Source organism: Pseudanabaena sp. UWO311, assembly GCF_006937785.1.
Classification (GTDB): domain Bacteria; phylum Cyanobacteriota; class Cyanobacteriia; order Pseudanabaenales; family Pseudanabaenaceae; genus Pseudanabaena.
The window spans coordinates 1-115343 of sequence record NZ_SJEE01000015.1 but is presented as its reverse complement, the minus strand read 5'-3'; the positions used below and the strand labels follow the sequence as shown (position 1 = coordinate 115343).

116 protein-coding genes, 1 tRNA gene and 1 pseudogene (1 of these 118 running past the window's edge) are annotated in these 115343 nt (G+C 41.5%); 42 read left to right on the top strand and 76 right to left on the bottom strand.

The genetic code is table 11. The annotated features are described in order from the left end of the window. Positions 1–614 carry the 5' portion of a ferritin-like domain-containing protein gene (locus PseudUWO311_RS13295; protein ID WP_142655713.1) on the bottom strand. Its footprint begins 112 nt before the window's first position, so the window shows 614 of its 726 coding nt (coding positions 1–614); it begins with the start codon at positions 612–614; its stop codon lies beyond the left edge, outside the window. Between the two features lie 294 nt (positions 615–908). Here PseudUWO311_RS13295 and PseudUWO311_RS13290 point away from each other — a divergent pair, with 294 nt between their 5' ends. Next, positions 909–2246, top strand: a complete 1338-nt coding sequence (locus PseudUWO311_RS13290) for an MFS transporter (protein WP_142655712.1) — start codon at positions 909–911, stop codon at positions 2244–2246. Between the two features lie 78 nt (positions 2247–2324). On the opposite strand, the gene PseudUWO311_RS24025 is transcribed toward PseudUWO311_RS13290, so the two are convergent. The 35 genes from PseudUWO311_RS24025 to PseudUWO311_RS13120 all read right to left on the bottom strand — a co-directional run bounded on the left by PseudUWO311_RS24025 (position 2325) and on the right by PseudUWO311_RS13120 (position 27384). Continuing rightward, complete coding sequence (locus PseudUWO311_RS24025) at positions 2325–2486, bottom strand: hypothetical protein (RefSeq protein WP_190303490.1); 162 nt, start codon at positions 2484–2486, stop codon at positions 2325–2327. A 26-nt stretch (positions 2487–2512) separates the two neighbouring features. Beyond that, positions 2513–2668: a lmo0937 family membrane protein gene (locus PseudUWO311_RS24885; RefSeq protein WP_142655711.1), complete on the bottom strand. Its 156-nt coding sequence runs from the start codon at positions 2666–2668 to the stop codon at positions 2513–2515. A gap of 86 nt (positions 2669–2754) precedes the next feature. Further along, a complete protein-coding gene (locus tag PseudUWO311_RS13280) occupies positions 2755–3036 on the bottom strand; it encodes a 4a-hydroxytetrahydrobiopterin dehydratase (RefSeq protein WP_142655710.1) in 282 nt (93 codons plus the stop codon). 210 nt (positions 3037–3246) lie between these two features. After that, positions 3247–3429 (bottom strand): CsbD family protein, encoded by a 183-nt coding sequence (locus PseudUWO311_RS13275; RefSeq protein WP_142655709.1) that lies wholly within the window; start codon positions 3427–3429, stop codon positions 3247–3249. 333 nt (positions 3430–3762) lie between these two features. After that, on the bottom strand, positions 3763–4524 hold the full coding sequence (locus tag PseudUWO311_RS13270; protein WP_142655733.1) for a sterol desaturase family protein: 762 nt from the start codon (positions 4522–4524) through the stop codon (positions 3763–3765). Positions 4525–4794: 270 nt separating this feature from the next. Further along, the gene (locus PseudUWO311_RS13265) at positions 4795–5211 is read right to left on the bottom strand and encodes a YggT family protein (protein WP_142655708.1); all 417 of its coding nucleotides are present in this window, start codon (positions 5209–5211) and stop codon (positions 4795–4797) included. Between the two features lie 414 nt (positions 5212–5625). Further along, positions 5626–6306: a DUF1345 domain-containing protein gene (locus PseudUWO311_RS13260; RefSeq protein WP_190303489.1), complete on the bottom strand. Its 681-nt coding sequence runs from the start codon at positions 6304–6306 to the stop codon at positions 5626–5628. Positions 6307–6311: 5 nt separating this feature from the next. Further along, positions 6312–7229 carry a GGDEF domain-containing protein gene (locus PseudUWO311_RS13255; protein WP_142655706.1) on the bottom strand — a complete coding sequence of 306 codons (918 nt, stop codon included), beginning with the start codon at positions 7227–7229 and terminating at the stop codon, positions 6312–6314. 234 nt (positions 7230–7463) lie between these two features. After that, on the bottom strand, positions 7464–7733 hold the full coding sequence (locus PseudUWO311_RS13250) for a hypothetical protein (protein WP_142655705.1): 270 nt from the start codon (positions 7731–7733) through the stop codon (positions 7464–7466). Positions 7734–7784: 51 nt separating this feature from the next. Continuing rightward, positions 7785–8327 (bottom strand): hypothetical protein, encoded by a 543-nt coding sequence (locus tag PseudUWO311_RS13245; protein ID WP_190303488.1) that lies wholly within the window; start codon positions 8325–8327, stop codon positions 7785–7787. A 67-nt stretch (positions 8328–8394) separates the two neighbouring features. Beyond that, positions 8395–8895 (bottom strand): hypothetical protein, encoded by a 501-nt coding sequence (locus PseudUWO311_RS13240; RefSeq protein WP_223807567.1) that lies wholly within the window; start codon positions 8893–8895, stop codon positions 8395–8397. Between the two features lie 13 nt (positions 8896–8908). Further along, positions 8909–9769 carry a DUF6920 family protein gene (locus PseudUWO311_RS13235; RefSeq protein ID WP_142655731.1) on the bottom strand — a complete coding sequence of 287 codons (861 nt, stop codon included), beginning with the start codon at positions 9767–9769 and terminating at the stop codon, positions 8909–8911. 77 nt (positions 9770–9846) lie between these two features. Continuing rightward, the gene (locus tag PseudUWO311_RS13230) at positions 9847–10185 is read right to left on the bottom strand and encodes a hypothetical protein (RefSeq protein WP_142655703.1); all 339 of its coding nucleotides are present in this window, start codon (positions 10183–10185) and stop codon (positions 9847–9849) included. Between the two features lie 23 nt (positions 10186–10208). Continuing rightward, on the bottom strand, positions 10209–10610 hold the full coding sequence (locus PseudUWO311_RS13225) for a hypothetical protein (RefSeq protein WP_223807565.1): 402 nt from the start codon (positions 10608–10610) through the stop codon (positions 10209–10211). Positions 10611–10883: 273 nt separating this feature from the next. Next, positions 10884–11930: an AI-2E family transporter gene (locus PseudUWO311_RS13220; protein ID WP_142655702.1), complete on the bottom strand. Its 1047-nt coding sequence runs from the start codon at positions 11928–11930 to the stop codon at positions 10884–10886. Between the two features lie 385 nt (positions 11931–12315). After that, positions 12316–12690 (bottom strand): hypothetical protein, encoded by a 375-nt coding sequence (locus PseudUWO311_RS13215; protein WP_142655701.1) that lies wholly within the window; start codon positions 12688–12690, stop codon positions 12316–12318. Continuing rightward, positions 12687–13511, bottom strand: a complete 825-nt coding sequence (locus PseudUWO311_RS13210) for a CPBP family intramembrane glutamic endopeptidase (RefSeq protein ID WP_142655700.1) — start codon at positions 13509–13511, stop codon at positions 12687–12689. The genes PseudUWO311_RS13215 and PseudUWO311_RS13210 overlap by 4 nt, the downstream gene beginning before the upstream one ends. Positions 13512–13535: 24 nt before the next feature. After that, positions 13536–14168, bottom strand: coding sequence for a hypothetical protein (locus PseudUWO311_RS13205; RefSeq protein ID WP_142655699.1), 633 nt, complete (start codon positions 14166–14168; stop codon positions 13536–13538). Between the two features lie 87 nt (positions 14169–14255). Continuing rightward, the gene (locus PseudUWO311_RS13200; protein WP_142655698.1) at positions 14256–14918 is read right to left on the bottom strand and encodes a GIN domain-containing protein; all 663 of its coding nucleotides are present in this window, start codon (positions 14916–14918) and stop codon (positions 14256–14258) included. Between the two features lie 120 nt (positions 14919–15038). Continuing rightward, the gene (locus PseudUWO311_RS13195; RefSeq protein WP_142655697.1) at positions 15039–15848 is read right to left on the bottom strand and encodes a CPBP family intramembrane glutamic endopeptidase; all 810 of its coding nucleotides are present in this window, start codon (positions 15846–15848) and stop codon (positions 15039–15041) included. Next, positions 15841–16704: a CPBP family intramembrane glutamic endopeptidase gene (locus tag PseudUWO311_RS13190; RefSeq protein WP_223807564.1), complete on the bottom strand. Its 864-nt coding sequence runs from the start codon at positions 16702–16704 to the stop codon at positions 15841–15843. Before PseudUWO311_RS13190 ends, PseudUWO311_RS13195 begins: the two co-directional genes overlap by 8 nt. Continuing rightward, entirely contained in the window at positions 16701–17279 is a 579-nt protein-coding gene (locus tag PseudUWO311_RS13185; protein ID WP_142655696.1) for an NAD(P)H-dependent oxidoreductase, read from the bottom strand. The genes PseudUWO311_RS13190 and PseudUWO311_RS13185 overlap by 4 nt, the downstream gene beginning before the upstream one ends. A 29-nt stretch (positions 17280–17308) precedes the next feature. After that, the gene (locus tag PseudUWO311_RS13180) at positions 17309–17908 is read right to left on the bottom strand and encodes a DUF998 domain-containing protein (protein ID WP_142655695.1); all 600 of its coding nucleotides are present in this window, start codon (positions 17906–17908) and stop codon (positions 17309–17311) included. A gap of 31 nt (positions 17909–17939) precedes the next feature. Continuing rightward, a complete protein-coding gene (locus tag PseudUWO311_RS13175) occupies positions 17940–19055 on the bottom strand; it encodes an Acg family FMN-binding oxidoreductase (RefSeq protein ID WP_142655694.1) in 1116 nt (371 codons plus the stop codon). A 454-nt stretch (positions 19056–19509) separates the two neighbouring features. Continuing rightward, the gene (locus PseudUWO311_RS13170; RefSeq protein WP_142655693.1) at positions 19510–20046 is read right to left on the bottom strand and encodes a Dps family protein; all 537 of its coding nucleotides are present in this window, start codon (positions 20044–20046) and stop codon (positions 19510–19512) included. Positions 20047–20346: 300 nt separating this feature from the next. Then, positions 20347–20550, bottom strand: a complete 204-nt coding sequence (gene rd / locus PseudUWO311_RS13165) for a rubredoxin (RefSeq protein ID WP_142655692.1) — start codon at positions 20548–20550, stop codon at positions 20347–20349. Positions 20551–20607: 57 nt separating this feature from the next. Beyond that, the gene (locus PseudUWO311_RS13160) at positions 20608–20814 is read right to left on the bottom strand and encodes a chlorophyll a/b-binding protein (RefSeq protein ID WP_190303486.1); all 207 of its coding nucleotides are present in this window, start codon (positions 20812–20814) and stop codon (positions 20608–20610) included. A gap of 213 nt (positions 20815–21027) precedes the next feature. Next, positions 21028–21762 carry a hypothetical protein gene (locus tag PseudUWO311_RS13155; RefSeq protein ID WP_142655691.1) on the bottom strand — a complete coding sequence of 245 codons (735 nt, stop codon included), beginning with the start codon at positions 21760–21762 and terminating at the stop codon, positions 21028–21030. Between the two features lie 224 nt (positions 21763–21986). Continuing rightward, the gene (locus PseudUWO311_RS13150; protein WP_142655690.1) at positions 21987–23708 is read right to left on the bottom strand and encodes an HAD-IIB family hydrolase; all 1722 of its coding nucleotides are present in this window, start codon (positions 23706–23708) and stop codon (positions 21987–21989) included. 299 nt (positions 23709–24007) lie between these two features. Further along, positions 24008–24199 (bottom strand): hypothetical protein, encoded by a 192-nt coding sequence (locus PseudUWO311_RS13145; protein WP_142655689.1) that lies wholly within the window; start codon positions 24197–24199, stop codon positions 24008–24010. A 173-nt stretch (positions 24200–24372) separates the two neighbouring features. Continuing rightward, positions 24373–24837: a hypothetical protein gene (locus PseudUWO311_RS13140; RefSeq protein WP_142655688.1), complete on the bottom strand. Its 465-nt coding sequence runs from the start codon at positions 24835–24837 to the stop codon at positions 24373–24375. A gap of 64 nt (positions 24838–24901) precedes the next feature. Then, positions 24902–25387: a DUF1269 domain-containing protein gene (locus PseudUWO311_RS13135; protein ID WP_142655687.1), complete on the bottom strand. Its 486-nt coding sequence runs from the start codon at positions 25385–25387 to the stop codon at positions 24902–24904. A 115-nt stretch (positions 25388–25502) separates the two neighbouring features. Beyond that, on the bottom strand, positions 25503–25985 hold the full coding sequence (locus PseudUWO311_RS13130) for a hypothetical protein (RefSeq protein ID WP_142655686.1): 483 nt from the start codon (positions 25983–25985) through the stop codon (positions 25503–25505). Positions 25986–26295: 310 nt separating this feature from the next. Beyond that, positions 26296–26748, bottom strand: coding sequence for a BON domain-containing protein (locus PseudUWO311_RS13125; protein ID WP_142655685.1), 453 nt, complete (start codon positions 26746–26748; stop codon positions 26296–26298). A gap of 48 nt (positions 26749–26796) precedes the next feature. Further along, positions 26797–27384, bottom strand: a complete 588-nt coding sequence (locus tag PseudUWO311_RS13120; protein ID WP_142655684.1) for a general stress protein — start codon at positions 27382–27384, stop codon at positions 26797–26799. Between the two features lie 639 nt (positions 27385–28023). Between PseudUWO311_RS13120 and PseudUWO311_RS13115 the strand changes: the two genes are divergently transcribed. The 13 genes from PseudUWO311_RS13115 to PseudUWO311_RS13055 all read left to right on the top strand — a co-directional run bounded on the left by PseudUWO311_RS13115 (position 28024) and on the right by PseudUWO311_RS13055 (position 43119). Further along, a complete protein-coding gene (locus PseudUWO311_RS13115; RefSeq protein ID WP_142655683.1) occupies positions 28024–28482 on the top strand; it encodes a YtxH domain-containing protein in 459 nt (152 codons plus the stop codon). A gap of 80 nt (positions 28483–28562) precedes the next feature. Further along, a complete protein-coding gene (locus PseudUWO311_RS13110) occupies positions 28563–28808 on the top strand; it encodes a GlsB/YeaQ/YmgE family stress response membrane protein (protein WP_142655682.1) in 246 nt (81 codons plus the stop codon). An 83-nt stretch (positions 28809–28891) separates the two neighbouring features. Next, complete coding sequence (locus PseudUWO311_RS13105) at positions 28892–29398, top strand: hypothetical protein (RefSeq protein WP_142655681.1); 507 nt, start codon at positions 28892–28894, stop codon at positions 29396–29398. Between the two features lie 193 nt (positions 29399–29591). Continuing rightward, the gene (locus PseudUWO311_RS13100) at positions 29592–30629 is read left to right on the top strand and encodes a hemerythrin domain-containing protein (RefSeq protein WP_142655680.1); all 1038 of its coding nucleotides are present in this window, start codon (positions 29592–29594) and stop codon (positions 30627–30629) included. Between the two features lie 575 nt (positions 30630–31204). Further along, complete coding sequence (locus PseudUWO311_RS13095; RefSeq protein ID WP_142655679.1) at positions 31205–33535, top strand: NACHT domain-containing protein; 2331 nt, start codon at positions 31205–31207, stop codon at positions 33533–33535. A 240-nt stretch (positions 33536–33775) separates the two neighbouring features. Continuing rightward, positions 33776–34252 carry a hypothetical protein gene (locus PseudUWO311_RS13090; protein WP_142655678.1) on the top strand — a complete coding sequence of 159 codons (477 nt, stop codon included), beginning with the start codon at positions 33776–33778 and terminating at the stop codon, positions 34250–34252. 138 nt (positions 34253–34390) lie between these two features. After that, positions 34391–34888, top strand: a complete 498-nt coding sequence (locus tag PseudUWO311_RS13085; protein ID WP_142655677.1) for a hypothetical protein — start codon at positions 34391–34393, stop codon at positions 34886–34888. A gap of 266 nt (positions 34889–35154) precedes the next feature. Beyond that, entirely contained in the window at positions 35155–36507 is a 1353-nt protein-coding gene (locus tag PseudUWO311_RS13080) for a cytochrome P450 (RefSeq protein WP_142655676.1), read from the top strand. Positions 36508–36536: 29 nt separating this feature from the next. Next, the gene (locus PseudUWO311_RS13075) at positions 36537–38132 is read left to right on the top strand and encodes a CHAT domain-containing protein (RefSeq protein WP_142655675.1); all 1596 of its coding nucleotides are present in this window, start codon (positions 36537–36539) and stop codon (positions 38130–38132) included. 184 nt (positions 38133–38316) lie between these two features. Continuing rightward, the gene (locus PseudUWO311_RS13070) at positions 38317–38502 is read left to right on the top strand and encodes a PCP reductase family protein (protein WP_142655674.1); all 186 of its coding nucleotides are present in this window, start codon (positions 38317–38319) and stop codon (positions 38500–38502) included. Beyond that, complete coding sequence (murQ, locus tag PseudUWO311_RS13065; RefSeq protein ID WP_142655673.1) at positions 38499–39410, top strand: N-acetylmuramic acid 6-phosphate etherase; 912 nt, start codon at positions 38499–38501, stop codon at positions 39408–39410. Before PseudUWO311_RS13070 ends, murQ begins: the two co-directional genes overlap by 4 nt. 239 nt (positions 39411–39649) lie before the next feature. Then, positions 39650–39964 carry a DUF3067 family protein gene (locus tag PseudUWO311_RS13060; protein WP_142655672.1) on the top strand — a complete coding sequence of 105 codons (315 nt, stop codon included), beginning with the start codon at positions 39650–39652 and terminating at the stop codon, positions 39962–39964. Between the two features lie 374 nt (positions 39965–40338). Continuing rightward, entirely contained in the window at positions 40339–43119 is a 2781-nt protein-coding gene (locus tag PseudUWO311_RS13055) for a GAF domain-containing protein (RefSeq protein WP_142655671.1), read from the top strand. Positions 43120–43344: 225 nt separating this feature from the next. On the opposite strand, the gene psb28 is transcribed toward PseudUWO311_RS13055, so the two are convergent. From psb28 to PseudUWO311_RS13040, 3 genes are all read right to left on the bottom strand, one after another. Then, positions 43345–43689 (bottom strand): photosystem II reaction center protein Psb28, encoded by a 345-nt coding sequence (gene psb28 / locus PseudUWO311_RS13050; RefSeq protein ID WP_142655670.1) that lies wholly within the window; start codon positions 43687–43689, stop codon positions 43345–43347. Positions 43690–43816: 127 nt separating this feature from the next. Then, complete coding sequence (gene purU, locus PseudUWO311_RS13045; protein ID WP_142655669.1) at positions 43817–44689, bottom strand: formyltetrahydrofolate deformylase; 873 nt, start codon at positions 44687–44689, stop codon at positions 43817–43819. 62 nt (positions 44690–44751) lie between these two features. Continuing rightward, entirely contained in the window at positions 44752–45114 is a 363-nt protein-coding gene (locus tag PseudUWO311_RS13040) for an MGMT family protein (protein WP_142655668.1), read from the bottom strand. 90 nt (positions 45115–45204) lie between these two features. Here PseudUWO311_RS13040 and PseudUWO311_RS13035 point away from each other — a divergent pair, with 90 nt between their 5' ends. Then, positions 45205–45555: an NIL domain-containing protein gene (locus PseudUWO311_RS13035; RefSeq protein WP_223807563.1), complete on the top strand. Its 351-nt coding sequence runs from the start codon at positions 45205–45207 to the stop codon at positions 45553–45555. 303 nt (positions 45556–45858) lie between these two features. On the opposite strand, the gene PseudUWO311_RS13030 is transcribed toward PseudUWO311_RS13035, so the two are convergent. Beyond that, on the bottom strand, positions 45859–46500 hold the full coding sequence (locus tag PseudUWO311_RS13030) for a peroxiredoxin (RefSeq protein ID WP_103668158.1): 642 nt from the start codon (positions 46498–46500) through the stop codon (positions 45859–45861). Between the two features lie 238 nt (positions 46501–46738). Between PseudUWO311_RS13030 and PseudUWO311_RS13025 the strand changes: the two genes are divergently transcribed. After that, a tRNA-Leu gene (locus PseudUWO311_RS13025) sits at positions 46739–46820 on the top strand. Positions 46821–46856: 36 nt separating this feature from the next. Here the strand turns inward: PseudUWO311_RS13025 and PseudUWO311_RS13020 are convergent. From PseudUWO311_RS13020 to PseudUWO311_RS13005, 4 genes are all read right to left on the bottom strand, one after another. Then, a complete protein-coding gene (locus PseudUWO311_RS13020) occupies positions 46857–47534 on the bottom strand; it encodes an SAM-dependent methyltransferase (protein ID WP_142655667.1) in 678 nt (225 codons plus the stop codon). A 33-nt stretch (positions 47535–47567) separates the two neighbouring features. Beyond that, positions 47568–48224, bottom strand: coding sequence for a cold shock domain-containing protein (locus PseudUWO311_RS13015; RefSeq protein ID WP_142655666.1), 657 nt, complete (start codon positions 48222–48224; stop codon positions 47568–47570). Positions 48225–48358: 134 nt separating this feature from the next. Then, positions 48359–50230, bottom strand: coding sequence for an ATP-dependent zinc metalloprotease FtsH (ftsH, locus tag PseudUWO311_RS13010; RefSeq protein ID WP_142655665.1), 1872 nt, complete (start codon positions 50228–50230; stop codon positions 48359–48361). Positions 50231–50495: 265 nt separating this feature from the next. Next, positions 50496–50855 carry a hypothetical protein gene (locus PseudUWO311_RS13005; RefSeq protein ID WP_142655664.1) on the bottom strand — a complete coding sequence of 120 codons (360 nt, stop codon included), beginning with the start codon at positions 50853–50855 and terminating at the stop codon, positions 50496–50498. Between the two features lie 215 nt (positions 50856–51070). Here PseudUWO311_RS13005 and fmt point away from each other — a divergent pair, with 215 nt between their 5' ends. Next, positions 51071–52006 (top strand): methionyl-tRNA formyltransferase, encoded by a 936-nt coding sequence (fmt, locus tag PseudUWO311_RS13000; RefSeq protein WP_142655663.1) that lies wholly within the window; start codon positions 51071–51073, stop codon positions 52004–52006. A gap of 149 nt (positions 52007–52155) precedes the next feature. On the opposite strand, the gene PseudUWO311_RS12995 is transcribed toward fmt, so the two are convergent. After that, positions 52156–53016 carry a tetratricopeptide repeat protein gene (locus PseudUWO311_RS12995; RefSeq protein ID WP_142655662.1) on the bottom strand — a complete coding sequence of 287 codons (861 nt, stop codon included), beginning with the start codon at positions 53014–53016 and terminating at the stop codon, positions 52156–52158. A 197-nt stretch (positions 53017–53213) separates the two neighbouring features. Between PseudUWO311_RS12995 and PseudUWO311_RS12990 the strand changes: the two genes are divergently transcribed. Continuing rightward, positions 53214–53945: a Uma2 family endonuclease gene (locus tag PseudUWO311_RS12990; RefSeq protein ID WP_142655661.1), complete on the top strand. Its 732-nt coding sequence runs from the start codon at positions 53214–53216 to the stop codon at positions 53943–53945. 84 nt (positions 53946–54029) lie between these two features. Here the strand turns inward: PseudUWO311_RS12990 and priA are convergent, their stop codons facing one another. The 5 genes from priA to PseudUWO311_RS24625 all read right to left on the bottom strand — a co-directional run bounded on the left by priA (position 54030) and on the right by PseudUWO311_RS24625 (position 57789). Then, the gene (gene priA / locus PseudUWO311_RS12985) at positions 54030–56525 is read right to left on the bottom strand and encodes a primosomal protein N' (protein WP_142655660.1); all 2496 of its coding nucleotides are present in this window, start codon (positions 56523–56525) and stop codon (positions 54030–54032) included. 224 nt (positions 56526–56749) lie between these two features. Beyond that, positions 56750–57004 carry a type II toxin-antitoxin system RelE family toxin gene (locus PseudUWO311_RS12980; RefSeq protein ID WP_142655659.1) on the bottom strand — a complete coding sequence of 85 codons (255 nt, stop codon included), beginning with the start codon at positions 57002–57004 and terminating at the stop codon, positions 56750–56752. Next, entirely contained in the window at positions 57001–57210 is a 210-nt protein-coding gene (locus PseudUWO311_RS12975) for a DUF2281 domain-containing protein (RefSeq protein ID WP_142655658.1), read from the bottom strand. Before PseudUWO311_RS12975 ends, PseudUWO311_RS12980 begins: the two co-directional genes overlap by 4 nt. Before the next feature lie 146 nt (positions 57211–57356). After that, the gene (locus PseudUWO311_RS12970) at positions 57357–57680 is read right to left on the bottom strand and encodes a DNA-binding protein (RefSeq protein ID WP_142655726.1); all 324 of its coding nucleotides are present in this window, start codon (positions 57678–57680) and stop codon (positions 57357–57359) included. After that, positions 57658–57789, bottom strand: coding sequence for a hypothetical protein (locus PseudUWO311_RS24625; protein ID WP_263363486.1), 132 nt, complete (start codon positions 57787–57789; stop codon positions 57658–57660). Before PseudUWO311_RS24625 ends, PseudUWO311_RS12970 begins: the two co-directional genes overlap by 23 nt. A 250-nt stretch (positions 57790–58039) precedes the next feature. Here PseudUWO311_RS24625 and PseudUWO311_RS12960 point away from each other — a divergent pair, with 250 nt between their 5' ends. Together PseudUWO311_RS12960 and PseudUWO311_RS12955 are read left to right on the top strand one after the other, a co-directional pair. After that, a complete protein-coding gene (locus tag PseudUWO311_RS12960; protein ID WP_223807561.1) occupies positions 58040–58357 on the top strand; it encodes a DUF433 domain-containing protein in 318 nt (105 codons plus the stop codon). After that, on the top strand, positions 58354–58764 hold the full coding sequence (locus tag PseudUWO311_RS12955; RefSeq protein WP_142655657.1) for a hypothetical protein: 411 nt from the start codon (positions 58354–58356) through the stop codon (positions 58762–58764). Before PseudUWO311_RS12960 ends, PseudUWO311_RS12955 begins: the two co-directional genes overlap by 4 nt. A gap of 220 nt (positions 58765–58984) precedes the next feature. On the opposite strand, the gene PseudUWO311_RS12950 is transcribed toward PseudUWO311_RS12955, so the two are convergent. Beyond that, positions 58985–59416, bottom strand: a complete 432-nt coding sequence (locus PseudUWO311_RS12950; RefSeq protein ID WP_142655656.1) for a DUF29 family protein — start codon at positions 59414–59416, stop codon at positions 58985–58987. An 81-nt stretch (positions 59417–59497) separates the two neighbouring features. After that, entirely contained in the window at positions 59498–59677 is a 180-nt protein-coding gene (locus PseudUWO311_RS12945) for a hypothetical protein (protein ID WP_142655655.1), read from the bottom strand. A gap of 276 nt (positions 59678–59953) precedes the next feature. Between PseudUWO311_RS12945 and PseudUWO311_RS12935 the strand changes: the two genes are divergently transcribed. Next, on the top strand, positions 59954–60436 hold the full coding sequence (locus tag PseudUWO311_RS12935; protein ID WP_142655654.1) for an MEKHLA domain-containing protein: 483 nt from the start codon (positions 59954–59956) through the stop codon (positions 60434–60436). A 148-nt stretch (positions 60437–60584) separates the two neighbouring features. Then, entirely contained in the window at positions 60585–61067 is a 483-nt protein-coding gene (locus PseudUWO311_RS12930) for a DUF4079 domain-containing protein (RefSeq protein WP_142655653.1), read from the top strand. Positions 61068–61146: 79 nt separating this feature from the next. On the opposite strand, the gene PseudUWO311_RS12925 is transcribed toward PseudUWO311_RS12930, so the two are convergent. The 3 genes from PseudUWO311_RS12925 to PseudUWO311_RS12915 all read right to left on the bottom strand — a co-directional run bounded on the left by PseudUWO311_RS12925 (position 61147) and on the right by PseudUWO311_RS12915 (position 63847). Beyond that, positions 61147–61638 carry a YajQ family cyclic di-GMP-binding protein gene (locus PseudUWO311_RS12925; RefSeq protein WP_103669122.1) on the bottom strand — a complete coding sequence of 164 codons (492 nt, stop codon included), beginning with the start codon at positions 61636–61638 and terminating at the stop codon, positions 61147–61149. Between the two features lie 94 nt (positions 61639–61732). After that, positions 61733–62860 (bottom strand): aldo/keto reductase, encoded by a 1128-nt coding sequence (locus PseudUWO311_RS12920; RefSeq protein ID WP_142655652.1) that lies wholly within the window; start codon positions 62858–62860, stop codon positions 61733–61735. A 189-nt stretch (positions 62861–63049) separates the two neighbouring features. Next, on the bottom strand, positions 63050–63847 hold the full coding sequence (locus PseudUWO311_RS12915; protein ID WP_142655651.1) for an ABC transporter permease: 798 nt from the start codon (positions 63845–63847) through the stop codon (positions 63050–63052). Positions 63848–64043: 196 nt separating this feature from the next. Here PseudUWO311_RS12915 and PseudUWO311_RS12910 point away from each other — a divergent pair, with 196 nt between their 5' ends. Continuing rightward, a complete protein-coding gene (locus PseudUWO311_RS12910; RefSeq protein ID WP_142655650.1) occupies positions 64044–64856 on the top strand; it encodes an inositol monophosphatase family protein in 813 nt (270 codons plus the stop codon). Here the strand turns inward: PseudUWO311_RS12910 and PseudUWO311_RS12905 are convergent. Together PseudUWO311_RS12905 and mnmE are read right to left on the bottom strand one after the other, a co-directional pair. Continuing rightward, positions 64846–66027, bottom strand: coding sequence for a rhodanese-related sulfurtransferase (locus PseudUWO311_RS12905; protein WP_142655649.1), 1182 nt, complete (start codon positions 66025–66027; stop codon positions 64846–64848). The two genes, PseudUWO311_RS12910 and PseudUWO311_RS12905, sit on opposite strands and share 11 nt — an antisense overlap. A 141-nt stretch (positions 66028–66168) precedes the next feature. After that, a complete protein-coding gene (mnmE, locus tag PseudUWO311_RS12900; RefSeq protein WP_142655648.1) occupies positions 66169–67599 on the bottom strand; it encodes a tRNA uridine-5-carboxymethylaminomethyl(34) synthesis GTPase MnmE in 1431 nt (476 codons plus the stop codon). 317 nt (positions 67600–67916) lie between these two features. Here mnmE and PseudUWO311_RS12895 point away from each other — a divergent pair, with 317 nt between their 5' ends. From PseudUWO311_RS12895 to PseudUWO311_RS12885, 3 genes are all read left to right on the top strand, one after another. Further along, positions 67917–71402: a PAS domain S-box protein gene (locus PseudUWO311_RS12895; protein WP_142655647.1), complete on the top strand. Its 3486-nt coding sequence runs from the start codon at positions 67917–67919 to the stop codon at positions 71400–71402. 27 nt (positions 71403–71429) lie between these two features. Next, positions 71430–72497 (top strand): PleD family two-component system response regulator, encoded by a 1068-nt coding sequence (locus PseudUWO311_RS12890; protein ID WP_142655646.1) that lies wholly within the window; start codon positions 71430–71432, stop codon positions 72495–72497. Between the two features lie 123 nt (positions 72498–72620). Next, positions 72621–73238: a precorrin-8X methylmutase gene (locus PseudUWO311_RS12885; RefSeq protein ID WP_142655645.1), complete on the top strand. Its 618-nt coding sequence runs from the start codon at positions 72621–72623 to the stop codon at positions 73236–73238. A gap of 30 nt (positions 73239–73268) precedes the next feature. On the opposite strand, the gene PseudUWO311_RS12880 is transcribed toward PseudUWO311_RS12885, so the two are convergent. Further along, positions 73269–74000 carry a pentapeptide repeat-containing protein gene (locus tag PseudUWO311_RS12880; protein ID WP_142655644.1) on the bottom strand — a complete coding sequence of 244 codons (732 nt, stop codon included), beginning with the start codon at positions 73998–74000 and terminating at the stop codon, positions 73269–73271. Between the two features lie 127 nt (positions 74001–74127). Further along, positions 74128–74355 carry a gas vesicle protein GvpG gene (locus PseudUWO311_RS12875; protein WP_142655643.1) on the bottom strand — a complete coding sequence of 76 codons (228 nt, stop codon included), beginning with the start codon at positions 74353–74355 and terminating at the stop codon, positions 74128–74130. A 71-nt stretch (positions 74356–74426) separates the two neighbouring features. On the opposite strand from PseudUWO311_RS12875, the gene PseudUWO311_RS12870 reads away from it, so the two are divergent. After that, positions 74427–75539 (top strand): quinone-dependent dihydroorotate dehydrogenase, encoded by a 1113-nt coding sequence (locus PseudUWO311_RS12870; RefSeq protein WP_142655642.1) that lies wholly within the window; start codon positions 74427–74429, stop codon positions 75537–75539. A gap of 29 nt (positions 75540–75568) precedes the next feature. On the opposite strand, the gene PseudUWO311_RS12865 is transcribed toward PseudUWO311_RS12870, so the two are convergent. Both PseudUWO311_RS12865 and PseudUWO311_RS12860 read right to left on the bottom strand, forming a co-directional pair. After that, the gene (locus PseudUWO311_RS12865; protein WP_142655641.1) at positions 75569–76165 is read right to left on the bottom strand and encodes a hypothetical protein; all 597 of its coding nucleotides are present in this window, start codon (positions 76163–76165) and stop codon (positions 75569–75571) included. Positions 76166–76216: 51 nt separating this feature from the next. Next, complete coding sequence (locus PseudUWO311_RS12860) at positions 76217–77164, bottom strand: F0F1 ATP synthase subunit gamma (protein WP_142655640.1); 948 nt, start codon at positions 77162–77164, stop codon at positions 76217–76219. A gap of 289 nt (positions 77165–77453) precedes the next feature. Here PseudUWO311_RS12860 and PseudUWO311_RS12855 point away from each other — a divergent pair. Continuing rightward, positions 77454–78233, top strand: a pseudogene (locus PseudUWO311_RS12855) (thiazole synthase); the annotation flags it as partial. Positions 78234–78319: 86 nt separating this feature from the next. On the opposite strand, the gene PseudUWO311_RS12850 reads toward PseudUWO311_RS12855, so the two are convergent. Beyond that, on the bottom strand, positions 78320–79339 hold the full coding sequence (locus PseudUWO311_RS12850; protein WP_142655639.1) for a glycosyltransferase: 1020 nt from the start codon (positions 79337–79339) through the stop codon (positions 78320–78322). Between the two features lie 93 nt (positions 79340–79432). Here PseudUWO311_RS12850 and PseudUWO311_RS12845 point away from each other — a divergent pair, with 93 nt between their 5' ends. From PseudUWO311_RS12845 to PseudUWO311_RS12830, 4 genes are all read left to right on the top strand, one after another. Continuing rightward, positions 79433–79948, top strand: a complete 516-nt coding sequence (locus PseudUWO311_RS12845) for a hypothetical protein (RefSeq protein ID WP_142655638.1) — start codon at positions 79433–79435, stop codon at positions 79946–79948. A gap of 152 nt (positions 79949–80100) precedes the next feature. Further along, positions 80101–82047, top strand: a complete 1947-nt coding sequence (locus tag PseudUWO311_RS12840; protein WP_142655637.1) for an ABC-F family ATP-binding cassette domain-containing protein — start codon at positions 80101–80103, stop codon at positions 82045–82047. Between the two features lie 542 nt (positions 82048–82589). Next, positions 82590–85154 (top strand): MASE1 domain-containing protein, encoded by a 2565-nt coding sequence (locus PseudUWO311_RS12835; protein WP_142655636.1) that lies wholly within the window; start codon positions 82590–82592, stop codon positions 85152–85154. A 39-nt stretch (positions 85155–85193) separates the two neighbouring features. Further along, positions 85194–86024, top strand: a complete 831-nt coding sequence (locus tag PseudUWO311_RS12830; RefSeq protein WP_142655635.1) for a response regulator — start codon at positions 85194–85196, stop codon at positions 86022–86024. Between the two features lie 188 nt (positions 86025–86212). Here the strand turns inward: PseudUWO311_RS12830 and PseudUWO311_RS12825 are convergent, their stop codons facing one another. Together PseudUWO311_RS12825 and PseudUWO311_RS12820 are read right to left on the bottom strand one after the other, a co-directional pair. After that, positions 86213–87268 (bottom strand): thiamine phosphate synthase, encoded by a 1056-nt coding sequence (locus PseudUWO311_RS12825; RefSeq protein ID WP_142655634.1) that lies wholly within the window; start codon positions 87266–87268, stop codon positions 86213–86215. A 53-nt stretch (positions 87269–87321) separates the two neighbouring features. Further along, positions 87322–89007: a DUF6930 domain-containing protein gene (locus tag PseudUWO311_RS12820; protein ID WP_142655633.1), complete on the bottom strand. Its 1686-nt coding sequence runs from the start codon at positions 89005–89007 to the stop codon at positions 87322–87324. A gap of 293 nt (positions 89008–89300) precedes the next feature. Between PseudUWO311_RS12820 and PseudUWO311_RS12815 the strand changes: the two genes are divergently transcribed. Both PseudUWO311_RS12815 and plsY read left to right on the top strand, forming a co-directional pair. Then, positions 89301–89507, top strand: coding sequence for a hypothetical protein (locus PseudUWO311_RS12815; protein ID WP_190303485.1), 207 nt, complete (start codon positions 89301–89303; stop codon positions 89505–89507). Positions 89508–89734: 227 nt separating this feature from the next. Next, positions 89735–90388 (top strand): glycerol-3-phosphate 1-O-acyltransferase PlsY, encoded by a 654-nt coding sequence (gene plsY / locus PseudUWO311_RS12810; protein WP_190303484.1) that lies wholly within the window; start codon positions 89735–89737, stop codon positions 90386–90388. Between the two features lie 171 nt (positions 90389–90559). Here the strand turns inward: plsY and PseudUWO311_RS12805 are convergent, their stop codons facing one another. Further along, a complete protein-coding gene (locus PseudUWO311_RS12805) occupies positions 90560–91390 on the bottom strand; it encodes a leucine-rich repeat domain-containing protein (protein ID WP_142655630.1) in 831 nt (276 codons plus the stop codon). A 225-nt stretch (positions 91391–91615) separates the two neighbouring features. On the opposite strand from PseudUWO311_RS12805, the gene PseudUWO311_RS12800 reads away from it, so the two are divergent. Next, positions 91616–92215: a heme-binding protein gene (locus PseudUWO311_RS12800; protein ID WP_142655629.1), complete on the top strand. Its 600-nt coding sequence runs from the start codon at positions 91616–91618 to the stop codon at positions 92213–92215. 68 nt (positions 92216–92283) lie between these two features. On the opposite strand, the gene PseudUWO311_RS12795 is transcribed toward PseudUWO311_RS12800, so the two are convergent. The 5 genes from PseudUWO311_RS12795 to PseudUWO311_RS12775 form a co-directional block, all read right to left on the bottom strand. Beyond that, positions 92284–93225, bottom strand: a complete 942-nt coding sequence (locus tag PseudUWO311_RS12795; RefSeq protein WP_142655628.1) for an aldo/keto reductase — start codon at positions 93223–93225, stop codon at positions 92284–92286. Between the two features lie 182 nt (positions 93226–93407). Then, positions 93408–94499 (bottom strand): glycosyltransferase, encoded by a 1092-nt coding sequence (locus PseudUWO311_RS12790; protein ID WP_142655627.1) that lies wholly within the window; start codon positions 94497–94499, stop codon positions 93408–93410. A 97-nt stretch (positions 94500–94596) separates the two neighbouring features. Beyond that, the gene (locus tag PseudUWO311_RS12785) at positions 94597–95724 is read right to left on the bottom strand and encodes a geranylgeranyl reductase family protein (protein ID WP_142655626.1); all 1128 of its coding nucleotides are present in this window, start codon (positions 95722–95724) and stop codon (positions 94597–94599) included. 116 nt (positions 95725–95840) lie between these two features. Continuing rightward, a complete protein-coding gene (locus tag PseudUWO311_RS12780; protein ID WP_142655625.1) occupies positions 95841–97817 on the bottom strand; it encodes a cation:proton antiporter in 1977 nt (658 codons plus the stop codon). A 46-nt stretch (positions 97818–97863) separates the two neighbouring features. Further along, entirely contained in the window at positions 97864–99450 is a 1587-nt protein-coding gene (locus tag PseudUWO311_RS12775) for a Ppx/GppA phosphatase family protein (RefSeq protein WP_142655624.1), read from the bottom strand. Positions 99451–99644: 194 nt separating this feature from the next. Between PseudUWO311_RS12775 and PseudUWO311_RS12770 the strand changes: the two genes are divergently transcribed. From PseudUWO311_RS12770 to lysS, 5 genes are all read left to right on the top strand, one after another. After that, the gene (locus PseudUWO311_RS12770; RefSeq protein WP_142655623.1) at positions 99645–100745 is read left to right on the top strand and encodes a hybrid sensor histidine kinase/response regulator; all 1101 of its coding nucleotides are present in this window, start codon (positions 99645–99647) and stop codon (positions 100743–100745) included. Positions 100746–101044: 299 nt separating this feature from the next. Then, entirely contained in the window at positions 101045–102127 is a 1083-nt protein-coding gene (locus PseudUWO311_RS12765) for a response regulator (protein ID WP_142655622.1), read from the top strand. 191 nt (positions 102128–102318) lie between these two features. Beyond that, positions 102319–103515 carry a Coenzyme F420 hydrogenase/dehydrogenase, beta subunit C-terminal domain gene (locus PseudUWO311_RS12760; protein ID WP_142655621.1) on the top strand — a complete coding sequence of 399 codons (1197 nt, stop codon included), beginning with the start codon at positions 102319–102321 and terminating at the stop codon, positions 103513–103515. 389 nt (positions 103516–103904) lie between these two features. After that, a complete protein-coding gene (locus tag PseudUWO311_RS12755; protein ID WP_142655620.1) occupies positions 103905–105158 on the top strand; it encodes an adenylate/guanylate cyclase domain-containing protein in 1254 nt (417 codons plus the stop codon). Between the two features lie 91 nt (positions 105159–105249). Further along, positions 105250–106848 carry a lysine--tRNA ligase gene (gene lysS / locus PseudUWO311_RS12750; protein ID WP_142655619.1) on the top strand — a complete coding sequence of 533 codons (1599 nt, stop codon included), beginning with the start codon at positions 105250–105252 and terminating at the stop codon, positions 106846–106848. A 95-nt stretch (positions 106849–106943) separates the two neighbouring features. On the opposite strand, the gene PseudUWO311_RS12745 is transcribed toward lysS, so the two are convergent. From PseudUWO311_RS12745 to PseudUWO311_RS12725, 5 genes are all read right to left on the bottom strand, one after another. Next, positions 106944–107231: a DUF433 domain-containing protein gene (locus PseudUWO311_RS12745; RefSeq protein WP_142655618.1), complete on the bottom strand. Its 288-nt coding sequence runs from the start codon at positions 107229–107231 to the stop codon at positions 106944–106946. 26 nt (positions 107232–107257) lie between these two features. Beyond that, complete coding sequence (locus PseudUWO311_RS12740; protein WP_411729840.1) at positions 107258–107419, bottom strand: DUF2281 domain-containing protein; 162 nt, start codon at positions 107417–107419, stop codon at positions 107258–107260. A 78-nt stretch (positions 107420–107497) separates the two neighbouring features. Further along, positions 107498–107893, bottom strand: coding sequence for a toxin TumE (tumE, locus tag PseudUWO311_RS12735; RefSeq protein WP_142655616.1), 396 nt, complete (start codon positions 107891–107893; stop codon positions 107498–107500). Continuing rightward, the gene (tumA, locus tag PseudUWO311_RS12730) at positions 107883–108113 is read right to left on the bottom strand and encodes an antitoxin TumA (RefSeq protein ID WP_142655615.1); all 231 of its coding nucleotides are present in this window, start codon (positions 108111–108113) and stop codon (positions 107883–107885) included. Before tumA ends, tumE begins: the two co-directional genes overlap by 11 nt. 37 nt (positions 108114–108150) lie before the next feature. After that, a complete protein-coding gene (locus PseudUWO311_RS12725) occupies positions 108151–112002 on the bottom strand; it encodes a HEAT repeat domain-containing protein (protein ID WP_142655614.1) in 3852 nt (1283 codons plus the stop codon). Positions 112003–112425: 423 nt separating this feature from the next. Between PseudUWO311_RS12725 and PseudUWO311_RS12720 the strand changes: the two genes are divergently transcribed. Both PseudUWO311_RS12720 and PseudUWO311_RS12715 read left to right on the top strand, forming a co-directional pair. Further along, positions 112426–113415: a PRC-barrel domain-containing protein gene (locus tag PseudUWO311_RS12720; protein ID WP_142655613.1), complete on the top strand. Its 990-nt coding sequence runs from the start codon at positions 112426–112428 to the stop codon at positions 113413–113415. After that, on the top strand, positions 113415–114191 hold the full coding sequence (locus PseudUWO311_RS12715) for a photosystem II S4 domain protein (RefSeq protein ID WP_142655612.1): 777 nt from the start codon (positions 113415–113417) through the stop codon (positions 114189–114191). The genes PseudUWO311_RS12720 and PseudUWO311_RS12715 overlap by 1 nt, the downstream gene beginning before the upstream one ends. 66 nt (positions 114192–114257) lie before the next feature. Here the strand turns inward: PseudUWO311_RS12715 and PseudUWO311_RS12710 are convergent, their stop codons facing one another. Continuing rightward, the gene (locus PseudUWO311_RS12710; RefSeq protein ID WP_142655611.1) at positions 114258–115148 is read right to left on the bottom strand and encodes an Rpn family recombination-promoting nuclease/putative transposase; all 891 of its coding nucleotides are present in this window, start codon (positions 115146–115148) and stop codon (positions 114258–114260) included. Between the last annotated feature and the right edge of the window lie 195 nt (positions 115149–115343).

The window sequence follows — 115343 nt, the reverse complement described above, 5'->3', positions numbered from 1 at the left end:
TTGAGCGTAGAATTTAGATTGGCATCATTAACAAGGCGATCGCTGTCAGGTTCTGTGGTTGGTTTACCGAGTAAAGCGCGCACACCAGCCGCGTGTCTGGCTTCTACAGAAACGATTGAACCCGCCGCAAGTATGAAGGTAGGATTAGTGAGACTTAGACCCGCACCATTGTAAGCATGAACACCAACATCTTCTAGGGTAACGGCAGTATTCAAAATACTATCGCGACTAGACAGAAAGTTATTGAGGGTGGATTGGTTAAAACTTAAATCTTGAGTAGCAAATAGAACTTGGTCAGCTAAAACGCTGCGTAAAAATGTGACATGGGCAGCTTCTTGACCACCCAAATATCGCATATATTCCATTTCTTTGCTATTGGTAATTTTGCCAGAGCTGACAACAGCTGCATAAAAAGCAGCTTCTAGTTCTTCCAATAATAAGGCAAAGTTGAGAATACCGATGTCATTAGCATTAAATGTGAGAGTCTTGCCACGGCTGTTTGTTTGGGCATTAATTGCTCTAGGCATAACTGCGATCGTTAGAGCACCAAGCCCATAAATTCCCCATTTAATTAGGGAACGCCGTGATGTAGAAGGTAGTTTCCTACTGTTCATATATTAAGATCTCCTAAATAATGACACATACAATTAACGTACTTATACATATCGTTACAGATAGATGTTTGACATAATGTATATCCAGATGTTTAAGAATGATCGAACTGCTTGATTTGTATGAGAATGTCGTAAATCTTTATCAATAATCCAAAAATTAGAATTAAAATTGATACTGTCGAAGTACTAGTGCTAAAGATGTAAAGATAGACGACGCAAAGCGCTGCCTATCCTTACATCTTTGGATTAAGAATACTGTCGAAGCAACTAGATAAAAGCAATTGTAGGTCTGTTTTGATAATTGGAATTAATACCGAAGAAGCAGACAGAGATCTTAAAATATCAGTCCGTACTAGCCTCAGAGCGTCAACTATTGATGGTGGTTTATCAACAATTTTTAGTAATATTACTGGGGGTGTCTTACTGAGTAGCTTTTTGCTAGATTTGGGCGCGAGTCCATTTGAAATTGGGATGGTCGCTTCTCTGCCAATGCTAGCAAATCTCTTACAGCCGATGGGAGCATTATTATCTAATCGCTCTCATAGTCGTCATGACTATGGAATCTGGACATTTTTACCTTCTCGATTGCTTTGGCTAGTTCTACTTGTCTGTCTTGTCTTTAATGGGACAAATGCCGAGGGTTCTGAACAACTTGTATATTTGACCTTAACTTTGGTTGTTACTTCTAGCATTTTTGCGGCGCTGGGTAGCGCTTCTTGGATGAGTTGGTTGGCGGCTTTAGTTCCATCAAAACTGCGTGGGCGATATTACAGCATTCGTAATGTTGTCAGTAATATCGTGAGTTTACTTTGCTTACCGATCGCGAGTTTTGTTGTTTCCTATTGGCAAGGTGGTGCGATCGCAGGTTATGGAATTGTTTTAAGTGTTAGCATCCTTGCGGGTTTAGCGAGTTTAGCCTGTCAGCAATTTATGATAGATATTAATCCTCAAAAATATCAAACTGCCTGTCAAGTAGAAAACGAGCCTGAAAGTAATCAACCAAACTATGCAGCAGATCTATTCAATAATTTAATTAATAATTTAATCTCTCCATTTAAAGATCGCAATTTGATTGTTTTTCTAATCTATTTCGCATTCTGGGGATTTGCGGTTAATCTCAGTACACCATTTTTCAATCTTTATATGTTAGAAAATCTTGGTGTTGATATAACTTGGGTAACTCTATTTAACAGTCTAGGCAGTGGAGCAAATATGCTGATGCTATTAGTATGGGGTAGATTTAGCGATCGCGTTGGCAATCGACCTCTATTAATATTTGCTGGACTAGCGATCGCGATTACACCATTATTTTGGTTGTTCACAGGAATAGCTCAAATCCAATCACAGTTATGGATCTATCTACTAATATTTCACCTCTTTTTGGGTGGAGCTTGGGCAGCGATTGATTTAGGAAGTAATAATATCCAGATTGCGATCGCCCCAATTCAGCATCATGCAACGTTCTTTGCGATCGCCTCTGCGATCGCAGGTATAGGCAGCGCTCTAGGAACGACAGTAGGTGGAATCTTAGCGCAGAACGCGCATTACGATGGAATCTTTGGTGTATTTTTTCTCTCCGCAATTCTGCGTTTAGTAGCTATTATTCCTTTACTATTCGTTCACGAGAAATAATACGAGTCATCAAAAAGCCAAAAAATAATAACGGCGCAAAGCGCTGTTATTATTTTTTGGCTTTTTGATTTATTTATATTAAATAGCTCGAATATCCCATCCAGTCAACTCATCTACTGAAAAGATTTGCCCAATGTTAATAGCTTGGATTCCGCGTTCTCGAACATGATCAATCTGCTTATTTCCATGATCATTGACCTCAGTAATTCTAAAAACTACTTTCTCGCCTTTTTCGATCACTGTTCCCTTAGTTGAATACTGATTTATTAGATTGCTCGCCCCCCTATCAATAAGTTATAGACAACCCCAATAACTGCTAAAACCAAAAGTATATGGATTAAGCCGCCACCAATGTTAATTGAGAACCCTAAAACCCATAGAATAAGCAGTACACCAACGCCAGTCCAGATTAGATTCAACATAATTTTCTCTTTCTAGTTAAAGTAAATTGATAGAAATTTAATATCCTGTAGCTGAGATGGGTGGCGCTTTGCGTCACCCATCTCAGCTATAAATCATTGATTTTTTGAGCTAAATCAATATCTAGATTACTAATGCCATCTACATCATGGGTAGCTAAATCAATTACTACACGGTTATAGACATTAAACAATTCGGGGTGATGATCCATCTTGTCAGCAGCAAAAGCCACCTTAGTCATAAAGGCAAAAGCAGAAACAAAGCTATCAAACTTGAAAGCCCTATTTAGCTTGCCGTTAACTACTTTCCACTCAGGCAGCTTTGCGATCGCACTGTTAATCTCTTTATCTGTTAACTTCTGTTTGGGCATAAGAATAATTAGGATGGAATAGTTTTACCCTAATTCTCAAAATAACAATGCCATTTTAATAGATTAAACCCCTTACTAAACTTGGGTTCTAACTTCAGAAAATGTAATTGCATTTTCGGGAATTGGTATTGCGCTCAAGATATATGAGATTGTGCCCCCCGACTTTGGCAGGCACAATCTTAAACTGCAAGATGCGATGGCAAAGAACTACTAGTCAATAACTTTCTTGACTTCGTCTTTGACATCTTCAGCGGCATGACGAACTTTTGCTTCAGCTTGCTTTGCTTTGCCTTCCGTCTGATTTTTAGTGTCACCAGTCATATCTCCGACTGCTTCCTGCACTTTGCCTTCAACATTTTTAGCAGTTGCTTTAGCTCTATTTTCTAAACTCATTATGAACTCCATAAATTGGTTTTAGAACGCCAGAGTCAAATTGATAACTCTGGCGTTCTAAAACTACTGTGACAGGCGATCGTTTGAATTTCTGAATGAATTGATTGAATATGATACAAATTGTAATCAATAACTCACATTCCGAAGATAGAATTCCTACGATAGCTGAAGTTTGAGGCTGGCACGGCGACACAGCCCTTACAAAACGAAAGAATAGGGGCAATCCCTCCGTGGTTGCCCTACCATGCAAGCTGTAAGAGATTCATCATCATTGCTCTGCCTCACATGAGTCACTAATAATAAAGAGTGATATGCATAGCACATCACTCTTTATTATTTCTTAGGAGATTGTTCATTAAATCTCTTCTCATAACTGGTGTCTTGAGTATTTAATAACCGATCCCAGAAGGTAAAGTAAAGACCATAATGGAAAGTGTACTTGAGATGATGAATTGAATGATGGGCTGGGCCAATAAACCACTTACCCAGCCAATGGTGGGGAAATGATAGAGGAAATCGATCAATTCCTAGATGATTTAATACTGCCCATATTGTCATTGTCGTCAACACTGCAATTAGAGTAATGAAATGTAGTGGAATGATCAAGACAATACCGACTAAAAATAGAGAACTAATGATCGCCTCTAAGGGATCAAAAGCAAAGGATGTCCAAGGAGTTGGATAACGAGATCGGTGATGACCTTGATGTAACCAATGAAAAAGTGATGGGTGATGAAACAAGCGATGAGTGAAATAAAAATAGGCATCTTGCAGAATCAACACTACTACATAACTTATCCCTAGATACCAAAGTCCATACTGTTGAGGATCGCTGTAAATGCGTGTGAGATTCCAACCATATCCCGATACAATCAACGCTGAGGCGATCGCAAACACAGCTGCCGAAAGTATAGAAAGTTCAATATCCCGTTTAATCGATTGCCAAGAAGGATTTGGTTGTAGCTTTTGTTCCTCTGAAGACTGACGCAAAGGCAAATAAAAGCATAAATACGTTCCCCCCGCTACCAGAAAATATCTGCCGAGAATAATTCCAAAAAAAGCAATACCATAAAACCAAAATGAGTGATCTAGCAATTTAGCCTCCCTATCTTTATATCTTGCATTCACACTCCTCCACAGAAGTTTTCTATTAAAAAAATCCTAATAATTTTATTGATGTTACATGGAATCATTATTGCTCAACACTTCGTCCTGCAAGTGTATATTCAGACCCAAGTTATTTCTCTACGGGAGATGGATGAGGCTTTTAGAAGATTCCACGCAACATCAATAACTTTATTGATATTTCTCGGCAACATTTTTCAATAAAGTTATTGAATTCTCCTAAATAGCGAAACGTTTTACCTATACTCTATTATAAAAAATAAATCTGACTAAGGAAATCAGCAGATAGCTCAAAATTGCATAGGCGATAATTGCAATTATGATATTCAAATCAAATATGTTACCGCCACTATTAGAAGTAGGGCTAATAAATAAAGTGGAAAATGGAGCAATAAATGGTGCGGATAAGTTATTAATGAATATCGCAAATTCATTTTGAGTATTCGCTCCAGACAAACGCAATACAAACCTTAACATCAGTAATATTTCTATTATTCCGCCAAGCCAATAAATAGTATTAACTATCCAATAATAAATACCACTGCGCTGCGCCTTTCCTAGACGATTTTCCTCTTGTCGAAGGCGAAAAGTTTCTTCGTCTTGTCTTAGATCTTGCTGCCTTTCAAGATTGTTCTCATCCCGCTGATTATCATTCATTTTAAAACCATTAAATTTTTTGTTGGGCTCAAAGCTAATAGCTTTTATCGTAATTCTTAAAAATTTGGCTACACTTTCGAGAATTTAAAATTAAATCCAATCAGGATTTTTAATTCTCGAAATTGGAAACATTCTAAGGATTTGATATTAGTCCTACGGTGACAGACGGATGGGTGATGCTATGTGTGAATTGATTGAATACGACACAAATCTTTATCTAATTCAATTTCATCGCTATCTAGCTAATTTTTCCTTTAAAGCAATCTACCTACCATACGCCATGCAACTATCTTACTAAGCAAGCATGGTAAAAGCTGTTTGCTGTAATAAAGCAGATGTAAATTGACTATAGCTGTAATGTCCAAATAAATAGCCCCGACGCAAGCGGCGAGGTTATTTATTTGGACATTACAGCTACTGAATTAGTCCAGCAATAATATTAATGCTCATTGCTACAATTGCAGTATTGAAGAAAAAAGAGAGCACACTATGTAATAAAGATAAACGCCTCATCGATCGCGAAGTAATCTGAACATCTGAAACTTGACTGGTCATACCGATTACAAAAGAGAAATATAAAAAATCCCAATAATCTGGCTCAATATCCTCAGGGAAAGCTAGTCCTCCTGCTTTACAATCACTTTGAGTTTGGTGATCCTGATAATATTCATGAGCGTAGTGCATCGCAAAAATTGTGTGAACAAGTAACCATGAGCCAATAATTGTGACCACGGCAAGAATCAGGTGGGGAATTAAGATACTTATATCTTTTCCTTTTGTTTCTTTTAAGATGAATGTGATCGCAAATATACTGGCACATGCAGCAGTAGTAACAATGCTCAAGATTACTAGTCTTCCTTCATCCTGACTTTGAGCATTACGACGCATTGTTTTTGATTTTGCTTGCACCATTAGCATCCAAGTTGCGGCTAAGAAACTGATCATCCCCGCATCCCATATACAGAGAATCTTGGTGGACAGGCTAAACCAAGATGGAAGTAAAACTAACACGATTAAAGCAACAAGAATAGACAAAATTAAGCGCGATCGCACTCTCCATCGGTGAGAAAGTTTATCTTTGACTAAATTATCCAAAGTATTTATTCAACAGCAGGATTATCTAAAATAGATTCGCTAAACAGCATAACTCTCTTATCTGTACTTTTAGATTTATACATAGCTCTATCGACTTTTTTAAAGAGAATGTCAGCCGTATCTCCATCTCTAGGACATATCGCAATACCTATAGTGGCACTTATTGAAAAAACAATTCCGTCAAATTCACAGGTTTCAGAAATCCGATTAACCATCTTTTCGGCAAATCTAATCACATCGGATTCCAGCTTAATATTCAACAAAATACACACAAACTCATCTCCTCCCCATCGACTAACGATATCTTCGCCCCTGACAAAAGTTTGTAAACGTTTTGCCACAGTAATCAGTACTCTATCCCCAATGTCATGACCATAGGAATCATTAATGTTCTTAAATTTATCTAAGTCTATGAACATGATCGCGAGTTTCCAATTATGTCTATGTGCCTGGAGTAATCCATAGTCAAGACGCTGCTCAAGTAACAAACGGTTTGGAAGTCCTGTAAGTGGGTCATGCAATGCACTGTGTTGTGCATCTTTCTCTTTTATTTGAGATTTTGATAAATCTGCACGTACCTCAAGCAGATCATTTTTTGTTTCCCTCAGTTCCAATTCGATGTCGATTCTCTCAGCCACTTGCTTGGTGAGTTCGGCATTAACCTGTTGCAGATCTTCCGCAGCTTTTATTACTTTTTTCTCGGCTTTTTCGTTTTGCGCAATCACCTCTTGGATGGTCGGAAATGGGGGCATGACCTTAGCATTATTTGTGAGGACTGCATTCACCGAACCAAGTTGCTCCGCAGCCTTCTCTACATCTGCTTTGATTTCTTCGCTTTGATTGAGCAAGTTTTTAAGAGGAACTGTTTTGACACTTATTGAACTATCAAATGCATCTGAACTAGCTTTCATCTCATTATCCATATCGCTTTTCCTCCGCCAATAAAATCAAAGTGGATCTTCTGGGATTCTTACTAAGTGTCATTTACAACTACTATCGTAGTTATTCTGTTGTTTAAAATCGTGGTTTAGTCACGTATAAATTGTATGAGTTGAATGAAAACACAACAAATCTTTACAGAAAAAATAATCAGCCATGCAAAACATGGCTAAACATTTCTTGTTTTTCGTATTGCGATCGCGCGTCTCGTGAATCTACTAAATTTTTGACGCAATTAGACCAACTAGCACCAAAAGCCCTAATGCTCTCCGAAAGTAATTAACTCCTTGAAATAATTCTTCCCAAGCCCAAGTAAACAGAGAGCCAAAAGCGATCGCTTCTAATCCAATATTAACTTTGCCTGTTGTAAAGATTAGCCGCAATAGACTAGCCACAATCCAGACTATGAGTGGTAAGTTTGGCATCTGAGCGAGAACGACTTTACCTTCGCGATCGCGAAATATTTTATCAAGCAACGTATTTTCCATGAATTTGATTTATGAGTATTGATATTGTTAAAGTAGGTGTACTGAAGACAACTATCTTAGTGATAGCCATTGAGAGATAATTGGTAAGCAATACAAAGGCTTACTAGTACAATAAGAAAGAGATTTTTTTTGATCGTAAAAATTGATTGCATCAGGATTAATTGGAGCAATATATTTTAAATTAGCCCTCACATAGCATTCTCCTAAGTCATAAAAAATCAGAGGTTTGACGGGATAAGCTAACTCCTCTCTTGTGCCGATTACCCGCAACCAAGGGGAGCCACTACTGTCTAAAACAATTGCATCATCGGCTGAGGTATGGGGATTGGGAACTCGACCATTTGCGGTTTGGTTAAAAACAGCCGTAATAATAGCACCTCTCTGAATACGAGATCTTATCTCTCCATTCGGGGTGTACCGACAATTTACAGTACCTCCATTCGCTTCTGATTCTTCAGACTGAATAATTAACCACTTTTGAACAGCATAAAAGCCACGGTTTCCTTGTAGAAATATGCTATTAAAGTCTCCGTTACCATTAGGTTTCGGCACATCGGCAGCTTGTGCGATCGCCTTATCTTTAAAAATAAGCAAAGAAAAAATAATCGTTACTAACAGAATTGACAGTGTATACAAATTTAATTTTATGCTTCTCTTTCCTTTATTCATGTGCATTGGGGCGACTCCTATATTGCAAATAGACAAAATTAACAAGCATCAGGAATGTGGGAGCAGCAAGCCATAACCAAAAACCAAGTAACAACTTACTTAATAAAATCTGACTATCAGGACGACTTCCATTAGGTAAAGCAAACCAATATGCAGATATTGTTCCTATAAAACCGACGATAGTTGCTATAAGAGCAGAAACTATAGAGAGCTTGTATTTTTTCTGTACAAAAGATACACAGGAAAACCAATAGAGCGGATTTGCTAACCAGCCGATCGCGGGTATTTGGAGAAATAATAATCCCAGTACTCCCCAAGCGGTAACTTCAATTCCTCTCATATCGACCATGACACCTGAGTGTAATGTTTTGTAGTTCACGATCTCAAAGGCAAGGGCTGGCAAAATTAATCCCATCGTATATAGCGATAAAGATATTCCTAATAAAAAGAAACGGTGCTTGAAAAAAGGTGCTTTTTTTATAGGATTTTTCATGGAATGTATATGCTCACGATGCAAACTCATAACTGATTTTAGTAATTTTGCCTTTAAAATAGAGCCGAAGTCCTTCAGGGTACTCCCATCCAATTTCGCCATATAAAGGAATAAGCATCCCACTCTCAAGTGAATATTCCCCAAATCGACCACTCCAAGGCATAGCAGTTGTCTTATCGCGATAACGTTCTTCAGCCCGCATACTAGCTATTACACCTTCAGCATTAAACTGAAACACGACCGAAGCAGTTGTCTTTCCATCTGTCAAGGTAGCAAGAGCCGAGCGATCGTTAATTGCTTCCCAACTCACGCCCTGACTGGGTAATAGAGAAGTAGGATACCAAGCCGCTTCCGCAAAGAATCGCAATAATTCACCTTTGTTCAATTCAGGTGCATCGTGCATATTGGCAAGGGTGAAAAGCCCCAGTAATGAGGCGTGTAAGTTGCCTGCTCCTAACAGATAGGTATCATGGACAAAAGCATTTAGCAGTGGAGCCATCTGGATACGCGCATCCCAATCAAAGCCCAGTTGGTGAGTAACCACAAGTTGAGTGGCGGTGAATTTGTTCCACTTATCCAACTTTTCATTCATGTTGAACTGTCCTTTCTGCAAGAGTTCGACTTTTGCTATGATCGCCTGTCCATTCTGAAGAACAGTTTTAAAATAACGTTGCACAGGCTCTGGTAAATCTACAATTTCTCTAGAATCATAGGTTTTAGGGTGAATAGGTTGCTGTCCATTTGTCATTTTGACTCGTAATTTATCAGTCTCAGACCGCCAACGATCGCTGCCGTACATCGTAATAATCCACAACAAAGCGACGATCAAGATGATAATAATGACTATTGGTGGTAATTTCAACGAATAGCTCATAAACAGACCTAAGCTTATGCTAAATCCAGCAAGTATGAGGGCTACAAATCGCCATGTTTGAATGAATATCATGTTTCTCAATTTAAAATTTGATAGAGGGTGATGATGATAGTGATCGCGAAAATAGTTGTGTAGATTGATTTCGTGTACTTCGCTAACCAATCTGGCAAATAAATATCGAAGTTGTCCTTTGTGGAGTTTGTGTATTGTCGAGCCAGAAGATTCAAAGGGCAGTGGGATTTGAAGGCAAGTAGGATCAGTCCTTCTAGAAATACAAAGCCATAACCAATCCAGAGCCAGAGATCGAGTTTATTAGCGATCGCGGCATAAAGCATATAGAAAATCACAAAGTTGAAGAATATCCAGATCGCAGTGTGAATAAGTTTAATCAATCTTAGTTTGGTCTGAATCGACATTTCAAGCGCCAAAAATTTCGCCGTTAAGTTCTATCTTTTATTCTTGTACCTAATATTATTAATCCGACATAAATAATTATTGCTATTGAATCAGACCAAGTATCTGTGAAACCATTTATATTTTTAAATAATGTGCTACCAGAAATGACTCCCCAGCGAGCAATGATTATAACTGCGATGAACCAAGCTGTAAATTTTACTTTTGATAAATCTTTGTAAAATGCCATTACAAGAAATGCAATACCAAAAATAAAGTTTTCAGCCGTAAGAATATGCCAAACATAAAAAATCGTCGTTTTTGTAGACAAATCAATGCTGCTTGTATTAACTATAGGCAAAACTGTAGCTTGACCATTCCATGAATGTGTAAATGAGAAAACTATTGAGAGAATGCCTACTATTAGATAGTAGTAGTTTTTAATCATCGACATTTTTGAAGTAATTTTTTCATGCTTTCTCCTATATTTATTTGTTCTCACTTTTCATGTGGCTAATCCTAGTAATACTGCCTGCTTTTTAAATGCCATAGATTTTCCTATGTAAAATCTTGATTGTGACAGGCGATCGCTTGATTTCGTGAATGAGTTGATTGAATACGCTACAAAATGTAATTGAGTTATGGCGATCGCATTAACAATCTATCCTCTAAAGGCGATCGCTACTACTGTGAGTCGAGATTTCTAGGCGTAATGATTTTGCTATTGTTCGACAATTTTCTCTGGAACTTCTTCCAAAACTGGATTTGGTTCTGCTTTGGCTGATTTCATCCATGCGGCAATCATACCAGCGATCGGAATGGCAAGAAAAACACCCAATAATCCAGCCATTCGTTCGCCAATAAACAGCGATAGAAACAGCAGCACAGGATTTAACTCTAGGACATTGCCCATTACTTTTGGTTGCACTACGTTATCCTGAATTTGACCTAACACGATGCAGGCAATCAACACTCTTAAGGCGATCTCACTTCCTTGAGAGGCTAAGACTAAAAGTGTAACTAGCGTAATTCCCAAGGTGGCTCCAATGCCAGGGATCAAATCGATTAAGCCAAGAACGATCGCCAAAAACAGGGCATAGTTCACCCCCAAAAATGGAAAAATTAGCAAGGTGGAGCCAGAGAGAAACAGCATCAACAGCATTTGTCCGCGTAAAAATCCGAGAAAACTTTGCTGAAAGGTTTTAGCAAAGCGATCGCGGTAGGCGACTGGCAATAGCCGCAGCGATAATTTCCACAGCTTTTCACCGTCAATCAGCATATACAAGCTGATAACCGCCCAAAAAACCCCGATCAAGACGCTAGAAAAGATACTTTTAACGACTCCTAAACCAGATGCTAAACTCGTTTGGAGTGTTTCTATTACTTGTTTAATATCCAGTTGCTTGAGGGAATCCAAAAATGGTAAAAGATCTGGCTGGTTCAACGTATTTCTAATCTGGGTTAGCAAACTCTGTCCCTGATTCAACACTTCCAGACCAATCAGCATAGCCAAACCAAGCAATAAAGTGACTGCCCCGATAAAGGTGACTGTAATTGCCAGTTTTCTGGGCATATAAAGCGATAGCCAGACCACAGGATAATTTAGTAGCACCGCAAAGATACTGGCCGCAGTGAAGAGGGCGATCGTAGTGTAGAAATAATTAATCAGCAACACCGTAGCCCAACTACAGCCAAACAGCAGCAGAAAGCGTAGAAGTGCTGAGTTACTAAGTATTTGCCACGGGTTGGAAGATGACTTCTGGCTCATAGTATATGATGTGTGAATAGATTTAAATATCTCAGACTTACCTTCTAGGTTCCCAAAACATCAAATTTCCAAACAATATCTGACCTATCTTTGAAATCCCTTTCATATAAAAACAACAAACCTTCGCAGTTATTTTGTTGCAACTTATAGCTGTCAGCAGTTTGCCATTGTTCGATTAAAGTGGAGAAGTTAATATTTTTCACTCATACCAAAGCTTTAAGTGTGAAAGGCGATCGCTTGATTTCGTGAATGAGTTGATTGAATACGCTACAAAATGTAACTGAATGGTACTGAAATCGAATAACTAGTTGAGAAAATCTATATTTACCCAGTGTTGTTGTTCCCCATAAATAAGTTATCGCGATCGCACTAACAATCTATTTCCTCAAGACGAACGGGCATATGACTTCCATGTTATCAAAGAACCAATTGCAAATAGGATACATTCGACAATCATAAAAAAGAGTGAACTTGTGTTGCCAGTTGTCTGTCGGTAGAAACTAGCAGCGAACATTCGGAAAAGTCCGAGCGCCAGCAAGAACCAACTACAGAGTGTAATCAATAGAGTCCAGTCACGTTGCCATAGATTATGCGATCGCACAATCGCCAAACCCGCGACGAACATGAGAACTCCAGAGAGGTAGACGACTGGCGGGATCTGTTCGTCGTAGAGATGCGGTTGAATAAGCGGAAACTCCGAAGCAACCATTACCATTAGGGTTGGTCCTAGCAGTTCTCCTATACGCTTAGAGTTGGTCATACCTCATTTCTCGATACTGATTGGACTAAAAAACGATATTTACCCAGAGTTTCTGTTCCCCATAGCCAAGTTATCGCGATCGCTGTAATCGCTAACAAAATAGCAAAGATAAATGGGTCATAGTGCGAACCATTACTAGGGAATAGATACGGACTTATATTAATCATGCTATGAAAGAGAATCAGCGCGAAAACACTTTTATTAGTATTGTTAAAAATCCAAACCATAATTGTTCGCAGAAAAACTGTGCCAAGACATTGCCAAAATATCCATATTGGCGTTTGATGCATTTGACTGTAGGGAATAATATGCCATATTGCCCAAATAAAACCGATGATGATACTAGCTTTAAAAGCCCCATACTGGTTTTGCAAAGGTTCTGTAACATAACCGCTCCAACCCACTTCTTCTGCGATCGCACCAATAAAATACACAAAGAAAAAAATGATAACTAACAGAAAGGATGTTGGAGGTTCGGGGAGGATCACTCCTGTTATCTTCAAGTACAAATAAGAAAGTGCCGCTATGGTGGGCATGAGAAGAACAATGGGTATGTACCATTTTTTGTCTTTGATTTTTTGAAAGTCGAAAGATAGTTTTAAGAGTTCCTTAACTCCCTGAATATTTTGTTCTTGATAAACAAGAATCGCTGCTGCTAATAAAGGACAAAAAGTCATTAAGGCGCTTATTGGCAGCTTTATAGGAATTATTTTAGTCACATCTCCTGCCACAGCACCAAATATCCAGAAAGGAATTGATAATAGAAAAACTAACAAGAAGAATTTGAATGGTGATTTAATTTCTGATACGTTGTTTTCCATATTAGTCTTCTATTCTTAAATTGTTTAAGTACTTACTTCAAAATCTTTCTTAAACATGATGGCAAGTAGCAGCATTGACAAGGGCGCTGTAATTGCCCAAGGCATTCCAATCAGAAGTAGCGTCTCCGAAAAGTATGGATAGAAATAAACAAATACAATCAATGGTGTAACCAGACTATGAATCAAGAAAGAATATCTGACCCACCTTTGAAATCCCTGCTTTTCAAATATTGGAACGGCAAATAAGGTTGCGAATCCCATAAATATATAACCAATCGCATCAAAGTCCCAAAAGAGAGAGTGCGGAGTTTGACTTAGAATCAGAATCTCGTCTGAAGCTCCTTGAAGTGTCATCGGAATTACTGTTGCTAGTTGAACAACATAATTAGCAGAAACGAATGCTACATACAAGACTGTAAAAATAAGAGCCGCATGACTCCAAAACTTTTTCTCTGTTGGAGCTATATAGTGAAGTGCAAGCATTTCTAGCAAGAAAGGTATTACTATACAAAGCGAAAATCCATAAATTAAAATTTCATCTAATGGATAACTGAGCACCCCAAAAAGTTGTAACATCTGAACAATAACAAATGCAACTGTTGAAAAAAATGCAATAAGTCCTGACCAAAACCCAACTTTATGTACTGTTTTATTCATGTTTTTAGCATTATTAAGTTATTCATGATAGATTCCTAGATCTTGATTATTACATCAGACTCAGATCGCTAAAAAATTTAATCGAATCTATCGTTTCTTGATTGCCCCCATGCCTTTCACAGATTCTTTAACTTGAGGAGATCCAATATACTCTATTGATCCGATACCTAATACAGTTGCATTCAACTCCTCACTCACATTGACTACCGCACTTCCCACCCCTTTATTCCGAACTGTAGCCTGTTTGGCATTCAAATCTTCACCATTAAAGCTACCCACTCCATCAAGATTAAGCTCTAATACATCAACATTTCCTGCGATCGCAATGCTACCCACTCCATCTAGAGAAACCGACAAACGTTTGCCTTGAATATCTTTGACTTCAATACTGCCAACTCCATTGATGTCTAATCGCTCCAAGCTCTTAACCTCCACAACAAACTCAATAGGCTGGGTCGGATCAATGCTTGATTTATTAGCGTTACTGATATACAAGGTTTGGTTAGATACTCGACTTTCTAAAATTGGCAGGATGTTATCCTCGGCGATAATTGTGAGAGATTCTTTGCCAGTCTGTTGGATTTTGAGCTTACCCACAGACTTAAAGGAGATTGATGAAAAAGTGTTAACTTCTCTAGATTCAGTTTTGATAATTCCCGAACCTCTAATCCCACCCAGCGTAAAAACGCAACCTGTGAACAGGCCCAAAATTGTGAAACATAAAGTCAAACGGAATAGCTTCGATTTCATTATTTTTCTCCATTTTTAAATTAAATAGGACTTACGCAATGCGAACGAATTTACTGGGCTTTGAAGTGAATATGGCGCGGGCTTCGCCCGCGCCATATTCACTCGATATCATCTGCAAAGTCAGGCATATCTATATTCGGCTAAGGTCTTTGATCCCCAGAGAAACACCACAACACCTGCGGCGATCGCAATTATTGAGTAGTGAATTTCAGGATAATCAACCAATGGATTATGTATTCCATCCCTTGGGAACAAAGGTCTTCCTAAATTCATGAAAGTATGAAACAGGATGCAGGCAAATAAACTGTTGCCCGTGTTGTTGTAAATCCAAACAATCAAAACTCTGACCGCAACTGTACCAAGAGTTGCCCAAGCTATCCAAGTTAGATTATGTCCTTGTTGAATTATTGATGGGTAATGCCATACAGCCCAAGGTATACCGATAAGGATACCTGCGGATAAAGCACTAAACCTTTTTTGTATAGTATCGATCGCATAACCCATATAGCCAGTTTCTTCGGCAGCAGCTCCAAGAAAAAACAAACAAAAGAGAAAAGGGATAGAAAGAAAAGGAATATGAAAGTTAAATGGAAGCGGTAATCCTAAGAGATAAATTATGATGTATATCAACACATATACTAAACATGGCAGTGATACAGCACACCCGTACCATATCTTTTGGGTGATTCTTGGAAAATCTAAAATCCTTTTAAACAGTTTTTTAACACCAATAAGTCCTTCCGCCTTATACATGAGAATGCTGGCTGCGATCGTTGGTGTAAATGCAGCTAAAATGTCTGTTATAGGAATATCTAACGGTAGCCCTTTTATATCAATTCTTGTTTCAATTATCCATAAAGGGATAGAAAGTCCAAAAACAAGTAGAAAGAATTTTAATGGTGAATGGCTCTCTGGTTTGCTATTATTCATGATTGTTATTAAGTGAAGTTCTTTTTCTGGGTTTGAATTTATTGTTTAACATAAGGGGGTTCTTACGGCTATATGCAATTCCTAAACAGACAGATACTATTAGCTCAAGGGAAAAAACTACAATTACTTTCCAATTCAAATCTAGCTGTAAGGTTCCATTATTGCCGACATATAGAGCTAATCCAATACATCCATTAAACCAAGCATGACTCAATACACAAAGGAATAAGTTGTTTGTGTATTTATAGAGAGTTGTAAAACTAGCAGTTAAGATTATTCCTGAAAATAAATATAATCCAAAGGGAAATGAACTTTGGACTGTGCCTTTTATCATCCATAGCGGCAAATGCCAAACACTCCATATAGTTCCCACAACAAGAATAGAAGGCAAGTAATTAATTATCTTTTCTAATTGAGGCTGCAAAATTCCGCGCCAACCTAATTCTTCTAATCCACCTAGAAGGATGAGCAGTGGTAAATTAATAATTATTGAGAGTATTGAGATAGGTCTGTTGATGCCAAAAGCAATCCAAATCATCAATAGTCGCCAAATTGTAAATAATCCAAATATTAGCCATGCTTTTCTATCGACTTTTTTACCAAAGATATACTTAACAAAAGATGCTTCGCTAAAATCTTCCTTGAACTGTCGATAAATAATGTAGGAACTAATGACTGCTCCCCAACTGCCGATCGCGTAAGGTATCCAAAATAAAGGCTCACCATACCAAAGAGCGTTAAAATATCTGTTCCCAATGATAATAATCAGCCAAGATAGCCAAGTTATCGAAAAAGTATAAAGCAGAAAAAATCCAATTTGCTTTAGCGATCGCCATTTGTGATTTGTGATTTTCACTTTTGCTCTTTTCCTAATTTTTCAACTTCAGCCAACCATTTTTTTCTTTTTACTTCATCAGATGATTTTACGGGAGCAAATGAGGTGATTTTTACGGGTTTTATACCGCAAAATTCTAATACGCCAATTCTCATTGCATTATGTCCAGCATTTATATTCATCAAGAAGTAATACCAATTTGGCGTATCCATTGTGACAATCATCCTTGCGGTTTTCCCTACCAATAATTTGTCCCAAAATGGAGAATTCTCACGATATTTGAAGGCAAAGTCAGGCACAAAAACTCGATCAATAAATCCTTTTAGAAGCGCAGGAAAAGTTGACCACCAATTAGGATAAATCAAAACTAAATGGTCTGCTGCTAAGATTTCTTGTTGCATTTTTACTAGATCGGGTTCTAACCCGCTTATTATTCTGTATCCAAAAGTCAAAATGGGATTGAAATCTAAATCAATTAGATGCACCAATTTGCAATCTACTCCAGATGAGTCTGCGCCTTTTTTATAGCTTTCTGCGATCGCAAAACAAAAGCTCTCTTTGTCTGGATGTCCATTGATAATAAGTACTTTTTTCATTGTTTTATTTTTTTGTTTTATTTTTCAAATTATTGTTTATTCATCAGATAACCGCCCAAGCCTGTTAGCCATAATACAAGTGAATAAACTATCCATCTTTCTGCTCCGCCTATGCCGATAAAAGGGACAATAATGGTTGGGAAAAACACGGCGGCAGACCAAGTAAGTAATGCAACCGAACCAAGTAGAATCCCAATATATTTGAAAGGTTCTGAAGTGATTTTGGCAGATGTAGCGATCGCGGAAAATCCACCAGATAAGAATGCAAGCATTGCGAACATTCCATGATACGGAGTTTTGTCTCCAGGAAAAATTCCAATACCCACTAAACCCAAACTAAATAGACCGAGTGGAATACTGGCAATCAATTTTCTGAAGTATCTATGCTGATAAAATGTTGCTGTTAAAGTCATCAGTCCTGATAACAGCATTGTGGTATTAAAAATGCTCGAAGACGGCTGATAGATTATGCTGTTGGGCGGTCTGGTTGCGCCAAGATCGCTGACTTCGCTATGAAAAGTTGTGTAACCCGTGCCAGATGGATAAAATGCTTCAGCAGTAATGATGCCCATTAAGGCAAATGCGCCAGCAAGAAAGAATAAGAAACCAGAAAGTTTTAATTTATTCATGACAGATAGAACACTTATTTGTAAATATTTTCTATGAACGAACAAACCAATCAACAGGTCGTCTGAGTGAAACTGGCTTTGGATAATCTTTTAAATACCCTAATCGCAAAATAAATTGAATGTTTTCGCTGATTCCAACTGCTTGATTTAGTTGTTGCTGGATTGATGGTTCTTCTAATATCTGAGTCATCGGATGAATGGCAATATTCTTTTCTCTCACTTTAAGAAAAAGCCGTTGCATTCTGCGGCCAGTTTCTAGTAATGTCGCTACTAAGTTGTCTTTGCTAGTAATGAGAATCCAACCTGCCGATTCAGATACCTGCTGCTTAACTTTATCAAGCCCCACTTCTCGAAAATCTTTTTTCATCACATTATCTTTGTTGTAAAAATTCCTTACTACCCAACCAGAGAACCCTTCAATTTCCATGCTTGCAGTTGTCAGACCGTCCCGATACTTATCAGTATCCTTAGTAGAAAATCTAATCCAGTCGGAAAGCTCTTGTTGCGCTGGGTCGCGATAAGTTTGCAGTCGATTTGCGACCATGGTTTGGTCGCTGATAAATCGACCTTCTTTGCCAATCGCAGGTAAATAGTGAATGAACTCAGGTTCTGAACTAGTAAGATATTGGAGATCTTCTGTTTTTAGCTCGTCATTTAAAAAATTAGACCGCACAGTGCGGCGAGTCCTGATTTTTGAAATGTCAAATGGATTTTTTGATTCAATTTTATTTAATTTCACCTGCACTACCTGTTCATCCTGATTGGTCTTGGCAAGTAAAGTCCAGTGGCAGATATAGCCAAAAGTGCTCGCAGCATATTCCAGATTTTGAATAAACGCTCCAATTGATAAAATCGTTTCTCGCTGAGTTGGATCAACGGCTGGTAGCCATTTACTTTTATCGTTGCCGATAATCCAGTTATAGGGTTCGAGGTATTGGACAAACCAAGGCTGGGCATTGTGCCCACTTGGAGCAAGGGATGCGAGATGTAGAATCTCGTTTTCATCTACTTTAAAAGTTGCATTGTTAGAGCTTATCAATTTCAAGTCCTTCCTTAAAAGATTACTTTTATCGCTAAATAAATAACTTGTAAGTACAGTTGCAATGATTGAGCCACCAGCAATACCAATAAATTTTGTTCTATTCATAAGTTAGTTTCAGATCTAATGATCCAGCTACAATCCAAACGATGAAATGTTGTCGAAATCGCTTTACAGTGCTTTGCTCTAAAACTCAAACCAAGAAGATTTTTGAAAGCAATGCTTTCAAAAATCTTCTTGTGGTACGTTTGGTCGGAAATTGCTGTAGAAAATAGTTTGATTGCTATTTTGAGGGAAGCTTTAGTGTGACCAATGTCTAAATACTCTAGAATCTAATAATTGAGTTAAAAGTGTTGTTCGACAACACTTTTAACTGATGTTACGTGGAACGCAGAAGATGAATCTCTTGCTGCTAGCGTGACAGGGCAACCACGGGGGGATTGCCCCTACCTGAAACAATTCATGTTCTGTAGGGGCTGTGCCCCCGTGCCAGCCCCAGACCTATGCTATGACAAGAATTCCTTCCACGTAACATCAGTTTTAACTCAATTGTTTTAGGATGCTAAACTCCTACCATCTTCTTATTCATCTCTGGTTTTGAGCCATTGGATTCCACGGCTTCACCTTCAATGAAAGAACGTAGCATCCATGCTATTTGCTCATGCTGCTCCATCAAACCAGTAAGAAAGTCTGCGGTTCCATCATCTTTAAACTTGTCGCTACATTTCTCAATATGTTCACGCAAGTTGCGTACCACTTGTTCATGATCCGCTAGCAAGTGCGATACCATACCAGTTGCTGAGGGGATTTTGTCAGCCTGTTCTTTGAGAGAACAGATTTTGAGAAAACCCTCCATCGTTCCCACGGGATATCCACCGAGGGTTCTGATTCTTTCAGCGATCGCATCGACATTGATCGTGAGAGCTTCATAATGAGCTTGCCATAGTTTATGCAAGGTCATGAATTGAGGACCTACTACATCCCAATGATACTTTTTGGTTTTGACTAGTAGCAAATAGCTATCTGCTAGGTCGTTGTTGAGGAGGTTGATCACGCCTTGACGTTGGGTATCGGTTAGTCCAATATTGATTGTCTGCATAGTAATGTCCTTGAACTAATGAATGTTGTTGGTTAGAGACTCTAAGAGATCCCCTCAATCCCTCTTAAAACTACCGTATATACACAGGTCGGACTTACCCCCTTTAATTCCCCCTGCAAAGGGGGAAGACCAGAAATTTTGTTCCCTCCCCTTTGCAAGGGGAGGGTTAGGGTGGGGTAATTTCCCTGATTTCACGCACAAACTGAGATGTGTGCACACGGTAGCCTTTAAAAGGGGGAAGAATTAATTCTCCCTTTTAAGGGGGCTTGGGATGATCTGAATCAATTCTTAAATAGGAGATTAGGCTGGGACTGGTTCCATTAATGGAACATTTGTTGCGGCTGCATCTTCTGGCTCAAAGTCAGACTTTGGGGTTCCACATGTAGGGCAAACCCAATCATCGGGCAAAGCACCAAAGGGAGTACCAGGTTCAATACCTGAGTCTGGATCGCCGACTGCTGGATCGTAGACATATCCACAGGTTTTACAGATATACTTTTGCACTTGTGACTCCAAATTTATAAAAAGATGCGGATTTTCTATATCAATTTGCCACAGCATTTATACAACTGGAACTACCCCTGACGATAAAATGCCCCAGAAACGTAGAACACCATGATGGGTAAACAATTCAATTGCGATCGCTGATACAAAGCCGAGCATAGCAAGACGACCGTTCCAAAGTTCTGCTTGAGGAGTAAATCCTGTAATCCAAGAATTACGCATCATTACTTCGGCAGCTTCAGATTGTGGATTGTTAGTTTGCATAGTCGTTTCTCCAAAAATTAAAATCAATTTATCTCGCAACTTCCCATAGAATCTCATGCTTATGGTGGAAATCGTGTTGCAGAATAGCTAACAATGTATACTCTGCATGAATACTTCTTAAATGTTAATCATGGCAGTTTAGTAGCGGACATATAGAGCCTTGCGCTTTCTTAAAAACTAAGGGATTTTTAAAAAATCCCTTACTCACAAAATTTAAAAATTATAGCCAATACCAACCAGAATGCCCAAATCAGTTGTACGCAAAAAGGCTAAATTTGCAGCTACATTAATCGTGAATGTGGATGATAGAGGGATGTCAATACCTCCCGTAAGCAATAAACCTACACTACTGTTAGAACCAGTATTAATCGCAACTCCACCACCTAGATAAGGAGAGAACTGAAAATCTCCAAAAGGCTGTTGAGGAGCAAAATCATAAGTTACTGGAAGTAGAATGGTTGCAAAGTCTCTCAGTATTAGAACATTTGGACGCACTGATATAGTCTCAGTCAATCCGAGTTTGCTAATAACGGCAAAGCTTGTACCACCTAAATCACTTCCCCCAGTTAATCCGAAGTTAGCTCCACCTCCAAAATAGCTGGGGCCAGAACGAGTAGACCTAAATATGCGGTTGCCATTACTATCAGTCGGAGGGGTAATTTGCGAAATGAAGTTGTCAGATCTTTTAATAATGCCCAAATTTTGTTGAGGTACAGCCGTCAGTTCTGCTACTGTTGACACTTTCCCTTCTGGTAATTGAATGGGACTTTTAGCAGTCTCTAAACTTGTCGAAGGCGATATAGATCTACTGATTTCCTTCTTGTTCAGTGTAATCGAGCAGCTCTTTACCCATCCACATGGAGGCGAATTAGTTGTCTGAGCTTCTACTCCAGCAATAGAATTCCCAATCATTAATAGAAAGATGCCAACGGAAAAATTGAATTTCATAGATTTTCTCTTTGTAAATCATTAAATTCTCTACATCCTCAGCTTGACATAGCCATGTTTGACATCATGAATGAATTGATTGATTACAGATAAAGTTTAATGGCAGCTTAAGGATTAGGATTGGGGAGCGTCTAAATAAGTAATTTGGCAAAAAATTACTCAAACCCATAGAATTGCGTCCCTGCGGGGCGAAACTCTATGGGTTTGGGATTGTAATTATAGTCTCAAGCAGGCAAGGTGTATCGGTTCGCGATCGCAGATTTAATACGATCGCGACTATCAGTAGGTGAAAGATCTGTATTTGTTTCAATCTCACTAACTTCCTTTGCTAAGGATTCGTCTTTAATTGAGTTTTGGAGCCAATTTGAGTAATCATGCAGATGTAAATGATGTAACCAAGTGCGGTCGTCAACTCCAGCCGCTAATTGGATAAACATGTTGAGATTCTGTGCTTTGAGATTTAGCTGGCTATCTTCACCTCTAAAAAAGAAACAGCGATCGTTACCCAAATTGCCTTCAGCATAGGTTCGCATATGCCGTTGACGTTCTTGCAAGGGAAGAATTACTTCAAATTCAAATGGTTGCTCTTTAGTATTGAGAAGCCAAGCTAATCCTGATCCTGATGCAAGTTCTGTAGGTAACGGAGCGATCGGTAGCTGATGTTCTATGGCATTACAAAGATCAGTAAATGTTTGCATTGGTGACTTTACCGCAATCAATGTATCAACTAGCGATAAAGCCGAAGTTGCTACATGCTCAGGGTGAACAGTAATCATTAAGATGCCATTGACAGACTGAGGTAGAGTTACAGCTGCGTCCCATGTCGAAGGGAACATATGATGCACTTCGTCAATGACGATCCAATGCGGTCTACCTGTCCGCACCCGCATTTCTAGTAGAGAAGGTAGTAGTTGCGCTAGAAATAAAGGGCGATCGTCGATTTTTACCCCCATTAAATTAACGATTAGGTTTTGCTCTGGCTTACTCAATACTGTCAAAACTTCTGCTGAAGTAGGAATCTGCTGGGCATTTCCTAATACGACCGTCTGTTCAAATGTTTGATAGTCACCTTCAGGATCAATAATGCAAACCTGATAGCCTTTATCGATAAATCTCTCGATCAATCCCGTCGCTAGAGTCGATTTGCCACCACCAGAAATGCCCGCTAATAGAATATTACGATTTAGCGGCTGAATATAGACATCTTGATCGGCTTTAAGCTTACCTAATAAGATTCGATGCCGATCTGGCAAAATTGGAGATTCTCGCAGATCTTCTGTGAGATCTTGGGTTAATAATCGCTCGATTAATTCAACTACACCATCACCTCGACTTGCTTGAGTCACCCAATCCACTTCGCTTTTCACCGATGGTAAGGCATTAGATACGGCGACAGAAAACTCACATAATTTCAAGAAAGCAAGATCGTTCTCAGCATCTCCAACCGCTACTGTATTGCGTACAGATAATCCCATTTTGCTTAATGCTTCACTAAGACCCGCAGCTTTGTTAACTCCAGCTGGCAAAACCATCACTGCCCCTTTGTTAAAGATTACCTGTAGATCTAGTCCCAGTTCTCTAATTGTAGTCAGTACTTCGGTTTCGTTGGGTTCCCATGTTGCGACGATTACTTTGCCGACAGAGAGGGGCTCAATATTCCGCGATCGCAAAGCCTGTACGAATTTTTCAGGTGGTAAACTACCAAGCAATAGTTCTTCATGAGTTGGGGGGAAATAGATTACGGCTCCATTTTCAGCGACGACACAATCAAATAAATCTACTTCGGGAAATATATTGCAAACATCTTCTAGCTGTCTTCCTGTAACTAGAATCAGCTTTCGTCCAGTTTTTTGTAATCGTTTAAGTGCATCTAGAGTTGCCTCCGATACTTCTCCATTCTTCGCTAAGGTTCCATCGTAATCTGTAGCTAATATTAAATAGTGCATAAGTTTTGAATAAGTACTTAATTACTGATGTTACACAGAACGCAGATGATGAATCTCTTGCTGCTAGCCAAGCAGGGCAACCACGGGGGGATGCCCCTACAAAAAATATAGATTCTGTAAGGGCTGTGCCCCCGTACCAGCCATTACAGAATCTATCGCAGGAGTTCTATCTGCGTAAGCCAAATAAATTATCCAAAGTTATTTTGAATTCCTCCCCAGAGTCATAGGCGACTATAAGCTTGCCAATCATCCTTTTCCATTGCGCATTTCATTCTCCTAAAGTTTGATAAAAGCCAACTTTAATTGACAGGTTTGTTAGTTTTTAAAGGTTGGATAGTAGAGGTGCTTTTTACTTCAGCATCTTTCCCAAAATCAGGAGCGAAATCAATTACTCCAAAGTATTCTAATACTACAACTCCAGCAGCAGCAATGAGCATTGCTAAACCAGTATATAAGGCCGATTTATTTTTCTTTTCTACAAGTCTACGCATATGTTCTCTCTCAAGGTGTAGTATGCAAACGAAGAAATTTTAAATTTCTCCGTTTATATACTATTAATGAAGAATGTTTGGTTTCTTGATTGACTTGATTGACTATGCAATAAAGTGTTACAAAACTTAGTTCCATCTATGCATGTACAAAACTTCAGGCTCTAATCATAGTCCTAAAGACATCCTTCAACAGAAACACTATAGGTATTGCCGATCGCATTGAGTCCACCCACAAATACATTGACTTGAAAAGGATTGCTAGGCGATTGTGGTACACCAATTAGTCTTAGTGGTTGACCAACCTTAACGGCTACATTATCTTTTTTATAAGACCGACTAGAACTGCGATCGCGATACTTTAAGCTCATCTCTACATCATAGTTAGCATTGTTCTCAGGAACAATAGTTGCCTCAAAACTATTAAAAGAGCGATCGCTAGGTACAGAGAAATCAGTATTCCAGTTGTTACTGGTTACTAGTGTACTAAAAGGAGAAACAGTTTTTTTGACAGTCGTGCCAGTGTCGCCGATTACATTAAGAGGATAACATTCGTCAGCTTGAGCTGAGGATACAAAAGATAAACTTAGAAGCAATCCAAAAGCTACCAAGATCTTTAACTGAAATGATTTTAGAAACATATAACCTTCTTAAATTATTTAAATCACCAGAATGGTCGGTGCTTTGCACCGACCATTCTAGGCGTTATGATTTTGTGAGAACAGCTTTTAGCTTTGCCTCATCTTCATTTGAGAGAGAAGTCTTTAGAACTTTGCCTTCAAACCTGCTGAGATCTTCTAATACTTTGTCAGGAGTAGCACTCCTAACTAACACAAAAATTGCTGAGGTGCTAGGCTCAATGGTAATGCCAACTTCTCGGATAAAGTTGTCATCAATCCCAAGATCTGTCAATGCACCAGAAATCCCACCTGCGATCGCACCAACTGCCCAACCTAAGAGAGGATTAAAAAAGATAAAGCCAAATAGCAGTCCCCAAAAGCCCCCGCTTAATGCTCCCTCAGCAGTAAGTTCTTGAGTCTGTTTAATCTTTACTTTTCCATCTTTATTTCTGATCACGATCGCCGCGTCTTCTAAATCAATTAGATGCTCTTTTTGCAGCTTTCGGAGTTCCAATATAACTGCATCAGCAGTGAACTCATCTTTAAAACCAACAGCAATTAGACTACTCATTTATTTCTCCAGATTATGATTTTTGTTCTATTTGCAATGTTTTAGAGTAGGGGGTAATTCATGAATTGTCCCTACTCTAAAACGCACGTATTTAATGCTTAAACCCTAAAAAAAATTAGGATTTAACCTTGTTTTTGATCGCTTTAGCAGTATCAGAAGCTTTCCCAGTCAGTGATTTGAGAGCATCTCCTGTCTTGTCTTTGATATAGTTAGCTGCATCACCAGCCTTATCTAAGGTGTCATCTTTTACAGAGCTAATGTTATTTCCAGCTTTGTCAAAAGCCTTTTCTGCTTGCTTCACAACAGGAGGAGTATTCTCATTTGAGCTTCGTTTCATTTTGTCAAAATCAGAGGTTCCTTGAATTTCATTTAAACCCTGATTCGATGAATCGTCAGACGTATATTCTGGATTAGTATCATACGCACTACCCTTTACCACATCTTCAGCTTTCTTCTGGATGTTAGGCATCGTCAGGTTATCAGTGATTTGATCTGGAGCATTTTGAGCTGCGATCGCAGGATTGACACTAGCAAATGCAATTAATCCACAAACGACGACCATTACCACAAAGCGCTTTAGAAATTGTGCAATTTTCATAGAATTTCCTCATGATTTAATTGATAATTGGAACTTGTTTCCTGCTAACACTATGGCAAGTCAATGTTTGATTTCTTGAATGAGTTGATTGATTCTGAAATAAAATGTAATAGCAGAGTAATGGCAAGTGAATTTCTTTTGTAGAGAGATTCACTTGTCTTAAGTAATTTCTCGTTTAAAATTTACCCCACCCTAACCATCCCCTTGCAAAGGGGATGGAACAAGACTTCTGGTCTTCCCCCTTTGCAAGGGGGAATTAAAGGGGGTAATTCTGACTTATGTCTAGAAAATGGGAGGTTCTTTGCGAGAATTAATTAGATGCAACCACAGCCTTAATCGTGACAGTTTTAACACCCTTGATCTCCATTGCCAAACTTTTGACTTTATCAAGGTCATTTAGTGATGGAACTGTTCCCGATACGACAACATTTGCATCCTTAGACTCTACAGTCAAATTACCTTTAGGAATATTTGCCTCAAGCTTACTCCGAACTTCGCTAGCAAGATCGCTATCTGGTCGTTTGGTCGTGTCACCCATTGCATCATTGCGTTGTTCACGGGCGCGAATATCAGCATCCAATTGTTTTTTACGGGTTTCACTTTGAGCATCACTCATAGCTGCTTGAGTGTTTTGTGGTGCGGCAGTAGGGCTGATAGTGCTGCGCGGAGCAGGAGCTTCAGAGGTAGTTCGAGCATCGGTACAGGCTACTACTGTAACTAAGAGAAAATTAGTTAGTAGTAATGAAGCAATTTTTGTATTCATGGAAGAAATCCCTCAATTTATTAATACTCAATCGTGGTGAAAATCAATTTATCTCAAAGACACTTCGCCTGTTCTACTAGAAGCATTAGCAGAATCATAAACACCCCATTCATGGATGCCATGACGTTGCAAAATTGCTTCGGCTTGATGAATCTCTCTCTCCAAACCGTCAACTATCACTAAGCAATCTCCTTGATCTACGCGATCGCTATATACTTTGGCGCGGTCTTTCGGAATACCTAAACCGACCAATCCGCCGATGAGTCCACCTGCGGCTGCACCGATCGCGCCACCAGTTAAAGTCGTAGCCAGAGTCGTAGCCACAGCGCCAGCCAACATCACTGGCCCAACGCCAGGAATAGCCACAAGTCCTAGTCCAACTAGTAGCCCCGTTAATCCTCCAACAGCAACACCAGATGCAGCACCTGTTGCAGCACCTTCACCAGCCTTGTTGTCAAGATCGTTAAGATGCTGGACTTGTCTCTCAGCAGTAATGTCAGAATTGTGATCAACATTATTCCCAATGATCGAAATTTGATCCATATTAAATCCACTCTCTCTCAATTCACTGAGAGCCGATTCAGCTTTTTGATGATTAGAAAATGTACCTGTAGCCTGCTTATATTGTCCGATCATAATCTTCTACTCCGTTAAATCAATTAGTGGCTCAGTTTACTTAAGAAAACATAAAGATTTACTAAAGGTATGTAATATTAACTCCATCTATTGATAGATTTGAAGTTAATAATTTACCCATGAGAAATAGTGTTACATCTGCATGTAATAAATCATGTATAGTCAGACATCAAAAATGAATAAATTGTATAAGATGGTTTATTAATACTTAAATTGTTACAATCAATACGGTTATCTTTCTTTTGATCAATTGAGCATTTAAAAACTAGTCATTAAGAGAATTTTTCTAACCCAAATAAGTGCATTAAATATAGAATCCAGACATTCTCATTATAAAAATCGTTTTTAAAGACCATTTTAGGCACGCTTAAAAAAATGATTTTAGTGTTTCCAGCAGCGAAGACTCTGGAAACACTAAAATCATTTTCATGACAAGAATTATTTCTTCTAATCATTTAGGATGATATATTTTTTTGTTTTTGCAAATCTTTAAAAAGCTAGATATTTGCATAGTAAAGATTTATTTTGTTTTAGTACAACTCATACAATTCATACACTCTATAAGCATGAGATCAAACAAGTACCTGTTAGCTTAGGTGTTAACTCAAGAGTTACATACAAAACTTACAGGTAAAACAAATGACTTATATTTTGGTCTCTGGCAATGCTAATAACTTTAATAATCCAATTACTGCCATACTAAATGGCGTTAAGAAAGGACTTCTCTTCGCTTTTGGGTTCGCGCTAGTTTTGATGTTACAAGTGACATTCTTTAGTCCTGAGGCGATCGCATCTCCCTTGGCGAGCATTGGTAATCCGACGATTGCCGACAAATCCAAGGACTTCGCCAAAGAAGCTGGAAATCGCACTAAGGACTTAGCCAAAAACGTGAAAGAAGGCACCAAGGAAAATATGGGCAAAGCTAAGGATATGGCTAAAGATGCCAAGAACAAAGTTGGTGATGGAGTTGAGAGAACCAAGGCAATGGCAGGAGATCGCGCTGCTGAAGTTAAGGCAAATACCAAAGAGCTATCTGAGAAAGCTGGAAACAAGGTTGAAGATGCAATTGACTCTGTCAAAAACTTCTTAGGTCAGTAAATCCAATCCGAGGATAGGAACAGATTCACACTACCTATCCTCTAACTCATAACCTTTAAATTGATAAACGGAGAAATTATATGTCACTCATTTGGTTTATTTTGATTGGACTCGTGGCAGGCGCATTAGCTGGTCAAATCGTTCGTGGTGGAGGCTTCGGGCTCTTGGGCGATATCGTCGTCGGTATTGTGGGTGCATTGTTAGGAGGACTTCTATTCAATACCTTTGGAGTCTCTACAGGTGGCGGCTTACTTGGCAGTTTGATTGTAGCAACCATTGGTGCAGTGGTTTTACTATATGGAATTCGCCTAGTTAGAGCTTCTTAGAGCCTATTTGAGAAGTACAGTGTAGCTTCCAATTTCGAGACTTTGCACAGGTTGCAAATAAATTATTTAAGGGACAAATCCAAATGACTAATAGAAATTCAACAATTATTGATCAAACTGATGCTAATCTCGATCCGATTTCGGGAGAAGTAGGAGCACATCCCCTCGGAACAGGTGTAGGAGCCGCAGGTGCTGGCACTGTAGCGACAGTTATTGGCGGCGCAGTTGGTGGTCCCGTTGGTGCTGTAGTTGGTGCTGTGATTGGCTCAGTCGTTGGCGGCTTGGCTGGTAAGGATGTTGCTGAACAAGTTAATCCAACTTTTGAAGAAACTGATTGGCGAGAGACTTATACTTCTGGCTCCTATATCGATCACGATCGCACTTACGAAGACTATCGACCTGCCTATAAAACTGGCTATGAAGGCTACGAGCGCTATGGTCATAGTGGTCGGACTTATAGCGAAGTTGAAACAGATTTGCAACGCGATTATCAAACAAATCAGACTGGAAATTTACCTTGGGTACAAGCTAAACATGCAGTAAAAGATGCGTGGGATCGTGCTTCTAACACAATTCAACGTTCTAGTTAAAAACTGAGCTGCCCGCATAGCGAGCGGCTTATTTTTTTGGGTTTTAACAAAGTGTAATAGAACTCATGTTCTATTACACTTTGTTTCGTAGTAGAGCAAGTTAATCAAGTCACTCAAGTAGTTAGACAGTCCAATGCCATGATTTTGTAAAAGAGAAGTAAATATCTCTTGACTACACAAAGGAGCAATCTAAATGTCAGTAACACTCGAAGACAATAAACGTACTGCGATCGCAGTCAAATTGGCAGACATGAAAGCTACTCAAAACCTACTGATTGCTAATGAAAAGAGCTTGATCGCCGCCTGTCCTGATCGCGAAATCACTAATCGTTTAGAAGGATTTCTCAGAGATGACCAGAAAAACTTGGGTATCATCGACACAGTGATCGTTCAGTATGGAATTAAGGCTGAAGCTAAGCCTAGTGTCCAGAAAGCGATTGAAGAAGTCGAATCGATGATGGAAAATCCAGATCTCACTTTGTTTGATAAAGTGGCTAAGCATGAGCTTCTCAAACACACTCAAGCAATGGCAGGAGTCCTCGTTCATAAGGCTGGTCAAGTCGTTGGTGCAGACATTGCTGTAGCGATCGCTCCCCTGAATGCGGTCAACTTTGAAAATCGTGGACATGAAGAGCAACTCAAAGGGATCATGGAATCTCTGAGTACGATGGAACTAACTGGTAAGCCTTCTGACAGTGGACTGTGGTCAAGGGTGCAAGACACCATCGCCGCGCTAAGTGGTCTTGCAGGCAGTCTCATCAATGGCAGCGATCATGAGATCGCTATTTGTGATTTGATTCGACTCGATCATACTAAGGTCTTTGCTCTGCTTTCTCAGATTAAAGCCACTGACGATCCTCAAAAGCTAGAAGAGTACTTTGGGCAGGTCTACCAAGACTTGAGCGCTCACTCTGCCGCCGAGGAGGAAGTTATCTATCCAGTTGTGCGTCCTTACTACAACGGCATTCAGCATCTGTATGAAAAACAAGCAGATATGAAGCAAAAGCTTGAACAGATCAAAGCCATGAACTGCGCTGATACGGTGGCTTTTAAAGCTGCGGTGGAGCTTTTGGCATTGGATGTCAATGCTCATATTAAAGAAGAAGAGGATGAAATGTTCCCTCGCATTAATGGTAGCTTTGGCGACGAACAACAGAAGCAACTCGCGACTGATTTCAAGACTGCCAAGAGCAAGATTCAAGATCATCGACTCGCTTCTGCTTCTCACTAAATTTTCGAGTTCTTACATCAAACCATATAGCAATCCTAAATGAGATGTGAGAAAGCCAATGGGCTTAAGCCCATTGTTATATAGCAAAGCAAGTTTTACTTTGGACATAAAACCCAAGAAGCGCTGCAACACGCTTCTTGGGTTTTGGCTTAAATATGGTTCCCCTCAGAATTGGGGGCTAGGGAGGCAAAAACTACAATTCTTAAATGGGTTCTAAGACCTCAAAAAAACCAAAGATTATAGAAAAAAAACACTAATATCTCGTTAAAGCGGACTAAGATGGGCGCGATCGCAACGCTATTTATATTTAATTAAGATTTCATCCCCCATAAAAATGAGGAATTGATGAGTTTTTTTATTGGAAATGTTTACTATCAAACAATTACAGCTGTAATTGGCACATCGCTCCTACCCATGCGAAACATTTATAGATAGTTAACTAAATACCTATTCGTGTTTTGTAGAAGTATTGTTTGGATGTGATTAAGTTCTATATACATCTAAATCGTGTATCTGATTTTTTAATTGCAATTTGTATAACGTAAGCATTAAAAAGTATTGGAGCTTATCGACCTATGGCAAAGCGATCACTACAAACGTCGCCATCTGGAGCCAAAAAAGCTAAACAGCAATTTATTGCTAAAGGATGGACTCAGGAGTATCTAGCTAACGAAGTAGGAATTAAAACGAGACAACCAATTTGGCGTTTTTTTGCGGGACAAGCGATTGAACGTTATACATTTTTTGAGCTTTGCACGAGACTAGATCTGGACTGGCGAGATATCGCTCTCAATCCTCCATTGGATTATACCGATCTCACTAAAAGCGGTGAAAATATTGATGGAAATGACATCGCGTCAATAGGAATAGATGCCTTAGTGCAAATGGTGCGATCGCAACGAATGGATAAGATTAACCATCAATGCGGCATCTTACAACTATTAGATATTAATCGTCCTGTTTCCATCGATCATATCTATATTGACGTAAATATTTTAGAGCAAATCTCCAGTCAGCAATGGTTAGAAGCCTCTGAAATCAATAGCCTCAAGCCCGAAGATATTGATCGATTCGGATTAGGTGAAATCTCAGAAAGCCAAATTTCTGGTATGCAAGCAGTAGAAAAATTTAGCAAACTGCGAGTACTAGGTCGCCCTGGTTCTGGCAAGTCTACATTTCTCAAACATTTAGCAATGCAATGCAACAGCAATCAGTTTGGTTCAGATAAAATCCCTATCTTTATCGTATTGCGGGATTTTGCCGAAAGCTGTCAAGATAGTCATCATGCAGATTTATTAGAATATATCCATCAAGAGTTTCTCACCTCAGATATCTCCCAACCAACAATCATTAAGAAACTCCTGCAAAGTGGCAGAGTTTTGCTCTTAATTGATGGCATGGATGAAGTTTGCCATGAAGATGAACATATTATTTTGAATGAGGTTCGTCGATTTTGCGACAAATACCATCGCAATCAGTTTGTTGTAGCTTGTCGCACGGCGGCTCAGAGGCTATCACTCAATGGATTCACTGATGTAGAGATTTCTCCCTTTACCGAAACCCAAATCGTTGCTTTTGCCAAGAAATGGTTTGTCGAATTTAGCAGAACTAATGAATCAAAAGGGCTGGTGAGTGCATCAGAATTCATGAAGAATTTGGAGTTGCCAGAAAATTGGCGATTTCGCCGACTGGTTACCACGCCGTTATTTTTGCATTTAGCCTGTTCCATATTTCAACGTCAAGATAAGTTTCCTCTGAAGCAAGCGGAATTTTATAAGCAAGGTATGGATCTGCTATTAGGAAAATGGGATGAAGCAAGAGGCATTGAACGGGATCAAGTATATCAAGGATTTTTACTGCCGCAGAAGCTAAAACTATTGAGTCAGATTGCCTCAGCCACCTTTGAGAAAGGTCAATACTTTTTTGAAGAAGGTGTGATTGAGCAACATATTAGTGACTATGTGCAAAATCTCCCTGACGCAAGTACCGATCCTGAAGAGATTCAACAGGCAAGTGCATCAATACTTCGGGCGATCGAGTCTCAAAATGGTCTGCTAGCCGAACGAGCAAGGGGTATCTTCTCGTTCTCCTATTTGGCATTACAAGAATATTTCACAGCGCGAAAGATCGTCGCTAGTCATAATCTCCAATCATTAGGGGACTCTTTGCAGGGACTAGTAACCCATATTACCGATCCCTATTGGCGAGAAATCTTTTTGCTGACAGCAAGTATGCTCCGTAGTGCCGATGGATTAGTGGAATTAATGAAGCAAGAAATTGATGCCCTTGTCTCTGAAGATCCTTATCTACAAGAGTTTTTAACATGGGCAAACCAAAAAGCAGAAAACAATCCCCCTGAATCTAAACCTGCTACAGAACGCGCCTTTTACCTGGCTTTATCTCGTACACCGCATCTTGTTCCTGATTTCGCTCTAGCCTGTACCTTAGACAAAGGTGTCTTATTAGATGTTGCTTTAGATGACTTATTGCAAGAATGTGTATTAAATAAGAGTAAGGATTTTGCCTGTGTATATGCCTGTAGCGATTCTCTGAGCAATATTTTAGGGATGGTAGTAGATTTAGGGTTCCATAAATCGCTGCAACAACTTAGTGATAAATTACCAAATGGCGATCATAGTAAAAGCAGTTTTGAGAAATGGTGTAAAAACAACTATGCAACTTGGGTAAACCAGTTGCGTGAGTCGATCGCTACCCATCGCGACATTGGTAATCAATGGAACTTTGATCCTAATCAGCAGATGGTATTACAAAGCTATTACAATGCTAATCAGCTGCTACTCGATTGCCTCAATAGTAATTGCGAAGTCACTACAGGCATTCGTGAAGAAATAGAAGCAAGTTTATTGCTACCACAAAAAGAGCTAGAAATTCGCGAATGGAAGTAAATAAGAGAGATGTACTCTGTGTACATCCCTCTTATTTACTTTTAGATGTTGGGACTTACGCAAAACCTCTTGCAAAAAGCATTTCATGGTAGGGGCGATTCATGAATCGCCCCTACCATGAAATGCTTTTTGCGTAAGTCCCTTAAGTTTTGTAATGAAGTCAATGATTGACCTGATCTCACATATCAAATCAATCATTGATCTGACAAGGTAGTTATAGAAACCTTTAGGAGAAACTCTATGACTATATCAACTGAGCAAAAAACTATGCCTGACGAAATTAATCAGGCGCATGGTCACACAGTCGATACTGAAGGCTTACTCAATAACTATGCGATCGAGCCAGAAATGTATGAAGAAGATGGCAACTCTCTATCCGAATTAATCAATAGAGTCACTGTAGTTGATATCTTTGATGCCGAAGAAGAAGCTAAAAGCGCTATGTTGTCAATGGAGCAAAAAGGTCTGCGAGTTACGAATATGTCGATCGTAGCTAAAACCTATCAAGACCCTAAAAGCTCAATAAATTGGAAAACCATTACTGCGGAAGGTGGATTGGCTAAGGTTTTAACCAAATTAGGAATTAGCAAGCAGTCAATTTCAAAATTCGTAGAAGCCGTTGACAATGGGAAGTTCTTGGTGATTGAGATTGGCAACGATCGCGAAGCTACTCAAGTGCAGCATGTCCTAGAAAAAGCTGGACATACCATGCAATAGACAAGGCAGCGCTATGCGCCGATACAATCCCAAATAATTTGAGAGAGTGCCCCAATGGGCACTCTCTCAAATTATTTGGGATTGTACATAAATTAGGATTTCTATATTTCAATTCCAGATATTTTAAGGAGAGAATTGATGATGATGCGAACTCAGTACAAAACTATTAATTCTGATCATACGAGTAATCTGGGAATGGAGGATGTCCACACAGGAACTAGTACAAGATGGCTAGACACCAGTGCGATCGCGCCAGAGATGTATGCAGAAAATGGCAATCCCTCATCTCAATCAGAAAATATATTTACTGTGATAGATACATTTTCCTCTAGGATAGAAGCTAGAAAAGCCATATCAGAACTGCAACGTCAAGGCTTATGCTCCTCTCAGATTGTCGTCATCACGAAGAATTATCAAGAACACGAAAATTCAATAAACTGGGAATATATCGCTGCTGATGATAGTTTACTAGCAGTTTTATCAGGTTTAGGAATTGATATTCATGATGTTTTGCAATTTGAATATGCAGTCAAAATGGGCAAGTTTTTAGTGGCAGCAATTGTTACCAATCATTCCGCGAGTCAGGCTCAATATCTTCTGGAAAATATTGGACATAGAGTTATTTCCGTTTATTAAGTCCCATGAATCCCCAAAAAAAAGTGCCCGCTATGCGGGCACTTTTTTTTGGGGATTCATGTAGGGTGCGCTAGAGAGCGCGTAACGCACCTATGTGTAGGGGCTGCGCCCCCGTGCCAGCCCCACACCTTGGCGATCGCAGGAATTTTATCTGCGTAAGGCTAGCTACTTAGTTCATTACCTAAAGGAGAGTTGTGGCGCAAAGCGCTGCAACTCTCCTTTAATGATTGATATAAAATAGAAAAATTCAAATCAATAGAGTGAATATGCTCACAGCCATTAACCAAATCGAGACCATCTCATTATTGCAACAAATTCAATGGGTTGCCGATCCAGTAGGGTATATGGAGACGGCAGCGCGAAAACATCCAGATATTTTTACATCTCAGATTATTGGCTTTGGCAACTCAATCATATTCGTAAACGAACCTCAAGCCATTCAGCAGTTACTGACAAACGATCGCAAACAATTTAGCGCCCCTGGTGAGCTAAATGCCATCTTAGAGCCGATATTGGGTCGATCAGGTGTCATCATGCTAGATGGCGATCGCCATAGAAAACGCAGACAACTGATCATGCCATCATTTCATGGCTCCCGAATGCAAAATTATGGGCAGTTAGTTACCGAGATCACAACTAAAGTATTTGACAAATTATTCGCAAATAAAATGACAAATCCCAACTTTCTTGCCCGTGAGGCAATGCAAGATATCTCATTGCAAATCATCTTACAAGCAGTATTTGGTCTATATGAAGGAGAGCGTTGTCAACAGCTCAAGATGCTCATGTATAAAATGAGTGAGCTATTTACTTCACCTTTATCTTCTTCCTTTCTCTTCTTCCCAGCCATTCAAAAAGATCTTGGGGCTTGGAGTCCTTGGGGCAATTTGGTGCGACAAAGGGAGCGAATTGATCAATTAATCTATATGGAAATTGCGGAACGTCGCGCCAATCTCGATCTTAATCGTACTGACATTCTATCGATGCTAATGACTGCAAGGGATGAAGAAGGTAATCCTATGACAGATTTGGAGTTGCGCGATGAACTTCTAACATTATTATTTGCAGGGCATGAAACTACAGCAACGGCTATGTCTTGGGCTTTGTACTGGATTCATCATTTACCAGATGTCAAAGAGAAACTATTGCATGAGTTAAAGAGCATCACCGATCCAACGGATTGGATGAGCATTTTTCGATTGCCATATCTAACCGCTGTTTGTAATGAAACTTTGCGGATTCATCCTGTGGCGATGCTGACTTTTCCCAGAGTTGTAGTAGAGCCTGTGGAACTATTGGGGTACAAACTAGAGTCAAATACAATTGTGATTGGTTGCATCTATCTCTTACATCATCGTGAAGAATTGTATCCTGATGCCGAGCAATTCAAGCCTGAGCGGTTTCTCGATCGCCAATTTTCTCCCTACGAGTTTATGCCATTTGGCGGCGGTGTACGGCGGTGTGTGGGTGAGGCATTAGCCCAATTTGAGATGAAGATCGTTTTGGCAACAATTCTCTTGAATTATGATTTGGAGTTAAGCGATCGCAAACCAGTTAAGCCACAACGCCGAGGTGTGACGCTTGCCCCTGCTGGCGGCATCAAAATGACTTTAAAATAGATCTTAAGGAAGTTTGGGAGCAAACTCGTATGCGATATTTTCTGTTATGGTTTCTTTCCTTAATGTTTGCGATGATGTCGCTAAGTTTGCCCAAACCTGCGCGATCGCAATCTAATTACCCATCGCAATATCCTGATAATTCTGATAACCATTCAAGAACCCCTTCTAGCGGTGGCTTTAATCCGTTAATACTTTTAAATCTGATCAATTCCTTAAGTCGTTCTGGCAATAACGACCAACAGCAAGTTGATTTATCTCCTGACATCGCTGAAATCCGTGGACAAATTGGGCGCTTGTATTTTCTCTTAGCGCGGCAATATGCCGCTCAGAACCAATTACCTCAAGCTTGTAATGCTCTCGAAAAAGGATATAGCGCCGAATTAGAAGCTTATTTACTCAAACGAATGCGATCGCCGAAGCCTGACAGCGATGACTGCTATGCCTCAGAGGTGCAGCGCATCTCACAACTGACAGGAAGCCCGACCGCCCTGATTTATGTCACTACTTCTAAAGGTGGTTTAGAACTAATTGGAGTACCGCCATCTAGGCCCAGCCGACCTGCGGGAATATTCTCACGCACTCGGATTGGCGCAAAGTCTTTGCAAGAAAAAATTGGGCTGCCAATCGCTCAAACCAATCAAAGCAACGGCATTCCCTTTCGGAAGGTTGCCTACAATGTCACCACAGAAGAAGTCGATCGCGTGATCATTGACTTTCGCAATAATTTACGTGACACCAGTTCCAATGATTTTTTACCCCAGTCACAGCAGCTTTATGATTGGGTCGTGCGCCCGATGGAACCTGAGTTAGAAAAGGCACAGGTAAAAACACTGGTATTTGTGATGAATGGTAATTTGCGTGTAGTACCGCCAGCAGCCTTTCATGACGGCAAGCGTTATCTCGTTGAGAAATATGCTGTTACAACAATTCCATCATGGCAGTTAACGGAACCAAATCATCCTGATCGCGCCTTGACTCCGCAAATTTTAGCAATGGGACTGTCTGAGTCAGTTGAAGGCTGGTCGCCATTGCCAGCTACTAAAGTAGAGGTTGAGACGATATCCTCGCAAGTGCTCATTGGCAAAACCTTTATGAATAGTGCCTTTACCAAGGATAATCTGCGCTCGCAAATCAGTAGTCAAAATTTTGGGATTATCCATCTGGCGACCCATGCCAAATTTGTCAAAAATTCACCACAGGAATCTTTCATTCAATTGTGGGGCGATCGCCTACAAATGAATCAAATCTCGAAAATGAATCTCGTAACCGATCTCTTAACTCTCAGTGCCTGTGAAACTGCCGTGGGACAAAATCTGGGCTTGGCAGGTTTGGCGGTAGATTCTGGCGCAAAGAGCGTGTTGGCTTCTCTCTGGACAGTCAGTGATGCAGGCACGGCTCCCTTGATGATTCGTTTTTATCGTGGCTTACCTACAGCCCCAAGTAAAGCGATCGCCCTGCAAGAGGCTCAGTTAGCCTTTTTGCGTGGAGAAGTAACCATTAAGAATAATCAGATTATTGGGGTGAAAGGATTCCCGAATATTCCCTTTCTCATTGATACCAGAGGCGTTGATCTGAAGCATCCTTTCTTTTGGTCTTCATTTACCTTGGTCGGTAACTGGTTATAAAACAAAATCAATGAGTTTGCCATTTGCGCCGTGCTTCGCACAGCCCTAAATGTTATAAAAGCGAAAACATAGCGCTTCGCGCTATGTTTTCGCTTTTATAACATGATTGTAAACCTACACGAAGCAAATTTTGATGAAAACGGAGGGGATGGCATACTAGCGATCGCTAATTATCGAAAAGACCATGCAAAATTCTGATTATTTTGAAGGCTTAACTTGGACACCTGAAGCAAAAATCAAGTACAAAAATATCCCCTACTTTGTGCGATCGCAGGCGCGTCTGAAAATCGAGCAACTAGCTCAAGCCGCAGGTAGTGATACGATTACCGCAGAAATTGTTGAAAAAGCAAGGGTTGAGTTTGGCCAGTGAATAATGCATCAAAGAATAGCAATCGCGGTTATTTGTTAACAGAGCAAGCAAATCCCCACAGTCAAAATCTGGATCGGCTCAGCGCCTTAGAAATTGTCGAACTTTTTAATCGAGAGGATGCCAAGGCTGTAGCCGCAGTTGGACGAGAAAAAGAAGCGATCGCCGCCGCGATTACCTGCATTGCTGAAGCGATCGCTAATGGCGGTCGATTGTTTTATGTTGGCGCTGGTACTAGTGGACGACTTGGTGTCCTTGATGCCGCCGAATGTCCACCCACTTTTTGCAGTGATCCTGAGTTGATACAAGGCATCTTGGCGGGTGGGATGAACGCAATGGTACGCAGCTCTGAAGCACTTGAAGATCGTGAAGATGATGGCGCAGCCGCGATTACCGAAAGAAATATTAGCGATCGCGATGTTGTTTTTGGCATTACCGCAGGCGGAACCACACCCTATGTCCATGGAGCGCTTAAAGAAGCCCAAAAACGCGGAGCGAAAACGATCTTTTTTTGCTGTGTACCACCTGATCAATTTCCGATCCAGTACGATATCGAGATTCGTCCGCTAGTTGGGGCAGAGATTTTGGCAGGATCTACCAGACTTAAAGCAGGGACAGCCACAAAATTAGTTTTAAATACGGTTTCGACAGGGGTAATGGTGCAGCTAGGTAAGGTTTATGGCAATCGGATGATTGATGTCTCTGTCACCAATAGCAAACTCGAAGATCGGGCTATTCGGATTATTCGCGATCTCACATCGCTTAGCCGTGAGGAATCTGCAAAATTACTAGAGCGATCGGGCAAACGAGTCAAATTAGCTTTGTTAATGCATTGGAAGGACGTAGATGTCGCCATCGCCGAGCAATTGTTGCAAAATACTCAAGGTCATCTTGGAAAAGCCATGATGTAGATGAGGGCGCTTTACTCCCTCATCTACATTATTCGCCAGTGAAACACCAGTAATTCTCATTATAAAAATCGGTTTTTTGAAAGCCCGCCTACGGCGGGCTTTCAAAAAACCGATTTTGGTGTTTCAAGCGCCTTTGGCGCTTGAAACACCAAAATCGGTTTCATAAGGAGAATTGCTGGTGAAATACTGCACAAATAGCCGTTTAAAGTAAGATATGTTAAGAAAAAAAAGTAGAAACTATGACAGGCGCAGAACTTCGTCAGGCGATCGCCAATAAATGGGACTACTCCTATGACGTACAATTACGCAAAACCCAAGGCAAAATTTTCTTGCAGGTAATGTGGCGCTATCAAGAGCAACAGTCTTTTTCGATGAGTGAGACAGAATTTATTCAACATCTTGATGTGATTGCCTCATATCTGAGCGATTGGGCTGTAGTTGAGCAAGTTCAAAAATTTATCGAAATCACCAAAGAACGCCCCCGTCTCGGCAAAGCTGTCAGCATTCCCCTGCAAATTGGTGAGCGATCGCTAGAGTGGCTCATTGGGAACTAAGAATTTTTGCTGCAATGCTTTGTAAAGCACTACAGCACTTCTCATTATGCAAACGATTTTGGTGTTTCCAGCGCCAAAGGCGCTGGAAACACCAAAATCGTTTTTTTTGAAAGTCCGCCTAAGGCGGACTTTCAAAAAAACGATTTTTATAATGAGAATTTATGACTGCATCAACAATGCTTGGTTGGAAAGCGAGTAAATGCTATAAAAGTTAATACAATCAATAAAAGTATGGTGTGTTGCTGACTTTCTAAGCTAAAGATTGTACGATTGTGTTGTAATACTTTCTATAACCTTAAATTTCCAAAAGATTTCATTTTATTAAGTTACATCGCTCTAACCATACCTAAGTCTAAATACGTCAGGGCAAAAATATGAGTCAAGCAGGAGCTAACCCATGGGATCGCCAATTTGTTAACCTTGGGCGAATCATGCAGTTCTTGCGTGATGAAGATAGTATTGACAACCTATTAACTGCAACGCTCGATTATCTTCGAGATAATTTTGAGTACAAACTTCTCTGGATTGGACTTTATGACGCTGAGAACCACCGACTTACAGGTAAAGGTGGTACGACACCTGCGGGTGAAATTAAATTTTTAAAAGATAGATTTAATCTCAATGCGGGCGATTTGCTCGATCAGGTGGTTTTGCAACGCAAGCCTGTGCCGATCGCCGATCTACGCCAAGAGAAACGTAGTGGCGAATGGCAAAAATTAGCTCAAAAATTTGATATCCAAGGCACATTGCTTTGGCCGATCTATCATCGCGATCGCAGCTTTGGGGTAGTCCTCTTAGGCTCCAATCTGTGGAATGTCACCCCGCGCAACGAAGAAAGAGCAAGGCTTTCTGTAGTCCTTGGTGCGCTTGGCTCCACCCTGAGCCGCCTTGATGACGATTGGCATCATCACAATACCAAGCGCCCTGATGAACCACTACTGCAAATTCTCTCAAAAATTCGGAATGTGCCAGCACTAACTGAACGACTTGAAGAGATTGTTCAGGAAACTCACAACTTTGTTATGCCCGATCACACCAATATTTACTGGTTTGAACGCGAGCATCAATATTTTTGGCGGCGGATAGCCAATCGCCAGCCAGGTCCAAAAATCAAGCAAGTAGTTGACAATACGGCTGGAGTAACTGTCCAAAATGCCCCTAGTTTGTATCACGCTCTGTCTAAAGATCAAGTAGTGGTGGTAGTTGATGCCAAATCCATGACCAAGGGCGAAGTTAGCAATCGCGTTATGGAACAATTTGGTGCGGTTTCTATCATTATTGCGCCAATATTTTTCCAATCAGAATTGTTAGGTTTTTTGTCAGTAGAAGGTGATGAACCCCGTCTCTGGACTGACGATGAGCGCAATTTTGTCCGTGGTGCTGCTCAATTAGCGGCCATTACTGCACCTCTGGAAGAGATGGAAGTTACCCTCGATCGCATTGCTTCCGATCAAATTCTCACCGCAGGAATCGCCAGAGCTATATATTCTGATAGCGATTGGCAAAGCGCCCTCGATCAAGCTGCTGAACAGTTATGTCAGAGATTAGGGCTGGAACGTTTTTGGGTGGCAACCTACGACAAAGACAATGATGTGTTTCGGATCGATTTTCAATATCATCCTAAAAATCGCCGCCCAATCCCTTCTGTTTTGCCAGGATTAGCGACCGTTGATGTGCAGATGATGGAGCAGTCCACTGATGCAGCAACTGTTGAGAATCTCGACAGCGATTTTAAATTTCTGTCATGGCGAAATTCATTAATTGATCTTGATGTGCGATCAATGATCGTCAGTAGCACTTCAATTGGTAAGACACTCGAAGGTATCCTCGCAGTTGCCCATGAAGCACCACGTACATGGTCTCGTCCAGAAAGAGAAATGGTCCAAGCTGTTGCTCAGCAGATTGGGTTAATCGTTCACCAAAATGAGTTGCAGCGCTTATCCGATGAACGCCAAAAGTCTCATCAAGCTGTTCAGTTTGGTTTAGTCGCACTCCAACAATGCAATGCTCTTGAGAAGTTGCATCATACAGCGACGCAATTAATGGCGCAGGTTACGCAATCCCCTCTGGCAGTATTAGTAGTATGGCTACCAGGTCGGCAAGGTGGACAAATTGCTTCAGTGTTTGCTAGCCGTGATGAGTATCAGCTCACGATCAGCGAAACTTTAATTGCGATCGAAGAAGATCCGCTTGCACAGTGGGCAATCCAAAGTGAAGGAATTTTGCCTCTAAGTATTCATGACTTACCAGAACAGACTAAGGCATGGCTAAATGCGCCTGCTCTTGGACATTTATTAGTAACTGCATTACGAACAACTCCCGATCACCAGCCAACTGGAATGATTTTGGTTGCCGATCGCGTAGGGCGGCGTTGGGTTGATCGCCAATTGCAGGCATTTAATATGCTGGCAAATCAGCTATCTTGGTCTCGTCGTCACCTGTTACTCGTCGATCATCTTAAGCACAATCGTCAAGAACTAGAACGACTTAATTGGTACAAGCATCGTCGTTTGGAAGATATCTATCGTACAGTTAGTTCGGGAGTCCAGCGTTTATTGGATGCTGATGCTCGTGCTAATGGAACTGGAGGAATCAACAATATTACTTTGCAAAGTTCTCTTAAGCAATTACAGGGTTCTCTATCTCCACTCCCACAGATTATCCGTAAAGAGCAATGGCGCTTGCGTCCCAACTATGAGACTGCTCCTCTAGCTGGTATGCTCAAACGGGCTTTGGAAAGAGTTGATTCGCTCATAAAACAACGCCAAATTTGGTCGCAAGTTCATAACCAAGCCAATGTAGTCGTTGGTGGGGACATCGCTAAGATGGAAATGATCTTAAACGAGTTGCTGCTATTTGCCTGTGGGCGATCTGATGTTGGCGGTCGAATTGATCTTTGGTGTCGTCAAATAGATGAAAAGCTTCTAGAGCTATCAATTACCGATTATGGCGTGGTTGATGCTTCCTTATTGCAGGAGTTGCATCAAGGCAGAGCGATCGATCCTCTATCTCCATCGTTGTTAGATCAGCCTCCTGGCTTGCATCTCGCTATCTGCCAGACTCTTATGGTGGAGGCAGGTGGAGAGCTATCTCTCTATCAACTAGAAGACAATCGCATTCTCAGTCGTCTAATTTTGCCTCTATCTAGTTCTTAATCCCAAAGTATAAGAGCATGTTTGAGAAGTTTAAGGAATCTATCTAAATCTCGATTTATAGTTGTGATTCTAAGCGATCGCGCTTTATAGCAATTCAGTAGCAACAAAAAAAGAATGATGTCGGTGCGAATCACCACCATCATTCTTTTTTTGGAAATCTTGTTCCCTCCCCTTTACAAGAGGAAAGCTAGGGTGGGGTAAATCTTGAATAAGAAATCACCTAATTTAAGAAGGCTGGTTAAGACTCATGCCATTCGACTCAGCATAGCGATTCATAAATCTCAAAAAGCGTTGCCAATCGCGATCGCCCTCAATTTTATAAATTGCTTCAATCCCCGCAGGCTTACCATTGATGAATTTGGCGTTGACATTTCGGGTAATCATCTCACCTTCCTCATCAATCATATACATCCCTAAAATCTCGTTAGTGGAAGCGTTTTCACCAGTCATACAGTTAAGCGCATTGAAGATAAACACAGCAACACTGGTATCTCCATCTTTAGATCTTGTAATTTTTACGTCTGTTGCTTCTTCATCAATGCCGCGTGTTAACTGTAGCTTAGCTGTCATTTTGTTAAACCTTGATTTCAAATTTTGAAAAAACTTTTTAAAAGTATATTTGTATTAACATAACTCAAAATCACTGTCTATGGATAGCAAATGCATTGCTTTGCACTATATTTACTTGGTTTACGGCTTAATCAAATACAACAGTTCTCAGCCCCAAATCTGAGTTTGCCGATTGTCCGTAAATTAGTACACGGTTGTCTAAATGTTGCCTGACGGCTCTAGCTAAGACAATCCGCTCTAAGTCTTTACCTTTACGAATTAGATCAGTAACCGAATCACGATGCGAAACTCGAATCACATCCTGTTCGATAATTGGCCCCTCATCTAGTGCTTCAGTTACGTAATGAGCCGTTGCCCCAATAATTTTTACACCACGCTTATAGGCGCGATGATAGGGATTTGCACCTGCAAAGGCTGGTAAGAATGAATGGTGAATATTAATTACCTGCGAGAACTGAGACAGAAAGTCTGGGCTCAAAACTTGCATGTACTTTGCTAGAACTACTAGATCAATCTTGTATTGCTTGAGTAAGGCGAGTTGCTGTTTTTCCTGCTCCAACTTATTTTCAGAGGCGATCGCAATGTGATGGTAATTAATCCCAAAATTATGCGCGACTTTTTCTAAATCAGGATGATTGCTAATTACTACAGGGATCACAGCCGATAGCTCATGCGATCGCTGCCGCAAAATCAAGTCATATAGACAGTGATCCTGTTTCGAGACAAAAATGGCAATACGGCGCACATAATCAGAAAACTGAATGCTCCATTTGGCTTTTATCTCGGTTGCCAATTTCTCGAAAGTCGGCACAATTTCTTCTCTTGCAAGATCAAATGTTTCTAACTCCCACTCAACTCGCATCAAAAACAGTCCAGCCGTACTATCCGAATGTTGATCAGCATGGAGAATATTGCCATCATGGGAAAACACCCAATCTGAAATTTTTGCCACTAAGCCTTTTTGGTCAGGACAAGAAACAAGTAGAGTCGCAGTAGTCATAGTGTTCATCGCCTTTCTACGGCGCTTTGCGTTTATGTAAAAATACAAAAGTTTTGTTGACTCTATAGCTTTGCAATAGAGTCAACAAAACTTTTGAGGTTTGGTTGCCATAGATATTTTCGCAGATCAATCTTACCTACATCATTAAAGCTAATTCCTTCGTTTTCCAATAGAGTTCGCTGCAAATAGTCTGTACCAAATCTTAAAGGCGAAAGTGAAATTTCACCCTTAGCATTGACCACACGTTGCCAAGGAATATCTGAAGTTTTCATGTCAACTCGATAGAGAGCATAGCCAACTAAACGCGCTTTTCCAGCCAAACTTGCCAGTTCTGCAACTTGCCCATAGGTAGCAACTCTTCCTTGGGGAATTTGCCGCACAATTTCATAAATGCGATCGTAAGTTGTTTGGGTATTACTACTCATGGCTGTTGACTATAGTGCGAATTTATACGTTTTACAGATTTAGTGACCTAAGTCACTTCCAATTCCGTAAAACTTTAGCTATGATATTAAATGTCAAATCATCAAGACATTTGCACTGGAGAAACTTCAATGCTAGCGGCGGAATGTATCGATTCCAGAGCACCTATAAATATTGAGGAAAAGCGACGAACGACTACACGCATTGCTATGCGCGTACCGAGAAGCTGCTACGGGGAACCAATCATTTCTCGCCTCTCTTGTGAACATGGATTAACGGTGACCATTATTGCGGCACTTCTTGGCGAAAGTCCAGAAGATGACGGCTGGTTTACCTTGGAGCTTACTGGAACAACACAGCAGATTCAAAGCGGAATCATTTATCTAGAAGAGCTAGATTTAGAAATTTGGGATAAAACGGCTGTCGAAGACGAAAGCTGGTAAAAAACAAAAAAGGCTTGCGTAGCAAGCCTTTTTTGTTTTTTAGTCAAGAAGCCTAATCTCCTTGATATACCAATTTTCAAAGCGGCAATGCCATTTTAAAAATTCAAAGCCCTTACTGGGTTTTAACAGCAATTCTCATTATGAAAACGATTTTGGTATTTCCAGCGCCAAAGGCGCTGGAAATACCAAAATCGTTTTTTTTTGAAAGCCCGCCGTAGGCGGGCTTTCAAAAAAACGATCTTTAATAATGAGAATTGCTGGATTTTAAAGCAAAACATGGCGTAGCCATGTTTTGTTTTAGTATTACTTGTTAGGCTGAGGAGTCATACGCAAATATGGCTTGATCGGATTGAAACCTTTAGGGAACTTGGTCTTAGCTTCTTCGTTAGAAACTGAAGGCACAATTACACAATCATCACCATCTTTCCAGTTAGCAGGTGTAGCGACGCTGTAATTGTCGGTAAGTTGTAGCGAGTCAATCACGCGTAAGATCTCGTCAAAGTTACGACCTGTGCTAGCAGGATAGGTCAAGCTGAGGCGAAGTTTCTTGTTGGAGTCAATGATAAACACCGATCGCACGGTCAAGGTATTACCTGTTGCCGAGTTGGGGTGAATCATGTCATAAAGTTCGGAAACTTTTTTGTCTTCATCAGCAAGAATCGGGTAGTTAAGGGTAGCATTTTGAGTTTCTTCAATATCTCCAACCCATCCTTTATGGGACTCAACGCCATCGACGCTCAAGGCGATCGCCTTAATATTGCGCTTATCGAATTCTGGCTTGAGCTTAGCAACGGTTCCTAGCTCGGTAGTGCAAACTGGGGTGAAATCTTTGGGGTGAGAAAATAGAATCGCCCATTTATCGCCGATCCAGTCATGGAAGTTAATTACGCCTTCGGTGGAGTCTTGAGTAAAATCGGGTACGGTATCGCCTAAACGCAGTGTCATAGTTTTAGTTTGCTGTTTGAGTTCAGTCTTCTTTGTTACAAATCTAAGATACAAGAATACAGGAAAAATCGCTAGCCCCATAGGGCGGTATTCCCATCGCTTTACTGTAGATTATGACATTATCAAATAGAAAGTTGGGAAAAAGTTAACTAGAGTTAACGATTGACATTGGGCAATTTTTACCGCAGACTTAATAACTGCCAGTTAGAAACCAATTAATCTAGCTAACATCCAAATCGCGGAACTGGCGGAATTGGTAGACGCGCATGTTTCAGGTACATGTGTTGAAAGACTTGGGGGTTCAAGTCCCCCGTTCCGCATTAATCAATAAAAAAGGCTCGCCATGCGAGCCTTTTTTATGACCGAAAGATGATCGCTTGATTACCGCCTTTTTGTAGTTCGTAGGGAACTTGGATGATTTCCGAGCTAATTCCTTCTTGGGCTAATGTGCTAGATATTTCATCAATGTAGGGCGATCGCGCTTGGGCAAGAGTTAATAGTGGAAATATTCTCACTTCTTCAGCAATGCGGCATAGCTCACGAATTGAGTCTAAATGGAACTCAAAACTGAGATGCTCAGAATAGAGAAATAGAAAATGTGAACATAGAGCAAGCTGAAATTGCTTATCTTGAAAATCTAGTTTTGGCAATTCAGCGTTAAGATATCTACCTGCGATTTTGCCGCAATCGTAATCTTCGAGAAATAGAGAAATTGCTTTTTCGCGATTAGTGCGTAAATCTTCTGGGGATTTGTGGTAGCTCCAGATCCAATTATTTGGTGTGTTGCGAACCTGTTCGATGATGCCATCAACACATGCATCAAAGCGTCTTTGGATCTCTGCACCAGTAAACTGATAAATCGGATCGATTGATGTAACTAGATAGCCTGCGGCAGTCATTTCGGCATTAAAGCTTGCGGGCCCGTCACCTATGCCAATTATGGATTTAAGGCGATCGCTTTCTGAGATCGCAAACATCAACTCATATTCAGTTTTAGAACGTCCAAACGGCACAACGTTATCTAAGATCATCATGATTTCGTGACCACAATATGATTTTGCTTAATTTTATCTTGGGGCTTTACTCCAACCATTTGCGATCGCCTCAGACTCAGAACAAAACCAGCGCTCTCCTTTGCTCTCATTAATGTTGGTTGTAGCATAATCTTCCATACCTGGCAGGTGATACAACTTACTCCCTGTACTTACGGAAATATTGCCTTTAATATTGCAATTTTGACTCGCTATAGCTGAGTTTTGAGAATTTACAAAGGTTTCTGGAGACGTAGTAGCTTGTTTAGAATTACTAGAGAAACGACTACGTGAAAAAACACCGCTCAGACTAAGGCTGATAGCTAAACCCAATCCCAATAAACCAAATATAACTTTACGACTCGCGTGGTTATTACTTTGCTTATTTCTTGGAGTTAGCTTTGCTATAGATTGGTTATTAGATATTTGATTAGAACTACGAGCTCTTTGAGTTGAGACTTTAGGTTGGTTGAGAACACCTTGAATTGAAGCTTTAGATGCACGTATTTTTCCGTTTTCTTCGGTAACTTCTTCGTAAAAGATAGTATCTCCCGCTATAGGGCGACGACTTGCCCCTTTTAATACGCTGATATGAAGGAAAACTTCTTTGCTGCCATCATCAGGTTTAATAAATCCAAACCCTCGATCATCTTTCCAAGTTGTTAATTGTCCCTGATGAGGAAAAGATTGCATAAAATATCGTTATTTTGTCTTTTTTCTAGATTAACCCAAAATGACAACTTAGATTTTCAAGAAAAATATAAAAAAATGTGGACAATACAATGTATCGTCCGCATTTTTTGGAAATTAATAGAGAGCAGTTATTATTACAAAGCTGACGCTAATTTCAAATCGCTAGTTTCTAGGATCTGTTGAAGTTCTTCAGCATCAACTGTTTCACGCTCAATCAAGTCATGAGCGATCTTATCAAGAACATGTCGATTATCAATTAGGAGTTGCTTGGCGCGACGGTAAGCATCAGCTACCAAAATGCCAACTTCTTCATCGATAGTAGCTGCGGTTTCTTCGGAGAAGTCACGCTCAGCAGCAATGTCACGACCGAGGAACATATTGCCATTGGAACGACCAAGAGCAACAGGTCCAAGCTTATCGCTCATACCGAAACGCATTACCATTTGACGAGCAGTCGAAGCAACTTGTTGAAGATCGCTAGATGCACCAGTGGTAACTTCCTCATCTCCAAAGACGATTTCTTCAGCGATGCGACCACCGAGGGCAACTGCCATCTGGTTTTGCAAATAGGCGCGGCTTTGCATTCTTTCTTCAGTAGGCAAGAACCATGTCAAACCACCAGCACGACCGCGAGGAATGATCGTTACTTTTTGGATTGCGTCATAGTCGGGCATCAATGCACCAACTAGGGCATGACCAGCTTCATGATAGGCAACTAATTCTTTGCGCTTTTCGCTCATAACGCGATCTTTCTTCTCTGGTCCAACCAAGACGCGATCTACCGCATCGTTAATTTCATCCATGGAGATTTCGGTCAGGTTGCGACGAGCAGCGAGAATAGCAGCTTCGTTCAACAAGTTAGAAAGGTCAGCACCAGTGAAGCCTGGAGTACGACGGGCAATCTTTTCAAGATCGACATCCTTCGATAAGGTTTTGCCGCGTGCATGGACTCCGAGAATTTCCAAACGACCTGCGAAGTCGGGGCGATCGACCACAACTTGGCGATCAAAACGACCTGGACGTAATAACGCCGCATCAAGGACATCAGGACGGTTAGTTGCCGCGACGATGATGATACCTGTATTACCTTCAAAGCCATCCATTTCTGTCAGCAATTGGTTCAAGGTTTGCTCACGCTCATCATTGCCACCACCAAGCCCAGCGCCACGCTGACGACCGACGGCATCAATTTCATCGATGAAAACAATACAAGGTGCATTTGCCTTTGCTTGCTCGAATAGGTCACGCACACGGGATGCGCCCACACCAACGAACATCTCGACAAATTCAGAACCAGAGATGCTAAAGAATGGTACGCCAGCTTCACCAGCAACTGCACGAGCTAGCAAGGTTTTACCAGTACCAGGAGGCCCAACTAGCAATACGCCTTTAGGAATCTTTGCGCCGACAGCAGTGAAGCGATCGGGGTTTTTGAGGAAATCTACGACTTCAGTAAGTTCAAATTTGGCTTGCTCAATACCAGCAACATCGGTAAATGTAACTTGGGTTTGAGGCTCCATTTGCACACGAGCGCGGGATTTACCAAAGTTCATGGCTTGGTTGCCAGGTCCAGATTGAGCGCGGCGTAGTAGGAAAAATAAACCGACTAATAGCAAAATTGGCAAAATCAAGCTGCTTAAGGTTTGCACTAAAGCACCGTCAGTGCGACGAGGGGCAACATCTAGCTCAATGTTATTTTCTCTAACAGTTTTAGTAAACTCAGGGTCGTTAGGTAGATTTACCCGAACTTTTTTCTTGCCTTCAGGACCACCAGGTACTGTCACTTCCGCAAAAGAGCGATCGGGACTAAGGGTGATTCTGGAAACACCTGCTGGTTTCTTTCTGACTTCTTCGATTAGCTTGCTGTAGCGCCATTCACCTTGTGTGGCTGGCTGACTATCGAGCAGGGTTGTGCCTAAGGTAATGACGACAATGCCAAGCAGTGCGTACAAACCAAAATTTTTCCACTTTTTATTATTATTGTCGTTTTTATTATTGCTTTTCACTACTACCGCTCCATCGATAAAAGTGTTCTTAGATGATTTTGCCAAGAACGAATGATTTAATTAACTAATCTTAACGCAAGCAGTCTAGGATCTGTCCAAGTCACGCCAGAATCCGTCTTTGGATCGATAATATGGCGATCGCATCTCAACACACCAAAAACTTTATCGCCCAATGAGCGGACGAAAATACTTTGGGATTTGTTGTTTAATTTTTTCGTGCTCAAATACAAACTAAGTTTTTTGTTAATGTCCCTTTGCGATCCTTTCAAATTCGGAAAAACAAACTGACAAACAGCAAAATCAAGCTGCGAAGGGTTTGAGATAATTCGCCATCGGCACGACGGGGGGCAACATCTATTTCAATATTATTTTCTGTAACAACTCTGATCAAATTGGGGTCGTTTGGCAAATTCACGCGAACTTTTTTCTTGTCATCAATTCCGCCAGAGATCGTTACCTCTGCAAAAGAGCGATCAGGACTAAGGGTGATTCTTGAGACACCAGCAGGTTTCTTTCTGACTTCTTCGAGTAGCTTGCTGTAGCTCCATTCTCGCTGTGTGAGTGGCTGACTATCGACGGGATTTGTTGTTAACGTAATAACGACAAGACCTAAGAGTGAGTACAAACCAAATTTGTTCCACTTTTTATTGTTGCTTTTCACTACTAAGGCTCCATCAATAAATGTGTTTTCATTTGTGGGGTTATGTTAATGCGCCATCAAACCGCCATCAAAAGTTATAAGGTGTATTACGCGATCGCTAACGCACCCAGTGCTCTAATTTTAGAAGAGAGTTGCGTCGCAACTCTCTTCTTGGTATAAAAACGAAAATAGTTAAAAATATGCGTGTTGTCTTTTTTGGGACTCCTGATTTTGCAGTTCCTACCTTAGAAAAATTATTGTCTGAGCCAGATTTTGAAGTTGTGGGCGTGGTTTCCCAACCTGATACTAGGCGTGGTAGAGGCAATCAAGTTAGTCCGCCGCCAGTAAAAGCTGCCGCGATCGCAAAAAATCCTGACCTCAAAATTTGGCAACCTGATCGCCTCAAAAAGGATAAAACTGTACTTGAGTCACTTGAGGCACTTGAAGCCGATGTATTTGTAGTAGTTGCCTATGGACAGATTCTCTCGCAAAAAATCTTGAATATGCCAAAGTATGGCTGTGTTAATGTCCATGGTTCGCTCTTGCCAAAATATCGTGGTGCGGCTCCGATCCAATGGGCGATAGCCAATGGTGAAAGAATCACAGGTATTACGACCATGCAAATGGATGCAGGCATTGATACGGGTGCGATGTTACTCAAAGCAGAATTAGAAATCTTGCCTGAAGACAATACAGACACCTTGAGTATGAAATTAGCTAATCTTGGTGCAGATTTATTAATTGATACTTTACAGCGCTTAGAGACGATTAAACCTGAACCTCAAGATGATGCTTTATCATGCTATTCACCAATGATTGGGCGCGAAGATTGGGAACTAAACTGGAAGCAAGAGGCGATCGCATTGCATAATCGTATTCGTGCTTTCTATCCCAATTGCTACACAGATTTTCGTGGACAAAGATTGAAAATTACCAAGGCAGAAGTTGTATCCGAAGTAGAGAGTCTTGGTCTTGTGGGAAAAGTGATAGAGATTAGTAAAGGTAAAGGATTTGTAGTGCAGACTGGTAAAGGGCTATTGCTGATTAGAGAAGTACAACCTGCTGGTAAGAAATTGCAATCAGGATGGGATTTTGTCAATGGAGCAAGAATCGCGATCGGGGAATCTCTTCCATAAAAAAACCAAGAACTCAAGTTCTTGGCTAAAAGCTCAAGTCTGCTGAAGCAGACTAAAGAATTATTCTAATTAATCCGTTTCAACGGTTTTGGGCTTTTAGCCCGCACTTGATTGCAGGGATACAGCTTGAGTGTATAGTGGCGACTTTTTTATGGTTTCTTAGCTGGAGGACTACTAGGTGCTTGGGCTGGATTCGTGAATGGAGCCTTTTGTGGAGAAAGAGCAGCAAGACGCTTTACCTCGTCTTTAAATTCAGCAGGAGCCAACTCTAAGCCTTTATCAAACAATTTCTTGGCTTCATCTTCCTTACCTTGAATTTGTCTCAATTGGGCCTTGCCAACATAAGGACGAAAGTCTTTAGCGCTTTCTTTAATCATCTGATCATAAGTTGCGATCGCCTCATCAATGCGATCTTGTTGACGATAGACTTCACCTAAAATCCAACGAACTGAACCAGTATCCACAGCATTTGCTTGAACTTTGTTGGCTGTTTCCGCAGTCTTGAGAGTATCTTGGAGAATACCGATCGCGGCTTCAGGGCGTTTATCGGTTAGCTCGATGCTAACGATACTTTGGAGCGCAGGAATATACCCCGGCTTGGTGGTCAAAATCTTGCGATACTCTGCTAGCGCATTTTTAGGGTCTTTAAGCTCAATGTAAGTACGCGCTAAAGTCATGCGATATTCGGGCTGATCTGGAAAGGTATCAGCAAGGGTTTGTAGCGGTTCGATGGTTTCTTTCGTTTTGCCAAGTTGGTTTCTGAGATTTACAAGACCAATCAAAGCAGTTTGATTTTTAGGATCGCTTTTTAGTACGGCTTCAAAACCCTCGATCTGGATCTTGATCCGATCTTGCTCTGAGGTATTTGCGTTGGCATTATTAGCTGCTTGCGGATTAGGTGATGAAAATAACCCACCGATCAGTGGTGCGATCGATACGCCCAAAAACGAGAGCGTAACTACGATTAAGACACCATTAATAATCCATTGTCTTGCTGTACGTTGAGTCACAATATTTACCCTAAATGAAAAATACATCATAGTGTAACCCAACAATAAAACCACGGGGTAGTGATAAATAGATAAGGATGGGCGGAGCGAAGCTCCGCCCATCCTTATCTATCAGCAACCACGGGGCAAGCCAGAATTAACCTCAATAAAAATCGCTGTATAATCAAAACAACCCATAAGTTCAGGAGCCAAAGCCGATGGTTAGCCAACTGAGCAAGCCTGACATCATCTATCCCGAAAGTGACGGGAAACCTATGGCAGACAATACTAAGCAGTTTCGATGGATTTTGACAATCCAGCAAAATATTGACTGGCTATACAGTAATGATCCTCAAGTATTCGTTGCTGGCGACTTACTTTGGTATCCCGTTGAGGGACAAACCCAAACTACTGCGGCTCCTGACACAATGGTGATATTTGGTCGTCCTAAAGGCGATCGCGGATCTTACAAACAATGGGAAGAGAATAATATTGCGCCTCAAGTTGTCTTTGAGATTCTCTCACCTTGCAATAAATCTGTAGATATGGCAAGAAAGCTACTTTTTTATGATCGCTACGGCGTTGAGGAATATTACATCTACAATCCTGACAATAACGATCTAGAAGTTTTGATTAGAAATGATGGCAGTTTGGATCGCATACCCAAATCTCATGATTGGGTCAGCCCTCGATTAGATATTCGCTTTGATCTGACCAATGAGCTGCAAATTTATCGTCCAGATGGAACTAAGTTTTATTCTTATATCGAAATCAATACCATGCTGGAGCAGGAATGCTTACGTGCAAATCAAGAAAGTCTCAGGGCTGAGCAGGAATTTTTACGTGCTGAGCAAGAACGCCAACGTGCTGAGCAAGCCTCAGAACAACTTAATGAAATGGAAGCGATGCTTAAACAATATCGCGATCGCTTTGGCGAACTGCCTAAATAAAGAATCTTTAGTACCCAGCGAAGCCACTCACTAAGGATTCTCATATAACTACAAAAACGTAATTCGTAATTCGTAATTAAGTAGCTACAAAATCGTGAGTGGATCGACATCGATCGCAACTCGCACAGCCTTAGAATTAACCAACATTCGCAACTCTTCTAGACTTGGTACATTGGGTAAAATTTCAGGAGCAAACTTAAGTAAAATCTGCCAGCGATAACGATTAGCGACTTTTGCGATCGTGGCGGGAGTTGCTCCTAAGATATCCCAATCATTCTCTAATTGACGCAAATATTCCGCTAATTCATTAGCTGACTTCTCAACGGCGGTATCACTCTCACTACTGAGATGAATCAAGACCATCTGTCCCATCGGTGGGTAGCGCAAAGCAGCACGCATTTCTAACTCTGTCTGCATAAATGCTTCCAACTGATAGGTTTGCACCGCTTGCATGGCAGGATGCTCAGGCGTATAGGTTTGCATGATTACTTTGCCATCTTCTTCGCCACGACCTGCACGACCTGCCACCTGTAGCAAGGTTTGGGCGGCTCTCTCTCCTGCGCGATAATCCGAGAAGTTTAATAATCCATCTGCCGATACTACACCCACTAAAGTTACTTGCGGAATATCTAAACCCTTAGTTAGCATTTGCGTTCCCACTAATAAGTCTGCTTCTCCAGCACGAAACTGATCGATTAATAGACGATGCTGATCCTTATTGCGCGTAGTATCACTGTCAAAGCGAATCAAGCGAATATTTGGAAATAATTTTGCGAGTTCCTGTTCCACTTTTTGAGTTCCACTGCCAAAATGCTTAAAATAGGGTGAACCGCATTCAGGACAAGCCTTGGGCTGAATTAGGGTGTAGTTGCAATAGTGGCAGCGTAAATGGGCAGATTTTGGTTGATGTGCTGTTGGCGAGATGGGATCGTGATAGGAGAGCGAAACATCACAGTTAGGACATTCGGCAACATAGCCACAGGATCGACAAGATACAAAAGTGCTATAGCCACGCCGATGGATGAAGAGAATCCCTTGCTGTTTTGCTTCAAGCATCTCTGAGATCGCATCTTGCAACTTGCGACTTAAAATCGAGTAATTGCCAGCTTTAAATTCATCACGCATATCCACAACTTCAATCGGTGGCATGTCTTTGTTGCCGATGCGATGGGGAAGTTCTAGATAGATTGATTTACCTTCTTGATGAGCATAGATTACTTCCGCCGAAGGAGTTGCTGAACCGAGGACGAGGGGGATATTTTCTAATTGAGATCGCCATTCTGCGATCGTCCGCGCATGGTAACAGGGTTGGGGCTGATCCTGCTTAAAACTATTATCATGCTCCTCATCCATGACGATTAAGCCCAAATTAGAAAGCGGTGCAAACACTGCCGATCGCGTACCGATGACAATTTGAGCTTCACCCGTAAGCATCAATCGCCATGTATCAAAGCGCTCTCCTTCAGATAGTTGACTATGATAAACATTCACCTTCGCATCACCAAATCTCGCTCGAAAGCGATCGGTAAGTTGGGGAGTTAAGCCAATTTCAGGAACGAGAACTAATGCCGATTTTCCTGCGGCGAGTACGGCAGCGATCGCTTGCAGATATACTTCTGTTTTACCTGAGCCTGTGACTCCATGCAGGAGAAAATGTGGTGCAGATTGATCTGCGATCGCCTGCAAAATTTGTTGCAATGCTGCCTCTTGATCGGGTGTGAGCGCTTTAGGACGATCGCGTGTGACTGTATGACTTTTTCCACCTAATCGTAGTGACTCTTGTTTAGCGATCGTGACGTAGCCTTTATTTGCCAGAGTTTGTATAACCGAAACTGAGGTCTTCGCGATTTTACATAATTGTGTTTTTAAACTTTCCCCACCTTGATGCTGCAAAATCGTGAGAATCTCTGCCTGTCTTGTAGTGACTTCACTATCTGGTGCTTTAAGTAAAATGACTACATCTTCATACTTAGGCTGTGGACGATTTGGCAGTTCTAGGACTGTATCAATCCATTCTAATTTTTGAAGTTCCTTTAAGCCTGAACTAGTATATCTACCAAGCTTTTGTTGAATATAACGACGACTAATTCCCTTAGGATTATGCTTATGCTCTTGCAAAAAATCCCAAACCATTTGTGCTGCTTTGGGTAGTCTTAATTGAGGATTTGGTTCTGCCGAAGGCAGAACCAAATCCTCATGCTTTACTTTAATTCGGTAATGAGACTGATCGAGCAACTTAGGAGGAAGAGCAGTTTTTACTGTCTGCATGACAGGTGTACGATAATAATCCGCCGTGCGAATCAACATCTCCCAATAAGTCCTTGGGAAAATGCCTGAGCTAACTACAGCACTAACTGATTTAATCTCTGTATCTAAGTTTGCGATCGCAGAAGTGTCAGAAATTTGTAATGCGATCGCGCCTACATGACGAGTACCTAATGGAACGCTGAGAATATCTCCTATTTGAATATTAATATCTTCAGGAATGCGATAGGTCAGCAAATCCTCAATACCAATACAATCAACGATGACGCTGACATAGCGATCGCAATTAATATCCGTTAAATCAAATAGTTCCATGTGTTCGACAATTTTCCCAAGCGTAGGCGCTATTATATTTGTTACTGGGTTTATTGGCGAGCGTCTTGTTATAGGATAAGTAAATTAGAACCCCTTTCAGGGAAAGCATTGGTTAGGATGTACATGGATAGCGATCGCTTAAATCAAAGCCAAAATACACTCGCGATCGCTCGGCTGCTTTGAAAATTACGAATGTGCGTAAAGTCTACATATTTCTCTTGTGATTAGTAAGCATCTTTGCGATGACTAACACTTAGCAATAGAATGATGAGTTCTTTGTCTTGAACTTTGTAAATGATGCGATAATCGCCAAATCTAATCCGATAGGTTTCATCGTATCCCTTTAGCTTTTTGACTCCAGTTGGACGTGGCTCATTAGTCAGCGATCGCACTGCCGTAATTGCCCGATCTCGTTGAGTTTTTGGCAAGCTATCAAGTTGTTTTTGAACTGGTTTGGGGATAAGGACTTGATAGCTCATACCTGATTTGATGCGTATTGTTCAAGGGTGAGATAGTCTCCTAGTTCATAGGCTGTTTGGGATGCGAGGATCGTGTCTTGTTCTTCGGTGGTAATTTCGGTATCGATATAACGGGTTTTGAGAAATAGCACAAAGTCGAGTGCTTCGGCTAGGAGTGCATCAGGAAATAATTCTACTTCTTGAATTAGTTGTTCTTTGATGGTCATAGTTGAGTTAGTTGATGAATTGGTGTTGAGTTAATTTTACTGTGTCTTTTGAATTTGCTGTAACATACACCTGCGATCGCTTGGCTGCTTTAAAAATTACGGATGTGCGTAAAATCTCCCGTTCTGAGATTTCTGTGGCAGATATTTTAAGCGCAAGCAACAGTCTGTACTTTGATATCCACTTGAAGGGTTTTACGCAGGACTTTGAGAATAGCGGTGAGATTATCCATTGTGGGATTTCCTTTTGCAGAGAGCATTCTATGAAGGCTTTTGCTGGGTTTTGAGGTGGCGATCGCTAGTTCTTCAAATCCGATAGTGGCATTAACGAGATCTCTCAATATGAGTCTTGCGGTTTCTGGTTCGCCATTTAGGAAAAGGGAAATGGCTTCGTCAAGTAAAGCGGCGGCAAATGCGGAATCTCTTTGGACTCTTGCATTAACTGTTTCTTTAGAGTCGCGTGTTAGGGGGATAGTTGTCATTTTTTCTTATCACTTTTGCCGCAGCGATCGCATCTAGATTGTCGAACCATTTCTGATAAGGATTTGAGCCATCTTCTTGGATATATTCTTGAACTTTCATGTAAAAACTAGAGTAACTTATATGTTACTTTCAAATCAGAAACTAGAGTAACTTATATGTTACTTGCGGTCAAGACATATTTTAGCGATCGCCTAAATCAAATCCCAAATATACTTGCGATCGCTAAACTGCTTTAAAAATTACGGATGTGCGTAAAATCTACTTGGATTGGGCAAGATTTTGCCATGATATAATTACAAAAATACGGCTTTGGTATTGATACGAAGAAAGTTTATTATTGGTTTGACAGATGACTGTTTTAAAATTTTTGGATGAAAAAGTTTATATGCGATCGCTTGTCACTGAAATAATTAATGGTGAATCCTATAGCTATTATCCCCTTGGACAATATGTTGTTCGGGCTATGGGAGTTTGTGGCGATCGCCCAACTTTTAAGTACACTCGGATTGAGATTGCGGGTGTGATGGAGCGATTAGCTAAGGGAGAGAATGTTGAAAATATTGTGCTTGGTTTTCGGGGAAGGGTTTCGCGTGAGGCGATCGCTGAGGCGATTCAAGTTGTGACAACTCATTTTCTTGAGAGTCTTCCTATTTTGAGTGCAGCATGATTGTCCTTGACGAACAGCTTTTAGGCGCGAATCTGGAACGGGTGATCGGCAAATGGTATCAGGGTAATGTTTGCTTTATTACGGATTTACGACCTAATTCGATTATTAAAGATGAAGCGATTCCTATGTTGTTGCGAAAAGAATCGCAACCTACTTTCATCACTATCAACGAGCGGGATTTTTGGCGAAAAGTAGCAATAAGTGAATATTTTTGTATAGTCTGCTTTAATCTGCCAGATTCGCGTGCTTCCGAAATCTCTCTTCTACTCAGAAATCTCTTCCGTCATCCTGAGTTTAATATAAAAGCAAAACGGATGGGAAAGGTGATAAGGAGTGCTGATAGTAATGTTAGCTATTATTCTACTGGCAATATAGAAATCCAAGAATTTACTTTACAGATTCAGTAACAATTTCACGCCTAAATCAAAACGAAAATACACTCGCGAGCTTGGCTGCTTTAAAAATTACAGATGTGACTTTGATCGTGATTGGCACTGGAATGTTAAAGAGGGATGAGTCGCGCAAAGTATTTCTGGTCAAGCTTTTCACGGCTTTGCAGTCAATCGCCATAAATCCTTACTGGATAAGCCTTACAAGCATTTATCACTTCTTTAGCAACCAGTGCCCTCACAGAGTATCTCCAGAAACTAAAGCGATCGCCTGATTAATAATTGTATTGCGATCGACCATCGCACCCAACTCAGCCGACTCATATTTTCCCTCAAAAGCCTCACCCGCAGCAGCATCTAACGCGATATCATAAGCCTCTTCTATCGTCTCGCGTAGTTCTGAAGGTTCGCAATAATTTCCTTTAGCTTTACGTCGTTGGTTAGTACGCTGAATTTCTCGTACCGAATTTTTAATCGAAAGATCCCACGATCTTGTAGTGCGATTTTCGGCAAGTTGTTTGATCAGATGCATCAGCAAGATTTTGGCAAAGCTATAAATCTTGTTGATTTTGTCATCCTTGCTCATTTCTGTCATCTCCTCAACCAACAACAAAGCATCGGAGATATTGCCACTTAGCAAAAATTCCTTCAGTTCTAATAACTCTTCCATCGCCTAAGCCTCCTGAGTCAAATCACCCAAATCAATATCACCCGTTACCTTGACATTCTCCAGCATCGTCTGATCAACTGATCAACTGCCAGATGGCGCTGTTTGTAACACAGTCTCCGTATTTGGAGCCTTACAAATGAGAACAGACCAAAGCGATCGCGCTAGCTCCACCGTCTCATCGGTAATATTGTCACCAACCTTTGTTAACGAGCCTGTACCCACAATCACCAACAAACCCACAAGCAGAGAAACTGGTTCCATATTTGCACCGATGATATACCAAGATTTTTATTTTATCGTATAGATAAAGATCCTCGACTTTTTGTGTGACTCGCAAAAGTGATCTACTCTTGCACATAAAAAGTCGGGGCTCTGCGCTTTACACCTCAACCACCGTAAGCTGAAACGATGCTGCAAAAGAAGTTACAGGCAAGCGATCGCCATTATTTTCAAACATAGAAATTGTGCGATCGCTAAAATTGCAAGAATTTGAGTAGAAGCTGTCATATATTGGATTCAGCCCACTGAAGACAAATTATGAAAACAAATAATACTGAACCTTGGTTACAAAAAGAACTATTACAACATATCCAATTATTACTTTATAGTTTTCATCATTGGACTGGCAACAATCTAATCCCAATCACCAATTACCAATCACCAGTAGAAATTGCTAATTTACTATTTAACGCAAATCTCGTAGTTGTTTCCCATGGTACTCAAGCTGATCCAATCCTCAACTATGGCAACCAAAAAGCACTTGATTTATGGAAGATGGATTGGCACACTTTTATCTCAACTCCATCACGATATACTGCTGAGGTAATGGAACGTAGTGAAAGAGAACAACTTTTAGCACAGGCAAAAGCTCAAGGATTTATTAGTAATTATCGCGGGATCAGGATTGCGAGTACAGGCGATCGCTTCTACATTGACAAAGCGATTATCTGGAATGTAGTAGACGAAGAGGGGAAACTTTGGGGGCAAGCCGCAACTTTTCGCAACTGGGAAGCAATTTAAACCTCAAAAATTGAGATGCGGTTTGCGCTACCTCTATTTTTGGTAACTCCTGTAGCGGCAGCTATATATTAAAATTATTTACAATTGAATAAGATTCAATACAGAATCGTTACGACGCTATACCTAAGAAATTCCTAAGAACAGAACTATGATTGTCGCAATCCCAGAACCTTTTAAAACTGTGGTGACCTTTGCTCACCCACTGCTGATGCTCGCAACTTTATTTTTGGCACTTTATGCAGGTTATGTCGGCTGGCAATATCGCAAAATTCGCAGCTCTGAGGGGGAAGAGAAAAAAGCTCTGATCGCCAAACGATACAATATTCTTCACCACAAGCTTGGATCGGTATTTTTGGTGCTGATGGTAGCGGGCGCTGTTGGCGGTATGGCTGTTACCTATAACGACAATGGCAAGTTATTTGTGGGTGCACATTTATTAGCGGGTCTAGGTTTAGCATTTTTAGCAGCCCTTTCAGCTGCTTTTGCGCCAATATTGCAACAGGGCAAAGAATGGGCAAGGATAACTCATATCACTGTAAATACTGCCTTGATTGGAATTTTTGCATGGCAAACCTTTACAGGTTGGCAAATCGTACAGAGAATTTTAGAAAAAATGTTTAAAGCTGCCTAATATCGCTAACCTAAAAGAGAATTGCGGCGCATCGCGCCGCAATTCTCTTTTAGGTAATGTCGCAAAGCGCCTTTTTGGCTTAACGATAGTTCGTGAATTGAAGCGCGAGGGGAAAGTCTTCTGCTTTTACGAGTTGAATGATTTCTTGGAGTTCGTCTTTTGATTTGGAAGTAACCCGTAAAGCATCGCCTTGGATAGAAGCTTGGGCTTTTGGGAAAGCATCACGAATAATTTTAGAAAGTTTTTTTGCTTGATCCTGTTCAATACCCTTTTTTAGCTTAATAATTTGCACGACTCGATTACCGCTAGCAGAATCGATTTCGCCGTAGTCAAAGATTTTTAGAGATAAGCCTCGTTTGATCGCTTTAGATTGCATCACATCGACCACAGCAGTGAGAGTCATTTCACTATTAGTGTTAATCGTTATCGATTCTTTTTCAAGTTCAACTTCTGTTTTGGTGCTTTTTAAGTCATAGCGACTGACAATTTCACGGCGCGTTTGATCGATCGCATTGACAAGTTCTTGATGATCAAAATCGCTAACCACATCGAATGAATAACTGGAAGCCATATATTTATTTTAGATTTTAGATCTAATTGCGTAATGTATCCCATCCTACCAAAAAACCAATAACAGAAAGTTAGCGCTTTGCGCCAACCTTCTGTTATTCCCATAGGCGCTTGCCTTCAGAGCCTTGCAAGCGATCGTGAGTGTCACGCAAAAGCTTAGGGATATCTAAATTTTCTGGACAGCGAGGCAAACAATCGCCACAGTCAGTACAGCGAATCGCTTTACGACCGGGGAACCAATGCCCCGCATTTTCAAACATTTTGTAGCGATACTTGCCAAATTCCACCATATCAAAACTGACGGCTAAGTTTCTTAGGCGTAACACTTCGGGAATATTGATGTCTTCAGGACAAGGTAAGCATTCGTAACACTGGGAACAGCGATCGCCTTCTAGAATTGTATAGCGGCGATTAATGCAATCAAGAACTGCTTGCTCTAACTCGGACATTGGTTCATCATTGTCCCACGCATCCTGATGGGAGTCGATTTCGGCAGGATTAGCTGCGCCGAGGCTGAGAGTATGTACACGGGGATCGCTGAGCAGGAAGCGATCGCACATATAGAGAGCCGTAAATGGATAGCTTATGCCTGCTAATTCCTCCGAAGGGTTATACAGCATTCCGCCTTTATCCGATGGCGAGATGATGAATACACCCATATCTTTCTCATGGGCAAGCTGCACGGCAGCAGCATTACGCTGGTTGAAAAAATAATAATGTAAGTTGATCGATTCAAATAAATCGGTGTTGATCGTATTGAGAATTACATCAAGGGGGGCATGGGTGGAGAATCCGACATGACCAATCATTTTTTGATCGACTGCTTCTCTGACTGCTTTCATGCAGCCATTTGGATCTGTGACTAGATCAAGATGCTCTTGTAAGTTAATTCCATGAATATCAAAGTTATCGATATAGTCCACATTCAGCTTTTTGAGGGACTGCTCGATCTGGCGACGCATTGAGTCAGCATCTTTGGTTGGCGAAATTTTAGTAGTTAGATAAAAGCGATCGCGTTGTTTACTCAATCCATTTCGCATCGCCTTACCGATAAATTCTTCACTCTTGCCATAGCCTTGGGCAGTTTCAATATGATTGATGCCAACTTCTAAGGCTCGTGAGATCGTTCGATGAGCATTATCCGCCGATTCCATATAGCGCATCGCTCCTAACGAAAAGACTGATAGGAGCATCTCAGTTTTGCCAAAACGACGGTAGCGCATAGTAAATACCTAGATTGTTTAACTGATGTTACGTGGAAATCAGATGATGAATCTCTTGCTGATAGCGAAGCAGGGCAACCACGGGGGGATTGCCCCTACACCAAAATTTAAAGGTTTCTGTAAGGGCTGTGCCCCCGTGCCAGCCCTAAACCTATGCCATTACTGGAATCCTTCACGTAACATCAGTGTTTAAAACTGACGACGGGCGAATATGAGAATAGCGATCGCTAAGGTCAACAAGGCATAGCTCAAAATATAAACGCCATTGTTAAACATATCTAGCAAACTTGGCAGAATATTATAGACTGCTTCATTTTTGAGGTTAGCACGAGATAAATCGGGCAAAATCATATAAAAAGTGCGCGTTACTGTTTGCAAACCAGAATTTTTAGAAATCTCACCTAGTAGCAACAAATCACGACTAAAATTTCCGATTAAATAGGCGGCTAGGGTCAGCAAAGAAGCAATTAGCGAACCTGAAAAGGAACCAAATAAAATTGCGATCGCCCCTAGCAACATAATTTGCCAAAAGATAAAAAAGTTAGCCACGAGAATCGCAGGGATCGGGATCGGAATGTTTTTGATTGCCATCAGAGCAATAAAAATGACGGTCATAATCGACACCAACGCCCCAACCACGGCTGTTAAGCCTAGATGCTTGCCTAACACAAATTCAGTGCGGTGCATTGGCTTAGCAATTAAAATAAAAATTGTGCGCTTGTCGATCTCTTTATTGATGAGATTTGTGCCAACCAAAACTGCCACAATCAAACTCACTACCTCGATCGCTGCGATACCAACATCAACGATCATCTTTGCCGATGAGTCATAGGAAAACTCTGGCAGCATCAGCATCGCTGACACCACAATCACGGTATATAGCAAAGATAAGTAAAGTACCTGTTCGCGCACAGTTTCGCGAAATACATTGGTAGCGATCGCCCAAACGCGACCTAAACTTAGACTAATATTCAGGCTAAAGTTCATAGGTCAACAAAATCCTCAATAGTCCTAACATGATTGCATTTTACCGCACAATTAGATGGGCTATCGCCGAGTGTATCAACCCAATAGAGAGTGGCGGCGCAAAGCGCCGCCACTCTCTATTGGGTTTTGATTTTGATCTAACTTGACTGACGAGAGCTATAAGTGCCTGTCTAATTGTGCGTTATGCTAACAACCTATGAAAAACTTGCCATCAATTCTTCCCTTTATCCAAGAGTTAACCAAGCAAGTGGGCGATCGCCTGCTTGCAGATTTTGAGCAGACGCGAGTGGCAATCTCTAAGGACGATGGTAGCCTTGTGACGAAAAGCGATCGCTGGGCGGATGCCTATATCAAAGCTGCACTCGAAAAAGAGTTTCCTGAATATGGGGTATTAACTGAAGAATCAACCCAAGTTTTGCCAGATCGTGAATGGGCTTGGGTAGTCGATCCCCTTGATGGCACAACCAATTTTGCAAGGGGAATTCCGATTTGGGGCATATCTTTGGGACTATTGCATCACGGTACACCCGTTTTTGGTTATGTCGCGATGCCACCATTACGCCAAAATATTTACGGCTGGTCAGACGAGCATGGTTCGGCGGCATTTTTTAACGACACACCGATTCATTTACCCGAAGTTTCGCCCGATCCTGATGCGCTTGGCAATTATTTCTTTAGTGCCTGTTCTCGCAGTCTCGAAAAAATGGGTCGCTCGAAATTCCCTTTTAAACTGCGGATGTTGGGTGTGGCTAGCTATAACATTTTGACGGTTGCGATCGGCTCCACTATTGGCGCAGTAGAAGCTACTCCCAAGATTTGGGATATAGCGGCTGTATGGGTGATCCTGAAAGCGATCGGCGCTGTCTGGGTTCCCTTAGAAGCTTCCCCAAATATCTTTCCATTAGAAATGGGCAAAGATTACAGTCAGAAAAATTTTCCAACTTTAGTAGTTAGTCATGCTGAGCTTTTACCAATGGCACAAGAAATAACAAAACCATTTACCCTTTAGTCGCAATGCGATCGTCAAATACAAAACATTCACCTTGCCAGAGGCTTTCTTCAGGAGGGACTTCTGCTAAATATTTGAGAATGCCACCTTTGAGATGGTAAACCTCGTCAAAACCCTTGGCTAACATATAAGCACTTGCCTTCTCGCAACGGATACCACCTGTGCAGAACATGGCAATTTTTTGTTGCTTATTATTACTGAGATTATCTTCTAGATATTTAGGAAACTCATAAAAAAAATCTAAATTAGGATTGATCGCACCTTCAAAAGTTCCAAACTCGACTTCATAAATATTGCGCGTATCAATAACTAACACATCAGGATCTCTAATTAGCTGATTCCAATCTTGAGGTTCTACATAAGTTCCCACTTCTTTACTAGGATCGATATCGGAAATCCCAAACTTTACAAGTTCTTTTTTTAGCCTCACTCTCAGCTTGTTATAAGGCATGACATCAGAGGTAGTTTCCTTATGTTCCAAATTTCGCAAACGGATATCAGATCGTAAGTAACTCAAGAGAGCATCGATACCTTCTCGACTACCTGCGATCGTTGAATTAATACCTTCCTGTGCTAATAAAATTACGCCTTTGAGTTCGTGATTATTACAAAAATCCGTAATTTTAGGACGCATGGATTTGTAATCAGTTAGATCCGCAAAATGATAGAACGTAGCAACAACAAAAGGCTCAGATTTTTCTAAGTACTTTGCGAGAGACTTTTCCATTACAAAATTAGTTAATTTTTCACCACGACAAGTTACTTGTTGCTCCTTAACCACAGCAAATCCGCGACTTTTAAAAAAGGCTCTCGCGGTGATACTTACTTCCACAAATAAACGTTCTATTTTTAATTCTAGAGCCTTAGCCTCGATCGCTCTATATAGCCTAGTACCTACACCACAGCGCTGATAGTCCTTATGGCAATAGAAACAATCAATATGACCATCAGTTTCTAGTTGTGCAAAACCAATAATTTTGTTTTCTTCTTCGGCAACGTAGGTAAAGTTGCTAGAGCAATCTTCTGTCCAATCAGTGAAATATAAATCATCGGGTGCCCAAGCTTGAACCTGTGCAGGCAAGTAGTCGCGAATATTGACCTCTCGAATTGTGTCATGGAATAACTGCGCGATCTGTTCGCTGTCTTGTTCTTGAAATAGTCGAATTAGCATAGTTTAATCTCAAATATTAAGATGGGCGGCGCATAGCGCCACCCATCTTATACAATAACGTGATCGCAGGTTGTTTATGTGAGTAAACCCCAAAAAGCAAATCGCCCGCGTAGCGGACGATTTGCTTTTTGGGATGTCAAGCTATTTACCAATACAAAATCTACTAAAAATTTGATCTAAGACAGATTCGGTAACTTCTTCACCAGTGATCTCACCGATCGCACTAATGGCATCTCGTAAATCAATTGTCCAGAAATCAAGTGGTAACTGATCAGCGATCGCTATTTGGACATTAGCTAATGATTGAACAACTCGTAATAAACAAGCTTTTTGGCGCTGATTGATGGCAACTTCGAGATTAGCCGCCGCGATCGCATCTTGGTGGATACATTGCAAAATTGCTGCTTCTAGATCCTCGATTCCCTGTTGCTGAGAAGCTGCGGTTTTAACAATAGGGAATCCCTCACCCCCCAGCCCCCTCTCCCGCAGGAGAGGGGGAGTAAGAATTTGCTCTTGCTCCCCTCTGCCTATGGGAGAGGGGCTGGGGGTGAGGGCAATATCAATCTTATTAATCACCAAAATTACAGGGCGATCGCACACAGTTGCATAGATTTCCGCATCCTTCTCAATCCAACCGACACTGGCATCGATTACCATCAATACTAAATCCGCAGACTGAGCAGCTTGGCGCGATCGCTCTACACCGATCTTCTCTACCACATCTTCAGTTTCTCTAATCCCTGCGGTATCGAGAACTTGAATAGGAATCCCACCAACTACCAATTGTGAATCGACAACGTCACGGGTTGTCCCAGGTAAATCCGTAACGATCGCCCGATCGCTACGGCTCCATGCATTTAACAAACTGGATTTACCAACATTTGGACGACCAACGATCGCTACTTTTAGCCCAGTTCGTAATAGTTCACCGCGATCGGCAGTTGCTAAAATCTGTTGTGATTCCTGAGAAACTGCGAGAATTTCTGCTTTTACCCATTTCACATCAAGGGGTGGTAAATCATCTTCAAAATCAATTCTTGCTTCAATTTCCGTTAAAACATTCAAGCATTTACTACGCAAATATTTTAAAGACTGCGCGAGTTTGCCACGGAGAGAAGCGATCGCTGCCTGAGCAGCTTGAGCTGACTTAGCTCCGACTAAATCATTAATACTTTCAGCTTGGGTAAGATCGATCCGACCATTGAGAAAGGCTCTTAAACTAAATTCTCCTGCCTCCGCTAACCTTGCACCTTGCTCTAGACAAAGATTTAGCACCTGCTGAACTGCCATAATGCCCCCATGACAATGAAATTCCACGACATCTTCACGGGTAAAAGAACGTGGCGCTTTCATCAATAACAAAAGACTTTCATCGACAATGGCTTTCGTCGAGGGATGTTTCACATAGCCATAAAGAATGCGATGACTTTCCCATGCTTGCTTGCCCCCTGCATAAAAAATTTGCTGCGCGATCGCTACCGCACGATCTCCTGACAATCGCACAATACCCACACTGCCCTGTTGTGGCGAAATAGCAGTAGCAATTGCCACGATCGTATCAGATAAACTCATTAACTACCCTCAAAAACGGCTAAATGACTTATGATTATTTACAGAACTTTACGCTAAAGCCCGAACCAATGAATTTGGTGGAAGTGTTGATTTGCAACACTTCCACCAAATTCATTTTGGTTCGTTTGACCGAAAATTATTGTATAATCGATATATATCAAGATAGATATATGATTGTATCTAAAAATTAAAAATCAATTTTGCTTGGTTGGGGAAATATATCTGACAAAAGAGGCTTTTCAGAATATCAAGGCTTTTTTAATATACTAACTTTTATCTGTTTTCGGGCTAATTTTTTATCCGCGTCCTCTTAAATTATGGCTAAAGCTACTAAAGGTGATTTATCAATCTACCAAAAAAGGCGTACCAATTCTCCAAATCGGGCGACAGAAAAAGCAGGGAGCTATGAGATTAAAGAGTCTCTAAGATTGCACCAAGCAATTTTAGATAGTGCCAATTACTCGATTATTGCAACGACTGTGGATGGGGTGATTTGTGCTTTTAATGCCACAGCTGAGCGTTGGCTGGGTTATTCAGCTTTAGAAATCATAGGGAATTGTACTCCTGAGCGCTTTCATGATCCTTTGGAAATTCAACAACAGGCGTTCAGCTTAACAAAAGAGCTAGGGAGAGAAATTTCCGCAGGGTTTGAGGTGTTTATTGCCAAAGCAAAATTAGGACAAATAGAAGAAAGCGAGTGGACATATATTTGTAAAGATGGATCGCGATTTCCCGTGATGCTCTCTATTTCGGCGCTGCGGAATGAAGATAATCAGATTTCAGGTTTTTTAGGCATTGCTAGCGATATTTCCAAGCGAAAGCAAGCCGAAGAGAAGTTGCAAGAAACGCTACACGAGCTAGCATTTCAAAAATTTGCCCTTGATCAAGCTGCGATCGTTGCAGTTACTGATTTGGATGGGAAGATTACTTACGCAAATAGTAAATTTTGCGAAGTCTCTGGATATAGTCAAAACGAGCTATCAGGCAAAAATCATCGAATCATTAACTCTTCGTATCATCCACCTGATTTTTTTGCCGAGATGTGGAATACTATCTCCAGTGGAAAAGTATGGCGTGGTGAAATTCGTAATAAGACTAAAGATGGAACGCTTTACTGGACTGATAGCACGATCGTACCTTTATTAAACGATCATGGTAATCCCGTAAAATATCTATCAATTCGCTTTGATATTAGCGATCGCAAAAAAAATGAAGAAACTCTACGCCTACAAGAACGCGCGATCGCTTCTAGCCACAATGGCATCGTGATCACAGACTGCCTCCTCCCTAACAATGCAGTTGTCTATGTAAATTCTGCATTTGAAAAAATCACGGGCTATAAATCGAGTGAAGTAATCGGCAAAAATTGTCGCTTCTTGCAAGGAACCGATGTATTCCAACCTGAGAAAGATATTCTTCGGAATGCAATTAATAAAGGAGAATCTTGCAACGTTGTGATCAGGAACTATCGCAAAGATGGCTCTTTATTTTGGAATGAATTAAATATTTCTCCTATATTTGACGACATGGGGAAATTGACTAATTTTATTGGTATCCAAACTGATATTACAGCCCGTAAAGAGGCAGAAAAAAATTTAAAAAGGCAAATGCGCCTCACCGTATTACTTAATCGAATTACTGACGAAATTCGCCAAAGCCTTGATATTGAGAGTATTTTTCAAACGGCTGCTCATCAAATTCAGTTAGCTTTTCGAGCCAGTCGTTGCCTCATATACAAACTAGACTATGAAGAGAAAAACTCAGTTCTAGAACCTCAGATTTCTCTGATGTCAGAGCAATTAGCTGAGAAGATCTTTTCAGTAAAAGATATTGAATTACCTCTGTTAAATAGTGCTTTTGGACAAAGAGTTAGTAATCAAGATCAGGCGATCGCAATTACCAATGTTTACGCAGAGGAAGATTTAGGTGATCTTGGGGAATTATTCTATCGAATGCAACTGCGATCGCTTTTAGCTATACGCACTTCATCCCATGGATTGACCAATGGCATTATTTTATTGCACCATTGTAATAGCTTTCACGAATGGACAAATGAAGAGAAAGAGTTGCTTGAATCCGTGGCAAACCAAGTCAGCATTGAGCTATCTCAGGCAAATTTACTCAAACAAGAAACCCGTCAACGGGAACAACTCATCAAACAAAATGCCGAATTAGAAGAAGCCCGAATTATTGCGGAAGCTGCCAACCGCTCAAAAAGTGACTTTTTAGCAACTATGAGTCACGAGATTCGTACTCCAATGAATGCGGTAATTGGGATGACAGGAGTCTTACTCGACACAAATCTAACTAAAGAGCAACGAGAATTTGTGGAGATTGCCCGTAATGCAGGTAGTACCTTGCTAACAATCATCAATGATATTTTAGACTTTTCTAAAATTGAATCAGGACATCTAGAATTAGAAGAACAAACCTTTGATTTGAGAACTTGCTTAGAAGATACCATCGAATTGCTATCAGCCAAGGCATTAGAAAAAGAGATTGAACTCGATTATTTTATTCATCCAGATGTGGATTTGATTGTAATTGGTGATATGAATCGATTACGGCAAATTTTAGCAAATTTAATCGTTAATGCCATCAAATTTACTAGTCGCGGTTCTGTGAATATTTCGGTTACACAAGTACTCATTTCACATTATTTGCGTTGTGAACTCAGTGATCACCAAGAAGAAACTCAGTTATTAAGAACCTTACAATTCGCAGTTAAGGATACGGGAATTGGCATTCCTAGCGATCGCTTATATCGATTATTTCAACCCTTTAGCCAAGTTGATGCTTCTACCACAAGGCAATATGGTGGTACTGGGCTAGGACTGGCGATTAGTAAGCATCTATGTGAACTCATGGGCGGCACAATGTGGGTGGAGAGCAGTGTTAAGGAAGGTTCTACCTTTTACTTTACGATTACTGCTCCCGTGAATGTTTGGGGACAACCTACGACAATCAGTATTTCTCCCACTCAGCCTAGGACTCGAACTTATTCAGGTTTACAGAAGCAAAGCTTTGTTTTTGATCCCCACATAGCTAAGCATCATCCATTGCGAATTTTGCTAGCTGAGGACAATATTGTTAATCAAAAAGTTGCTATACATATTTTGCAGCGTATGGGCTATCAGGCGGATGTGGCAACTAATGGGTTAGAGGTATTATCTGCACTTTTACAGCAACCCTATGACTTGGTGTTCATGGATATGCAGATGCCAAAGATGGATGGGATTGAAACTACCAGAGCGATCGAACAAAATTGTCAAAATGGCAAAATCATATCTAGACCGAGGATTGTAGCAATGACCGCCAATGCCATGCAAGGAGATCGAGAGATCTGTCTAGCGGCAGGTATGGATGACTATCTCAGCAAACCTATCCATAATTCCGAACTCGTGCGGGTGTTAAGGGAATGTCCATCAGTGACGCTAAGTAGCCCTTTGACCTTAGCTTCAATCAACATGTCTACGCTTCAAGAAGCAGCAAGTGACATCGGCGGCGAAGATCCAGGATTTTTGATAGAACTAATCGACAGTTATCTAGATAATTCACAATCGCTCCTCCAAGAGTTATATACTAGTTTTGCACAGGAAAATTTTGAGGTAATGTTGCTGACAGTGCACACCTTAAAATCTAGCAGTAGTGTCATTGGTGCTGAAGATCTAGCAACTCTATGCCGTGAATTGGAAACAAACCTACGTAATCAAGCATATGAGGACTTGGATATCAAAATCAATAAAATTACTGATGAGTATGCAAATGTTAAATCTGAATTGGAGCATGAAAAATATCACTAAACTCTTCAGGTAGACGCATATCTATTAATGTCAATTTTACCGTCTAACCATGTAATGACCACCGATGAAAATAGTGATCGCAGTAAGCATCCAAGCCTAACAATAAGTCAAAAAACTAATTTTTTTGAAACACCATCATCTAAGCCTCATTTAATTTTAATTGTAGATGATGATTCTTTCATGCGAAAAATCTTGGTGCGGTATTTGGAGCGCGAAAATTATCGTGTGGTTGAAGCGACTAATGGCATGGAGGCTTTAAAAATTTATCAAGAATTTCACCCAGATATAATTTTACTGGATGCAATGATGCCAGTTCTAGATGGATTTGAATGTTGTTCCCGTCTCCAAAAGCTGCCAAATGGCGATCATACTCCCGTATTAATTATCACTGCCCTTGAAGATCGAGAGTCTGTAGATCGCGCCTATGAGGTGGGAGCTTCGGACTATGTAACTAAGCCAATTCACTGGGCTGTCTTGCGTCAAAGGGTACGTCGTTTGCTCGATCAAGCTAATCTTCGCCAACAGCTTGAATCAGCCAATCAACAATTAGCAATTGTTGTCCAAGAATTAAGAAGATTGGTCTCCATTGATGGCTTAACCCAAGTGGCTAACCGTCGCTGTCTAGATGAATATCTAGAGCAAGAATGTAAACGATCGCATAGAGAACAAATTCCTCTTTCATTGGTGTTATGTGACATCGATTTTTTTAAAAACTATAACGATAATTACGGACATCAAGAGGGCGATCGCTGCTTACAGGAAATTGCCAATGCAATTAGTAAATCCACCAATCGTCCTGCGGATTTGGTCGCTCGGTATGGAGGGGAAGAATTTGCAATTATTTTGCCGAATACCGATGCCGAAGGAGCTTTGAATGTGGCGATTCGTGCCACAGAAATTGTGCGATCGCTACAATTGCCCCACGCTTGCTCTAAAGTCGCCGATCATGTGACGATTAGCTGCGGGGTTGCAACACTTGTTCCTGCGCATGGGTTTGAAGTGCTCCATTTACTCAAATCAGCTGATCGCGCCCTATATCTTGCTAAAGCTGAAGGTCGAAACTGTGTCAGGCAAAATGCATACGTCCCAGATTAATAAATAGTGTAAGGCGGCGCGAAGCGCCGCCTTACACTATTTATTAATCTGGGACGTTATCGAAAATATGGTACGGTCTTAGCTGAATGCTATATGACTAAACTACGGTAATCGCATAATTTTATGGAATGGCATACTACGGACGCACAAAGCCTAGCAATAATCGACAACGAGATTGGTGAACACTCACTTTCACCAGCCGAATATGAAATTGTGCGCCAAGTAATTTATGCCACCGCAGATTTTGAATATAAAAATCTTGTCAGGTTCTCTGAGCAAGCTTTACAGGCTGGAGCCGCAGCCCTTGCTACCCGTACAACAATTATCGTCGATGTGCCGACTGTACAAGCTGCCATCTTTCCAAAAATCTGTGATACTTTCGCGAATCCCATTTATTGCGGCGTAGAAGCAATCACTCGTCCCCAAAAAGGTAAAACGCAAGCAGCTTGGGGGATCGAAACTTTGGCAAAACGTTATCCCGAAGCCATTTTTGTAATTGGTGAGTCTCAAACAGCATTGGCGACTCTAGTGGATTTGATCGAAATGGAGGATGTCAAGCCTGCGTTGGTAATTGGTACTCCTGCTGGTTTTATTGATACTGATGTTATTAAGTCTCGCTTAAATGATTCATTAATTCCCCATATTCGCGTCGATGGTCGTAAAGGCAATGCGATCGCAGCGGCAGCCATATTCAATTCTCTGGTCAGCTTGGCATGGCAAGCCTACGGCAATAAATTATAGAGACAAACACCGAAGGTGTTTGTCTCTATTTTATGACCAGATAATGCCTGATAGATTTGCCTCTTTTGTAAGCATTCCCTCAGTGGAGGCATCAGCCATTTTTGATTTACTTAAGTTCGCCTTATAGAAATTCACACGGGTTAAGTCAGAGCCTTGAAGATTAGCACTAGTCAAATCAGCTTCGCTGAGATCAGCATCACATAGACTAGCTCCATACAAGCTCGCAAAGGTCAAATCAACCTCAGAAAGCATCGCTTTATTCAGGTTTGCGCCATTGAGACTCGCTCGACTGAGATCGGCACGTTGTAGCATAGCTTCATTCAGGTTCGCTCCAAATAACCTTGCATCCCTGAGAATCGCCTCACTCAGATCGGCTCGATTTAGTTTTGCCTTGCCCATATTTGCTCCTGTTAGTTTGGCGCGAGGCAATTTCGCTTTGTTCAGAATTGCTCCATATAAATTCACGCCATAAAGTCTGGCATCACTAAGATTTGCTTCGCTAAGATCTGCTTCTCCTAAGTCAGCACCACTAAAATTAGCGCTGACGAGATTGGCTCGATAGAGCTTAGCACCATTAAAGTCAGCACCATTAAGCTTGGCATTGCTTAAGTTTGCACCATAGAGACTGGATTCACTCAGATTTGCACCACTGAGGTCGGCATGACTCAAGTCAATACCATTCATATCCGTTCTGCTAAGATTTACTCCCGCAAAGTTGCGACGACCTGCATGGTAGCTATTGATTAATTCACTTACTTCCATTAAGTTTCCACCATTTGTTTAATAAATAATCCCTTCCCCCTAAAAAGGCGTTAATAATTTAGTTGCGCATGGCAAAGCCGCGCACAACTAAATTATTGGAATAAGGTATAGCGCACAGCACTATATCTTATTCATTGTTTTCGTCCATTTCTGCTTCCATTGCTTCTAAAATCTCTTGTTCTTGAGCCATAAAATCTTCTTCACTGATATCACCAAGATCGAACTTTAGTTGTAAAGTAGTGAGCCTTTTTTGAAGATTTTCGGTTTTTTCTAACTCAGTAGTCGCCCTTTCTTCGATTTGTTCCGCGATCCAGACTAGTCCATCAAGGGGTGCTGTCAGTAGTTGCCATATCATTGGGAAATGTACTCCTTAATTTCTGATTGCAGGCTGACGGATTTTGTAAAACAGCCTCATAAACTAAACCTATGCTAAGTGTTGCCTACCAATATGGGGTACGCCCCCTTTTATTTTCACTCGATCCTGAAGCTGCGCATCATTTGGCGATCGCCACTTGTCACCGAATTAGTGAATCTCCAATTCTGCAAGCGATCGCTAAGTCTACCTTCTACTATAGCGATTCGCGGCTATCGCAAACCTTATGGAACATTAAATTTGAGAATCCCGTCGGCTTAGCGGCAGGTTTTGACAAAAATGCGGAAGCGATCGGCGCATGGGAGCATCTGGGATTTGGCTTTGCAGAAGTGGGGACGATTACAGCCCATGCTCAGTCTGGCAATCCACAACCGCGTTTGTTTCGCTTGCCCAGCGATCGCGCAGTTTTAAATCGGATGGGTTTTAATAATCGTGGTGCAGCAGCAACAGCGACTGATCTTAAAAATTACTTGCAAACCCATAAGCTGACTATTCCCCTTGGCATTAATCTTGGCAAATCTAAAATTACGGAGATCGCCGATGCAAAACTAGACTATGCCGAGAGCTTGCGATCGCTATATGATTTTGGAGATTATTTCGTCGTTAATGTCAGTTCACCAAATACGCCCAATTTGAGGGACTTGCAAGCAACCGATCAACTATGCGCGATTCTTGCAGAACTAAATCCAATTAACACCCAGAAAAAACCGATTTTAGTAAAAATCGCCCCTGACTTGAATGATGCTGACATTGTTGAGGTAGTCAAAGCGAGTCAAACCTATGACGTAGCAGGAATTATTGCTACAAACACGACGATTTCTCGTCAAAACTTAACAACTACGCATTTGTCCATTACTGGGAAGCTTGTCACTGAGGAAGCAGGTGGAATTAGTGGTAAACCTGTACGCGATAGCTCTTTGGAAGTGATCAACCTCATCTGGCAAACAACTCAAGGAAGTTTACCGATCATCGGTGTGGGAGGCATTTTCACGGCGGAAGATGCTTGGCAAAAGATTACGGCTGGGGCAGCGATCGTGCAGGGTTATACGGGCTTAATCTATGAGGGGCCAATGATCATCAAAAATATATTGAAAGGATTGGTTGCCAAGTTAGAAGCGAATGGCTTAGATAATATTCAACAAGCGATCGGGATGTCGCATAAATAAGAAAAAGGCGGGCTTTGCCCGTCTTTTTCTTATTGGAATGGTAGTAAAAGAATACTCAAAATTGTAAAGATCTCATTAATGAAATAATCTCGCTGATCAATTTTGAGAGTGCGATCACATAGTTGCATAAATTTCCAATCTGTCCCTGTTGTCACACAGCCATAAACGGGTTGATCAACTAAACCAGTTTTCGTATTTACTATTTGTGCAGCGATCATCTCTGCCGCACATTGCCCCAAACCCGATTTGATATTTTCATTTTTTGCTTCGACCAACATCAGTACAGGCGATCGCACTTCATAGGAATCCTTGATCGCGCTGAGAATATAGTCGCAGTAACCTGTCAATCCTTGTGTCGGATCGATATTAAATTCTGTACCAGAGAAAAACCCAATTTCATAATTGAGCTGACGACGTACCTCTAGGAGCACAGGTGCAATCACCATTTCTGATCGTGCTTTTTCGGTATTGATCGCGGTAGCTAATGCAAGGTTTTCATCCAGCGTAGTAATTAAATAATCACTAGCCGTAGTTGGCAAAATATTGAGAAAAAGACTTTTTGGCTCTTCAACAACTAGCGCAAAAGTCTCTCGAACACGAGATAGGTTGAAGTCACTGTAAGCCATGTTAATTTCCCCAGAATAAAAAAGGCGGCGCTATGCGCCGCCTTTTTGGGTTTAAGTTAGAGCGGCTGCGCCACCAACTACTTCCAGAATTTCTTGAGTAATCGCGGCTTGGCGGGCTTTGTTGTACTGCAAAGTCAGGGACTTAATTAGGTCGCCTGCATTTTCAGTAGCGTTGTTCATCGCTGTCATCCGAGCAGCAAGTTCGCTAGCTACGGATTCTTGCAAAGCGCGGAGGATTTGATTGCTCAGATACAGAGGTAACAAAGCATCAAGGATTTGTTCAGGATTTTGTTCAAAGAGCAATTCTTTTGGCAATTCCTTGACAGTAATTTCTCTCTTTTCGCGCTCTACTTGGAATTTACCACCACGGGTAATTAGGCGGAAAATTTCATCGTCTTGAGGTTCTAGTCCTTGAGGTTCCAAAGGCAATAGAGTTTGGAGGACAGGGCGAGAGCTAATCAGAGATACGAAGCGCGTATAGATTAACTCAACACGATCAATTACACCAGCTAAAAATGCTGAGGTAATCTCATCCTCGATCGCATTGGCTTCAGCTGCGTTAGGAATTTGGTTTAAGCTAACGAACTTAGCGGCGATCGGCTGCTCACGACGAGCAAAGTATTGCGCCGCCTTACGACCAACCAAGATAAAGGTGTAATTGATACCTTGTTCTTTTAATTCTTTAGCACGGGCTTCAGCGCGGCGGATAATGGTTGAGTTATAGCCACCACAAAGACCACGATCGCCTGAAATTACCAGAAGACCAACGGTTTTGACAGGACGTTTTTCGAGTAAAGGCAGACTGACATCTTCAAATGAGATGCGCTGCTGGAGACGATATAGGACTTGAGCGAGGCGATCGGCAAAAGGACGAGTGGCAAGAACTTGCTGCTGAGCACGTCTGACCTTTGCGGCTGCGACAAGACGCATTGCTTCAGTTATCTTGCGAGTATTCTTAACAGTGCCGATGCGATCGCGGATGGATTTGAGGTTAGCCATGAAACTAAATTGCTACTTGCTATTGAATACTATGGAAAATTTGGAATATCACAGAAGACACTTAAGTATCCTAAGTATCTTAATAAAAAATTGCGCCTTCAAACCGCAAACTAATGTATATCCTTGAAATTGATTAGCATGGTAATAAATCTGCGTCAGCAGATTTATTACCAAAAATTTGCCAATAACCTTTTAATCCCTTGATATGATCGCCTCTTCACCTTCTTTCAACCCAATTTTCACGATAAATAGCCCAAACCCTGATATTGCTGAACCATCAGGCGATCTGCTCGAAATTGCAGGGCGTAAGTTCCGATCTCGCTTAATGACTGGCTCAGGAAAATATGCCAACTTCGAGATAATGCGTCAGGCGATCATTGCCAGTGGCTGCGAGATTGTGACTGTGGCGGTGCGCCGTGTCCAAACTAATGCTGCGGGGCACGAAGGACTTGCTGAAGCGATCGACTGGAGCAAATATTGGCTATTGCCCAACACTGCTGGCTGTCAAACTGCCGATGAAGCGGTGCGCGTGGCAAGACTGGGGCGCGAGATGGCAAAGATTTTGGGGCAAGAAGATAATAATTTTGTAAAGCTAGAAGTAATCCCTGATCTCAAATATTTACTCCCCGATCCCCTTGGTACTTGTAAAGCTGCTGAACAGTTAGTTAAAGAAGGCTTTGCAGTTTTACCCTATATCAACGCCGATCCCCGATTGGCAAAAACTCTCGAAGAAATTGGTTGTGTAACGGTGATGCCTCTTGGATCACCCATTGGTTCAGGGCAGGGTATTAACAATGCCGCAAATATCGCGATCATCATCGAAGAATCCAAGATTCCCGTCGTGGTCGATGCTGGTATCGGCGTACCTAGCGAAGCCGCAGCAGCAATGGAAATGGGTGCATCAGCCTTGTTGGTAAATACCGCGATCGCCTGTGCGAATAATCCTGTGGCAATGGGTCGGGCGATGGGCATGGCAACTGAGGCAGGTCGCGCCGCCTATCTGTCGGGAAGAATTCCTGTCAAAGCTTATGCTAGCGCCAGTTCACCACTAACTGGATTAGTATCTTAAGGAATAGGGTTGCATAGCATAAAACCCAAAAGATAAGTGGCGGTGCGTAGCACCGCCACTTATCTTTTGGGTTTTGCAAAACTTTGCTATGGCTGCAAACGTTTAAGTACTTTTGTCCATACTCTTTGCGATCGCAGCTTCACCACTTGCCAATAATCTAATTCGGGAATATTGCTTTGATATAACTGCTTGTGATCAAAAAATTCGTTTAGCTCGATCAAAATCACTTCTAATCGCTTGATGATATTTTCAGCACGATATTCATCTAATACAGTTGGCGATAAAGACAATTTTTGATTGGTTTGAATTACCCTAAGAATGCGATGCATATCAAACTCTAGTGAGTATCCTGCAATCTTGTAACAGTTGAAAGCAGGATCTAAATAATCAGACAAGCCATGATTGACACTAGAAAAAACTTGACAGCCACAAGCCAGAGCTTCCATTGGCTGCAAGCCAAATCCTTCGGTTACATTCTGTACAGCCCAATATTCTGCTGAGTCATAGAGATAGACCTTCGCACGATTAAATAATCCTTCCAGATCTTCAACATAATGATCAATTACTTCAACTCGACATTGCTTTTGCAAGGCAGGAATTAATTGGTTCATCAAATAACTTGAGGATTTTCGCGCCTGCACCAGCACATCAATATCGCGATCGCTCCAATGACTATTTTCTTGATTTTGAAACTTACTGGAGATCTCGTTAGGTAAATAATAAATTAACGAATGTGGCGATCGCTGTCCCCAATAGCCGAGAGTATTGCGACTCACCGTAATAATTGGCACACTCGCTGGTAAATTAAAGCCATAACCTGCGCTATGGGCGTGATAAATTGCATTCAAACGCTTTAACTTTGGCGCAAGTTTAACAACATCAAATCCCCAGCTCATCACAAAAATTGCATCATCTAAAGCTCGAAACGTATCATCTGAATCCAATAAATCATCCAGCCAAAGATGCTCTTTTTCGCGCTGGCGATAGGTGACGACTTCCGCAGCACAAACTTTTTTGACTAATTCCAAGGTTTTTAGCTCTGCCCACAACCCGCCGCAAGCAAATTTATTTGTAGTTCCTGGCAGCAAAAAGTATAGTCTTCTCATTTAGCAAGCTCAAATATCAGGCTCAAATCCTTGTTAAACAAGTTTAGGTTAAAAGAGATAACCATCAAAAAACTTCACTGGAGCTTTCTGCCCTTGTGGATTACAGCCACATCACTGAGTTACGCGGGGGGTGGCAAAATTAGCGCCTCTGTCACAGACTTCATAACTGGTGATTTTGGGGTGTTTTTAAGTTTTGCAGTGATGAGCCTCGCGATCGCGGTATCTCAGTGGCTAGTGATCAGGCGATATATACGGGGTGTCGGATGGCTGTGGACAACTTTAGTGGGTGGTGCTGTGGGCGGCTCGCTAAGTTCTTGGGCAAGCTTTCAGTTGGCTGTCACCTATGGCGATGCAGTTGATTTATTGATGATATATGCTTGTTTACGGGGATTTTCAACTGGATTTATGCAATGGATGCTAATTAAACAGTATTTTAAACAATCAGGCTGGTGGATTGTGGGGACTACGGCGAGCTGGTATGTGGGTGTAATGGTGGGTAGTTTGTTGATCACCAAACTGGGATATTTTTTAACACTTGTTGTTGGCGCGATTTACGGATTGCTGACAGGATGTGTTTTATTGATGCTTTTCTGGAGTCGCAGAAAATAAAGCTAAACTAAACTATAAGTAACTCAACAAAATTAAAAACTCAAAACCAAAATCTTTACCGCCCGCATATTGGGCGGTAAAGATTTTGGGGTTTTATATTTAATTTTGCCTAGCGACTTAAGTTCAATTCTCAGCTCATAAATAGATCAGGCATGGCACTTTTTACACTGCGATCGCTCCGCAAAGATTTTGGCATCAAGGAAATCCTCAAGGATGCTAGCTTTAGCCTCGATGAAGGCGACAAAGTGGGTTTAATCGGCACAAATGGGTCAGGAAAATCCACATTACTCAAAATGATTGCAGGGTTAGAGCATAGCGATGGCGGCGAACTTTGGGTGAATTCCAGCGCCAAAATTATCTATTTACCGCAGCAACCTGATTTAAACGAAGAAAATACGGTCTTAGAACAAGTATTTGCCGATAGTGGCGAACAGATGGCGCTAGTCAAGGAATACGAAGAAATTTCCGATAAGCTAACCCACGGACATGGGGATCAAGATCGTTTACTAGAGCATTTATCGCGTGTATCAGAACGAATGGATCAGACAGGTGCTTGGGATTTGGAGACCAATGCCAAAATTGTCTTGACTAAATTAGGAATTGACGATCTCGAAGCGAAAATCGGCAGTCTTTCGGGTGGATATCGCAAACGGATTGCGATCGCCTCAGCATTGCTCTCTGCGCCCGATGTGCTGCTGATGGATGAGCCAACCAACCACCTTGATGCGCTCTCTGTGGAATGGTTGCAGAGCTATCTCAATCGCTATCGTGGCGCATTATTGCTAATTACCCACGATCGCTATTTTCTAGATCGTGTTACCAATCGCATCATTGAAATTGATCGCGGCGATTTGTATTCTTATTCGGGCAACTATTCCTATTATTTAGAGAAAAAAGCCGAAGCGGAAGACTCGGCACAGAGTACACAACGCAAACATGCGGGACTATTGCGGCGGGAATTAGAATGGCTAAAAAAGGGCCCAAAGGCACGTAGTACCAAGCAAAAAGCGCGGATTGATCGCGCTCATGATTTGCAAGCAATGGAATTTAAACAAGCCAATGCTAAGGTCGATATCACTACCGCAGGGCGGCGCATTGGCAAAAAGGTTGTCGAACTGGATCGCATTTGCAAATCCTATGGCGATCGCACCCTGATCAAAGATTTTTCCTATAACTTCACGCCCGAAGATCGCATCGGCATTATTGGCAGCAATGGCGCAGGCAAATCCACGCTGATGAATATGATCATCGGACAGTTGCAGCCCGATGCAGGCACTGTGGAAATTGGCACGACGATCCATTTCGGCTATTTCGATCAACATTCCGACGATCTGGCTGAACATGGCAATCAGCGCGTGATTGACTATCTCAAAGATGTCTCTGAACTAGTCAAGACATCGGATGGGAGCATCATTACTGCTTCGCAAATGTTAGAGCGATTTCTCTTCCCAGGTAATACGCAATATGCTCCGATCAATAAACTTTCTGGTGGCGAAAAGCGGCGCTTATTCCTTCTCAAGGTCTTGATGGCGGCTCCGAATGTCTTGATCCTTGATGAACCGACTAATGACCTTGATGTACAGACTCTCGCTGTATTAGAAGAATATCTCGAAGACTTTAATGGTTGTGTGATTGTGGTATCCCACGATCGCTATTTTCTTGATCGCACGGTCGAAATGGTATTTTCTTTTGAGCCAGAAGGTGAAGTTCGCTTATATCCTGGGAATTATTCTATTTATTTAGAATATAAAAAAGACGAAACTGAGAAAGAATCTAATAGCGCAAAATTGCAAGCAAATAAAGTTGGTAAAGACCAGAAATCAACTAACGTTACACCATCTGTGACTGCAACTTCTAAACCCAAAACTGAGCCCAAAAAACTTTCACAACTCTCTTACAAAGAAAAACGTGAGTATGAGGAACTAGAAGCAAAAATCCCCAAACTGGAAGCAGAAAAGATCCAGACCGAGAAGAAGCTCTATCACAATGCGCCTACTGGTCATACGGAATTACAGAAACTTTCCGATCGTTTAGCAGAATTAACTATGGCGATCGATAAATCTACTGAGCGTTGGCTAGAACTTGCCGAGCGTTTATAGATTATCTATCACTAATGTTACGTGGAATCTTTTGCTGTTAACTGCACAGGGCAACTATGGGGGATTACCCTTACCTGAAAATATAGATGTAGGGATAGTGGGTATTGCCTGCCAGCGACAAACTCATTTAAAAACCTCTGTAGCTATAGTTGCAATCACTTGTCTTAGGACAAAGTAAAACCCAAGAATTGATTTGCGGCGCTTCGCGCCGCAAATCAATTCTTGGGTTTTATGTTCTAGTACACTTGGAGGCAGCTATAGCAATTCATAAAAGCATCGACACACTTTAGTGAATCGAAATTCAAACCAATCATGGGTTTTAAAAACACAAAATAGCTACGCTATTTTGTGTTTTGGTATTATTATGTGATTCATGCATTGCTCATATCCAAAATTGCAAGATCTTATTTAATATTCAGTATTTATTTCGATTTTATGTGTTTATAAAACTTGCCACTAAGTGTCTATCCGCTATATTTGTTATAGCTTTCGCAAAATGTATTTGAGCATAAAAATAATTCTTAAAATAGTAACGCTATTTTATGGATTCCCCAAGCTTTACGAGCGAACGAACAAATAGCTTCACCCCAAAAATAGCCTTGACTAATAACCACCCATCAACCAAAACAGCACCTAATAGCTCAAGGTTGAAGCTGCCTCGTTTGGGGATAGAACTTAAAAATCCTCGCTATTGGATTGAGGTAATCGGCATCGCGCTCGCCTATTTTGGATCCTCTTGGATAATTGCTAATACTATCCCTAGGCTTTATGGTCCTTCTCCTGTCTGGCCAGGAGCGGGGTTTAATGTGGGGTTACTTTTGGCGTTTGGGCGATCGCGATGGTTAGGTGTTTTTTTAGGCATCCTATTTTTTAACCTTCATAAAAACTGGTTAACAGTTTTAATTCCAGCATTAGGAGCAAGTATTGGCTCCACCATTGGCACATTGATCACCGTTTCGCTGATTTTAAGATTTACGCGCACAACTTACCCCTTCAATCAAGTTCGTCATGTAGTTGTGTTTTCTCTTTGTTCCCTATTTAGTGGAACCATCTTCCAAACCATTACTGGTACTGGCATATATATTCTCACTAAACGATATGAGGGGGATTTCCTAAAAGATTATTTCTTGCCATGGTGGATTGGCGATTCGATCGGGGTATTGATTTTTGCGTCTATAGTCCTAACATGGCTGCGATCGCAGCGAGACAATACGATCAAATCTTGGCTGAATTGGGAAGTAGTTATTGCGATAAGTAGTTTAATCTTAGTTGCCTATTTCTCCTTTTATCAAAGCCAACCTATAGAATATTTACTATTACCACCATTACTCTGGTCAGCTTTTCGTTTTGGGGCAAAGATAACTACCTTGCTCATCATGATTGTTAGCATGACAGCCTCTGTAGCAACGGCATATAAGTTTGGAGTCTTTTATAAAGCTATAGGTCAGGGAGATTCGCTGTTATTACTGCAAATCTTTATGGGTGTAATTGCTTTGACGACAATGATTACTATTGCCATTGTGGAAGAAAACCGTAAAGCAAACTTGAGCTTGCAAAGAGCTAATGCCGATCTAGAGCAAAGGGTGCTTGAGCGTACTAGTGCTCTGCGTCAAAGTGAAGCTAAGGCTCTAGAACTAGCGTCTAAAGCAGAATCTGCCAATCAAGCTAAAAGTGCTTTCATTGCCAATATGAGCCATGAACTGCGATCGCCACTAAATGCAGTACTTGGATTTTCACAAATGATGATGAGAGCGAAGAATTTAACAGCAGAACATTATGAAAGCGTCAGTATTATTAATCAAAGCGGCGATTACCTGTTAACACTTATTAACAACATTCTTGACCTATCAAAAATTGAAGCAGGTAAAACAACTCTAAATTTACAAACTTTTGATCTAGATCATTTGTTAGATGACATCGAAGATATGCTCCAACTAAGCGCATTCAACGCTGGAATTAATCTAATTTTTGAGCGTGATGTCAATGTCCCCAAATATATCTGTACTGATCAAGTCAAGTTACGTCAAGTCCTGATCAATTTGATTGGCAATGGGATCAAATTTACTAAGAAGGGCTCGGTTTCTGTTTTTGTTACAAATGCTGGTCAGTCTAAAAATACATCGGTTGAAACTTTAGGGAAAACTTTAGAATCTTCATCAGATGATAAATGCATCCTCAATTTCAGCATTCGCGATACAGGAGAGGGTATTGCCGATGAAGAATTGTCCGAATTATTTATATCCTTTTCTCAAGCTCAGGCAGGACGTGAAAAGCAAGAAGGTACAGGCTTAGGCTTAGCAATTAGCCGCAGGTTTGTGCAGTTGATGGGTGGTGAGATCTCAGTTACTAGTGAACTTGGAAAAGGTTCTACTTTCCAGTTTCAGATTCACGCGCAACTTGGTAAAGAGATTGTTAGTAACCCTAACGAAAAAAGACGAGCATTAGCCCTTGCTCCTGAGCAACCCAATTACAAAATCTTAGTTGTGGATGATAAACCCGTTAATTGTCAATTGTTAGTAAAGCTACTAAGACCGATGGGCTTTGAAGTCCAAGAAGCTAGCAATGGACAAGAGGCGATCGCCATCTGGGATCAGTGGGAGCCACACTTAATATGGATGGATATGCGAATGCCAGTCATGGACGGCTATGAAGCGACAAAATACATCAAGTCCACAATTAAAGGCAATGCTACTGCTGTGATCGCGTTAACAGCCAGTGTATTAGAAGAAGAAAAAGCGATAGTGCTCTCAGTAGGTTGCGACGACTTCATCCGCAAGCCATTTAAAGAGCACATAATTTTTGATACTCTTGCCAAACATTTGGGAGTGAAGTACACTTACGAAAATATTCAGAATCACGAACGAAAGATCCACTTTCCCTCGGAAATATCGCTAACTCCTAAAAATTTAAAAGTTATGCCAGATAGCTGGATTATGCAATTATATAGATCGTCCCTTGAAGCTGATAAAAATATTGTTATAAACTTAATTAGGCAAATTCCAGAAGACGAAACTTTCTTAGTGCGATCGCTAACTAAACTCGCACATAATTTCCAGTTTGATAAATTAATTGATCTCACTGAGCCTTTACTTTCAAAGTATATTTAATAACGCTTTGCGTTCTGATTAAATCTGCAAAATTAATTCATGAACTATAACCATTCGCTAGAAATAACGGGCAATATCCTCTTAGTAGATGATCTCCCAGAAAATTTACAACTACTAAGTGATTTACTAGTAACACTTGGCTATAGTGTCCGTAGCGTTACTAGTGGTCGGATGGCTCTCAAAACTGCGAAGGTAAAACGACCAGATCTAATTCTGTTGGATATCAAGATGCCAGAGATGGATGGATATCAAGTCTGCCAAGCGCTCAAAGAAGATCTAGATTTACGCGATATCCCAGTGATTTTTATTAGCTCTTTAGATGATGTATTTGATAAAGTAAAAGCTTTTTGGTCTGGAGGAGTTGATTACATTTGCAAACCTTTTCAAAGCGAGGAGGTTTTAGTTCGTGTCGAAAACCAATTGACAATTCAGCGCCAGAAACGGTTATTGCAAGACGAAATTGCTAGACACAAAGAAACCGAAGAAATGTTGTATCAGTCTAGAGCTTTAGTCACTAGCGTTTTAAATAGTGTGTCTGATGGTATTGCCGCTATGCAGGCAGTTCGCGATCCAATTACTGGCAACATCATGGATTTTCGTTGCTTAATCTTAAATCCGATGATATCAAGAATATTTGATCGCTGCCGAGAGGATTTAATTGGTAAATTAGTGCTAAGGAGATTTCTGGAAAAATTTAACCGCCAACTGTTTGACCGATTAATTAATGTTGTAGAGACTGGGGTGACTCTAGATGAAGAGCTCTACTATTCTTCAGAACCTGTTGGTTGGTATCATGTCATAGCCATCAAGTTAGGTGATGGCTTTACAATCACGATTAGAGATATTTCTGCTAAGAAACAACGTGGGTAAGGTGATTTCTCACTAAGATTTACCCCACCCTAACCCTCCCCTTGCAAAGGGGAGGGAACAAGATTTCTAGTTTCTCCCCCTTTGCAAGGGGGAATTAAAGGGGGTAATTCCAACTTTTATTAAGATGATGGGAGATTCTTTACGAGAAATGTCCTAAAAAAGTGGCTGTGCAAAGCACAGCCACTTTTTTAGGTGCTAAACAAAAGCGATCGCATTTGTTTAGCTATGAGATCAGGATGTTCGGCTTTCATTAAGGCGCGAACTACCGCAACACGTTTAGCACCCGCCGCGATCGCAGCCTCTAAATTATGTTCATCAAGTCCACCGATCGCGAACCAAGGAATGTTGATATTCTCAGCAGCGTAGTTGACATACTCATGACCAGACGCAGACTTGTTCGGCTTTGTGGGTGTGGCATGAACGGGACCCACACCCACATAATCTACATGATTATTCAACGCAATTTCAAGTTCTTGGGGATTCGTGGTTGATTGCCCAATAATGTATTGCGATGCATCGCCACCATGCGCATTTAAAATTTGGCGCACTGCGGAAACGGGCAAATCTGTTTGCCCTACATGGATACCATCGGCTCCCACCGCGATCGCAATATCAACGCGATCGTTAACTAGAAATAAAGCTTCGTATTTATGGCAAATTTCGCAAAGTTGTTGGGCGATCGCATAGCGGGTTCCATCCTCACCATCTTTTTGCCGATACTGCACGATCTGCACACCGCCTTGGAGAGCCGACTCCACAACGGAGACAATATTCTCTACAGGCATCGTCACCAGATATAAATTTGCAGCTTGTAATTTTTGGCGACGGATTTCACCAATATTTGTAACTTCATGGGTCAGTAATTGACTCTCAAGGGTATAGACCTGATAGCGCATTTGTTTCATCGCTTCTCCCATAGTGGGATCAATAACTTTGCTATATTCTTCTAAAACTCTGAGAGCTTCTTGTAAGCGTCCCATATTCGCTCTGAGGACAGCTTGGACATCAGCACGAACAGATTCATTTGCATGGCTCAACCCTGTGGCGGGATCGTCGGGAGTATTACGGGCGCGACGAAATTCTTCTTTGTGCCATAGAGCGAGTTCTTGGCGCATGTGTTTACAGCGATCGCACAAGCTCACTTCCTCTATGCCAAAACGACACCACTCTTCAATGGTACGTAAAGCTTCACGAGCGCGATCGAGGTTGGCATCAAGGATGCGATAGATGATTTGTGGGGACATATAAATAAAGGGTGCTATGCAAAAGTAGCGCGACGCGCTACTTTTGCATTTGGTTAAAATTCAAAGTCAAAAGCAGGTTCGGCACGTAACTTACCTAAGCCTAATTCTTTATCGTCGATGATCTTGATTTCGTAATAGCCCAAAATATGATGTGGGGCAGGATTGCCACGCGATGCACCAGTAATACCCATCGCGATAATTACACAGATATTGCCTTTGGTATTTTTGGCGCGTTGTTTCCAACGCTTGTGATGTTCACCATTGAGAGTGGATTTATCAAATTCACCGAATAGATGTAAGTCATCATTTCCCATCACCATTAAACCAAGCTGACAAGCATTACCAAAGATATCTTCGGCAGGATTGAAACACAAAGACTGGATACCATCAAAACTATTGATTTCTTCGATTAATTCCAGTGCTTTGGGTCGTGAAGTCTGGATCATCAGCCCTGGGAGACCTTCACCTTTTTTTGCTGGTGCGATCGCGGTGATTGCGTCAGAAAACTGATGATGAATGTCGGCATTCCGTAAAAACTCTACCTGTTCCCAAGGGATTGTCATCATATGGATGAGGGCATTATCTGGCCAGAGATCTTCATTGATTAGTGGTGAATCATCATCATCATCATCTTCTTCTTCAACTAACTGATGTAACTCATCAGCCAGATCTGGCATGGTTTTAACGATAACCTTAATCGCCTCTTCAACATCACTATCAAGGTTTGGAGCATAAACTGTGTAAGTGCCTGATAGCTTGCCAAAATTGGAGTTCAAGCGCTTACGGTACTGTTCCCAAAAGCTATTTAGGGCTTCTAGTGCAACTGTTAAAGCGATCGCCTCTTCATCATAGAGATAGGGTCTACCGCCTTCTAATGGGTGCAAAGCTCCATAGATCGGTTTCATCGGTGTGGTTGCCGTAGGCAAAGCCCTAACCTTGCCTCGAAATGGAAATGGGGGAAAGTCATCTTCCATTTCCAACTCAGGCGTTTCAAAAAGATTAAACAGGCAGTCTTGATGTAAAAAAGTCTCTTCGATCTCATCTTCAGAGTTGCCTGCAACAATACGCTGTCGAAATTTTACCAACGACTCTTCGGAGCGATAAAAAATCACACCCTGTTCTAAACCCATCTTGCCCATGACGATCGCATAAAGAGTGTCGAGATCCCAATGATCAAGCTTGATGGAAATTACTTGATGATCCCAAAGTATATTCCAAGGTGCATTTTGCCATAGCTGTTCAGACTGTTTATGTAAAGCCGCCGCAAATCTTTCTGGCACAACTGGCGGATTTGCCGTAAAACTTTCCAAAATATGCGAAAAAATCTCGTCAATCAATGGCAAGCGTTCGACATATTCAACAGATATTCCTAAGTCTTGTAGTACACCGCGCAAATAAAACTGGAGCTCGCGATCGCATACTAAAATCTTCTGGGGCAAGGATGGCTGGGCAGGACTTTGAGGATGCTCGATTGCTTGCAACAAAGCACGAACAAAGGCTTCTTGCCCCACAGCTGATTCAACTACGTCCATAGAACGCACCATTCCCATTGAACCATCTACCCACAAAATACAATGGGGTTTAGACTCTTCATCATGACCATGAAGAGGAATAATATTAGAAGAGTCTTGCGGCTGGCGGATCTTAGCGGGCAAAGCCCGACGATCACCTTCCCAAACCGCAGATGACTGCTTGAGTTTTTTAAGGCGACGAAGAGTAGATCTGTTTAGCGTAGTCATCGAAAATTTTCTCTAGATTTGCCACTCCTCAAGAAATTTATCAGAGTGCATTGATCGATTTAACTACGATATGGTTAGAAATTGCTAGATTTGATCAGAAAATTATATCAATCTCTAGTTAGAACTTAGTCTAAGGAGATTTAATCCTCTCGATTTTCTAGGTTTTAACGATACAATAAGTTCAAGGTAGTTTTTAAAAGTATTCCTTTGCAACACTTTTAAAAACTACCTTGAATCCCTTTTGCTAGCAAAAGGCTGTAAAAAATAAATCTAAATTATATTGCTGCATTTTTATGGACGAGCTAAAACCGATTCTCAATGAGTTCTTAGGGCAACCCGTTGCATTTTTTGGTGGACTCGTTTCGGGCTTTCTCAAGCTCGATCTCCAACAAGATCCTTTAAAGGGTTGGCTAGAAAAGCAGGGAGCAACGCCGAGCACGGTCGCTTCTAGTAGCAATAATGGCAAAAATGACGGGCCGCAATCTATTTCGATTGACTAAATAAAATCTTAATTAAGTAGCTAGGCATAATTAATTACAAAGCAAAGCCCGTAAAGTTTCGCCCCGCAGGGGCGAAACTTTACGGGCTTTAGTGATTTATTTTGTACAAGTACTTAATCAAGAAGATAGAGGAGGTGCAAAGCACTTCCTCTATTTTCTTGATTGCCACAATATTAGACAATAGGAATAGCCCAAGCGCTACCCCTATTGTTTATGAGATACAGCTTATGTGGTTTCCCTATCTCTTGCTTGCGATCGCCTATCTTTTAGGATCATTCCCTACAGGTTATTTAGTAGGGCGGATGGCGGGTATTGATATTCGTGAACTTGGCTCAGGCTCGACAGGAGCAACAAATGTATGGCGCAATGTCGGCAAGTTAGCAGGAATCAGTGTATTTGTGACCGATTTCACTAAGGGCGCGATCGCAATTTACATGATGCAATCAGCAAATTACTTACAAGCGCTCTCAGCTTCAACTTTTGGATATACTCAATTACCAATTACCGATAATTTATCGCTGTTCGTAATTGGGGCAGGGATGCTTGCCTTAATTGGTCACAGCCGCCCAGTTTGGTTGGGATTTAAGGGCGGTAAGTCAGTGGCGACAGGGGTAGGTATTTTGTTTATGTTGAATTGGATTGTCGCGATCGCGGCTTTTAGCGTTTGGCTAGCGACAATGGCGATTTGGCGCATAGTTTCGATTAGCTCAATTTCGGCAGCAGCAGCAGCTCCTATTTTGATGTGGACATTACAAGGGAATATAGTTTATTCAAGCTTTGTAACGGTAGGCTGCATTTTTGTAATTTGGTTACATCGATCTAATATCGAGCGCATTCTCAATGGCACGGAGTTCAGCTTTAAGTCTGACTCAAATGCATAAACCAAGAAGCTAGTGGCGGCAAGCCCCACCACTAGCTTCTTGGTTTATGCGCGTCTACAGCAGCGCAAGAGATAGGTAAAAACCAAAGGAAAAGGGGCAGTGCTTTGCGCCGCCCCTTTTCCTTTGGTTTTTATGTCCTATGTAAAACTTAAATTAGTTATAGCCAAAAAACTAAAATAGGCAAACCGTACTTAGTTTAACGGGACAGATTTTTTCAGTGATTGGATTGCCTCTGAGCCAAAGTGCAGTCAATTTAGTCAAACTCGCTAGCGACTGAACATCATTAATTTGATTGTTGTCAAGACCAACTCCACTCAAATTAGTCAAACTCGCTAGCGGCTGAACATCATTAATTTGATTGTTTCCGAGACCGATACCTCTCAAATTGGTCAAACCTGCAAGAGGTCTAATATCATTGATTTGATTACTGTAGAGGTAGAGGTCAATCAAATTAGTCAAACCTGCGAGGGAAGTAATGTCACTGATTTGATTGTTGTTCAGTAAAAGATCCGTCAAGTTTTTTAAACCCTTTAATGGCTTAATATCTCTGATCTGATTGTCTCCAAGGTAGAGAACGATTAGTTTAGTCAAGCCTGCTAGAGGTTTTATATCGCTGACTTTATTGCGAGCAAGACTGAGTTTAGTCAAGTTCGTTAAGCCCTCTAGTGGTTTAATATCAGTAATTTCATTGATGCTAAGATAGAGTTCAGTCAAATTAGTTAAACCTGCTAAAGGCTTAATGTCACTGATTTGATTGTATTCAAGATAAAGTACTGAAGATGGTCTGTTAAGCTTTGCCTCAGCTAGCTTACAGTCTTGTGTGTCGGCTTTCTTTAGTAATACTTCAACTGTCTTTCTAGTTTCATTAGGCAGGGTATTCTTTTGTAGACACCATTGCTCAAAGCTTTGATTATTAGTTGGGACTGCCTCTGCTTGGAAGGATGGAAATGATAGCAGAAGTGTGGCAGTTGAGAGAATACTTAAGGCTAAAGGGAATTTCATATATACTCCGATTTTCTGGGATTTTATCGCATCTCTAGAAATGCTTGTGCGATTGCGGATGGATTGTAGTGTGACGGCGATCGCATAGCTAAAGACAAAACCATTTCAAGAATTAAAAATCAAACCCAGTCAAGTTTTTAGGTCTACAAAATGGCATTGCCATTTTGTGGATTGAGATAAGATCATTATGCCCAATCCTCTATGTTGTAAGCGTACAATCAAGGTATGAAATTTTCTACATTAGTCATAATTGTTGGTGCGATCGCTCTTCCTTTTGCATTCTTTGCCGTAAAAAAAGCCATGTCAGCTCCTCTACCCGTTGGATTTCCTGCCCCTACGACTCATAACACAATTGAAGTCAAGCAATATCCTGCATATCGCTCAGGAACCTATACCTATGAAGGCAACCTTAGCGAAGCAACCAGTAATTCCTTTAACCCACTATTTCGCCATATCAGTAGTAATAACATTTCTATGACTTCCCCTGTGGAGGCGCGTTACCCGATCGCTACTATCGATCAGCCCATACAACAAGGTAAAGCTAAGGTTTCATTCTTGTACAACAATAATGGAATCAATCCCCAGCAAGTATCTTCTGATATTCAAGTAGAAGATCACCCACCAATGCTAGTTGTCAGCCTCGGCATACAAGGAGCTTATGGCTATGGAAGCTACCCAGAACATATTGCGAAGTTAAAGCAATGGTTAGCAAATCATCCAGAGTATGAAATCGTTGGTGAGCCAAGGGAATTTCTCTACGACTCGCCCTACACTCCTTCGCCATTAAAACGACGCGAAGTCCAAATTCCCATTCGCAAGCGATAAACATTCAAATCCAAAACCAGAGTGTAAGTCGCCCGCCTAGCGGGCGACTTACACTCTGGTTGACAAGGTTACTTATTGCTTTTGAGGCGTAGTAGTTCTACTTCTTCGGGCATTAATGACCAACCTAAAGCACCAGCATTTTGTTTAGCTTGATTGGCATTCTTCGCACCAGGGATAGGAATTACATTGCCTTGAGAAATTAGCCAATTCAAGGAAATCTGAGCAGGAGTCTTATTGTATTTTTCAGAGAGGTCTTTTAGCGCTGAAAATAGAGGTTCTAGCTTTTGCAAACCTTTGGGACTAAAGCGAGGATCGATACGCCGCGCACCTTGCAATGATTTGACAGTCTCAGCCGTATATTTACCCGTTAGCAGTCCTTGAGCCAGTGGACTGTAGGCGAGAATAGTCACACCCAATTGTTTAGCCTTTTCGAGAACACCATTCTGTTCAATTTGTCTAGTTAATAGAGAATAAGGAACTTGATTTACTGCTAGAGGAATACCCTTCTCGGCAAGATATTGATGCGCTTGAGCCATCTGATCCGCCGAATAATTGCTCACTCCCACCGATTGAATTCTACCTTTTTTAACTTCGGCGGCAAGAACTTCCATAAAGTCTTTGGTCTTGAGTATAAATTCTAAAGGCCAATGAATTTGATAAAGACTAATTTGCTCAGTTTGTAGACGTTCTAAGCTGGCCGTTAGAGCATCCGCGATCGCAGATTGATTCCATCGCCAAGGGAGTGGAAAATACTTGGTTGCGATCTGAACAGGTTGAGAAGTTTGCTTACAAAACTTACCAATTAAGCGTTCTGACTCGCCAAATCCGTAAACTTCGGCAGTATCAAAAAAAGTAACTCCTGCATCAACAGAAGCTTTAAATGCTTCAGCCACGTCGTCTGCCCCAAAGTCTTTTCCATAAGCCCAAAACATGGTGTCACCCCATGCCCATGTTCCTACACCTAGGGCTGTTACAGTTGGGCCATCGGCTCCGAGCTTGATAGTTTGCATATGTCTTCGATTAAACTTTTCTAAATGATTATAGCAATCACCAAAAAGAGAGAGGCGGCGCTTTGCGCCGCCTCTCTCTTTTTTCTAGCTAATTCAAGCATTGCTATATAGCGATCCTAAATGAGTTATAAGATTTGGAGGGTTGTGAGAGTGTGCCCCTTCGGGGCGCACACTCTCACAACCTATTTAGGATTGCTATAGTTTGCAATTAGTTTGTCAAACCATTTCTCTAGGCGATCGCCCCATACTTCTAGAGAATATTCTGCTTCTACTTGTTGCCGACAGGTAAAGCGATCGATTTGGTCTAATTGCTCAATTGCCTCAACTAAACCTGGTACACTTCCCATTTTTACAAGAAACCCTGTCTTGCCGTGTCGAACAATCTCCTTCAGTCCACCACTGCTATAGGAAATAACTGGCACTCCGCAAGCAAAAGCCTCGATTGCAGCATTACCAAAGGCTTCAATCCAGCGGGGAGTCATTAATAAAGCGCTACATTGCCCCAGCTTTTGCTGTAATTCACCCGTAGATAGAAATCCTTCGTAATAAATCTCAGCTTTTGGGAAAGAAGTTTGAATCTTTTGCCAATAGCCTTCATCTTGAATCAATCCAAATACATGTAAAGGTAATCCAGTACTTTGTGCAGCTGAGGCAGCATCTTCTAAGCCTTTCTCTGGAGAAATGCGCCCTACCCATGCAAGGCTTGGATTGTCTGGTTTAGCAACAAAATTATATTGCGTCACATCAATCCCCTTACCCATAATCATCAGGCGATCGCCATGGCTAAAAGTGTCAGCACAGGCGCGAGTATTCACCGCGATCGCATCAGGACAAAGCTGTGAGGTTTTGGACACCATCGCATCCATCACTGGAGACAGTGACGACATACTGATCCAATGTGCGATCGGGCGATTGAAAAATGGGGTGAGGTATAGAGGTAGCCAATCGTAGGCAAAGTTAAATAATAAATCGCATTGATGTTGCGATTCTCTAGCATAGCTCCACATATTTTCGAGAACCGAGTTCTGGGGAATTACAACCATATCCGCACCAACTTGAGTTTGGGCTGAGACTTGGATATTACCAGCAATTTGGGTAAGCTTGGTGACATTGGTGACTGAACCTTCGGGCGCAACGATTTCCACTTGATGCCCTTTTGCCATCAGTGCCTTAGCTGCATTTTGCAGGGTCAATTCCACGCCTCCACCGATTCCTGATCCTAATGCTCCGACAGGAGTAGATAGAAATAGCAATCGATAATTTTTATTAGTCATAGAACCTACGCATCAATTATGAAATGTAGAGGCAATTCATGAATTGCCTCTATAATTTGCTTTTAAAGAATAAGGTAGCGCTTTGCGCTGCCTTATTTTATTTCATCCCGATTAAGCCCTTAGTAAGTCTTTTAATGGCGGCTCCAGCAACATCACGATAACGCATCTCACCGCAGAGGATTTTACCCATACGTTGACTGGCACTGGGGCGCTTCACTCCCATCTTGTAACCAAAACTAGGGATGCGATAGAAAATATTGGCAATGCGTTGCGCCCATACCATGTCTTCCCCCCATTCCTCTTGGACTTTGAGCGTATATTGCTTGAGCGCATCAGAGTTACCGCCGATCGCCTCATCAATTGCCTGACCTGCATACATGCCAGTTAAGAGCGATGGACGAATACCTTCAGCAGTGAAAGGATCGACGATACAAGCTGATTCACCTGTAAGTAGAGCATTTTGAGTATGAAGTGGTTGATTGCCATCCCATAGACAAATCGGATGTCCAAATTGCTTCATGGAAGTAACATTAATTCCAAATTCTTGAGCATATTTAGCGGCAATCTCCTTCAGATTTTGCTTTTCGCCACCAATAAATGTTCCTGCACCGATGGAATATCCATCAGCTTTAGGAAAGTTCCAAATATATCCATTTTGAACGGAGCCAAAATCAAAATGAGCAGCACTAGTATCAGGATGAGGATGTGGGGCTTCGACTTCGAGGGCTGCTCCCATGCGACGCTTACGATCTTTAAATCCTAGCCATTTTGCCATGGAGCCTTTTGCCCCATCAGCGGCGATCACATATTTGGCTTCAAAAACATCATTTTCGGTTTTGACTAACCAGCGATCGCTTTTCCACTCAATTCCTGTAACTCCAGTATTATCGCGAAGCTCAACCCCTAGTTTTTGGGCTTGCTGCACAAGATAATGATCAAAAACATCGCGGCGTACCATCCAGACAGGTTCTTTAGTTTCTAGGGCGACGAGTTCAGGATCGCCCATTTGCCATGTATAGCGAATTTGTTGAACAGTCAGAGAAACTGCTGGCGAAAAGTCAAAGTCAAACCATTCCTGCACCATCGGCGAAACGCCACCACCACAAGGTTTATAGCGAGGCAGGCTCTCTTTTTCGAGTAACAAAACCGAACGTCCTCGTTTTGCCAAATGATAGGAGGCTGAACCACCAGATGGGCCTGCTCCCACAACAATGCAGTCGTACATAAGAAAAATTGTTTTTAGGTGAAAGTACAAGAAAATCCCTTAGATTTTACCCCTAAAAAGTAAAGTAACGTGCGATCGCACTGCTTGTTTTGATTTTGGCTGAATCAATAAAGCTGCTACGATCGCCTGTTTAAAATATCCTTTGCCATTTTCAAGAAATAATCTGGACTAGATGCAATATCATCATTTTTGCTACGCGAACCACCATTAGAATCATTAGTCTTTTGGGCAATATCAAGATCCGAAAGAACCACTGGCGTAATGTCGAGAGTATTGGGGGGCAGAACTTCATTTTGAGCAGGAGACAAAGCTTTGGGAGTATATAGCAAATATAAAATGCGATCGCCTTTTTCCCATAACATATCCGCAGATACAATTTGTAACTGCCCTTTGCGCTCAAACAGCAGTGGCAGTAATATCCCAGCATTAAACATCGTATTAAAGCGATTTAATTGCTCTTCAAGTTCTTCTTCAATAAGTAGAAATTCCCCAACTCTCACTTCCCTTTGCAAAATATATTGATTCCAAGTTTTAATCGGAACACGAGCGCTAAAAGCTTGTTGGACTTCGGGTTCACCATTGCGATCGCCTTCAGCATCTTTGATATAAACTGCAAATACTTTAGGCGGATTGAACTCCTTCGCCGCGATTTGAGCAATTACGATATTCACATCGGTATTAATCGTCAGCGCCACAAAAGTCCCTACCGAGTCTAATCCAGCTTCAGCTAAAGATTTCGCATCCAAGCCATTGCTCACAAAAGCTGGGATATCGTATTCAGCAGCTTGCTTGCAAAGCTCAGCACTCGTATCGATAAGTGCCACACGCTGACCATTCGCTTGAAATAGCCTCGCTACCAAAATCCCAATTGGATTACTTCCCACAACCACCAATCCTGAAATATCAGGTTGATTTAGTCCTAGGAGCTTCGCCACAAATTTCGCAGACAGTCCTTGCAAAAATACAGTCATTGCAATAGTTAGGAAGACTAAAGCCTTAATTGATTCACCACCGTTGACTCCCCGTTCGGTTAATAAAATCGAAAAGAGCGAAGCAACAGAAGCAGCAACAATTCCTCTAGGCGCACACCATGATAGAAAAGCTTTTTGCCGCCAAGTAAAGCTGCTATTCCATGTGCTGACAATCACATTGATCGGACGGACAATGAACATCAGAAAGAGAACTGTCTGTACACCACCCCAACCCAGTGCAAAGATACTAGGAATGGAGAGATTTGCAGAGAGTAAAATAAATAGAACTGAAACTATTAGAGCCACAAGTTGGCTCTTAAATTTCAGTAAAGCACGACTATTGGGAATTTCAGAAGCCCTTAACACAATTCCCATTAAAACAACTGCTGTTAGTCCAGATTCACTTTGGATTTTTTGAGCAATACCGAATAGTCCTAATACTGCTGCGACTACCACCGCGCTTTTGGTGTCTTCAGCTAGAAAGGCAGCCCGTTGCAAAAATTTACCCAATAACCAACCCGCGATCGCACCGAGCACTCCGCCAATACCTAGCCGCAATCCTAGATCACTGACGACCGCAAAAGCGCCAGATGTCGGATTTAACGCAACATCAAGAACGACAACGGCAAGCACTGAACCGATCGCATCAATTAATACGCCTTCCCCCTCAAGAATCGTAGCAAGGCGGCGATCAAGTCCAACCTCTTCGATAATTGGATTAATAACCGTTGGGCCTGTCACCACCACTAAAGCTGCATATAAAAAGGCGATCGTCCAAGGGAATTCACTCAACCAATAGGCAGCAATCCCCCCGCCTATTAAAGTAATCAAAGTTCCAATTGTAATTAAATTGCGTAAACTCGCCGAGACTTTGCCAAGCTCTTTTAGTTGGAGGTTCAGTCCACCATCGAACAAAATTAGCGCAACAGAAATCGATACGATCGCCTCTAACCCATCCCCCAATAATCTTGGCTGTACTAAATTTAAGCCATTCCCTCCCAAAGCTACTCCAAAAATCAATAGAAATACAATACTCGGCACACGAAATAAATTCGCGATGACACGAGCAAAAACTCCTGCGGCGATCGCAATAATTATTAGTAGAGAGAGGGAGCCTTCCATAAGATAAATCTCAATAGAAAGGATTGTCGCGCAGCGACAACCCTCTCTAATCTAAGGATACTGACAGCGTAAAATTAAACTGAGCCTCAAAAGGCTGCTTCTTATAGTCAAGACTCCACAGCTCTAGGGTACATGGATCATTGGGCTGTCTGGGTTTGAGTTGCAATGAGCAAGCCCGAGTCTGAGGGTTGCAAACTACTCGAATAGAAGCGATCGCCCCAATCTGGCGACGATCAAGGGCTGTAGCTATTCGTAAAAATGTACTTCCTTGACGCACAAATACTTTCAGTCGCTCACTATCTAAGCGTTGGAAATTATCATGTTTTTTCTTCGGCTCACTCTTGCGGTGATAACGTGCAAGATTGGCGATCGCCTCAATCTCTGACTCGGTATAGCCTAATAACTCACCATTGCGAATTAAATAATAGGAATGCTTATGGTGCGCATCATGGCTAACGTGATGCCCCGCATTATGCAGCATTGCCGCCGCCCATAACAAATGTCTTTCATCATCGCCCCATTCATGGAAGATCCCCTTGGTCTGATCAAATAAACTTAAGGCATGTTCAGCGACCTGTTTAGCATATTTAGTATCAATACCATATTTATCCGCAAGCTTGAGAATACTGCGATCGCGAACTGTACTTTGATAGCGCCAGCCATCCTCGATATAGCCATGACGGATCATCCAATCCACCACCAAGCCTTCGCGCAAGGCTCGCTGACAGAGCATGATTTTGGGAATTCCCAATAAACGCATAGTCTCTAAGAGGACAATTGCTCCCGCTAAGATAATCTCGGCACGCTTTTGACGCACCATAGCTGTGCGTTCTTCTAAATTCGCTCGGCGTAACCGCCAAACAATATTTTCTAAATCTGCAAAGGGAAGCTCATAACCTTGGAGAGGATTTGGAACTAGTCCCAATTTTTCTTTGGCATGGAGAGATATCAAAGTCTCAATCGTTCCTGATGTGCCGATCGCCTTTAACGTCTTGTCCTCAAGCTTATCTTTAAGCAAACATTTTAAGTCATCGGTAGGACGCTCAATTGAACCAAGAATATAACCCAATAAGCGATCGTATTCTAGTTGCGAAATCGGATCTGTTTTAACAAATAAATCAGTTAAGCGGACTGCCCCAATTTTAGTACTACTCAGATGTAACGGATCGCGACCATCACCCAAGATCATCTCTGTCGAACCTCCACCAATATCAATCAGCAGATGCGGCTCATCTTTGAGTTCCATCGCGGAGATCACACCTAAGTATATGCGTCTGGCTTCTTCTTGCCCTGAAATCACTTCAACATGCAAGCCTAATTCTTCATAAATGCGGCGGATAAAATCATGCCCATTTGGAGCCTCACGGGTCGCACTAGTCGCCACAGCCACAATCTCTTCAACTTTAAAAGTGCGGCAGATTTCCTGACATCGCTTCAGAGCTTCCAGCGATCGCTTCATCGCATCTTCGGTCAAATTTCCTGTGAGGGCACAGCGCTCTCCTAGCCTTACTGTTGCCTTTTCTGACTCAATTACGCTAAAACTAGGTATCGAAGTCTGAATTTGCACAATTACCATATGAATGGAGTTTGTACCAACATCGATCGCTGCTAGGGTTTTGACATCTGAAGTCATGAGCTGTTTCCGCGAAATTAATTACAAACCCCAATTTATAAGGTTGCGCCTCGCAGGGGCACAACCTTATAAATTGGAATAAATTATTTTGTACAAGTACTTAAGTCATGGTAAATGAAAACCTGTAAGAATAGAAGGTACATTCAGTTAACCTTGGCTATTTATGAGGCGCTCCTAGCTTATATATAAAAAGTATGGGAAATAAACAAGTAGTTTTAGTCGTAGATGATGAGCCAGCCAATTTTGATGTCATCGAAATTTTGCTGTTTAAAGAGGGGTATGAGCTTTATCATCAAGACAACGGGGCAGATGCGATCGCCTCTCTTGCCACCATTAAACCTGACCTCATTTTACTAGATGTAATGATGCCAGACATGGATGGTATTGATGTATGTCAACAGCTTAAGCATGATCGTCAATGGCAGCATATCCCGATTATTATCATTACTGCTCTATCGGATAAAGAAGATCTGGCTCGTTGTCTGGATGCGGGAGCCGATGATTTTATCAGTAAGCCAATTAACAGCACCGAACTCAGAGCCCGCGTGCGATCTATGTTGCGAATTAAGTCGCAATACGATCGCATTCAAGAAACAATGATGTTGCGCGAAGAAATGATGCAAACGATTGTTCATGATCTTCGCAATCCCTTAATTGGGATCTTGTTAGGATGTGATTCTCTCAAAATTTTAGATCTGCCCGATCGCGCAAAAAGGAGAATTGCCCAAATTGGCAAAACTATCGAGCATATGCGTTTTCTGATCGATGATATTTTAACCATCGGTAGGATCGAGGCAAATAAACTGATTCTCAATCGCACTACGTTCGATATAACTGAAATAGCGAAATCAGCGATCGCTGATTTTGAGCCCCTCGCCATCAGTAAACAAATCCAATTTTTAGGTGAATTTGCCACGGAACCAGCATACACCTCTGGGGATAAGCAATTAATTCGCCGTGTATTAGACAACTTATTAGATAATGCAATCAAGTTTTCTCCACAGCAAAGTTCTATTACGATCAGGGTTGAATGTTTGCCCAAAAATCCTGATCGCCAAGATTTAATTAAGATTGAAGTAATTGATTGTGGTGTGGGCGTAAGCCCTGAACAAAAACAGGTAATCTTTGAAAAGTATGAAGTTGGTAATATTGTGTTGGGAGTCTCCCAAATTGGCTTAGGGCTGTCTTTCTGCAAAATGATGATTGAAGCGCACAAAGGCTTTATCTCAGTAACCAACAATCAACCGAAAGGTGCAATTTTTACTGTTTTGCTAGAGCGTGAGCATATTAGCTAATTAAAAACCAATAAGTATAGAACGGCGCTTTGCGCCGTTCTATACTTATTGGTTTTTATGTATTAACCAATCTGAATACAGATATAACAAAAAATTTGTATTAAGGAATGAAAATTAATTAAAACCAAAATTTGTTGGGGCGGGCGAAGCCCGCCCCAACAAATTTTGGTTTTAATTGCACAAGTTAATTAATTTTCATTCCTAAACCATTGACTGTAGATCGCTTTGACTGTCCAAATAAACTTTGACGATTGCCTATTAACGATAAATGGGTAACCTATGTAAAAACTAACAAAAGTATGACATGCATATTAGTCATCGAAGATGAAGACTTGATTCGCGAGTCCTTAGAAGACTTGCTTTCTGTAGAGGGGTTTGAGGTAATTACCGCCGAAAATGGGGAAAGAGGAGTGAGTCTGGCAAGCCAAAGACATCCTGACTTGATTCTTTGTGACGTAATGATGCCTATCCTCAATGGTTATGGAGTCCTCGAACAATTACGTCAAGACAAAACCTTGAGTACTGTCCCTTTTCTCTTTTTGACTTCGATGATGGATCGACGCAGTACTCGGAGAGGTATGGCTTTAGGTGCTGATGATTATTTAGAAAAACCCTGCACTAGAGATGAACTGCTAGAAGCGATCGCTGTACGTCTTGGAAAACAAAAAGCTATAGAAAAACGCTTTGAAGAGAAAATGGACGCTTTGCGGACTAGCATTACCCTAGCCCTGCCCCATGAGTTACAGACTCCACTTTCAGGAATTATGGGACTGTCAGAATTGATGATGATGCAAAGCGAAGAGCTAATGCCATCTGAAGTTCATGAATATGCTGAGGGTATTCATCAATCGGCTGAACGTCTCTATCGATTGATCCAAAACTATTTACTCTATAGCCGATTAATAGTTATGCGATCTCAAGGTATGACCAGATTTACATCGACATATCCTTGTAATAGCAAAATGATGATAAAAACTCTGAGCGAGCGTAAGGCAAAGTTATACGATCGCTTAGATGACTTAGAGCTAGATCTTGCAGAATTCGATCTCGCCATTTCGTCGGAAGATTTAACTAAAATTACCGAAGAGCTAATAGATAATGCATTTAAATATTCCCAAAAAGGTAGCAAGGTAGTCGTCAGCAGTCAGGTTACTGACAAAGCTTGGATATTCAATATCCACGATGGAGGGCGAGGTATGACAGATCAGCAAATTGCCAATATTGGTGCATTTATGCAATTTGAGCGCCAATTTTATGAACAACAGGGTATGGGACTAGGCTTATCGCTAGCGAAGATTTTAGTTGAATTTTATGCTGGAAATATCGATATTCAAAGCCAAGAAAATATGGGTACAAAGATCAATATCTCAATTCCTTTTTAGCAATGCAATGAATGTAGAGGCAATTCATGAATTACCTCTACATTCATCGGCACAATTAAAACCCAAAAAAACTGTACCGCCCGCTAAGCGGGCGGTACAGTTTTTTTGGGTTTGTGCATCGCATTGCTCAGTTCGCCAATAACCCAAAAAAGATATGATCTAGCTAGATCCATCTAGTCAGAAATAGCAAAATGTCGGTTGTCCCATCCCATCGTAAGGCAAAAGCTCTTGGAGATGTCCAGCGTCGCCCTGCCAAAGAACTGTGCAGCGAATGCGGTCTCTGTGATACCTACTATATTCATTACGTTAAAGAAGCTTGCGCATTTATCACACAGCATATTGATGAACTTGAAACACAGTCCCATGGGCGATCGCGTGATCTCGATAATGAACAAGAATTATATTTTGGCGTACATCAAGAAATGATCGCCGCCCGTAAAACTGAGCCGATCGAGGGCGCACAATGGACAGGAATTGTGTCAACACTAGCGATCGAGATGCTAGAGCGTGGCTTAGTTGAAGGGGTGGTCTGTGTGCAATCAAGCAAAGATGATCGCTTTAAACCTCAGCCTGTCATTGCTCGTACCCGTGAGGAAATTTTGGCAGCGCGGGTCAATAAACCAACTCTTTCCCCGAATCTCTCGGTGCTAGAGCAGATCGAGAAGTCGGGGATCAAGAGACTTTTAGCGATCGGAGTAGGTTGTCAAATTCAAGCATTGCGTACTGTCGAGAAAGAACTTGGACTAGAAAAGCTCTATGTATTAGGTACGCCTTGTACGGACAATGTGACGCGATCGGGATTGCAGAAATTTCTCGACACCACTAGCCGATCGCCTGAAACCGTCGTGCATTATGAATTCATGCAGGACTTTAATGTGCATTTCAATCATTCTGATGGTTCGACGGAGCTAGTGCCATTTTTCGGATTAAATACAAAAGAACTCAAGGATGTATTTGCCCCATCCTGCATGACCTGCTTTGACTATACCAATGCGCTCGCGGATATCGTGGTTGGCTACATGGGCGCAACTTTTGGCTGGCAATGGATCGTGGTGCGGAACGAGACTGGCAAAGAGATGCTGGAGTTAATTAAGGATCAATTGCAAACTCAGCCAGTAATCTCTAGTGGCGATCGGCGTGCAGCAGTACAACAGGGTATCTCGGCATATGACCAAGCCGTGACATTACCGATTTGGTTGGCTTGGATTATTAGCTTTGTGGTAAATAAGATTGGGCCGAAAGGATTGGAATATGGGCGTTTTTCCATTGATTCCCACTTTGTCCGCAATTATCTCTACGTGCGCCGCAACTATCCCAAAAAGCTAGAAGCCCATGTCCCCGAATTTGCTAAGCGAATCATCGCTCAGTATCAATTGCCCAAAGTTTAATATTCAGACAAGGGGCTTAAGCCCTTGTATCATTTATTGATCTACCTTGTTCATTTCTATAGCTGTCGCCAAGTGTACTAGGACATAAAACCCAAGAATTGGTTGGCGGCGCTCCGCGCCGCCAACCAATTCTTGGGTTTTGATTTGTCCTAAGACAAGTGACTTTTTTTGTTGACAGTCATTGAGATCTCCACAATATATCTCGGCTTATTTAGGGTAACCGATCATTTTTTAATTTTTGTTACAAAGAGAACGAATGTATTTTTTTATGAATATAGGAATAGGCGTATTTTGCGATCGCATTGTAGGGAAAGAGATGCATAAGCTCTCTCGGCTTACTTTATGCGATAAAATCCCAAGTTAATATACTATCTGCGCGATCGCAAAACATGATGTTTAGCTTTCTAAAAAGACAACGTGGTTTGCTAACTCCTGAATATAAGCTATGGCGACAGCAGTTTATGCAAAAGAGGCTGAGTTTAGGAATGCGAATAGCTTTCTTTTACTTTGCAACTTTACTGGGGGAACAACTTATCTATTTGTTAGTTAGATCCACGCAATTTTCTCAAATTTGGTTGATTACCATTCTTGTGAGTTTGACGGGGCTAATATATGGACTAAATTATCTTAAAAAATTACGTCCACCTTTACAAATTTCACTGATTTTTTTGAGTCTTTCTTGGACGATCACGATCTTAATTCAACTAGTCGATACCATTGGCAAGCAAGTTAAACCAGACATGATTTTAATTTGGTGGATGGTGACATTCTTCTCACAAGCAACTTTAGTCCCAGTACGTTGGCGATTTCATCTCATTTCTCAATTAGGCGGATTAGCATATTATTTTTCTGTGAACAGTGCCTTGGGTATAGAAATATTTCCAGATGATATACCTGCTATTTCTTGGCTTATTAATATTTTTTGGACTTGTTTTATTAGTAATCTCTCTGTCTATCTCTATGAGAAATTAGCAAAATCAGAATTCTATGCTCGCAGTACTTCCGAAAAGCTATTACTAAATATTTTGCCTGAATCGATTGCGATAAGACTCAAAGACGATGAGAATACGATCGCTGATAGTTTTACTGATGTCACAGTTTTATTTGCAGATATTGTCGGATTTACGCAACTTTCCAGCCATTTACCTCCTGATCAAGTCGTTGACTTCCTCAATCAAATTTTCTCGCGTTTCGATCGCCTAGTCGAAATTCATCAACTAGAAAAGATTAAAACTATTGGGGATGCTTATTTAGTCGTTTCAGGGCTTCCCTATCCACGAGTTGATCATGCTGAAGCGATCGCCAATATGGCTCTTGATATGCAAAAAGAGATGGATGAATTCAATCAAGAGACAGGCAAAAATCTCAGCATTCGCATTGGTATTCACACTGGGCCAGTTGTCGCTGGTGTAATCGGACTCAAAAAATTTGCCTATGATCTTTGGGGAGACACAGTAAATACTGCCTCACGAATGGAATCTCATGGCATCGCAGGCAAAATCCAAGTTAGCGAAGCTACCTACGATCGCCTGAAAAAAAATTATAACTTTGAGGAAAGAGGTGCAATTACCATCAAAGGAAAAGGAGAAATGACTACTTATCTATTGTTAGGTCAAAAAAATTCGGAGTCAGAAAAATTTTAATCCTGTTAGACTAGATAAGGCGCGAAATTTGCTAAACAAGTAATTTCATGCATAAACTTAACTCTTGAAAGACCTTCGGATAATTACCACTATGTTTTGGGCGGATAAATTTGCAGTAGATGCAAGCGGCGATCGCATTATAGTTAACGATTCCAAAACCCCCTCTGGGCGAGTTCATGTCGGCTCATTGCGCGGGGTTGTGATTCACGATGCCATTTATCGCGCCCTCAAACACGCAGGTAAACCCGTCACCTTCACCTACGGTGTTGACGATTACGATGCACTCGACACTGTACCCTACTATTTAGATCAAGCTAAATTTGCGCCTTATTTGGGGCAGCCTCTTTGTAATGTCCCTTCTCCAGAAGATACGGCGACCGATTATGCCAAGTACTTTATGGGCGAATTTCTAGAAGTATTCGAGCATCTAGGCGTGCGTCCTGAAGTTTATTACCTGCGCGATCTCTACCGTTCAGGCAAGATGAATCAATATATTGATTTATTCTTGAAAAATGCTCACCTTGTGCGCGAAGCATACAAAGAAGTCAGCAAAGCCGATCGCCCCTCCAATTGGTATCCCTTCCAAACCATTTGCGAAAACTGCGGCAAGATCGCGACTACGGTTGTCACTGACTACCAAGACGACAAAGTGTTTTACACCTGTCAGCCCAACGCGATGGAGTACGTCAAAGGTTGTGGTCATACAGGCTGGATCTCGCCCTTTGATGGCAATGGCAAATTGCCTTGGAAAGTAGAATGGGTTGCTAAATGGGAAGTCGTTGGTGTATCGATTGAACTCGCTGGTAAAGACCATTCCCAAAAGGGCGGCTCTCGCGATGTGGCGAACTCCATTTGTCGCAAAGTTCTCAAAAAGAATCCACCTACCCATGCTCCCTATGAATTCATTTTGGTGAATGGAACCAAGATGAGTTCTTCTAAAGGTGTCGGTTCCAGTGCTAAGGAAATCGCTGATTTATTGCCACCCGAACTACTCCGCTTCTTAATGTTGCGGACACAGCCTCGCAGTGTGATCAATTTCTCCCCTAATTACGAGACCATTACTCGTTTATTCCGTGACTACGACACCTTGATTGACAAATATCAGTCTGATACAGTCAAAGATGAAAAGGCTCTAGAAGATTTAGTTCCTTTAATCTATTCGCAATTGAATACAGATGAGCAAGTCTCAGGTTATCAAGCCTTTGATTTCAGTACCTTAATTTCCTTGCTGCAAATTCCTCACCTCGACCTCGAAGCCGAGATTGCTGCCAGAAGTGCCAATCCCCTCAGCGATCGCGACTGGGAAGTAGTACGCGATCGCATCCGTGCAGGTAAAAAATGGTTGCAAGACTATGCTGATGAAGAAGAGAAACTAGTTCTGTATCTAGACTCGATGCCTGAGAAAGCATCAACTCTCACCACTGAGCAAATAACTTATCTTGAAGCATTAGCGACTAATCTCGCTGGTGATGTTAACTGGGAAGGCGAAGAACTGCAAACGCTGCTATTCAGTACTTCCAAGCAAGTTGAAGTTTCTCAAAAGAGTGCATTTGCCGCAGTGTATTACACTTTCTTAAATAAGGAGCGTGGTCCCAAGGCGGGAAGCTTGCTTTCTTATCTGGATAAAGCATTTGTGATTCAGCGCATTAAAGATGCGATCGCGCTAAATCTCACAGCTAGTAAATCCTAAAAAAAGCGGCGTTTAGCGCCGCTTTTTTTAGGGCTTTGCAATACTTTAGACTGACCATAAGAGCATGTTTGAGAACTTTTTTTTCAGCGATAGGTTCATAAACAATCAGCTTTGATAAGTGGATGCACTAGCTCATCGGGGACGTGATTGCGTTCGATGTATTCGTTGATTTCTGATTGGTTGTCTAGGTAAAAGCTAAGGGCATCAAAGATTTGCGCGAGATTAAGATGTGGTAAGTGTAATGGAATCTCTTCTGGTCTAACTCCTAAGCGCCAGTTTTCAACGATCGCTCTAACGGGTGTTCTGGTTCCATTGATGATTGGTTCGCCTGAGAGGATTTCAGGATTGCGGGTGACATGGCGGGAGATGGTTGCTGTTTTCATGATGATTTATTTTTTGATTTGAACTGTCATGAATATTCTTGAAAGTCTTCTAGGGGTTCATCAAAGTCATCGGGTAATGGCAAGACGAATGTACCTTTTAATATACCTACTCGACGTTTTTGAATGGGAGATGGGGCTTGATGCTCTGCGTAAAGTAGCTCGTCAACTCGTTCGGATAGGTTGGTCATGTCACTGTCGCCCATGCCTATACATTTTGGGCGTTGTTTGCTTTTAGTCGGTTGATTATCCATGTGTCTAATGCAAAATTAATTGTCTACTAAACTTAGAATCTCTTTCACCTCTATGATAACGAGGGCTATATCAGGCTTATCTGCGCTAACTACATCGTTTGATAAATGTTTGTGATATGGAAAATTAGGCAGGTTGGGAAAATGTGGTGTGCTGTCGTAGCGAAAAATTAGTTGGTTATTCCCATCTTGAAAATGATAACGATAGTCAAGAAACTTTAAACTTTTGCCTTGTACGATAATAGCCTCATTGATTTCTAGTAAATGATTTTGGCTAAAACGTAATCTGAGGCGTAAGTTGACTCTACTAGAGCTTAAAACTTCTTCGTCATAATTTTCAATGTAAGCTTTGTTGCACTTTACGATTTCTCGCTCTACGCGATCTAGATAATCAGATAAAATTTTAGGCAGCATAGCTCAGATGTTGTTCTACTTCCTGACGCAAGGCGAGATAGTGTTGATAGTCATTTGCCCATTCGATAAATTCAATTTCATCTGATGTTTTTCCTTGGCGATATTGATGGAAAAATTCTTCAGAGTCGAGTTTGTGTTGATTTTCGTAGATGCTAAGTCTTTTGGCTACGGCGATGAGTGCATCGAGTGGGGATAGATAGGTAATGGTTCGTTTAGGCATAATTATTTCAGTGATTTGTTATTGAATGATTGCATCATTACTTTTTAGGTTTGGCTTCAAGTCCTGCTTTGAAGGCGGTAAGGAAGACTTCAACAAAATCATTTTTGGCAATTTTTTTGATGGCTTCAAATGCTCCTGCTTTAAATGCAGCAACTAGACGATCTTTAAGGGTTGGTTTGTTTTCTATCTCTTCCATTGCGGCGGCGGTGATGATTTCTTTACCTGCTTCGCTGGTGGGATCGGAGATTTGAGGGACGATTCCTAGCAGGATTTCATCGAGTTCTTTGGCTAGTTGTTGAGTGTTGGGGTCGTCTATGCCGTAGTAGTTGTTTTGTGTGCCAATGTCATTACCATGAACGTTTTTGTCGCCAGTGATAAACTCACCGATTTGACCGCCTGAAATACTAATCGAGATGTTGGGCTTAGATGTGTCTGACATATAGATTTTTTCAGATTGAATATTGACAATTGTATTACCTGATGAGGTGATATTTGAAGTGTTTTCTTCCTGCAAAGGTGTTTGGGCTATGTCATAGTTGTAGTATTTGCATCGGGCTTGGATGGCGGTGATGACTGAGATGGCTTGTTGACTGGCTTCTGTGGGGATGAGGGTGATGAGATGGGGGAGTTGTTGGGTGAGAATGGATAAGTTGCGATCGGCTTCAGCAATCTTGCCTAATGCCTCTGCTGCATTGCTTCGTACATCATTATCTGCATCTTTGAGAGCATGGATAAGAGGTTCTACTGCCTTTTCACTGCCAATCTTGCCTAATGCCTTTGCTGCTGTCCTTCGCCCATACTCATCTGAATCTTTTAGGGCTTGAATGAGAGGTTCAACCACCTTGTCATAACTTCTAATTTCCCCTAAAGTCTCTGCTGAACATCTACGAACATGATCATCTCCATTTTTGAGACCCTGAATTAGACCTTCAATAGCTCTGTCACTGCCAATTTTTCCTAAAGCCTCGGCTGCACTCCCACATAGATTAAGGTTTTGATCTTTAAGAACTTGAATTAGAGCTTCAACAGCTTCGTTACCACCAATTTTCCCTAAAGCCTCGGCTGCACTTGAACCTACATAAGGTTCTTGAGATTTGAGTGATTGAATAAGAACTTGAATAAGAGATTTGACACCTTTTTCACTATTGATTTTTAGCGATGCTTTCGCTGCACTCCAACGCACTTCATCATCTTGATCTTTAAGAGCTTGGATGAGTGTTTTGACAACTTTCTCACTTTTGATTTTTCCTAAAGCCTCTACTACAGTGACGCGCACCCACTTTTCTTCATCTTGGAAAGCTTGAATTAGAGGCTTTATGACTTTGTCATTACCAATTTTCCCTAGCCACTCTGCTGCTTTGATACGCACCCACTTTTCTTCATCTTGGAGAGCTTGACTTAGATACTCAATGGCTTTATTACTGCCAATTTTCCCTAGTAACGCTGCTTCTTGATCCGTATACAAAGTATTCCAAGAACTGTGGGATTTAAGAATTTTAACTAGAAGCTTAATAGCTTTTTCACTGCCAATTTCTCCTAATGCTACTCCTAATTCAACAATTGCATTAGCATTATAATCTGAAGAGTTAAGAGATTGATTGAGAGTATCAATTGCTTTTTTACTACCAATTTTGAGCAATGCTTTTGACGATTCATCAGCTAGATAGTAGCCTTGATGCAGAGCTTGACCTAGAGCATCAATGGCTTTGTCACTGCCAATTTTGCCTAATGCTATTGCTGCCTCTACACTCGCATAATCGACTTGTTCTTTAAGGATTTTAATAAGCGCTTTTATGGCTTTGTCACCGCCAATTTTGCCTAATGCAATTACTATTTCGCAACGTAAACTATCCTCTTTACCTTTAAGAGATTGAATAAGAGCTGCTATAGCTTTGTTGCCTCCAATTTTTCCTAAAGCCTCGGCTGCACTCTTACACACATCATCATTTTTGTCTTTGAGTGCTTGCATGAGGAATCCAATGGTCTTGTCATTGTCAATTCTTCGTAATGCTTCTGCTACATACTCACGAACTGTATAGTGGTTATCCTTGAAAGACTTACATAAAGGCTCAAAGGCTCTGTCATTCCCAATTTTTCCTAATGCTTCTGCTGCCTCGTAACGAATCTCGTAGTGTTCATCTTTGAGGGCTTGAATAAGAATTTCGATGGCTTTATCACTGCCAATCTTTCCTAATATTCTTACAACATCTTTTCTCACACTCCGTTCAAAATAGGATTGATCTCTGAAAAATTGTATTAGAGGCTCGATGGCTTTGTTGCTGCCAATCTCTCCTAATGCTTCTACTACTCTAATATCATATCTGGATTTTAGTGATTGAATCAGTATTTTGATCGCATAATCAGATCTTGTTTTCTCTAAAAGCTCGATCGCATATAACTTAGGGGTTTTCCGTTCTTCTATTTCCCTCAACAACAACCCAACCGTCTTCTCCTGAAACCCATACTTCACTGCCCCAGCCAACCTCGCCCCCAACCGCAAATCCACCTCCAGCGCCAGCCTTACCACCCGCACCGCCAGCTCCTCACCCTCCACCAACTCCAACATTAACGCCAAAGATTCCGTCCATTTCAAATAATTGAGATAGCCCTGCTGTAACCGCGCATCACTCAAACTCGGCAACAGCCCCAACAACCACTCCGCCGCATAATATTCCTGAATCAACTGATGCCGAAACTCAATGCGGTCATTGCTAATCTGAATCAAATGATGCTTCAGCAAATCCTCCAACCACCGCACCGCACAATCAGTAGGATATTGCACCTGATCTTGCAGAAACTCCACCAAAAACTGCTCCGCATCCCGCCGAGAAATCGCCACCTGCAATTCCGTCAGACTTTCGCCACAGGTCATCTTAAAAGCTAGATACTGCAACAACCGCCCCCACCATGCCCGCGAATCCTTCGATAGCGTCACATCCTGCTTAATCCTGTCCCCATAGCCCACCGTAAACGCCCGAAACACCATACCCAAATTCGGTGGAATCTGCTCCGACTGCTGAAACAACGAACAAAGCATCCATAACAACAAAGGCGTTTGCCCAAACTCCCGCAACCGTCCCGACAACTGCCGCAACAACCTCTCCCCCTGCGTCGGCAAATACGCCATCACAAACTGCTGCATCTGCGGTTCCGTCAAAGGCTGCATCTCTAACCGTTTCGCAATCCCCAAATCCCCACCCGCACTCAACTCCCGCGTTGTAAAGATCATCGGGCAAGTTTTTTGATAAAGCTCCCGAAATTTAATTGCCTGAGCGCGACCGCGATCCGAAGGCAACTCATTCCCCCCACCCACCAACAGCAACAACCGCCCCTGACGCAATAGCTGCTTAATCCCCGCCTCATCCAACTCCAAAGCAGGATCGTGCTTGTGAATAAAAGCAAGAATGCGATCGCATACAGACGACTCATTCGCCTCCGAGGGCAAATACCGCAACTCCACCAACACAGGAATTTTGGCTCTTGCGATGCTTAACGCATTTTCCGCCTCCTGCAACAACAACCTCGCCAAAGCCGTAGACTTCCCCGAGCCTGGTCTACCCACCAGCAACACATGATCCGCCGCATACTTACAGATCCCCTCCAACACAGGCAACCGCTCGATCTTTTCTTTCTTTTCGTGATCGCCTTCTGATTCTCTTTCCTGCTCAGCCTTTGGCGGCTCCACCGTCTGCACCATTAAGCCGAAATCAAAAAAAGCAGGTGCAATGCGATCGCGTTCCACCCGTTGCGATTCCCGTCCCGTCGCATCCGTCAGCGTATACAAGCGCCACCACTGCTGATAAGCGCTTACCACTGACCTTAAATAACCATCAAAACAAATCTCTGCACCCATGCCGTAAATCAATCCCTTAGGACATAAATAAACCAAGAACTCAAGTTCTTGGCTAAAAGCTCAAGTCCACTAAAGTGGACTACAGAATACTGTTAATTAACCCGTTTCAACGGGTTTGAGCTTTTAGCCCGCACTTGAGTGCAGGGCTATTGGAAAGTGATCTTATAGACTTCCGTTTGCATCCACAATATATTGCTCTCGTGCGGTAGTAGTCATATCTTGATTTAGGTGATACTCCCATACATATTAGCAACTTATACCTGAAGACTAATATTTAGAAAATGTATTTAGAAAATACGATCAGAAAATGCGATCGCCCGAACAATCGACCGAACAAACGTTAAGATACCGACGGGGATCTAGTCTGCTAGAATCAGGGCTAGGTATTTACCCTCCTACTTAGTTCATGCCCCACTCGTTGGGGATCATTTGGGAATCTTTTAGAGCCACGTCACCGCCATGATGCAATCGGAAAATCTTCGTCAACGTGCCGCCGTCTTGGGTTTGCAAGTCTTTAGCAAGCGCTCAGCCGTGCGGCTTGGCATAGTCACCCAAATCTGGCTAGATGTCGATCAGAGGCGAGTTGTCGGTATGACTGTCGCTGAGCGCTTCGTCCCAGGAACACCGATTGGCATTGGTGACACATTTTTCATGTCCCTCGATAACATTGACCTGCTGGGCCCAGATGCGATTTTGGTAGATGACGAGTCGATCCTCGAAGATATTTTAATTACCGAGCGCTACACCAACCTAATTAATAACGAGGTCGTCACTGAGTCTGGCGAATTACTGGGGAAAGTCAGAGACTTTAAGTTTGAGCCTGAGACAGGTAGTTTACAGTTTTTAATCGTTGCCTCCATCGGCAATCCGATTATTCCAGCGAGTTTAATCAGTACCTATGAGCTGGATGTGAATGAAATCATCGCTGTAGGACGCGATCGCATTATCGTCACAGAGGGCATGGAAGATCGCATGACCCAACTTAGCAAAGGCTTGCTAGAGCGCTTAGGACTTGGTAAAGCTCCTTGGGAAGACGATTTCGACGATGATTACATGCCACCATCGACAACAGTTCGTGACAATGCCCTGTCATCAGGTACTAGAAGCACCTATTCGCCACCACCACAGCAGCAACGCCCCGTCTATCGCCAAGAGCAATCTTGGGATGATGGCGATAACTGGGCAGAGGAGCGCGTCCCTGCTAACCCACCCCAACGTCGTCAAGCCAGAGCCGAAGCTCGCCCAGAGCCATCTCGCCCGATCGCACCGCCACCAGCGTCGATCAACAACTATGATGACGATTACGATGATTTTGAAGATGATTATCTAGACACTAAGCCTAATTTTCGTAACGAAACCCAACAACAAATCCGTGATGCTTGGGGTGAAACCAAGATTCCTGACAAGTCCAAACAACGCATTCCCGAAGAGGAATTTGACGAGATCTAATGCTACCCCGTGACCTCCTTAATCATGTTGAAAACAGAGAAACGATTAGCCGACTATTGGATTTAGGCGATCGCGCTATCCAGACTTGGGAAGTCGTGTGCAGCGATTTTTTGTCGCCGCCCGAAGTTGCTGAGGCATTGCGAGTATTTGGCAAAATGACCGAGATCCAATGCTTAGCATGGGGTGGTTACGAGCAAGCGGAACGCCAAAGATTAGCGATCGCTCGTAGTGAGTTGCCCCTTGATGTATCAATGGTCAGCCTCACCCCGATCTCGATTTCTGGTAATTTTTTGTTTGATACCGCTACCCATCGCGATTTTTTAGGTGCTTTGCTGGGCTGTGGCATCGAGCGCCAAAAGGTCGGTGATGTGAATGTCTTGGGTGAAAAAGGCGCACAGGCGATCGTTGTACCTGAGTTGATGGAATATTTGCAACTCCATTTCACTCAAGTCCGCACAGTTCCCGTTAAGGTAAATGCGATCGCTTGGGAAGAACTCAAAATTCGCATACCTGTAACTAAAGAACTCACTTCCACTGAAGCTTCATTGAGACTAGATGCGATCGCTTCTTTTGGTTTCGGAATGTCTCGCAGCAAAATGGTGGACTTGATCAACGGCGAAGATGTCCGTGTCAATTGGAAGACTATATCTTCGCCCAATTTTCAACTCAAAGCAGGCGACCTCATCGCAATTCGCGGCAAAGGACGAGTCACTATTGGCGAAATTATGATTACTAAAAAAGAACGCTATCGAGTACAAATGACGCGATCGGTTTAATGCCAATCAACATCAGAAAAGAGCATCAACAATTCATGAATTGTTGATGCTCTTTTGCGATCGCTACTAATTTTTAGGTTTCTGAGACTTTTTAGCAGAAAGCTTTTGTACCTGCTTAACTGTTAGTCCAGTTACTTGAGCAATAACGTCTACGGCAATGTTAGAGCAAAGCATATTCAGGGCAATTTGATTTCTTTCTTCAGCCTTACCTTTAGCTAAACCTTTAGCCTTACCTTCGGCTAAGCCTTTAGCCTTACCTTCAGCTAAACCCTCAGCTAAACCTCTAGCCTTACCTTCAGCTAAACCTCTAGCCTTACCTTCAGCTAAACCTTCGTGTAATATCTCTTGATAAATTACTGATTCTTTCATGATGTCGCTCCTGAGTAATCTTTTGATGATTTCTTTGCTTAGGGCTATACCAGATATTATAGCGGTCGAGGCGGCTACGTTACTTTGGAGTTGCTTATCGGCAATATTTTCGATTTGTCTCGCCACTTGCCTTAGGGTTTCTTCGGGGGTGCTGGTTTGGGATAGGGTGGCAAAGGGTAATAGCCCTTGATATTGCTGAAATATTACTGTTGGTTGTTCCCATAGTCTGATGACGTTGAATTTATGGCGTAGTTCTTCGAGACTAAATGTGGTTTCATGGACTAAGGGGGATTTGCTGGGGCTGAGATAGATGACGACTTGATGGACTTTTCTTTCGGGATATTTACGATACAGCCGCAGTCGGTAGTCGGTCATGCGGAAAGGGATATTTTGATTGGGCTCTGTTTGAAATTCGATATGCAGGATGATTTCGGCTGATTCGAGAAATATTACGGAGTCAGCGCGAATTGGTTCGACTGCGAGTTCAGATTGTTCAATTTTGGTTAGGGTGATTGGTTTGCCTAGTAGCCAACTGGCAAAGTCGCTGGAGTAGCTTTCTGCAAGGAATTTGCAAACGTTATCAATCATTTGAGCCGATCGGTTTAATGCTAAGAAAGTATGGTTATAAAAAAAATGACGAACCACCAAGTTTTTATCTTACAGCAAATACCGATCAAACCCGCCACAAAAGAAGCTAACTAAAAGGGTCGAAGCAGAGACCACAATGATGAAACCAATTAAGAGCATCTTCATCAGTAATAGAATTAATAGCCATAGTAATTG

Excerpts from the sequence above, each read along its gene's own strand:
- PseudUWO311_RS13035 (WP_223807563.1), top strand. The coding sequence starts at position 45,205 with ATGTCAAATCATCAAGACATTTGCACTGGAGAAACTTCAATGCTAGCG.
- PseudUWO311_RS13085 (WP_142655677.1), top strand. The coding sequence starts at position 34,391 with ATGATGATGCGAACTCAGTACAAAACTATTAATTCTGATCATACGAGT.
- PseudUWO311_RS12975 (WP_142655658.1), bottom strand. The coding sequence starts at position 57,210 with ATGACCATCAAAGAACAACTAATTCAAGAAGTAGAATTATTTCCTGAT.
- PseudUWO311_RS12890 (WP_142655646.1), top strand. The coding sequence starts at position 71,430 with ATGTCAATTTTACCGTCTAACCATGTAATGACCACCGATGAAAATAGT.
- PseudUWO311_RS13200 (WP_142655698.1), bottom strand. The coding sequence starts at position 14,918 with ATGAAATCGAAGCTATTCCGTTTGACTTTATGTTTCACAATTTTGGGC.
- PseudUWO311_RS24625 (WP_263363486.1), bottom strand. The coding sequence starts at position 57,789 with ATGAAAGTTCAAGAATATATCCAAGAAGATGGCTCAAATCCTTATCAG.
- PseudUWO311_RS13265 (WP_142655708.1), bottom strand. The coding sequence starts at position 5,211 with ATGAATGATAATCAGCGGGATGAGAACAATCTTGAAAGGCAGCAAGAT.
- PseudUWO311_RS13135 (WP_142655687.1), bottom strand. The coding sequence starts at position 25,387 with ATGAGTAGTCTAATTGCTGTTGGTTTTAAAGATGAGTTCACTGCTGAT.
- PseudUWO311_RS13060 (WP_142655672.1), top strand. The coding sequence starts at position 39,650 with ATGACAGGCGCAGAACTTCGTCAGGCGATCGCCAATAAATGGGACTAC.
- PseudUWO311_RS12885 (WP_142655645.1), top strand. The coding sequence starts at position 72,621 with ATGGAATGGCATACTACGGACGCACAAAGCCTAGCAATAATCGACAAC.
- PseudUWO311_RS12955 (WP_142655657.1), top strand. The coding sequence starts at position 58,354 with ATGATTGTCCTTGACGAACAGCTTTTAGGCGCGAATCTGGAACGGGTG.
- PseudUWO311_RS13230 (WP_142655703.1), bottom strand. The coding sequence starts at position 10,185 with ATGTCGATTCAGACCAAACTAAGATTGATTAAACTTATTCACACTGCG.
- PseudUWO311_RS12895 (WP_142655647.1), top strand. The coding sequence starts at position 67,917 with ATGGCTAAAGCTACTAAAGGTGATTTATCAATCTACCAAAAAAGGCGT.
- psb28 (WP_142655670.1), bottom strand. The coding sequence starts at position 43,689 with ATGACAGCTAAGCTACAGTTAACACGCGGCATTGATGAAGAAGCAACA.
- PseudUWO311_RS12760 (WP_142655621.1), top strand. The coding sequence starts at position 102,319 with ATGTCGGTTGTCCCATCCCATCGTAAGGCAAAAGCTCTTGGAGATGTC.
- PseudUWO311_RS13205 (WP_142655699.1), bottom strand. The coding sequence starts at position 14,168 with ATGAATAAAACAGTACATAAAGTTGGGTTTTGGTCAGGACTTATTGCA.
- PseudUWO311_RS13030 (WP_103668158.1), bottom strand. The coding sequence starts at position 46,500 with ATGACACTGCGTTTAGGCGATACCGTACCCGATTTTACTCAAGACTCC.
- PseudUWO311_RS13220 (WP_142655702.1), bottom strand. The coding sequence starts at position 11,930 with ATGAGCCAGAAGTCATCTTCCAACCCGTGGCAAATACTTAGTAACTCA.
- PseudUWO311_RS13250 (WP_142655705.1), bottom strand. The coding sequence starts at position 7,733 with ATGGAAAATACGTTGCTTGATAAAATATTTCGCGATCGCGAAGGTAAA.
- PseudUWO311_RS12770 (WP_142655623.1), top strand. The coding sequence starts at position 99,645 with ATGGGAAATAAACAAGTAGTTTTAGTCGTAGATGATGAGCCAGCCAAT.
- PseudUWO311_RS12720 (WP_142655613.1), top strand. The coding sequence starts at position 112,426 with ATGATGCAATCGGAAAATCTTCGTCAACGTGCCGCCGTCTTGGGTTTG.
- PseudUWO311_RS13020 (WP_142655667.1), bottom strand. The coding sequence starts at position 47,534 with ATGATGATCTTAGATAACGTTGTGCCGTTTGGACGTTCTAAAACTGAA.
- PseudUWO311_RS12915 (WP_142655651.1), bottom strand. The coding sequence starts at position 63,847 with ATGAACTTTAGCCTGAATATTAGTCTAAGTTTAGGTCGCGTTTGGGCG.
- PseudUWO311_RS12830 (WP_142655635.1), top strand. The coding sequence starts at position 85,194 with ATGAACTATAACCATTCGCTAGAAATAACGGGCAATATCCTCTTAGTA.
- fmt (WP_142655663.1), top strand. The coding sequence starts at position 51,071 with ATGCGTGTTGTCTTTTTTGGGACTCCTGATTTTGCAGTTCCTACCTTA.
- PseudUWO311_RS13100 (WP_142655680.1), top strand. The coding sequence starts at position 29,592 with ATGTCAGTAACACTCGAAGACAATAAACGTACTGCGATCGCAGTCAAA.
- plsY (WP_190303484.1), top strand. The coding sequence starts at position 89,735 with ATGTGGTTTCCCTATCTCTTGCTTGCGATCGCCTATCTTTTAGGATCA.
- PseudUWO311_RS13095 (WP_142655679.1), top strand. The coding sequence starts at position 31,205 with ATGGCAAAGCGATCACTACAAACGTCGCCATCTGGAGCCAAAAAAGCT.
- PseudUWO311_RS24885 (WP_142655711.1), bottom strand. The coding sequence starts at position 2,668 with ATGTTGAATCTAATCTGGACTGGCGTTGGTGTACTGCTTATTCTATGG.
- PseudUWO311_RS12825 (WP_142655634.1), bottom strand. The coding sequence starts at position 87,268 with ATGTCCCCACAAATCATCTATCGCATCCTTGATGCCAACCTCGATCGC.
- PseudUWO311_RS12820 (WP_142655633.1), bottom strand. The coding sequence starts at position 89,007 with ATGACTACGCTAAACAGATCTACTCTTCGTCGCCTTAAAAAACTCAAG.
- PseudUWO311_RS13130 (WP_142655686.1), bottom strand. The coding sequence starts at position 25,985 with ATGAAAATTGCACAATTTCTAAAGCGCTTTGTGGTAATGGTCGTCGTT.
- PseudUWO311_RS13160 (WP_190303486.1), bottom strand. The coding sequence starts at position 20,814 with ATGCAAACTAACAATCCACAATCTGAAGCTGCCGAAGTAATGATGCGT.
- PseudUWO311_RS12815 (WP_190303485.1), top strand. The coding sequence starts at position 89,301 with ATGGACGAGCTAAAACCGATTCTCAATGAGTTCTTAGGGCAACCCGTT.
- PseudUWO311_RS13210 (WP_142655700.1), bottom strand. The coding sequence starts at position 13,511 with ATGGAAAACAACGTATCAGAAATTAAATCACCATTCAAATTCTTCTTG.
- PseudUWO311_RS12850 (WP_142655639.1), bottom strand. The coding sequence starts at position 79,339 with ATGAGAAGACTATACTTTTTGCTGCCAGGAACTACAAATAAATTTGCT.
- PseudUWO311_RS13240 (WP_223807567.1), bottom strand. The coding sequence starts at position 8,895 with ATGAAAAATCCTATAAAAAAAGCACCTTTTTTCAAGCACCGTTTCTTT.
- PseudUWO311_RS12960 (WP_223807561.1), top strand. The coding sequence starts at position 58,040 with ATGACTGTTTTAAAATTTTTGGATGAAAAAGTTTATATGCGATCGCTT.
- PseudUWO311_RS13140 (WP_142655688.1), bottom strand. The coding sequence starts at position 24,837 with ATGTTTCTAAAATCATTTCAGTTAAAGATCTTGGTAGCTTTTGGATTG.
- PseudUWO311_RS13280 (WP_142655710.1), bottom strand. The coding sequence starts at position 3,036 with ATGCCCAAACAGAAGTTAACAGATAAAGAGATTAACAGTGCGATCGCA.
- priA (WP_142655660.1), bottom strand. The coding sequence starts at position 56,525 with ATGGAACTATTTGATTTAACGGATATTAATTGCGATCGCTATGTCAGC.
- PseudUWO311_RS12930 (WP_142655653.1), top strand. The coding sequence starts at position 60,585 with ATGATTGTCGCAATCCCAGAACCTTTTAAAACTGTGGTGACCTTTGCT.
- PseudUWO311_RS13145 (WP_142655689.1), bottom strand. The coding sequence starts at position 24,199 with ATGCGTAGACTTGTAGAAAAGAAAAATAAATCGGCCTTATATACTGGT.
- PseudUWO311_RS12790 (WP_142655627.1), bottom strand. The coding sequence starts at position 94,499 with ATGACTAATAAAAATTATCGATTGCTATTTCTATCTACTCCTGTCGGA.
- PseudUWO311_RS13150 (WP_142655690.1), bottom strand. The coding sequence starts at position 23,708 with ATGCACTATTTAATATTAGCTACAGATTACGATGGAACCTTAGCGAAG.
- PseudUWO311_RS12840 (WP_142655637.1), top strand. The coding sequence starts at position 80,101 with ATGGCACTTTTTACACTGCGATCGCTCCGCAAAGATTTTGGCATCAAG.
- PseudUWO311_RS12775 (WP_142655624.1), bottom strand. The coding sequence starts at position 99,450 with ATGACTTCAGATGTCAAAACCCTAGCAGCGATCGATGTTGGTACAAAC.
- PseudUWO311_RS12865 (WP_142655641.1), bottom strand. The coding sequence starts at position 76,165 with ATGGCTTACAGTGACTTCAACCTATCTCGTGTTCGAGAGACTTTTGCG.
- PseudUWO311_RS12945 (WP_142655655.1), bottom strand. The coding sequence starts at position 59,677 with ATGGAACCAGTTTCTCTGCTTGTGGGTTTGTTGGTGATTGTGGGTACA.
- PseudUWO311_RS12745 (WP_142655618.1), bottom strand. The coding sequence starts at position 107,231 with ATGAAAACAGCAACCATCTCCCGCCATGTCACCCGCAATCCTGAAATC.
- PseudUWO311_RS12950 (WP_142655656.1), bottom strand. The coding sequence starts at position 59,416 with ATGGAAGAGTTATTAGAACTGAAGGAATTTTTGCTAAGTGGCAATATC.
- PseudUWO311_RS12710 (WP_142655611.1), bottom strand. The coding sequence starts at position 115,148 with ATGATTGATAACGTTTGCAAATTCCTTGCAGAAAGCTACTCCAGCGAC.
- PseudUWO311_RS13120 (WP_142655684.1), bottom strand. The coding sequence starts at position 27,384 with ATGATCGGACAATATAAGCAGGCTACAGGTACATTTTCTAATCATCAA.
- PseudUWO311_RS13080 (WP_142655676.1), top strand. The coding sequence starts at position 35,155 with ATGCTCACAGCCATTAACCAAATCGAGACCATCTCATTATTGCAACAA.
- PseudUWO311_RS13185 (WP_142655696.1), bottom strand. The coding sequence starts at position 17,279 with ATGAAAAAAGTACTTATTATCAATGGACATCCAGACAAAGAGAGCTTT.
- PseudUWO311_RS12765 (WP_142655622.1), top strand. The coding sequence starts at position 101,045 with ATGACATGCATATTAGTCATCGAAGATGAAGACTTGATTCGCGAGTCC.
- PseudUWO311_RS12880 (WP_142655644.1), bottom strand. The coding sequence starts at position 74,000 with ATGGAAGTAAGTGAATTAATCAATAGCTACCATGCAGGTCGTCGCAAC.
- PseudUWO311_RS12860 (WP_142655640.1), bottom strand. The coding sequence starts at position 77,164 with ATGGCTAACCTCAAATCCATCCGCGATCGCATCGGCACTGTTAAGAAT.
- PseudUWO311_RS13110 (WP_142655682.1), top strand. The coding sequence starts at position 28,563 with ATGTCACTCATTTGGTTTATTTTGATTGGACTCGTGGCAGGCGCATTA.
- PseudUWO311_RS12910 (WP_142655650.1), top strand. The coding sequence starts at position 64,044 with ATGAAAAACTTGCCATCAATTCTTCCCTTTATCCAAGAGTTAACCAAG.
- purU (WP_142655669.1), bottom strand. The coding sequence starts at position 44,689 with ATGACTACTGCGACTCTACTTGTTTCTTGTCCTGACCAAAAAGGCTTA.
- tumA (WP_142655615.1), bottom strand. The coding sequence starts at position 108,113 with ATGCCTAAACGAACCATTACCTATCTATCCCCACTCGATGCACTCATC.
- PseudUWO311_RS13215 (WP_142655701.1), bottom strand. The coding sequence starts at position 12,690 with ATGACCAACTCTAAGCGTATAGGAGAACTGCTAGGACCAACCCTAATG.
- PseudUWO311_RS12780 (WP_142655625.1), bottom strand. The coding sequence starts at position 97,817 with ATGGAAGGCTCCCTCTCTCTACTAATAATTATTGCGATCGCCGCAGGA.
- PseudUWO311_RS13070 (WP_142655674.1), top strand. The coding sequence starts at position 38,317 with ATGCAAAATTCTGATTATTTTGAAGGCTTAACTTGGACACCTGAAGCA.
- PseudUWO311_RS13235 (WP_142655731.1), bottom strand. The coding sequence starts at position 9,769 with ATGAGCTATTCGTTGAAATTACCACCAATAGTCATTATTATCATCTTG.
- PseudUWO311_RS13175 (WP_142655694.1), bottom strand. The coding sequence starts at position 19,055 with ATGAATAGAACAAAATTTATTGGTATTGCTGGTGGCTCAATCATTGCA.
- PseudUWO311_RS12740 (WP_411729840.1), bottom strand. The coding sequence starts at position 107,419 with ATGACCAACCTATCCGAACGAGTTGACGAGCTACTTTACGCAGAGCAT.
- PseudUWO311_RS12875 (WP_142655643.1), bottom strand. The coding sequence starts at position 74,355 with ATGATATGGCAACTACTGACAGCACCCCTTGATGGACTAGTCTGGATC.
- PseudUWO311_RS12905 (WP_142655649.1), bottom strand. The coding sequence starts at position 66,027 with ATGCTAATTCGACTATTTCAAGAACAAGACAGCGAACAGATCGCGCAG.
- tumE (WP_142655616.1), bottom strand. The coding sequence starts at position 107,893 with ATGCTGCCTAAAATTTTATCTGATTATCTAGATCGCGTAGAGCGAGAA.
- PseudUWO311_RS13155 (WP_142655691.1), bottom strand. The coding sequence starts at position 21,762 with ATGAAATTCAATTTTTCCGTTGGCATCTTTCTATTAATGATTGGGAAT.
- PseudUWO311_RS12870 (WP_142655642.1), top strand. The coding sequence starts at position 74,427 with ATGCTAAGTGTTGCCTACCAATATGGGGTACGCCCCCTTTTATTTTCA.
- PseudUWO311_RS13225 (WP_223807565.1), bottom strand. The coding sequence starts at position 10,610 with ATGATTAAAAACTACTACTATCTAATAGTAGGCATTCTCTCAATAGTT.
- PseudUWO311_RS13055 (WP_142655671.1), top strand. The coding sequence starts at position 40,339 with ATGAGTCAAGCAGGAGCTAACCCATGGGATCGCCAATTTGTTAACCTT.
- PseudUWO311_RS12990 (WP_142655661.1), top strand. The coding sequence starts at position 53,214 with ATGGTTAGCCAACTGAGCAAGCCTGACATCATCTATCCCGAAAGTGAC.
- PseudUWO311_RS13180 (WP_142655695.1), bottom strand. The coding sequence starts at position 17,908 with ATGAATAAATTAAAACTTTCTGGTTTCTTATTCTTTCTTGCTGGCGCA.
- PseudUWO311_RS12920 (WP_142655652.1), bottom strand. The coding sequence starts at position 62,860 with ATGCGCTACCGTCGTTTTGGCAAAACTGAGATGCTCCTATCAGTCTTT.
- PseudUWO311_RS13015 (WP_142655666.1), bottom strand. The coding sequence starts at position 48,224 with ATGCAATCTTTTCCTCATCAGGGACAATTAACAACTTGGAAAGATGAT.
- PseudUWO311_RS13090 (WP_142655678.1), top strand. The coding sequence starts at position 33,776 with ATGACTATATCAACTGAGCAAAAAACTATGCCTGACGAAATTAATCAG.
- PseudUWO311_RS12715 (WP_142655612.1), top strand. The coding sequence starts at position 113,415 with ATGCTACCCCGTGACCTCCTTAATCATGTTGAAAACAGAGAAACGATT.
- PseudUWO311_RS13040 (WP_142655668.1), bottom strand. The coding sequence starts at position 45,114 with ATGAGTAGTAATACCCAAACAACTTACGATCGCATTTATGAAATTGTG.
- PseudUWO311_RS13115 (WP_142655683.1), top strand. The coding sequence starts at position 28,024 with ATGACTTATATTTTGGTCTCTGGCAATGCTAATAACTTTAATAATCCA.
- PseudUWO311_RS12755 (WP_142655620.1), top strand. The coding sequence starts at position 103,905 with ATGATGTTTAGCTTTCTAAAAAGACAACGTGGTTTGCTAACTCCTGAA.
- mnmE (WP_142655648.1), bottom strand. The coding sequence starts at position 67,599 with ATGAGTTTATCTGATACGATCGTGGCAATTGCTACTGCTATTTCGCCA.
- PseudUWO311_RS13195 (WP_142655697.1), bottom strand. The coding sequence starts at position 15,848 with ATGAATAATAGCAAACCAGAGAGCCATTCACCATTAAAATTCTTTCTA.
- PseudUWO311_RS12800 (WP_142655629.1), top strand. The coding sequence starts at position 91,616 with ATGAAATTTTCTACATTAGTCATAATTGTTGGTGCGATCGCTCTTCCT.
- PseudUWO311_RS12805 (WP_142655630.1), bottom strand. The coding sequence starts at position 91,390 with ATGAAATTCCCTTTAGCCTTAAGTATTCTCTCAACTGCCACACTTCTG.
- PseudUWO311_RS12785 (WP_142655626.1), bottom strand. The coding sequence starts at position 95,724 with ATGTACGACTGCATTGTTGTGGGAGCAGGCCCATCTGGTGGTTCAGCC.
- PseudUWO311_RS13170 (WP_142655693.1), bottom strand. The coding sequence starts at position 20,046 with ATGCAGACAATCAATATTGGACTAACCGATACCCAACGTCAAGGCGTG.
- PseudUWO311_RS13125 (WP_142655685.1), bottom strand. The coding sequence starts at position 26,748 with ATGAATACAAAAATTGCTTCATTACTACTAACTAATTTTCTCTTAGTT.
- PseudUWO311_RS12795 (WP_142655628.1), bottom strand. The coding sequence starts at position 93,225 with ATGCAAACTATCAAGCTCGGAGCCGATGGCCCAACTGTAACAGCCCTA.
- PseudUWO311_RS12835 (WP_142655636.1), top strand. The coding sequence starts at position 82,590 with ATGGATTCCCCAAGCTTTACGAGCGAACGAACAAATAGCTTCACCCCA.
- PseudUWO311_RS13275 (WP_142655709.1), bottom strand. The coding sequence starts at position 3,429 with ATGAGTTTAGAAAATAGAGCTAAAGCAACTGCTAAAAATGTTGAAGGC.
- PseudUWO311_RS12925 (WP_103669122.1), bottom strand. The coding sequence starts at position 61,638 with ATGGCTTCCAGTTATTCATTCGATGTGGTTAGCGATTTTGATCATCAA.
- PseudUWO311_RS12935 (WP_142655654.1), top strand. The coding sequence starts at position 59,954 with ATGAAAACAAATAATACTGAACCTTGGTTACAAAAAGAACTATTACAA.
- PseudUWO311_RS12980 (WP_142655659.1), bottom strand. The coding sequence starts at position 57,004 with ATGAGCTATCAAGTCCTTATCCCCAAACCAGTTCAAAAACAACTTGAT.
- PseudUWO311_RS13105 (WP_142655681.1), top strand. The coding sequence starts at position 28,892 with ATGACTAATAGAAATTCAACAATTATTGATCAAACTGATGCTAATCTC.
- PseudUWO311_RS13075 (WP_142655675.1), top strand. The coding sequence starts at position 36,537 with ATGCGATATTTTCTGTTATGGTTTCTTTCCTTAATGTTTGCGATGATG.
- PseudUWO311_RS13255 (WP_142655706.1), bottom strand. The coding sequence starts at position 7,229 with ATGGATAATGAGATGAAAGCTAGTTCAGATGCATTTGATAGTTCAATA.
- lysS (WP_142655619.1), top strand. The coding sequence starts at position 105,250 with ATGTTTTGGGCGGATAAATTTGCAGTAGATGCAAGCGGCGATCGCATT.